Annotated in this window: 93 protein-coding genes, 1 pseudogene and 1 riboswitch; of the genes and pseudogenes, 36 read left to right on the top strand and 58 right to left on the bottom strand. The window is 36.5% G+C overall.

Annotated elements, in window-relative coordinates; translation table 11 throughout:
* Nucleotides 1-61: 61 nt before the first annotated feature.
* The 18 genes and pseudogenes from paaZ to ASG21_RS04175 form a co-directional block, all read right to left on the bottom strand.
* Nucleotides 62-2557: a phenylacetic acid degradation bifunctional protein PaaZ gene (gene paaZ / locus ASG21_RS04270; protein WP_056076378.1), complete on the bottom strand. Its 2496-nt coding sequence runs from the start codon at nucleotides 2555-2557 to the stop codon at nucleotides 62-64.
* A gap of 316 nt (nucleotides 2558-2873) precedes the next feature.
* On the bottom strand, nucleotides 2874-3671 hold the full coding sequence (locus ASG21_RS04260) for an alpha/beta hydrolase (RefSeq protein WP_241773450.1): 798 nt from the start codon (nucleotides 3669-3671) through the stop codon (nucleotides 2874-2876).
* A gap of 57 nt (nucleotides 3672-3728) precedes the next feature.
* A complete protein-coding gene (locus ASG21_RS04255; RefSeq protein ID WP_056076367.1) occupies nucleotides 3729-4556 on the bottom strand; it encodes an alpha/beta hydrolase-fold protein in 828 nt (275 codons plus the stop codon).
* 21 nt (nucleotides 4557-4577) lie between these two features.
* Nucleotides 4578-5171, bottom strand: coding sequence for a transferase hexapeptide repeat family protein (locus ASG21_RS04250; protein WP_056076363.1), 594 nt, complete (start codon nucleotides 5169-5171; stop codon nucleotides 4578-4580).
* Between the two features lie 117 nt (nucleotides 5172-5288).
* Nucleotides 5289-6497: a 3-oxoadipyl-CoA thiolase gene (gene pcaF, locus ASG21_RS04245; RefSeq protein ID WP_056076360.1), complete on the bottom strand. Its 1209-nt coding sequence runs from the start codon at nucleotides 6495-6497 to the stop codon at nucleotides 5289-5291.
* 61 nt (nucleotides 6498-6558) lie between these two features.
* Nucleotides 6559-7266, bottom strand: coding sequence for a DUF6624 domain-containing protein (locus ASG21_RS04240; protein WP_056076357.1), 708 nt, complete (start codon nucleotides 7264-7266; stop codon nucleotides 6559-6561).
* A 9-nt stretch (nucleotides 7267-7275) separates the two neighbouring features.
* Complete coding sequence (gene paaI / locus ASG21_RS04235) at nucleotides 7276-7689, bottom strand: hydroxyphenylacetyl-CoA thioesterase PaaI (protein ID WP_056076354.1); 414 nt, start codon at nucleotides 7687-7689, stop codon at nucleotides 7276-7278.
* Between the two features lie 286 nt (nucleotides 7690-7975).
* Nucleotides 7976-8281, bottom strand: coding sequence for a hypothetical protein (locus ASG21_RS04225; protein ID WP_056076348.1), 306 nt, complete (start codon nucleotides 8279-8281; stop codon nucleotides 7976-7978).
* 27 nt (nucleotides 8282-8308) lie between these two features.
* Nucleotides 8309-8518: a hypothetical protein gene (locus ASG21_RS04220; RefSeq protein ID WP_056076345.1), complete on the bottom strand. Its 210-nt coding sequence runs from the start codon at nucleotides 8516-8518 to the stop codon at nucleotides 8309-8311.
* Nucleotides 8519-8598: 80 nt separating this feature from the next.
* Nucleotides 8599-9759 (bottom strand): 3-hydroxyacyl-CoA dehydrogenase NAD-binding domain-containing protein, encoded by a 1161-nt coding sequence (locus ASG21_RS04215; RefSeq protein WP_241773449.1) that lies wholly within the window; start codon nucleotides 9757-9759, stop codon nucleotides 8599-8601.
* 57 nt (nucleotides 9760-9816) lie between these two features.
* Complete coding sequence (locus ASG21_RS04210) at nucleotides 9817-10617, bottom strand: enoyl-CoA hydratase-related protein (RefSeq protein WP_056076339.1); 801 nt, start codon at nucleotides 10615-10617, stop codon at nucleotides 9817-9819.
* 129 nt (nucleotides 10618-10746) lie between these two features.
* Nucleotides 10747-11211 carry a 1,2-phenylacetyl-CoA epoxidase subunit PaaD gene (gene paaD / locus ASG21_RS04205; RefSeq protein ID WP_047446914.1) on the bottom strand — a complete coding sequence of 155 codons (465 nt, stop codon included), beginning with the start codon at nucleotides 11209-11211 and terminating at the stop codon, nucleotides 10747-10749.
* Between the two features lie 80 nt (nucleotides 11212-11291).
* Nucleotides 11292-12062, bottom strand: a pseudogene (gene paaC, locus ASG21_RS04200) (1,2-phenylacetyl-CoA epoxidase subunit PaaC); the annotation flags it as partial.
* 48 nt (nucleotides 12063-12110) lie between these two features.
* Nucleotides 12111-12392 (bottom strand): 1,2-phenylacetyl-CoA epoxidase subunit PaaB, encoded by a 282-nt coding sequence (gene paaB / locus ASG21_RS04195; protein WP_034703047.1) that lies wholly within the window; start codon nucleotides 12390-12392, stop codon nucleotides 12111-12113.
* Between the two features lie 36 nt (nucleotides 12393-12428).
* Nucleotides 12429-13151: a hypothetical protein gene (locus tag ASG21_RS04190; protein ID WP_056076334.1), complete on the bottom strand. Its 723-nt coding sequence runs from the start codon at nucleotides 13149-13151 to the stop codon at nucleotides 12429-12431.
* Nucleotides 13152-14087: a 1,2-phenylacetyl-CoA epoxidase subunit PaaA gene (gene paaA / locus ASG21_RS04185; protein ID WP_056076331.1), complete on the bottom strand. Its 936-nt coding sequence runs from the start codon at nucleotides 14085-14087 to the stop codon at nucleotides 13152-13154. It lies immediately after the preceding gene.
* 87 nt (nucleotides 14088-14174) lie between these two features.
* Nucleotides 14175-15260 (bottom strand): 2Fe-2S iron-sulfur cluster-binding protein, encoded by a 1086-nt coding sequence (locus tag ASG21_RS04180; protein ID WP_056076329.1) that lies wholly within the window; start codon nucleotides 15258-15260, stop codon nucleotides 14175-14177.
* Complete coding sequence (locus ASG21_RS04175) at nucleotides 15257-16576, bottom strand: AMP-binding protein (protein ID WP_056076326.1); 1320 nt, start codon at nucleotides 16574-16576, stop codon at nucleotides 15257-15259. Before ASG21_RS04175 ends, ASG21_RS04180 begins: the two co-directional genes overlap by 4 nt.
* Nucleotides 16577-16788: 212 nt before the next feature.
* Here ASG21_RS04175 and ASG21_RS04170 point away from each other — a divergent pair, with 212 nt between their 5' ends.
* From ASG21_RS04170 to ASG21_RS04155, 4 genes are all read left to right on the top strand, one after another.
* Nucleotides 16789-17796 carry an aldo/keto reductase gene (locus ASG21_RS04170; protein WP_056076550.1) on the top strand — a complete coding sequence of 336 codons (1008 nt, stop codon included), beginning with the start codon at nucleotides 16789-16791 and terminating at the stop codon, nucleotides 17794-17796.
* Between the two features lie 246 nt (nucleotides 17797-18042).
* A complete protein-coding gene (locus ASG21_RS04165; RefSeq protein WP_056076324.1) occupies nucleotides 18043-18939 on the top strand; it encodes a response regulator transcription factor in 897 nt (298 codons plus the stop codon).
* 97 nt (nucleotides 18940-19036) lie between these two features.
* Entirely contained in the window at nucleotides 19037-19939 is a 903-nt protein-coding gene (locus ASG21_RS04160; protein ID WP_056076321.1) for an SDR family oxidoreductase, read from the top strand.
* Nucleotides 19940-20003: 64 nt separating this feature from the next.
* Nucleotides 20004-20918, top strand: coding sequence for a helix-turn-helix domain-containing protein (locus ASG21_RS04155; protein ID WP_056076318.1), 915 nt, complete (start codon nucleotides 20004-20006; stop codon nucleotides 20916-20918).
* A gap of 6 nt (nucleotides 20919-20924) precedes the next feature.
* Here the strand turns inward: ASG21_RS04155 and ASG21_RS04150 are convergent, their stop codons facing one another.
* Nucleotides 20925-21308, bottom strand: coding sequence for a helix-turn-helix domain-containing protein (locus ASG21_RS04150; protein WP_056076315.1), 384 nt, complete (start codon nucleotides 21306-21308; stop codon nucleotides 20925-20927).
* A gap of 107 nt (nucleotides 21309-21415) precedes the next feature.
* On the opposite strand from ASG21_RS04150, the gene ASG21_RS04145 reads away from it, so the two are divergent.
* A complete protein-coding gene (locus ASG21_RS04145) occupies nucleotides 21416-22018 on the top strand; it encodes an NAD(P)H-dependent oxidoreductase (RefSeq protein ID WP_056076311.1) in 603 nt (200 codons plus the stop codon).
* 185 nt (nucleotides 22019-22203) lie between these two features.
* On the opposite strand, the gene ASG21_RS04140 is transcribed toward ASG21_RS04145, so the two are convergent.
* A complete protein-coding gene (locus ASG21_RS04140) occupies nucleotides 22204-23541 on the bottom strand; it encodes a dihydroorotase (RefSeq protein ID WP_056076308.1) in 1338 nt (445 codons plus the stop codon).
* 122 nt (nucleotides 23542-23663) lie between these two features.
* Here ASG21_RS04140 and ASG21_RS04135 point away from each other — a divergent pair, with 122 nt between their 5' ends.
* The 8 genes from ASG21_RS04135 (at nucleotide 23664) to ribA (ending at nucleotide 30598) form a co-directional block, all read left to right on the top strand.
* On the top strand, nucleotides 23664-25118 hold the full coding sequence (locus tag ASG21_RS04135; RefSeq protein ID WP_056076305.1) for an oligosaccharide flippase family protein: 1455 nt from the start codon (nucleotides 23664-23666) through the stop codon (nucleotides 25116-25118).
* 31 nt (nucleotides 25119-25149) lie between these two features.
* Nucleotides 25150-26175, top strand: a complete 1026-nt coding sequence (locus tag ASG21_RS04130; RefSeq protein WP_056076302.1) for a sugar phosphate nucleotidyltransferase — start codon at nucleotides 25150-25152, stop codon at nucleotides 26173-26175.
* Between the two features lie 89 nt (nucleotides 26176-26264).
* Nucleotides 26265-27110: a DUF4292 domain-containing protein gene (locus ASG21_RS04125; protein WP_056076299.1), complete on the top strand. Its 846-nt coding sequence runs from the start codon at nucleotides 26265-26267 to the stop codon at nucleotides 27108-27110.
* Nucleotides 27107-28669: a peptidoglycan DD-metalloendopeptidase family protein gene (locus tag ASG21_RS04120; protein WP_056076296.1), complete on the top strand. Its 1563-nt coding sequence runs from the start codon at nucleotides 27107-27109 to the stop codon at nucleotides 28667-28669. The genes ASG21_RS04125 and ASG21_RS04120 overlap by 4 nt, the downstream gene beginning before the upstream one ends.
* Nucleotides 28670-28699: 30 nt before the next feature.
* On the top strand, nucleotides 28700-28921 hold the full coding sequence (locus tag ASG21_RS04115) for a twin-arginine translocase TatA/TatE family subunit (protein WP_056076294.1): 222 nt from the start codon (nucleotides 28700-28702) through the stop codon (nucleotides 28919-28921).
* Between the two features lie 13 nt (nucleotides 28922-28934).
* Nucleotides 28935-29546 (top strand): DUF4254 domain-containing protein, encoded by a 612-nt coding sequence (locus ASG21_RS04110; RefSeq protein WP_056076290.1) that lies wholly within the window; start codon nucleotides 28935-28937, stop codon nucleotides 29544-29546.
* A complete protein-coding gene (locus tag ASG21_RS04105) occupies nucleotides 29543-29989 on the top strand; it encodes a hypothetical protein (protein WP_056076287.1) in 447 nt (148 codons plus the stop codon). The genes ASG21_RS04110 and ASG21_RS04105 overlap by 4 nt, the downstream gene beginning before the upstream one ends.
* Nucleotides 29990-30001: 12 nt before the next feature.
* Nucleotides 30002-30598, top strand: coding sequence for a GTP cyclohydrolase II (gene ribA, locus ASG21_RS04100; RefSeq protein ID WP_056076284.1), 597 nt, complete (start codon nucleotides 30002-30004; stop codon nucleotides 30596-30598).
* Nucleotides 30599-30660: 62 nt separating this feature from the next.
* On the opposite strand, the gene ASG21_RS04095 is transcribed toward ribA, so the two are convergent.
* On the bottom strand, nucleotides 30661-31182 hold the full coding sequence (locus tag ASG21_RS04095; RefSeq protein WP_056076548.1) for a hypothetical protein: 522 nt from the start codon (nucleotides 31180-31182) through the stop codon (nucleotides 30661-30663).
* 117 nt (nucleotides 31183-31299) lie between these two features.
* On the opposite strand from ASG21_RS04095, the gene ASG21_RS04090 reads away from it, so the two are divergent.
* From ASG21_RS04090 to ASG21_RS04050, 8 genes are all read left to right on the top strand, one after another.
* Nucleotides 31300-32988, top strand: a complete 1689-nt coding sequence (locus ASG21_RS04090) for a glycoside hydrolase family 3 N-terminal domain-containing protein (protein WP_056076281.1) — start codon at nucleotides 31300-31302, stop codon at nucleotides 32986-32988.
* A gap of 28 nt (nucleotides 32989-33016) precedes the next feature.
* Nucleotides 33017-34165 (top strand): N-acetyl-alpha-D-glucosaminyl L-malate synthase BshA, encoded by a 1149-nt coding sequence (gene bshA, locus ASG21_RS04085; RefSeq protein ID WP_056076277.1) that lies wholly within the window; start codon nucleotides 33017-33019, stop codon nucleotides 34163-34165.
* Between the two features lie 883 nt (nucleotides 34166-35048).
* A complete protein-coding gene (locus ASG21_RS04075; protein WP_056076271.1) occupies nucleotides 35049-35477 on the top strand; it encodes a hypothetical protein in 429 nt (142 codons plus the stop codon).
* Nucleotides 35478-35488: 11 nt separating this feature from the next.
* Complete coding sequence (locus tag ASG21_RS04070) at nucleotides 35489-35776, top strand: DUF6705 family protein (protein ID WP_056076268.1); 288 nt, start codon at nucleotides 35489-35491, stop codon at nucleotides 35774-35776.
* 4 nt (nucleotides 35777-35780) lie between these two features.
* Nucleotides 35781-36092 carry a hypothetical protein gene (locus ASG21_RS04065; RefSeq protein WP_056076264.1) on the top strand — a complete coding sequence of 104 codons (312 nt, stop codon included), beginning with the start codon at nucleotides 35781-35783 and terminating at the stop codon, nucleotides 36090-36092.
* 128 nt (nucleotides 36093-36220) lie between these two features.
* A complete protein-coding gene (locus ASG21_RS04060) occupies nucleotides 36221-37486 on the top strand; it encodes a DUF2851 family protein (RefSeq protein ID WP_056076261.1) in 1266 nt (421 codons plus the stop codon).
* A gap of 1 nt (nucleotide 37487) precedes the next feature.
* On the top strand, nucleotides 37488-37709 hold the full coding sequence (locus ASG21_RS04055; RefSeq protein WP_056076258.1) for a PspC family transcriptional regulator: 222 nt from the start codon (nucleotides 37488-37490) through the stop codon (nucleotides 37707-37709).
* Nucleotides 37710-37711: 2 nt separating this feature from the next.
* Nucleotides 37712-38224 (top strand): GNAT family N-acetyltransferase, encoded by a 513-nt coding sequence (locus tag ASG21_RS04050; protein ID WP_056076256.1) that lies wholly within the window; start codon nucleotides 37712-37714, stop codon nucleotides 38222-38224.
* Here the strand turns inward: ASG21_RS04050 and ASG21_RS04045 are convergent.
* Nucleotides 38221-39003, bottom strand: a complete 783-nt coding sequence (locus tag ASG21_RS04045) for a carboxypeptidase-like regulatory domain-containing protein (protein ID WP_056076252.1) — start codon at nucleotides 39001-39003, stop codon at nucleotides 38221-38223. The genes ASG21_RS04050 and ASG21_RS04045 overlap by 4 nt on opposite strands.
* A complete protein-coding gene (locus ASG21_RS04040; RefSeq protein WP_056076250.1) occupies nucleotides 39000-39752 on the bottom strand; it encodes a hypothetical protein in 753 nt (250 codons plus the stop codon). The genes ASG21_RS04045 and ASG21_RS04040 overlap by 4 nt, the downstream gene beginning before the upstream one ends.
* Nucleotides 39753-39933: 181 nt before the next feature.
* On the opposite strand from ASG21_RS04040, the gene ASG21_RS04035 reads away from it, so the two are divergent.
* From ASG21_RS04035 to ASG21_RS04020, 4 genes are all read left to right on the top strand, one after another.
* Nucleotides 39934-43071, top strand: a complete 3138-nt coding sequence (locus ASG21_RS04035; protein ID WP_056076246.1) for a UvrD-helicase domain-containing protein — start codon at nucleotides 39934-39936, stop codon at nucleotides 43069-43071.
* Between the two features lie 34 nt (nucleotides 43072-43105).
* Complete coding sequence (locus ASG21_RS04030) at nucleotides 43106-43666, top strand: outer membrane beta-barrel protein (protein WP_056076242.1); 561 nt, start codon at nucleotides 43106-43108, stop codon at nucleotides 43664-43666.
* A gap of 369 nt (nucleotides 43667-44035) precedes the next feature.
* Nucleotides 44036-45454 carry a S8 family serine peptidase gene (locus tag ASG21_RS04025; RefSeq protein ID WP_056076240.1) on the top strand — a complete coding sequence of 473 codons (1419 nt, stop codon included), beginning with the start codon at nucleotides 44036-44038 and terminating at the stop codon, nucleotides 45452-45454.
* Between the two features lie 4 nt (nucleotides 45455-45458).
* Complete coding sequence (locus tag ASG21_RS04020; protein WP_056076236.1) at nucleotides 45459-45662, top strand: hypothetical protein; 204 nt, start codon at nucleotides 45459-45461, stop codon at nucleotides 45660-45662.
* A gap of 163 nt (nucleotides 45663-45825) precedes the next feature.
* Here ASG21_RS04020 and ASG21_RS04015 read toward each other — a convergent pair whose 3' ends face one another.
* Both ASG21_RS04015 and clpB read right to left on the bottom strand, forming a co-directional pair.
* The gene (locus tag ASG21_RS04015) at nucleotides 45826-46227 is read right to left on the bottom strand and encodes a hypothetical protein (protein WP_056076234.1); all 402 of its coding nucleotides are present in this window, start codon (nucleotides 46225-46227) and stop codon (nucleotides 45826-45828) included.
* A 241-nt stretch (nucleotides 46228-46468) separates the two neighbouring features.
* A complete protein-coding gene (gene clpB / locus ASG21_RS04010; protein WP_056076229.1) occupies nucleotides 46469-49063 on the bottom strand; it encodes an ATP-dependent chaperone ClpB in 2595 nt (864 codons plus the stop codon).
* A 407-nt stretch (nucleotides 49064-49470) separates the two neighbouring features.
* Here clpB and ASG21_RS04005 point away from each other — a divergent pair, with 407 nt between their 5' ends.
* The gene (locus ASG21_RS04005) at nucleotides 49471-50046 is read left to right on the top strand and encodes a TetR/AcrR family transcriptional regulator (protein ID WP_056076227.1); all 576 of its coding nucleotides are present in this window, start codon (nucleotides 49471-49473) and stop codon (nucleotides 50044-50046) included.
* 1 nt (nucleotide 50047) lies between these two features.
* Here the strand turns inward: ASG21_RS04005 and ASG21_RS04000 are convergent, their stop codons facing one another.
* From ASG21_RS04000 to ASG21_RS03990, 3 genes are all read right to left on the bottom strand, one after another.
* Nucleotides 50048-52345, bottom strand: a complete 2298-nt coding sequence (locus ASG21_RS04000) for a GH92 family glycosyl hydrolase (protein ID WP_082482346.1) — start codon at nucleotides 52343-52345, stop codon at nucleotides 50048-50050.
* An 87-nt stretch (nucleotides 52346-52432) separates the two neighbouring features.
* Nucleotides 52433-53113: a response regulator transcription factor gene (locus ASG21_RS03995; RefSeq protein ID WP_056076223.1), complete on the bottom strand. Its 681-nt coding sequence runs from the start codon at nucleotides 53111-53113 to the stop codon at nucleotides 52433-52435.
* A gap of 8 nt (nucleotides 53114-53121) precedes the next feature.
* Entirely contained in the window at nucleotides 53122-54372 is a 1251-nt protein-coding gene (locus tag ASG21_RS03990) for a HAMP domain-containing sensor histidine kinase (protein ID WP_056076220.1), read from the bottom strand.
* A 170-nt stretch (nucleotides 54373-54542) separates the two neighbouring features.
* Here ASG21_RS03990 and ASG21_RS03985 point away from each other — a divergent pair, with 170 nt between their 5' ends.
* The 4 genes from ASG21_RS03985 (at nucleotide 54543) to ASG21_RS03970 (ending at nucleotide 59443) form a co-directional block, all read left to right on the top strand.
* Complete coding sequence (locus tag ASG21_RS03985; RefSeq protein WP_056076217.1) at nucleotides 54543-54956, top strand: DUF1573 domain-containing protein; 414 nt, start codon at nucleotides 54543-54545, stop codon at nucleotides 54954-54956.
* 160 nt (nucleotides 54957-55116) lie between these two features.
* Complete coding sequence (locus ASG21_RS03980; RefSeq protein WP_056076214.1) at nucleotides 55117-55998, top strand: SDR family oxidoreductase; 882 nt, start codon at nucleotides 55117-55119, stop codon at nucleotides 55996-55998.
* An 82-nt stretch (nucleotides 55999-56080) separates the two neighbouring features.
* A complete protein-coding gene (locus ASG21_RS03975) occupies nucleotides 56081-58291 on the top strand; it encodes a M1 family metallopeptidase (protein WP_056076211.1) in 2211 nt (736 codons plus the stop codon).
* A gap of 324 nt (nucleotides 58292-58615) precedes the next feature.
* On the top strand, nucleotides 58616-59443 hold the full coding sequence (locus tag ASG21_RS03970) for an endonuclease/exonuclease/phosphatase family protein (protein ID WP_056076208.1): 828 nt from the start codon (nucleotides 58616-58618) through the stop codon (nucleotides 59441-59443).
* Nucleotides 59444-59477: 34 nt separating this feature from the next.
* On the opposite strand, the gene ASG21_RS03965 is transcribed toward ASG21_RS03970, so the two are convergent.
* From ASG21_RS03965 to folE, 12 genes are all read right to left on the bottom strand, one after another.
* Nucleotides 59478-60122, bottom strand: coding sequence for a response regulator transcription factor (locus tag ASG21_RS03965; protein ID WP_056076204.1), 645 nt, complete (start codon nucleotides 60120-60122; stop codon nucleotides 59478-59480).
* 2 nt (nucleotides 60123-60124) lie between these two features.
* Entirely contained in the window at nucleotides 60125-60904 is a 780-nt protein-coding gene (locus ASG21_RS03960; RefSeq protein WP_056076202.1) for an ATP-binding protein, read from the bottom strand.
* A complete protein-coding gene (locus tag ASG21_RS03955; RefSeq protein WP_056076199.1) occupies nucleotides 60883-61551 on the bottom strand; it encodes a hypothetical protein in 669 nt (222 codons plus the stop codon). The genes ASG21_RS03960 and ASG21_RS03955 overlap by 22 nt, the downstream gene beginning before the upstream one ends.
* A gap of 12 nt (nucleotides 61552-61563) precedes the next feature.
* The gene (locus ASG21_RS03950; RefSeq protein WP_056076196.1) at nucleotides 61564-62052 is read right to left on the bottom strand and encodes a hypothetical protein; all 489 of its coding nucleotides are present in this window, start codon (nucleotides 62050-62052) and stop codon (nucleotides 61564-61566) included.
* A gap of 168 nt (nucleotides 62053-62220) precedes the next feature.
* Nucleotides 62221-62730, bottom strand: coding sequence for a ferritin (locus ASG21_RS03945; protein WP_056076193.1), 510 nt, complete (start codon nucleotides 62728-62730; stop codon nucleotides 62221-62223).
* 192 nt (nucleotides 62731-62922) lie between these two features.
* Nucleotides 62923-63384, bottom strand: a complete 462-nt coding sequence (locus tag ASG21_RS03940) for a hypothetical protein (protein WP_056076189.1) — start codon at nucleotides 63382-63384, stop codon at nucleotides 62923-62925.
* A gap of 181 nt (nucleotides 63385-63565) precedes the next feature.
* On the bottom strand, nucleotides 63566-64618 hold the full coding sequence (locus ASG21_RS03935; protein ID WP_185113704.1) for a hypothetical protein: 1053 nt from the start codon (nucleotides 64616-64618) through the stop codon (nucleotides 63566-63568).
* A gap of 138 nt (nucleotides 64619-64756) precedes the next feature.
* On the bottom strand, nucleotides 64757-67408 hold the full coding sequence (locus tag ASG21_RS03930) for a 4-alpha-glucanotransferase (RefSeq protein WP_056076184.1): 2652 nt from the start codon (nucleotides 67406-67408) through the stop codon (nucleotides 64757-64759).
* Nucleotides 67409-67534: 126 nt separating this feature from the next.
* A complete protein-coding gene (locus tag ASG21_RS03925) occupies nucleotides 67535-68701 on the bottom strand; it encodes a T9SS type A sorting domain-containing protein (RefSeq protein WP_056076181.1) in 1167 nt (388 codons plus the stop codon).
* A gap of 253 nt (nucleotides 68702-68954) precedes the next feature.
* Nucleotides 68955-70421 carry a cysteine--tRNA ligase gene (cysS, locus tag ASG21_RS03920; RefSeq protein WP_056076179.1) on the bottom strand — a complete coding sequence of 489 codons (1467 nt, stop codon included), beginning with the start codon at nucleotides 70419-70421 and terminating at the stop codon, nucleotides 68955-68957.
* Nucleotides 70422-70520: 99 nt separating this feature from the next.
* A complete protein-coding gene (locus tag ASG21_RS03915; RefSeq protein WP_056076176.1) occupies nucleotides 70521-70997 on the bottom strand; it encodes a hypothetical protein in 477 nt (158 codons plus the stop codon).
* Nucleotides 70998-71002: 5 nt separating this feature from the next.
* Nucleotides 71003-71671, bottom strand: a complete 669-nt coding sequence (gene folE / locus ASG21_RS03910; protein ID WP_056076172.1) for a GTP cyclohydrolase I FolE — start codon at nucleotides 71669-71671, stop codon at nucleotides 71003-71005.
* 100 nt (nucleotides 71672-71771) lie between these two features.
* On the opposite strand from folE, the gene ASG21_RS03905 reads away from it, so the two are divergent.
* Nucleotides 71772-72923 carry a hypothetical protein gene (locus ASG21_RS03905; RefSeq protein WP_056076169.1) on the top strand — a complete coding sequence of 384 codons (1152 nt, stop codon included), beginning with the start codon at nucleotides 71772-71774 and terminating at the stop codon, nucleotides 72921-72923.
* Between the two features lie 19 nt (nucleotides 72924-72942).
* Nucleotides 72943-73434 carry a hypothetical protein gene (locus ASG21_RS03900; RefSeq protein ID WP_056076166.1) on the top strand — a complete coding sequence of 164 codons (492 nt, stop codon included), beginning with the start codon at nucleotides 72943-72945 and terminating at the stop codon, nucleotides 73432-73434.
* 48 nt (nucleotides 73435-73482) lie between these two features.
* On the opposite strand, the gene metF is transcribed toward ASG21_RS03900, so the two are convergent.
* From metF to ASG21_RS03860, 8 genes are all read right to left on the bottom strand, one after another.
* Nucleotides 73483-74439: a methylenetetrahydrofolate reductase [NAD(P)H] gene (gene metF / locus ASG21_RS03895; RefSeq protein ID WP_056076163.1), complete on the bottom strand. Its 957-nt coding sequence runs from the start codon at nucleotides 74437-74439 to the stop codon at nucleotides 73483-73485.
* A 14-nt stretch (nucleotides 74440-74453) separates the two neighbouring features.
* Nucleotides 74454-75866, bottom strand: a complete 1413-nt coding sequence (locus ASG21_RS03890; RefSeq protein WP_056076160.1) for a P-loop NTPase fold protein — start codon at nucleotides 75864-75866, stop codon at nucleotides 74454-74456.
* A gap of 3 nt (nucleotides 75867-75869) precedes the next feature.
* Nucleotides 75870-78536 carry a methionine synthase gene (metH, locus tag ASG21_RS03885; protein WP_056076158.1) on the bottom strand — a complete coding sequence of 889 codons (2667 nt, stop codon included), beginning with the start codon at nucleotides 78534-78536 and terminating at the stop codon, nucleotides 75870-75872.
* A 216-nt stretch (nucleotides 78537-78752) separates the two neighbouring features.
* Nucleotides 78753-79844 carry a fatty acid desaturase gene (locus tag ASG21_RS03880; protein WP_056076153.1) on the bottom strand — a complete coding sequence of 364 codons (1092 nt, stop codon included), beginning with the start codon at nucleotides 79842-79844 and terminating at the stop codon, nucleotides 78753-78755.
* Between the two features lie 64 nt (nucleotides 79845-79908).
* The gene (locus ASG21_RS03875; RefSeq protein ID WP_056076151.1) at nucleotides 79909-80919 is read right to left on the bottom strand and encodes a homocysteine S-methyltransferase family protein; all 1011 of its coding nucleotides are present in this window, start codon (nucleotides 80917-80919) and stop codon (nucleotides 79909-79911) included.
* A 153-nt stretch (nucleotides 80920-81072) separates the two neighbouring features.
* Nucleotides 81073-82239: an O-succinylhomoserine sulfhydrylase gene (locus ASG21_RS03870; protein ID WP_056076148.1), complete on the bottom strand. Its 1167-nt coding sequence runs from the start codon at nucleotides 82237-82239 to the stop codon at nucleotides 81073-81075.
* A gap of 96 nt (nucleotides 82240-82335) precedes the next feature.
* Complete coding sequence (locus ASG21_RS03865; RefSeq protein WP_056076145.1) at nucleotides 82336-83877, bottom strand: homoserine dehydrogenase; 1542 nt, start codon at nucleotides 83875-83877, stop codon at nucleotides 82336-82338.
* Nucleotides 83878-84816: an alpha/beta fold hydrolase gene (locus ASG21_RS03860; protein WP_056076142.1), complete on the bottom strand. Its 939-nt coding sequence runs from the start codon at nucleotides 84814-84816 to the stop codon at nucleotides 83878-83880. It lies immediately after the preceding gene.
* Nucleotides 84817-84882: 66 nt separating this feature from the next.
* Nucleotides 84883-84995: riboswitch (SAM riboswitch) on the bottom strand.
* 185 nt (nucleotides 84996-85180) lie between these two features.
* Between ASG21_RS03860 and ASG21_RS03855 the strand changes: the two genes are divergently transcribed.
* Nucleotides 85181-87793 carry a glucosidase gene (locus tag ASG21_RS03855; protein WP_056076139.1) on the top strand — a complete coding sequence of 871 codons (2613 nt, stop codon included), beginning with the start codon at nucleotides 85181-85183 and terminating at the stop codon, nucleotides 87791-87793.
* 238 nt (nucleotides 87794-88031) lie between these two features.
* Entirely contained in the window at nucleotides 88032-89711 is a 1680-nt protein-coding gene (locus ASG21_RS03850) for a T9SS type A sorting domain-containing protein (protein ID WP_185113703.1), read from the top strand.
* 71 nt (nucleotides 89712-89782) lie between these two features.
* Here the strand turns inward: ASG21_RS03850 and ASG21_RS03845 are convergent, their stop codons facing one another.
* The 7 genes from ASG21_RS03845 to ASG21_RS03810 all read right to left on the bottom strand — a co-directional run bounded on the left by ASG21_RS03845 (nucleotide 89783) and on the right by ASG21_RS03810 (nucleotide 97395).
* Nucleotides 89783-90208, bottom strand: coding sequence for an OsmC family protein (locus ASG21_RS03845; protein WP_056076133.1), 426 nt, complete (start codon nucleotides 90206-90208; stop codon nucleotides 89783-89785).
* Nucleotides 90209-91083: 875 nt separating this feature from the next.
* Nucleotides 91084-92406: a DUF58 domain-containing protein gene (locus ASG21_RS03835; protein ID WP_056076126.1), complete on the bottom strand. Its 1323-nt coding sequence runs from the start codon at nucleotides 92404-92406 to the stop codon at nucleotides 91084-91086.
* A 6-nt stretch (nucleotides 92407-92412) separates the two neighbouring features.
* Nucleotides 92413-93441: a MoxR family ATPase gene (locus tag ASG21_RS03830; protein WP_056076123.1), complete on the bottom strand. Its 1029-nt coding sequence runs from the start codon at nucleotides 93439-93441 to the stop codon at nucleotides 92413-92415.
* A gap of 64 nt (nucleotides 93442-93505) precedes the next feature.
* Nucleotides 93506-94663 (bottom strand): hypothetical protein, encoded by a 1158-nt coding sequence (locus ASG21_RS03825; RefSeq protein WP_056076121.1) that lies wholly within the window; start codon nucleotides 94661-94663, stop codon nucleotides 93506-93508.
* 15 nt (nucleotides 94664-94678) lie between these two features.
* Complete coding sequence (locus ASG21_RS03820; protein ID WP_056076118.1) at nucleotides 94679-95473, bottom strand: hypothetical protein; 795 nt, start codon at nucleotides 95471-95473, stop codon at nucleotides 94679-94681.
* Nucleotides 95466-96428 carry a hypothetical protein gene (locus ASG21_RS03815; protein ID WP_056076115.1) on the bottom strand — a complete coding sequence of 321 codons (963 nt, stop codon included), beginning with the start codon at nucleotides 96426-96428 and terminating at the stop codon, nucleotides 95466-95468. Before ASG21_RS03815 ends, ASG21_RS03820 begins: the two co-directional genes overlap by 8 nt.
* Nucleotides 96412-97395, bottom strand: coding sequence for a stage II sporulation protein M (locus tag ASG21_RS03810; protein WP_056076112.1), 984 nt, complete (start codon nucleotides 97393-97395; stop codon nucleotides 96412-96414). The genes ASG21_RS03815 and ASG21_RS03810 overlap by 17 nt, the downstream gene beginning before the upstream one ends.
* 26 nt (nucleotides 97396-97421) lie before the next feature.
* Between ASG21_RS03810 and ASG21_RS03805 the strand changes: the two genes are divergently transcribed.
* Together ASG21_RS03805 and ASG21_RS03800 are read left to right on the top strand one after the other, a co-directional pair.
* On the top strand, nucleotides 97422-98171 hold the full coding sequence (locus ASG21_RS03805; protein ID WP_056076109.1) for an RDD family protein: 750 nt from the start codon (nucleotides 97422-97424) through the stop codon (nucleotides 98169-98171).
* Between the two features lie 111 nt (nucleotides 98172-98282).
* Nucleotides 98283-98573 carry a GNAT family N-acetyltransferase gene (locus tag ASG21_RS03800; RefSeq protein ID WP_056076106.1) on the top strand — a complete coding sequence of 97 codons (291 nt, stop codon included), beginning with the start codon at nucleotides 98283-98285 and terminating at the stop codon, nucleotides 98571-98573.
* Here ASG21_RS03800 and ASG21_RS03795 read toward each other — a convergent pair.
* From ASG21_RS03795 to ASG21_RS03785, 3 genes are all read right to left on the bottom strand, one after another.
* Nucleotides 98559-99533 (bottom strand): glycosyltransferase family protein, encoded by a 975-nt coding sequence (locus ASG21_RS03795; RefSeq protein WP_056076103.1) that lies wholly within the window; start codon nucleotides 99531-99533, stop codon nucleotides 98559-98561. The two genes, ASG21_RS03800 and ASG21_RS03795, sit on opposite strands and share 15 nt — an antisense overlap.
* A 91-nt stretch (nucleotides 99534-99624) precedes the next feature.
* Nucleotides 99625-100449, bottom strand: a complete 825-nt coding sequence (locus ASG21_RS03790; RefSeq protein WP_056076100.1) for a UDP-2,3-diacylglucosamine diphosphatase — start codon at nucleotides 100447-100449, stop codon at nucleotides 99625-99627.
* Between the two features lie 275 nt (nucleotides 100450-100724).
* Complete coding sequence (locus ASG21_RS03785; RefSeq protein ID WP_056076096.1) at nucleotides 100725-101465, bottom strand: YebC/PmpR family DNA-binding transcriptional regulator; 741 nt, start codon at nucleotides 101463-101465, stop codon at nucleotides 100725-100727.
* Nucleotides 101466-101745 lie beyond the last annotated feature (280 nt).

Here is a 101745-nt window from a genome sequence, read left to right as displayed (position 1 = left end):
AAAAAAAAACAGTGTAACAAAAAATTGTTACACTGCTAAATTGTTACATTTCTACATTCAATTAAACCAGTCCAAACTGCTCAAAATGATGCGTAAAATGCTTTCTCTGGAAAAGCTCCATCATCTCTTTATTTAAATGCCCGAATCGTGGATTATAATGTTCCGCAAAAGGATTTTCCTTGAAATAGACGGTAAACTCTTTCAGTGTTTCTACGAGCTGAGTTTTAGCAGCATCCAGATTTTTATTTTTATTCTGTGGAACTTCACCTTCTTTCCATAAAGGGTATTGCGCTCCCGGACGGATCTTTTTATCGGTGTACAGCCAATCCTGAAGTTTTTCTAATTTTTCTTCCGGAATTTCATCAAAATCTTCCGGCTTCAGATCGCCGAAACCATTCCTTAAAACCTCTTCCAAATGTTCAACCATCAATTGTGGGGTGAAATCTCCGAAAATGGGTTGCGTATTTTCAGTTAAAGAATTTAATTTTTTCTGAATATTCTGAATTTTAAAATCAATAAACGGAGACTGTTTAGCAACCAACGTTAAAATCGTTGCGACGCAAACCACCTCATCTCTTTGGTTTACTACTTCAACCAACCATTTTACCACGCCTGAAGGAATATTTCTTCCTTTCACGCCTCGGTTGATTTTTTCTTTTGCCGTTAAATAAACGGTAATCGTATCTCCCGCATAAACCGGTTTGAAGAACGAACAGTTTTCCAATCCATAATTGGCGATAACAGGACCTTTTTTGCCTGAGACAAACAATCCGGCTGCTGCGGAAAGGATAAAATATCCGTGAGCCACCGTTTTATCGAAAATAGTTCCTGATAAACTTGTCGCATCTGTATGAGCGTAGAAATGATCCCACGAAACATTGGAGAAGTTCACAATATCTGCATCGGTTACTGTTCTTCCAGCTGTTTCCAGAGAATCACCAACCTCAACTTCTTCAAAGTACTTTTGGAAAGGATGTTTATCTGAATATTTTTTTTCAGCGCCTTGCTGATACACTTTTGTAATCGCCGTCAAAATATCTGGTGAACCCTGAATCGCCGTTTTTTGAAGGAAGAAATGAAGACCGTTCAGTCCACCCATTTCCTCGCCACCACCGGCTCTTCCCGGACCTCCGTGCATCAAAGTCGGAAGCGGAGAACCGTGACCTGTACTTTCTTTCGCATTATCGCGGTTCAAAACGAAAATCCTTCCGTGTTGAGAAGCCATTTTCCAAGAAGTTTCGGCTACGAATTTCTCATCGTGAGAAACGATTGAACCTACCAGACTTCCTTTTCCTCTTTTTGCCAAAGCAGCCGCTTCATCCGCATCTTTGTAAGGCATCAACGTAGAAACCGGACCGAAAGCCTCGACATCGTGAGAGATATTTTTGGTGAATGGTGAATCATTTAAGAACAATTTCGGAGACATAAATGCGCCACTGTCATAATCTGCATCTACAAGCTCATGCTTTCCGTCATAAATCAGTTCGTTTTCAGTTTTCAGAATATCTACCTTTCTTAAAACCTCGTCATATTGCTGTTTTCCAACCAAAGAACCCATTCTCGTTTCTCTGCTTAAAGGATTTCCAATTTTTGTCTGATCTAAAGCCTTAGACAGAGCATTCTGAACATCACCAATTAAGTTTTCAGGAACCAAAATTCTTCTGATCGCTGTACATTTCTGTCCGGCTTTAGTTGTCATTTCGGTACGAACTTCTTTGATGAACAAATCAAATTCCGGTGTTCCCGGTTTTGCATCCAATCCAAGGATTGAACAGTTCAGAGAATCGGCTTCCATGTTGAAACGAACAGAATTTCCTGAAACAGAAGATAGAGATTTTAATTTTCTACCTGTTGTTGCAGAACCTGTAAATAATACAGAATCTCCATCCTGAACGTAATCCAGAATATTTCCCGGCTCACCACAAACCAATTGAAGTGCCCCTTCTGGAAGAACTCCACTTTCAATCATATCCTGAAAAACAGCATTCGTTAAATAAGAACCGTAAGGCGAAGGTTTCACAATTGAAGGAACACCCGCCAACAAAGAAGTCGACAGTTTTTCCAACATTCCCCAAACAGGAAAATTATAGGCATTGATTTGTACAGAAACACCCTCACTTGGAGTTAAAATGTGAGTTCCTAAGAAAGTTCCGTTAGCAGAGATTTTCTGAGTTTCTCCATCTACCCAAAACGGTGTGTTCGGGAGCATTCTTTTTGCCAATCCTGAATACGTGAAAAATGTTCCAAAACCACCTTCAATATCAACCCATGAATCTGCGTGCGTTGCACCGGTTTTATAGGATAAATCGTAATATTTTTTCTTTCTTTCCAAAAGATACAGTGCTACTTTTTTCAACATTTCACCACGATCGTAGAATGTCATCGATGAAAGATTTTTATAGCCGACTGTTCTTCCGAAATCGAGAGCCTGTTCAAAATTCAGCCCTTCTGTATCTGAAATGGCAACCTGCTCTCCCGTCACAGCATTGTATAAAGGAATTCCATTTCCGGTGCCTTCAACCCATTCGCCGTGGATATAGTTTTTTAATTTTTCCATATAGATTTTTACTTTTTACTTGATTTTAATATTTTAGTTTTCAAAACTTTTCTAATGATCAGATAAGGAATAAATAATATTAACCAACTATCTAAAATAAATAGAAAGCCGAAAAAAATTGAATAAATATTTTCTTTTGTCTCAAACTTTTGAATAAATTCCTCAGATTCTGCGTGCTCATATAAATCTAAAAAATCCGGTGAAGTTTTAATTAAATAAAATCCAAAAAAATTAATTGCAATAAAAGCAATAATACTTATAATCCAGTAATTTTTTAGGATGCCATTCATTATCATTGAAATAAAATATTCTTATATTATTTTACAGTTTCAATAAATTCCAAAGTTTCATCAAATCTTTTGCTCCAGGGGAAAAAATACTGTACCACCATTGGAATATGTTTTTTATTGATGAAAACAGGTTTTACATTAGGTTGGAAAGGATGAAGCGCTTTCAAAAAATTCTCATTCGCCAGTTTGATTGAAGGATACGTTTTTTCACCTACATACATTAAAAAAGGCGGTGTCTTTTCATTGATAAAATAGATTGGAGATGCCTCTTTCCATTTTTGTGGATCCTTGCTCCATGTGATATCATAATTACTTTCTGATGTCGGTGGATTTTTTTCGAGATAATTCTTCATATCTATTCCCGCTGCATCAATTAAAATAATCCCCGAAACTGTATTTTCCAGAATCTGGTATTTCGGATTCATCACTGCAGAAGCCGCCAACTGACCGCCCGCTGAGTGTCCTGAAACAAATATTTTTCGGGAATCTCCGTTATATTTCTGAGCATTTTCTTTTGTAAATTGTATCGCTGCAGCTATTTCTCTGGTCATCTGGTCGACATCAGCATTCGGACTCAAAGTATAATCAGGAATAACGGCGATAATATTTTTCCGGGCAAAGTTTTTACCCATCAGAGTATAGGTTTTCTTATTTCCTGTATTCCAGTTTCCTCCGTGTACAAAAATTAAGACCGGATAATTATTTTCACCAACCTTCTTTGGTGTAAAAATATTGAGTTTAATATCAGTTCCTGCAGTGTTTTGACTGAATGGAATATCTTTATAGACAGCTGTAGATTTACAGCTACTTACAATCAAAACCATTATAAAAAATATGCAGAAACTAAATTTCATCTATAAAATATTATTTAAGTAAATCGGTTACTTCGGTTCCTGATACGGAAACAGTCTCACCAAACCTTCATAAAGACTTCTGTGAAGGATTGTTGCGTGATTATCTGATTCCATCATTTTATATTCTACCTTCCAGTTTTTCTTATTTGAATTTTGAAGAACAGTAAAGAAATCTTCTGCATCTTTTACCATTACTTTATGCTCACCTTTTCCTACAGAAATGTAAACAAATTTCTGGGTATCCTTAATTTTCGCTAATAATTGCGGTGCCTGTTTCAAAAGACTTTCATCATCCCACCACAAACTCGGGCTAATGATAAAATAGTTATTGAACATTTCAGGTTTTTTCAGTAAAATTTCTGTTGCTAAAAGTCCACCCAAAGATTGTCCGAAAATATAGGTTCTGTCAGTTTTAAACTGACTTTCGATGTAAGGTTTCAATTCTTTTTCAAGGAAACTAATGAATTTATCAGAATGTCCCGTTGTAGGATAATCTTTCTGCAAATCCTTTAAATCCGTATGAAAAGTGAAGTCTCTTTTTCTGTCAACATTTGCAATTCCAACCACAATCGTTTCCGGCATTGCGTACATCTGATTAAAGAACTGCACCAACCCTGTTACATGAATAAAATCTTCATTCATGCTCCCGTCCAAAAGATAAATGATAGGATAGGATTTTGTTTTATCGAAATTCTGCGGAAGATAGATATTCAGAGTTCTTTCTTCTTTTAATATTTCAGATTTTATGATTCTGATTTCCCCAATCGTCAATGGTTTCACAGTTCCATTCTGGGCAGAAACCGTGAATTGGAATGTAAATATAATGGCGGCGAAAAAGAGGAGTTTATTAATCATATTTAAATTGAGTGGTAAAAATTATTTCACATCATCCCAAATCCCATAATCAACAACCTTCGTAGGAATTTGCTGAACATATTCCGTAAAAGGTTTACACAGTTGAATGGCATCTCTTCCTTCTCTCGCCAATTCCTGATACAATTTTGTTCCTTCCGTTTTCCATTTAATCATTTCATCTGAAACATCACGGATAATTTTTGCCGGACTTCCAACGATCAATTTTCTCGCATCACATCTGAAATTTGCAGGAACAAAGGCTAATGCTCCGATAATACACTCATTACCGATTACTGCTTTATCCATGACTACAGCATTCATTCCAACCAGGCAATTTCTACCGATGTGTCCGGAATGAATAATCGCTCCGTGACCGATGTGAGCAGATTCTTCCAAAATGGTTTCAATTCCCGGGAAAACGTGAAGGGTACAGTTTTCCTGAACATTCGCACCGTCTTTCACAATAATTTTACCCCAGTCGCCACGAATCACCGCATTAGGACCGACATAAACGTCTTCGCCGATTTCCACATTTCCAATGATCACCGCCTGCGGATGAACGTAGGCAGATGGTTTTATGATGGGGCGAATGCCGTGGTATGAGTAGATATTCATAATTTTAATTTGAAAATTTGAGAATGAGTTAATTTGAAAATTGTGAGATATATTAATTTAAGAATTATAGCTGTTCTAAATAGCATTTTCAAATTCTCAAATTAGCACATTTTCAAATTAAACCTTTTCAATTACCATTGCATACCCCTGACCGACACCGATACAAAGAGTACATAACGCATATTTTTTATCTTGTTTCTGAAGTTCCAAAGCTGCAGAACCGATAATTCTTGCTCCCGAAACTCCAAGTGGATGACCGATAGCAATTGCGCCTCCGTTTGGATTCACTCTTGAATCATCATCTTTTAAACCTAAACTTCTGGTTACAGCCAAAGATTGAGCAGCAAAAGCTTCGTTCAATTCGATAACATCCATGTCGTCTAATGAAAGATTTAATCTTTTCAACAATTTCTGAGTCGCTTCAACCGGACCGATTCCCATAATTCTTGGCTCAACACCTGCAACGGATGATCCTAAGATTTTCGCTTTCGGTTTTAAACCATATTTTTTTACCGCTTCTTCGCTTGCTAAAATTAAAGCAGCAGCACCATCGTTCATTCCAGAAGCGTTTCCAGCAGTTACTGTTCCACCATCTTTCCTGAAAGCGGGACGAAGTTTTCCTAATCCTTCCATCGAAGAGGTTGGTTTGATAAATTCGTCTGTATCGAAGATTTTCGGTTCGCCTTTTCTCTGTGGAATTTCAACTTTTATAATTTCTTCCGCCAGTCTTCCGCTTTCCTGAGCTTTAGTCGCTTTTTGTTGAGACCACAGGGCAAATTTATCCTGATCTTCACGGCTGATGTTGTGCATTTCTGCCAAATTTTCAGCGGTGTCTCCCATCGTGTCTACACCGTACATTTCTTTCATTTTGGGATTCACAAATCTCCATCCGAAAGTCGTGTCAAACATCTGGCTGTCTCTCCCGAAAGCAGTACTTGGTTTTGACATCACATAAGGTGAACGCGTCATGTGCTCAACGCCACCTGCAATATAAATTTCACCTTCTCCTGAAGCGATCGAACGGAAGGCATTTGCCACCGCCGACATTCCTGAAGCGCATAGTCTGTTCACCGTTTCACCTCCGATTTTGTACGGAAGTCCTGCTAATAAAAGTCCCATTCTGGCAACATTTCTGTTATCTTCACCAGCCTGATTGGCACATCCGAAAATAACATCCTCAATTTCCTCAACAGGAACTTCAGGATTTCTTGCAACAATTTCTTTTAAGACGATTGCTGCCAAATCATCGGCACGAACTTCTGAAAGGCCACCGGATAGTTTTGAAATTGGTGTTCTGATGTAATCTACGATATATACGTTGTTCATTTTATTTAATTTGAAAATGTGTTAATTTGAAAATCTGAAAATGGTATAATTACTATTTAATTTAATGAATATTTGAAGCTTGTTTTCTTAATTTTAAAGCCTCTTTTAAAGAGAACGGTTTGTAAACGAAATCTTTTCCGAACAGATCTTTAGCATTTTCTTCAATTGTATTTTTAAATCCGGTCTCTTTGCGCAATTTATTAACATTCTTCTCATTTTTTATTGGCCAGATGAAGTTCACAAAATCTTCCTTTCCATTTTTATTAATGAAGAATTCTCCAGCTCCCTGAGTTCCATAAATTTGCTCCTTTCCACTGTTCATTAAGAATCTGTCTTCCATCATCGCAGCTAGAGTAAAGGGTATTTCTTTTTCTTTTCCCGCCTTTTTAATCATTGGTAAATATTTACCGATCTTATTTGAATGTTGGATGACATACCAAGCGGATTGATTTGTAGGTTCTCCAACGAGAGATTTTCCAGGATAGCCGTATTGAGAAATAATCTGTTCAATTTTCTGCATATTCAGACTGTCTATGTCCACGACTAATTGCCATTGTTTTTCCTCAAAATCCTTTTCATCGATATTTAATTCTTTGAGAATCTCACTTTTTTTCTCAGCAGTAATACCATGGTCGAATAATCTTCTGTAAGTTTGATCTAATCTAAGCATTTCATCTAACTCTTTCTTAAGGTTTTCATTAACCTGTTGTTTTTGAGCATTGACAAAACTTATTAAAAAAACTAAAATAAACGACGCAAAATATCTCATCAAATAAATTTAAAGTTCGACCACTTTTTTTCCGATCTTATAAACCGTTCCGACAAATTTTGCAACCAAATCATTGTTCTGGTTGCTAATCTTAATGTCGTAGATCGCTGTTTTTCTGGTATCGTTTACCAAAACACTTTCGGCTCTGAAAATATCACCTTCTCGTCCGGCTTTGGTGAAATTGATGGTCACGCTCAATGCGACAGCTGCATTTCCATCGTTGTTGGAGGAAAAAGCAAATGCTGAATCAGCGAAAGCGAAGGTTACTCCGCCGTGAACTGTTCCCAGGCCGTTGAGCATCTGTTTAGTGATTTCCATTTCAATTAAAGCGTAATTCTTTTTAATATCAATGATTTTGATTCCTAAAAATTGGGAGAAATAATCTTTCTCCATCATATAATCTACAACCTGTCTCGGATTCATTAATTGTTATTTATTTTTTAAATTTAACCACATCTCTCCATGAATAATCTCTGCCATCTAAAATAAAATACATTAAAAAAATGCCTGTGAAATAGATTGTAAAACCAATGATGTTAATACCATTTTCGTCCTCCCAGCCTACATAATACAGAAGAAGTTTGAGCAGAAAAAAAGCTATAACAAAGATCAAAGCTCTCATCAATGACTTCAGAAAATTCTTTAATGTAAAAATCCTTTTAAGCATCGTCCTTAAAATCCTACTTATTGTCTAAAATTTAATTTTTATTTAGTATCTGTCTGTTATTACCTCATATAATTCATCAGCCAGCTTGTCATATATACTCATCGTTTTCCCTAAAATTACCTGTTCAATAGTGAGATGATCTGCTGAATTTTCTGAGGCATCAAGAGCATTTAAATCTATTCCTTCTTCACAAGCAATCCGTTTAATGAGCTCTCTGTATTTCTCGTTGAATTTCCCTAACAAATCCAGCTTTTCTTCATCCTTGGCTGTCGGAAGTTCCTCAATAATATATTCTTTTTCGATGGAAAGTCTTGTTTCCAATTCGGCTTTGAAGCTGTTTAAATCCATCCAAAATTACTTTTTGTAAGTTTTCAATCAGTTTTTTTTGAACAACTTCATCAGTCTTTCACTGAAAAGACTTACGATGAACATTCCTGAAAAATATATTACTACAAATCCCCAACTGAACATTTTATCATCTTCCGTGGTTTTAAAACGATTGTCAGTTAAGTAAAATATACCTCCCACAAATACCGTCGAGAACAGTGCTACTGCGAAAGCTGAGAGTATTTTTTTCTGAGTCATACTTTTAATTTATAAATTGATCCAATTTGAAAATGAGAAATTAATTTGCAAATGAGCACATTTTCAAATTATCTGATTATCTAATTTAATTTTCGCAGCAATGGGCTTTGTCTGTATCTCTCTTCCTGATATTCTCCGTAAAGATTCTGTAGGGTTTCAGAGATTTTTTCATATCCTATTTCTTTTCCCCAAGCCAGCAATCCTTTTGGATAATTGACACCTTTCTGCATGGCTAATTCGAGATCTTCATCGTTGGCAATGCCTAATCTTTTGGCTTCAACTGCTTCATTGATGAGCATTGAAATAATTCTTAAAAATATTTGCTGATACAGTGCTTCGTCTTTCGTTGGTTCAGTTTTTACAGCTCCGTCAGCATAATCATAGAATCCTTTTCCTGTTTTTCTGCCATGAAGCTTGGCTTCAGACATTCTCTGCTGAAGAAGAGATGGCTTGTATTTTGGATCGTAGAAATACTCGTTGTAAACTGTTTTTGTTACAGAGAAATTGACATCAACACCAATTAAATCCATCAGCTCAAAAGGTCCCATTTTGAAGTTACCTAATGTTTTCATTGCGTCATCAACCTGTTCTACCGTTGCGATGTTTTCTTCAACAATTCTCAAACCTTCTCCGTAAAAAGGACGCGCAATTCTGTTAACGATAAATCCTGGGATATCTTTGGCAATCACAGAAACTTTACCCCAATCTTTCATGAGGCTGTACATTTTTTCAGCTAAAGATTTTTCTGTCAAAAGAGATGGAATAATTTCAACCAAGGGCATCAGAGGGGCCGGATTGAAAAAGTGAATTCCGATGAAACGCTCCGGTTTTTGCAGTTCTGCACCGAGAGAGGTAATGGAAATGGATGATGTATTGGAAGCAATCACACAGCTTTCAGAAACATGTTGCTCTAATTCTGTGAAAACTTTTGTTTTGATTTCTTTATTTTCGATGATGGCTTCGATGACGAGTTCGCAATCTTTGAAGTCCTTCAGTTCTGTAGCGATGGAAATATTAGATAAAATTTCAACCATTTTCTCCGATGAAATTTTCTGCTTGTCCACCAATTTGGTCAGTGTTTTTTCCAGACCTACGGTTGCCGTTTCTACCTGTTTTGCGTTGGCGTCATAGACCCAAACTTTGCATCCGTTGGTTGCGGCTACTTGTGCGATGCCAATTCCCATCGTTCCGGCACCGATAATTCCTACATTTCTCATGTTGTATAATGTAAAATGTATCATGTAAAAAGTATTTTAAAGTACGTTGTACATTTTACTTTCTTACATGATACAAGTTTTTTATTTTCCTTTATATTCAGGTTTTCTTTTTTGTAAAAAGGCCTGTACACCCTCTTTGAAGTCTTCTGTTTCTGCGGCTTCCTGTTGCAAATCGCCTTCCAATTCCAATTGATCTTTCAATGAATTATTGTAAGAAGCGGCGAAAGCTTTCTTGGTTAATTTTAAACCAATGGTCGGCATATTAGAAACTTTTTCTAAAATTTCCATTGATTTTGAATTAAATTCTTCTTCAGTGAAAACCTCAGCTACCAAACCGTATGATTTTGATTCTTCAGCAGATAGTTTTTTGCCTGTAAATGCTAAATAATTCGCCAATTGTCTTCCTAATAATTTAGGTAAGAAATACGTTCCGCCTGTATCCGGAATCAATCCGATATTGGAAAATGCCTGTGCAAAATAAGCTTTATCATTCGCTAAAACGAAGTCGCAAATCAATGCCAACATCGCACCGGCTCCTACTGCAGGACCGTTGACCAAAGCAACGACAGGTTTTTTGCAACGCGTAATTTCCAGTACTAAAGGGTTGTAATAGTCGGTCACAATTCTTCTGATAATATCGTCATCATGATGGTCATTTCCCTGAACGAAAGCATCGTCAAGATTCTGACCGGAACAGAATGCTCTTCCTCTTCCTGAAATCGCCACACATCTAACCGCTGGATCATTGCTGCATTCCTTTACAAAATCTTTCAGGTCTGCCAATGATGGCTTCGTTAAAGCATTCATTGTATCAGGCTGATTAAGGTAAGCGATTTTTAATTTTCCGTCAAAATGCGATTCAATATCGAGTTGTGTGTACATAGTATTAATTTTTATGATTAATGTAAATTTACAGATAAAAAATGTAGCAATGTATCAGTTTAGCAGTATAACAATATTTACTGCATTCAAAATTGTTACATTTTTACATTGCTGAATTGTTACATTAATTTAATGACATTTAAAATAATCAAACGGCTCCAGACAGTCTAAACATTGGTACGAAGCCTTACATAAAGTAGATCCGAATCTGCTGATCTGTTTTGAATTCATCGAGCCGCAGCGTGGACATTTCTTAGGTTTCCCGATATGGTTTTCGTCGGCTCCTTTTTCGGGAGGTGTAATTCCGTAAACACGGAGTTTTTCTCTCGCTTCATCCGTCAACCAGTCTGTTGTCCAGATTGGAAACATTTTGGTGACCACTTTAGCGTCCCAACCGTTTTCCTTCATGATCTTGATAATATCTTCCTCAATGGTAAACATAGCGGGACAGGCAGAATAAGTCGGCGTAATCGTCACTTCGCAAGAATTTTCGCTGGTAACTTTCGCTTCTCTTACAATACCCAATTCCACGATATTGATCACCGGAATTTCCGGATCGGGAACTAATTCTAATATTTCTAAAGGATTTTTCAATTTCAAATCTAACAATTTAACAGTGTATCAATGTAACAATCATCACTAGACTGTTAGATTGGTATATTGGTACATTTTTACTACCACGTACATCCCGGATATGCTCTCTGCATATACTGCAGTTCGCAAAGGATAAATCCAAAGTATTCTGTGTGATAACCTGTTCTTGATTTTGGCTGCATGAAAGGATTTGTTGGATATTCCAAACCGAAATCTGCAAAATCTTTGGTGGTAATCGCTACAAAATCTTCATACAAAGCATCAACATTCGGAGCGATGTTTAAAGCAATTAAATCATCCTCGCCTTCTGTTTTTGCAAATAAACCTTTGGTATATTCCCAGATATTTTCGATGGATCTTTCAAGACGCATTTTGCTTTCTTCAGTTCCCTGGCCGAAAATTTTCATCCATGACGCAGCGTGCGTGTAATGATATCTAACTTCTTTCAGAGATTTCTGAGCAATAGCCGATAGTTCTTCGTTTGTAGAATTTGACAAAGCTTCATACATCAATTTTTGATACACTGCGAAAACATACACTTTCAAAATCGTCTGAGCATAATCTTCGTTGGGAAGTTCTGTCCAGTGTGCATTCAGATATTCGTGCTCGTATCTCAGGAAAGCCAAATCATCTTCACTTTTACCGTTGTCGGCGACTCTCGAAGCGTACACGTAAAAGTTGTTGGCTTGTCCAAGCTCATCCAAAGCAATGTTCGTCAAAGCAATATCTTCCTCCAGATAAGGACCTTCACCGCACCACGCAGACAGACGCTGTCCCATGATGAAACTGTCGTCTGCTAGTTTTAATAAATAATTATATAATGGGTTCATTATTTTAGCTTTTGGCTTTTGGCGTCTAGCTTTTGGTCAATTGCCAGCAGCTAACAGCCATTCGCTGTTTTACATATTTTTCACATCGTTTGGAATGTCGTAGAATGTCGGGTGACGGTACAATTTGTCGTCTGCCGGATCAAAGAAAGCTTCTTTGTCGATTCCTTCTGAAGTCACAATATATTTACTTGGAACTACCCAAACCGAAGTTCCTTCTTTTCTTCTTGTATAAACGTCTCTTGCGTTCTGCAAAGCCATTTCTGCTGTTGGTGCCTGTACAATTCCAACGTGTTTGTGAGATAATCCCGGTTTAGTCTGAATAAACACTTCCCACATATCTAATTGACTCATTTATTTTTTATTTTAAATTCTAAATTTTAGATTAAATTATTTTTCTGAAACATATTTTATGAACGATTGACCATAATCTGTTATTAAAACTCTCTCAAATGGTCTTGTCCCTATTCCCCCAATTCCAGCATCGTATAAAAGAGATTTTGAAATTAAATCTTGTACCAAAAACAAATATTCTTTTTTATCAATATTATAATTTCCCTCTCCTAAAAACTTCTTCTCCAAATCTTCTTTTTTATCATCTAACTCTTTTCTTTCATGTGAATAAACATGATCTGCAAATCTTGAATTAGAAAATTCAGAGTTATCAATTTCTCTTGACCTTTCTACGATTTTTTGATAATCCTCAATATGTTTATCATGTAGAATCAATATCTCGAATTGTTTATCTGTTATCTTTGAAATAATATCTAAAAAAGATTCAATGTATTCTCTTCTTTCAGGAACTTCAATTTGTCTAACTAAAATTTGCTTAAATCTTTTTAATTTTTCATCACTTTCAGTTCTTGATATTTTTTCCAGTATTGTTTCAAAAATATCCCCAAATTCTTCAGAATTAATATACTCGCTATTAATCACATTTTCATTAATCGTTTCCAAATAATCTTTGAGATTCTGAACAAAATTATTAATTCTATCTTGTTTGATTCGCCCTCGATGCTCAAATAAAAACTCATTGAGTGGAGTACCAATGTAGGGTAAACTTTGAATTAAAATTTTTAAGCCTGTTATCTGAGTATATTTATCAATTTTCATTTATACATTAGTAGTTTGCTTTTCAGCAAAAGCTTTCGCCGCTTCTTTTACCCAAAGGTTCTCCTGCTGTGCTTTTACTTTGGTCTGCAGTCTTTTTTTGTTTGCAGGACCGTTTCCTTTTAAGATTTCCATAAATTCATCCCATGGAAGTTCTCCGAAATCATAATGCTGTCTTTCCTCGTTCCATTTTAAATCTTTATCCGGAACGGTTAAGCCTAAAAATTCAGCCTGAGAAACCGTAACGTCGATAAATCTCTGACGTAGACTGTCGTTGCTTTCTCTTTTGACTCTGTAGTTCATAGAGATTTTAGAGTTGGGCGAACTGTCATCATTCGGGCCAAACATCATTAAAGCCGGCCACCAGAAACGGTTTAACGAAGCCTGAGCCATTTCTTTCTGCTGTTTTGTACCACGGCAAAGTGCCATTAAAATCTCATACCCCTGTCTTTGGTGGAAAGATTCTTCCTTACAGATTTTCACCATCGCTCTTGAGTAAGGACCATAAGAATTCCCCATCAACATCACCTGATTCATAATCGCTGCACCATCAACCAACCAACCGATGGCACCGATATCGGCCCAGCTTAAAGTTGGGTAATTGAAAATACTTGAATATTTTGCTTTTCCTTCCAACATATCTTCGTAGGTAGCATCTCTGTCGGCTCTGATGGTTCCGTTTCCTAAAGTTTCGGTGGCAGAATAAAGGTATAACCCATGACCTGCCTCATCCTGAACTTTAGCCAAAAGCGCCATTTTTCTTCTCAGTGAAGGTGCTCTCGAAACCCAGTTAGCTTCTGGCAACATCCCGACAATCTCAGAATGTGCGTGCTGTGAAATCTGACGAACCAATAATTTTCTGTAATCATCAGGCATTACATCTTTTGGTTCTACTTTATTTTCGTCGTGTACGTATTGTACGAATTTTTCTAAGTCCATAATTTTTCCAATTTAACAATGTATCAGTCTAACAATGTACCAATGATTGTTACATTGGTAAATTAATATATTGTTACATTAATTTAATTAAACATCATAATTTAGCATCACCACATTCGTTGTCGGGTGACACTGGCAAGTCAGAACAAAACCTCTGGCTACTTCATCTTCGGTTAATGCGAAATTTTTCTCCATGAAAACTTCTCCTTCGAGAACTTCCGCTTTACACGTACAGCAAACTCCTCCTTTGCAGGCAAAAGGCACTGGAAGATTGTCTTTCAATGCTTTATCTAAGATACTCTCTTTTTTTGAATTCAAATGGAACGAATATTCATCATCATCGATAATCACCGTTACCATACTTTCAATATTGGCAATGGCCTTGAATTCATCACTCATTTCCGCAGAATCTTCTTCATCCGGAGCCGAGAAATATTCAAACAGAACCTGAATCGCCGGAACTTTTTTGTCTTTCTTTAAATAATCAGAAATCCCTTTAATCATTTCCGAAGGCCCACAAATAAAATAAGTAGCTTCCTTCACGTCGATGTCTGTATATCTTTCAAATAAATGATCCAGTTTTTCAGGAGAAATTCTTCCCTCAAAAATCGGGTCAGCATGTTTTTCACGGCTTACCAGATAAACTACTTTAAGTCTTCCGTTAAACTGCTCAACCAACTTATCAATCTCAGCTTTTTTCATCACATGATTCATGCTTCTGTTGCTGTAGAAAAGATATGCGTTGGAATTCGGTTCCTGGTAAAGACTTTCCTTCAAATTAGAAAGAATCGGACTAATTCCACTTCCTGCAGCCAATCCAACGTAGGTTTTTGTGTTGGTTGGATGATAAGAAGTATTAAAACCGCCCATCGGAGGCATCACTTCCAAAACCTCATCCATGTGCAGATGCTCATTGAAATATCCGGAAACTCTTCCGCCTTCCAAAAGCTTCACCAAAACTTCAAGCGTATTGCTTTTTTCGCTCGGTGCATTGCAGATAGAATAAGAACGGCGCTCTTCATTACCGTTAACCATCAGTTTAAAATTCAGATACTGCCCCTGTTTGAACCTGAATTTATCCTTCAGCTCCTCAGGAATTTCCAATGCTACATTCACCGCATCATTGGTATCTTTCTGAACTTTTACAGTTTTTAATTTATAAAATGAATTCATTTTGTCTTTAGTATTCTGTTAATTTTTCCACCTTCGCATTTCGGTAAGCTGTCCTGAGCATGAATTTTCACTTTAGTGGTAATTCCTACCCTCTTTTTTATTTCATTTTCGATGCTTTTCCCAAAATTTCCTGCGAAAATAAGATATTCATCTGAATTTATATTTAAATTTTCTGAGGTCACCAATTCATCATCAATTTCTACGTCGATGTCGAGTGCCACACACATCTGTTCTTTCTCAATCGGAGTCAAATAATAATTCGGAACCACACCTTTTACATGAGAAAAAGCTTCCTCAATCTGACTTGGGTAGACATTTACGCCTCTTACAATCAGCATATCATCGGCTCTGCCCAGAATCGGTTTCATTTTAACCATGGTTCGTTTGGCATTCTCGTCGTAGTACAGACTTGTAATATCATTCGTCCAGTAACGGAGAAGCGGCATCGCTTTTTTAGTTAAAGTAGTGATCACCAACACACCTTCTTCACCGTAAGGTAGCGGTTCTCTGGTAATAGGATCTAAAATTTCAGGATAAAAATGATCTTCCCAAATATAAGAGCCACCTTTTTCTTCAAAATCTTCCATCGAAACTCCGGGACCTATAATTTCACTTAAACCATAAATATTGGTTGCATGAACACCCAGTCTTTCCTCGATGTGATGTCTGATAATTTCCGTCCAGGGTTCTGAACCTAAAACGGCATATTTTAAACTGATTTCGTCTGCCGAGATTCCTCTATTGGCAAATTCATCAGCGATGGTTAGTGCGTAAGAAGGCGAGCAACAAAGAACTTCCGGCTGAAAATCGATAATGAGATCAACCTGTCTTGAAGTCATCCCTCCGGAGATTGGAAGAACACTCATTCCTAATTTTTCTGCACCATAATGAAGTCCAAGTCCTCCAGTGAAAATTCCGTAACCGTAAGCGTTATGTAACTGCATTCCCGGTTTTGCTCCGGCTGCATTTAATGATCTGGCCACCACTTCGCTGAAAAGATCAACGTCTTCTTCAGTATAGCCAACGACTGTCGGTTTTCCTGTTGTTCCGCTCGAACAGTGAATTCTCTGCAGTTCATTTTTCGGAACGGTAAAAAGTCCGAAAGGATAATTGTCTCTTAAATCCTGTTTGTAAGTGATAGGAAGTTTGGAAATATCTTCAATGGTCCTGATATCCTGATTTGAAATTCCTAATTCATCAAATTTTCCTTTATAAAAATCTGACTTCTCTTCAAGATAAACCACCAAATCCTTCAGTCTATCAGACTGAAGAGCTCTCAGCTGGTCAAGTTTTAAATATTCAACTGCAAAATCCATAAACTAACTAACATTTGTTAGGTAAAATTAAAAAGAAATTTTCAGATGACAAAAAAATAACTGACTTTTATCATATTTTGAATCATTCTAAATAATCAATTAAAATTTAGATTAAGGAATAGCGAATCCGTAATTTGCATACGACAATCTTCATTTTGCATACATTCAATTATTAATTTGTGCTGAATTTTGTATCAATAAAAATCAACAAAATGAAATTGAATCAGGTAAAATTAGGAAGTCAGGGATTAATCATCCCGAATATTGGTCTGGGATGCATGGGAATGACCGGTTTTGGAGATGCTGATATGTATGGCAAAACAGATGAGCAGGAAGCGATTGCAACCATTCACCGCTCTTTGGAACTGGGAGGAAACTTTCTCGACACGGCAGATCTGTACGGACCGTTTGCCAATGAACGGTTAATTGCAAAAGCCATTGAAGGGAATCGTGACAATTACATTCTTGCCACAAAATTCGGTTGGGAAATCGATGACAACGAACAGGTCACATGGAAAATCAACGGACAGAGAGATTATGTGAAAAAATCGGTTGACCGTTCGCTAAAAAATCTGAAAACTGATTACATCGACTTATATTATATGCACCGTCTTGATAAAAATGTTCCGGTGGAAGAAACGGTTGGTGCGATGAGTGATTTGGTGAAGGAAGGAAAAATCGGTTACATTGGTTTGTCGGAAGTTTCGTCTGAAACTGTGAGAAAAGCGCACGCAGTTCATCCAATCACAGCAGTTCAAAGTGAATATTCTCTTTTTGAAAGAACGGTTGAAGAAAAAGGCGTTATTAAAACTTTAAATGAACTGGGAATTGGTTTTGTGGCGTATTCTCCCTTGGGAAGAGGATTTTTATCCGGACAGATTCGTTCGATTGATGATTTGCCGGAAAACGATTTCAGAAGAGGAATTCCAAGATTTCAGGAACAGCATTTCCACAAAAATATTGAACTTGTGGAAGCGATTGAAAATCTGGCGAAGGAAAATGAAATTACTGCTTCACAACTGGCTTTGGCGTGGATTATCAGCAAAGGAATTGTTCCGATTCCGGGGACGAAACGCAGAAAATATCTTGAGCAGAATATTGAAGCCAGTAAAATTGTCTTAGGTGATTCTGATATTCAGAAGCTGGAAAGTATTGTACCTTTGGGAACGGATACGGGAGCCACTTACGATGAATTTGGGATGGGACTTTTGGATTATTGATTTATTCGTGGCGATTCGAAGATGTAAACCTCATAGGTTTTGAAAACCTATGAGGTTTGTTTAAAACGCAATACGATTGCAGCCCGACTTGAGCGGAAATCCTTTTTTGCCAGCTTCTAAAGTTCAACTAAACTAAAATTGTCTGCAAAAAATATTGGGAGCGGAAGGCGGATGAAGCTGCCCAAATTTAACAAAGTAGTTAGGCAATCAAATAATTATTACCTTTAATATTTAGAATCTAAAGTTATGAACACCATGCAGTCTATCTCGGCATTTCACAGGTTACTTTCGCTTCCGGAACCGAAACATCCGATGGTGAGTGTTATCAATCTTTCTGAAAGCATTTTCATTGAAGATGAGGTCTGGAAAGGTTTTGTGAGCCGTTATTACTGCGTTGCACTGAAACGTAATGCGACGGGAAAAATAAAATATGGCCAGCAACATTACGATTATGACAAAGGTGTTCTTAGTTTTACGGCACCTAATCAGGTTCAGTATCTCGATTTGAAAACGATGGATTGTGAAAACACGGGTTATCTGTTGATTTTTCACGAAGATTTTCTTCTGAAACAGCCCTTGGCAACAACAATTTCATCGTATGGATTTTTCTCCTATGCCGTAAATGAAGCGCTGCACCTTTCTGAAGATGAAGAAAATGATCTGCTTGAAATTCTGAATAAAATTGATAAAGAATGTCAGCACATCGACCAGCATACGCAGGAAATTATCTTATCGCAGATTGAATTATTGTTGAATTATTCCAAACGTTTTTACGAAAGACAGTTTATCACCCGAAAAAGCGGAAGCCATCAGCTTTTGACGAAATTTGAAACGTTTCTGAATGATTATTTCGATAAAGAATCTTCAGAAAAAGGACTTTTAACGGTTCATCAAATTGCTGAAGCGATGAATCTGTCGCCGAATTATCTGAGTGATTTACTAAGAATCCAGACCGGACAAAACACACAGCAACACATCCATGAAAAGCTCATCAGCAAAGCAAAAGAGAAACTTTCAACCACCGAATTATCGGTGAGCGAAATTGCATATGAACTGGGATTTGAGCATTCGCAGTCTTTCAGTACGCTTTTTAAAAAGAAAACGAAAATGTCGCCGCTGGAATTTCGGCAGTCGTTTAATTAAAATGTAATTTAAAAATCTTTCGGCTACAGAAAAATACTTTTTGGATACACTGTTCATGTTGCGAAAACTGAACTTTGCATCATAAAATAATATTAAAATGAAAGTATTTGTTACAGGTGCCACAGGTTTCGTAGGAACTGCCGTGGTGCAGGAATTATTGGCTAATGGCCATCAGGTCTTAGGTCTGGCACGTTCGGAAGAATCAGCCAATAAATTGATTACTTCAGGAGCAGAAGCACACCGTGGCGATCTGAATGATTTTGAAATTTTGAAATCGGGAGCGGAAATTTCTGATGCCGTGATTCATTTAGGATTTGTGCATGACTTTGCAAGATTCGAGGAAATGTGCAGACTTGACGGTCAGGTCATCGAAGCTATTGGTGAGGCTTTGGTCGGAACAGAAAAACCATTTCTGATCACATCCGGAACTGCACTTTTTTCGAAAGATGGAATAACTACAGAAAAAGACTGTTCGGCAAACAATCCACATCCAAGAATAGCGACAGAAAATGCCGCTGATGCTGTCGCTGCAAAAGGCGTAAAAGTAGCAGTCGTGAGACTGTCGCCTTCTGTTCATGGTGAAGGTGATAAAATCGGTTTTGTGCCTTTAGCCATCAAAATTGCAAAAGAAAAGGGAATTTCTGCAGTCATTGATGACGGAAATAATTTTTGGCCAGCTGTTCACAGACTGGATGCTGCGAAACTGTACCGACTGGCTTTGGAAAAACCTTTTGAAACCGGAACAAGATATCATGCAGTGGCCGAGCAGGGAATTCCTTTTAAAATGATCGCAACAGAAATTGCGGAAAAACTGAATATTCCTGTTGTTTCTATTTCATCAGAGGAAGCAGCAGAACACTTCACCTGGTTTGCTCATTTTGCAAAACTGAATAACATGACTTCCAGCGAAGAAACCAAAAAATTATTGGATTGGAATCCGCAACATCCTACTTTACTGGAAGATATGAAAGGTTCTGCTTATTTTTCTGAGCGTCAGTAAATTGTATATTTAAACTGATTATATTTGAAACTGATTTCAATTTAATTCTAAACCTAAAAAGCTTATGTCTGAAAATCAACCGATAAGACTGAAAACGATTTCCGAATTTCATACTTTGAGAGGTTTACCAAAACCAAAACATCCGCTGATCAGTGTGATTAATTTTGATGATATGGAACAGACTGAAGCCGGCAGACAGAGTTTAATATTTGATTTTTACACCATTTCTGTAAAAAGAGATATGAACCATAAATACAGGTACGGACAGAAAGAATATGATTTTGATGAAGGCGTGATGTTTTGCATGGCGCCTCATCAGATTCTAAGCGTCACCAGAGAACGAGAAGGCAAAAATCCGTCGGGATGGATGCTGATGATTCATCCGGATTTTCTCTGGAACACGCCGATGGCAAGCGCAATCAGGAAGTATGAGTTTTTTGATTATTCTGTAAACGAAGCTTTATTTTTATCGGAAGATGAGGAAATAAAGACGCTGCAAATTATTGAAAACATAAAACAGGAATATCAATCAAACATCGATCAGTTCAGTCAGAATATCATTCTTTCTCAACTGGAAACGCTGTTGAATTATTCAGAACGCTTCTATCAGAGACAGTTTATCACCCGTCACAAAGCCAATCATCAGTTTCTGGAACAGTTGGAAATTCTATTAAATGATTATTTTAGCGCGGAAGATTTCCTGATGAAAGGATTGCCGAGTGTGCAGTATCTTTCTGAAAAACTCAATATGTCGCCTAAGTACATGCGCGGTCTACTGAAAACACTTACCGGACAAACTACACAGCAGCACATTCACGAAAAAGTGATCGATATTGCGAAAGAAAAACTGTCGACCACGCAACTTTCTGTAAGCGAAATTGCCTACGAACTCGGATTTGAGCATCCACAGTCTTTCAATAAACTTTTTAAAGCTAAAACGAATGTCTCGCCTTTGGAATTCAGAAAATCATTTTATTAAAGGAGATTATTTTTCAAAAACATCTTCTTTGAGATTCTTTTTATGAATTCTTCCCCACTCGGAAAGAGCCATAATCACACTCTTCAACGTCTTGCTGTAGTCTGTTGAAATATATTCTACAACCACCGGAGTCTGTTCTGAATGAACGATTCTTTTCACAAAACCATTCAGTTCCAAATCTTTCAATTCGTTTGAAAGTACTCTTGCCGATATTCCTGCAACGATTCTCTGAAGCTCATTGAACCTGATATTTCCATGCTCTTGAAGTGCTATAATAATTTTGAGTTTCCATTTTCCTCCAATAACATAGATGGCATCTTCTACAGACGAGAGACTTTGCGAACACCGCTGAGCAGTAAGAGGCTCTTCGAAATCAACACTATTTTCCATATAACTATTTTTTGACTAACCAAAAGGTTACTACTAACCTTTAGTTCACTACTAACTTTTGATAAGCAAATGTACATAATTTTGTAGAAGAATTTAAAATTTTAAAAATGAAACAAATTTTGCACATTATCTCAAGTCCGAGAATAGAAGTATCCGCCAGCAGAAAACTAGGAAATGCTGTATTGGAAAAAATTCAGGAAAAATATCCTGGCAGCATCGTCAGAGAGCGTGATCTCACAAAAAATCTCGTTCCTATTCTGGAAGATGTTCACATCAATTCGTTTTTCACTCCTGCAGAAAGCCGTTCGCCGGAGCAGGAAACCATCAATCAGTATTCAGAAGATTTGATTTCTGAATTGCAGGAAGCTGACATTATTGTAATAGAATCTCCAATGTATAATTTTTCAGTGCCTGCTGCATTGAGAGCGTATTTCGATTTCACTTCAAGAGCAGGATATACCTTTCAGTACAGCGAAAAAGGGCCTGAAGGTTTATTAAAAAATAAGAAACTTTATGTCGCTTTCACCTCAGGAAATATTTATTCTGAAGGTCCATATCAGGTTTATGATTCTAATGTTCCTTATGTGAAAAATGTTTTTGGATTTTATGGCGTTAATGATGTGAGTGTTTTCCGTGCAGAAGGTTTGTCAATTCCGGGAGTTATGGAGAATGCTTTAGAGAAAGGAATTCAAAGTATTGTGATTGATTAATTTTCAAATGATTATTAGATAATTTTCTCACGCAGATTGCGCTGATGAAGCAGATTTTAAATATTTATTATCTGCAGAATTTGCAAAATCCGCGTGAGATTTAAATTCTGTCTGAAGCCATTTGTTATTTAAATAAAAAAACGGACTAAAGCCCGTTTCTATGATTTTGTTTTGATGAATAAAAATTATTCAACTTCAAAAAGCAGTCGCTCCCCAAATTTTTCTTCATTGATTTTTCCGTTTTCGTAAACTAAATTTCCGTTGACAAATGTATGGGTAACTTTGGAATTGAAATTCATTCCTTCAAGCGGGCTCCAGCCACATTTGTACAGAATATTTTCTTTGTCAACCGTCCAGCTATCTTCCAGATCAACCAAAACCAAATCCGCTTTGTAACCTTCTCTGATAAAACCTCTCTTTTCAATTCTGAACAAAATTGCCGGGTTGTGACACATTTTTTCAACAATTCTTTCTAAAGAAATTTTTCCGTTTTTAAAATTTTCAAGCATCACGACCAAGGAATCCTGAACCAGAGGTGCTCCAGAAGGGCATTTTGTGTATACGTTCTGTTTTTCTTCCCAGGTGTGTGGCGCATGATCGGTGGCAATCACATCGATTCTGTCGTCCAGCAAAGCTTCCCAAAGTCCGTCTTTGTCTTTTTGCGTTTTTACCGCAGGATTCCATTTGATTAAACCACCTTTTGTATCGTAATCTTCATTGGTAAATGTCAGGTGATGCACACAAACTTCAGCTGTTATCTTTTTATCTTTTAAAGGAATATCATTTCTAAACAGAGACGTTTCTTTTGCCGTCGACAAATGGAAAACATGAAGTCTTGCTCCTGTTTTTTCTGCCAGCTCAATTGCTTTTGATGATGACTTGTAACAAGCCTCTTCGCTTCTGATCAAATGATGAAATTTTACGGGAATATCTTCGCCGAATTCGTCCAGATATTTCTGAGTATTTTCTCTGATGGTTGCTTCGTCCTCACAGTGAACGGCAATCAACATTTTCGTATTGCTGAAAATATTTTCCAGCGTTTCAGGATTATCAACCAGCATATTTCCTGTGGATGATCCTAAAAACAATTTGATTCCGGGAACATTTCTTGGGTTTGTCTTTAAAACTTCCTCCAAATTATCATTCGTTCCGCCCATCATAAAACCGTAGTTGGCAAATGATTTCTGGGACGCGATTTCGTATTTATCAGCCAATAATTCCTGTGTTACAGCATTCGGAACGGTGTTCGGCTGTTCGATAAAACTTGTCGTTCCGCCTGCGATTGCAGAGCGTGATTCAGATTCAATATCGCCTTTATGCGTCAGACCGGGTTCGCGGAAATGTACCTGATCGTCGATGATTCCAGGCAAAAGATATTTTCCAGAAGCGTCTATTATCTGGTCAACATTTTCTTCTGCAATATTTTTTGAAATTACTGAAATCAAATCATTTTCAATCAGAATATCACTTTGGAAAACAAGGTTTTCATTGACGATTTGAGCGTTTTTTATTAAAATTTTCATTATTACTTTTTAGATATAAAGATTTGTATTGCACAAATTTAATATTTTCAAAAGTGATTTTTAAGCATCAATCTGAAAATTATGATTTCTAATATTTACATTTGCATTTTAAAAACCAGAAATTGTATAAAAAATTATTTGGGCAAACAGCGGTTTATGGACTGAGTTCGGTCTTGGTAAGAATTTTCCCGTTCTTAGTTGCACCTATTATTACAAATGCGTATGGTCCGTCGGCTGCATCGCCTTTTGTAGACTGGTATTCAATCGCCGGAGTGATTACGGTTTTCCTTACACACGGAATGGAAACTTCATTTTTCCGTTTTGCACAGGAAAAGGAAATTGACAAGAAAACTTTAGTTTCTACGTGCTCGATGAGTATTTTGGCCATAGGTTTTATTTATTTAATTTTAGGATATACCTTCAGACAAGAGTTAGCGAACGCTTTTGAAACACCCGATCAGGTCAACTATCTGGTGATGTTTCTTTTCATTTTGACGTTTGATGCATTTTCAACCATTCCATCTGCGGTGTTAAGGCTTGAAGGAAAACCACTTCTGTACACAGCATCAAAGGTTATTGGTTCATTGGTTTACTTTTCATTAACTTATTTTTTTATTGTAATTCTTCCGGAATATCCTAACGGAATTTTAGGTTTAAAATATGACCCAGAAATTGGTGTAGGTTACGTTTTTATTGCAAATCTGGTTCAAAGCATAATCACTTTGGCAATTGTAGGAAAGGAGTTTGTGAATTTCAGTTTTAAAAAATTCAATTTTCCGCTTTGGAAAAGGATTATGAATTATTCCTGGCCAGTAATGGTTGCGGGATTGGCGGGAATTATTAATCAGACTTTAGACCGACAATTTTTAAAATATCTTTTACCTGAAAATGAGGCAAAACATCAAATCGGTGTCTATGGTTCGGTATATAAAATAGCAACTTTCATTACCGTTTTCAGACAGGCTTATCAATTAGGTATTGAGCCTTATTTTTTCTCAAGTTTTAAAGATAAAAACAATCATAAGACTTACGCGGTTTTAATGGATGTATTTGTGATTTGTAACTGCTTGATTTTTGCTGGTTTAATGGTCAATTTACAATGGATTTCCGAAAAATATTTAGGCGACCCGATGTATTTTGAAGGAATTGAAATCATTCCTTTCGTCATGCTCGGAGCTTTATTCTTAGGAATTTATCTCAATCTTTCCATCTGGTACAAATTATCTGACCAAACCAGAGTTGGGCTTTACATCTCTTTAATTGGAGCCGCAATTACAATTCTCATCAACTTCCTGTTCATTCCGAAGTACGGTTATTGGGCAAGTGCCATCGCCGCACTCACCACGTATGGAAGTATGATGGTAATTTCCTACCTTTGGGGCAGAATTCAGTATCCTATACATTATAACATAAAAAAAATAGGGATTTACATCATTTTTTCGGTGGCAATCTCAATGATCTCGTTTCACTTTTTCCGTACGAATTATTTTATCGGAAACGGTCTGTTTATCTTCTTTATCGGATTCCTGATATACAATGAGAGAACGATGATCAACAAAATTCTCAGAAAATCATAATTATACATTAAACTATATAAAAGATCAACACATGAAAATAATAGTTCCTATGGCAGGCCGTGGATCAAGACTGCGCCCGCATACACTCACCGTTCCAAAACCTCTTATACCTATTGCAGGAAAACCAATCGTACAGAGACTTGTAGAAGATATTGCCAAAGTGGCTGGTGAAGAAATCGAAGAAGTAGCATTTATCATCGGAGATTTCGGTCCTGAAATTGAAAGATCTCTTCTTAATATTGCAGAAAAATTGGGTGCAAAAGGCAGTATTTATCATCAGTTGGAACCATTGGGAACAGCTCATTCATTGAAATGTGCCGAAGCTTCAATGGAAGGAAATGTTGTGATTGCTTATGCCGATACTTTGTTCCGTGCAGATTTTATTTTAGATAAAAATGCTGACGGTGTAATCTGGGTAAAAAGCGTAGAAGATCCTTCCGCTTTTGGTGTTGTAAAATTAGACAACTACGGTTTCATTACAGATTTCGTGGAAAAACCACAGGAATTTGTATCTGATCTGGCGATTATTGGAATTTACTATTTTAATTCTGCTGAAAAACTGATGAGCGAAATCAATTATATCATGGATAATGATATTAAAAACGGTGGAGAATATCAGCTGACAACCGCGTTGGAAAACCTCAGAGCAAAAGGTGGAAAATTCAGCCTCGGGAAAGTGAATGACTGGATGGACTGTGGTAATAAAAATGCAACAGTAGAAACCAACTCAAAAATTTTGGAATATGAAAGAGAAGCAATGTCTCATTTCCCAATTTCAGCAAATATTGAAAATTCTTTAATCATTCAGCCTTGTTTTATTGGTGAAAACGTAAAAATTTCAAACTCTAAAATCGGGCCCGGCGTTTCTCTGGGAAACAATACTGAAGTGGTGAATTCAAATATTGAAAACTCTCTGATTCAGGAAAATACCAAAATCAACCACGGAAATCTTTCCAATTCAATGATTGGAAATTCTGCGCAATACTTTGGAGTTGCAAGAGAAATTTCTTTAGGTGATTTTTCTGTTTTGGATTTTTCCCCAAGTAAGTCATCTTAAATGAGTATCTTTAAATAAATAATTGCGGACCACACAAAATCTTTTGTGTGGTTTGGCGTTAATATTGCAAAGTTTTAGCAAATTTTTATATGAAAAAATGGATTCCTTTAGTCATTCTTACCTTGTTCATTTTCAGCTGTAAATCCAAAAAAGCGGTGAATGACAGTGCACAGAATTCAGACAGTCTCGTTATTAAAAATTCAGATCCGAATGAACCCATTGATGCCGGTTCAAATGTGGCAGACAGACTTAATTTCTACGAGAAAATTTATCTTCATGAAAAATTTGACTACCTGAAAATATCAAGCAAAATAACGGCTGATAATATTCGGGTGAGTCCGCTTGATGCTACAATCTATATTGAAACCGACAAAAAAATATGGTCGAATATTTCATTTTTAGTAATTCCTGCTGCCAGAGCACTCATAACTCCTGATGGAATTAAAGCAATGGACCGCTATAACAAAAACTACATCGATTCTGATTTTGAATATTTAAATAACCTATTGAATGTTAATTTTTTCGACTACAAAAATCTTGAAAAATTATTAATTGGACGTACATTTTTCACCATCAGCAACCGGAATTCAAAGATTACCAACAATATGCAGGGCTACCAGATGGAATCTGTTTCAAATCTGAAATTCACAACTGCAGGTGGCGAACGTGAATACAAGCTAAACCTACAATACTCAGAAGATTACAATTTAACAGACTTAAAACTGAAAGATGTGAAATCCGATGACGCAGTAGAAATCGTATATTCAAACTGGGAAACGCAGCCAAACAATGTGAAGCTTCCGAAGAATGTTAAAATAATTATAAAAGGAAGCAAAAACAGTCAGATTTTATTAGAAAATACGAATTTTGTTTTTTCGAGGATGGATACACCTTATTCTGTACCGTCTTCCTATAAGAAAATTGAAATCAAATGATCAAAAGAATCAGTCTCATTCTGAGCATTCTCATCTTCGGATTTGTAAGTGCACAGAAAAGCAAGGAACAACTGCAGAAAGAAAGTGCAGATCTGAAGAAGCAGATTGCTCAGATCAATTCACAACTGGCAAAAACCAGAAATGAATCTAAACTTTCTGTTTCCTATCTGACTAATGTAAACCAGAAACTGGCTCTAAGAGAGAAAGTTTACAACAATACTCAGAAAGAAAAAAAGTTTATTGAGAACGAAATATATCTCCGTCAGCTCGAAATCAACAGGCAGAATAAAGAACTTTCTGTTTTAAGAAAGAATTACGCTGAGGTTCTCATTAGAGCTTACAAAAATAAAGGAGTTCAGAACAAAGTAACATTTATACTGTCTTCAAAAAATATTGGTGAAGCACTGAGAAGGGTTCAGTATCTGAAAAGATATGCTGAATATCAGGACAAGAAAGCGGCAGAGATTACCAATGCAGCAGTTGAACTGAAAAAGTCTGTTGAATCTAAGAAAAGATCAGCTGATGCAAAGGAAAATCTATTAGTAAACCAGAAAAAAGATCTTTCAACCATTGAAGTTGAGAGAAAACAAAAGGAGCAGTTGGTAGCTGAATTTAAGAAAAATGAAGGTGTGCTTACCGCTGAACTAAAACAAAAACAGGTACGTTCTAAAGCACTTGAAGGTCAGATCAGATCAATCATTGCAGAAGAAATAAGAATAGCCAAGGCAGAGGAAGAATCCCGAAGAAAGGCTGAAGCTGAGAAGATACGTCTCGCCAAAATTGCAGCAGAAAGAGAAAAGGCGAGAATTGAAGCAGAAAACAAAGCACGTGCAGAAGCTCTGGAAAGAGAAAGAAAAATTGCCGAAGCCGAAGCAAAAAAAGCCAACGAATTAGCTGCTAAAAGAGAAGAAGAAGAAAGAAAACGTACCGCAGATGCTGCAAAAGCCGCGGCTAATGCTAGAGATGAAGAAAGAAGAGTGGCCGCTAAAAAAGCATCAGATGAAGCTAACGAAAAAGCGAGAGAGGCTGCAAATAAATTAAAAGTTGCAAGAGATGCGGAAGCTGCATTAGACAAGAAAAAAGAAGATGAAAAGAAAGTGGCTGAAACAAAAGCTTATACCAATTTTGGGGTTTCATCTGGTATCGCAGGAAACAATTTCGCTGAAAACCGAGGGAAAATAGGTTTCCCTGTCGATAAAGGTCAGATCACGCACAGATTTGGTATTCAGCAGCATCCTGTATTTAAAAATATCAAAGAAGAAAACAGTGGTATTAAAATTTCAGTACCGGCAGGTTCAAGAGCAAAAGCTGTTTTCCCTGGAAGTGTAAATTCTGTAATTGCCAATAACGACGGCACTAAAACAGTAATCGTAAAGCATGGATCGTACTTTACTATATATTCAAATCTTTCGAGTGTAAGTGTTTCGAAAGGACAGCAGGTATCGGCGGGATCGTCAGTTGGTGCAGTTGGTCAGGATTTTGATGGAGCTTATACACTTGACTTTCAGGTTTGGAACGGTACAACACCGGTAGATCCATTAGGTTGGATTTCGTATTAAAAAAAGATTAACTTTGTAAAAAATTTAGACATGTATACATTAACAATATTAACTCCATTTGCTGCCTGGCATTGGATTATCGTGATCCTGGTAGTTTTATTACTATTTGGAGGAAAAAAGATTCCGGAACTGATGAGAGGATTAGGATCTGGTATTAAAGAATTTAAGGATTCTGTAAAAGAAGAAGATAAAACTACCGAGGTTAAAAAAGAAAACCCTGCATCAAACAGCAGCAATACTACTGTAAACTAAATAGTTTTTCTGAATGAATTTTACCGAGACTGCCTGGAAAGTCTTCAATCAGAGTATTGAAGACTATCATGTTTTAGATAACGTAGATACCCCAATAAACAACCCATACGAACTCAACAGTTTGGAACGTATTTTGTATGCAAAGAACTGGATTGACACCGTTCAGTGGCATTTTGAAGATATCGTAAGAGATGAAAATATAGATCCTGCGGAAGCTTTAAAACTCAAAAGAAGGATCGATGCTTCAAATCAGCAGCGTACAGATTTAGTGGAATTTATAGACAGTTGGTTTTTAGATAAATATCAGGATATTTCTCCAAAAACTGATGCTAAAATCAATACTGAAACTCCTGCGTGGGCCGTAGACAGATTATCTATCTTAGCACTTAAGGTTTATCACATGGCTCTTGAAGCAAACAGAGAAACTGCATCTGAGGAGCATCGTGCAAACTGTCAGATAAAATTAGATGTGCTTCTTACTCAGAAAGTAGATTTGTCGGTTTCGATAGATCAGCTTCTTTTAGATATTGAGAACGGGAATGTTAAGATGAAAGTGTACAAACAGATGAAAATGTACAACGATGAGAGTCTTAACCCAATCCTTTATCAAAAGGAGCAAAAATGAAAAAAATCTTTTTATCTGTATTAATTATTATCGTTTTTGGATCCTGTGCAACTGAAAAAGGAAATACTTCTCCCGTAGCAGCAGGAATTACCGATAAAAAAGTGAATAATGGCGAAGATTTTTCAGTGAAAATTTCTGAAAACGCCAATGCTGCAGAAATCAGTAATCTATTGTCTACATTTCCTGTATTTTCTAAAAAAGACGTTAATGAAGAAGTCTCTGCGTTAAAATTCAGCCTTCAGAATTATCTCTATGCAATCGATGCCGGAAATATGAAAGCAAAAGACAAGCAGCTGAAGGGAATGCAGAAATCATATCGGAAAATTCAGAAACTTCGCAAGTCACTTACTACAGACGAAGACAATATCCTTAACAGATATTTGGTAAGGATTAAAACCAATGTTGCCGTGCTTGAAAATTCTGTAAACGGCATATCAAAATAAAATACTTTATACATGATAAAGATTCAGGCGGAAGCTAATGTTCCTACAGAACACGGGACTTTCCGGATGATTGCATTTGCAGAAAATGCTGATGACTGGATGCCGCACATGGCCATCATCGCCGATAAAACAAACCTCAATGAAGCCGTAAATGTAAGATTTCATTCCGAATGTATTACAGGTGAAGTTTTCCACTCTCAAAAATGCGAATGCGGACAGCAACTTGACGCTGCAATGAAATACATGCATGAAAATGGGGGCATCATAGTTTATCTCCGTCAGGAAGGTAGAAATATCGGAATCATTAATAAACTCCGCGCATACTCCCTTCAGGAAAAAGGACTGGATACGGTGCAGGCCAATTTAGAATTAGGACTTCCCGCAGACGACAGAAACTTTGGAGTGGCTATCGACATATTAAATAATCTCGGAGTAAAAAAAATCAATCTGTTAACCAACAATCCTGAGAAGGTAAGATTTGTACAGGAAAGCAACATAGAACTTAATTCAAGAGTTCCGCTTCAGATTCCGGCTAACGATAACAGCCGGGGATATCTTCAGACAAAAAAAGATTTCTTTGGCCATCTTCTTGATGACAATGACAGATAAAACAAAAGCTTCGGAAAGATTTCCCGAAGCTTTTTCATTATAAAAAATTGAAAAGATATTTTTTACTTCTTAAGACTGATTTTAGACTCGTCAATATTATAAAACTTTATTACACTATTGTAATCGTTGTAATCAACATTTGTTCCCTTGCCCGTCTTAGCCGGCACAAGCACAACTCTATATTTAGTCCCCGCATAAAAACTAGCATTTGAGTCTAAATTCAAAGTACCGCTTACAGTAATGGAAATATCAAATTTGCTAAAGTCGAAACCGTAATCTACTACATCATTATTAGCATTGTTAGTGTAGAAAGTATAAGGAAGTAATTTCCATATCGGTGAACCATTATTTGTTAAACCTGTCTGCATATAGATAAGAACTACATCTGATTCTACAAGAGGACCGTCAAACGCTCTGTTGAACTCATATAAATTTGAATTCACTCTAGTGAAAGTTGGTGATAAATCAAAAGCAACGGCATAGGTATCTTCGCTTGGTTGTACCACTACATCATCATTATTATCACAGCTCACTACAAAAAAACTTAGTAATGCGAATATGAAAATAGGGAATAATTTTTTCATTGTAAAAATTTTATATATTTTAATCATTCAAGGCAAATCAAATCTGATACCAAAAAATTTAAAAACTTTGTTAATGCTTATTATTTAGTTGTATTTTTGTCTTTATTCTATTTAAATATGAAAAAATTAGCAAACGTAGCAATCATCGTTTTATTAATTTTAAATGCAAATCTTCGCGCTCAGTATCAGCCAAAAAACTGGCCGAAAGCCGACATCAAAAAAGCGGAGAAATGGGTGGATGATAAATATAATTCTCTCTCCCAAAATGAAAAACTGGGACAGCTCTTCATCGTTGCGCTTTATACCAACAAAGGTGAAAATCACATAGATGAGATCAGAAATATCGTGAATAAAGAGCAGATTGGCGGTCTGATTCTGATGCAGGATGATGCGGCTAGAGAAATCAATCTCGTTAATGAATTTCAGCAAAAATCGAAGACGCCAATGATGATCGGCATGGATGCAGAATGGGGACTGTACCAGAGAATTACCACGGCTCACAAATACCCGTGGGCTATGACACTCGGCGCTATTCAGGATAAAGATCTGATTGAAAAAATGTCTGCCAAAATAGCAGAAGACTGTCACAGAATGGGGATCAACTGGGACTTTGCACCTGTTGTAGATGTCAATACCAACCCTAATAATCCAATCATCGGGAACAGAAGTTTTGGTTCAGAGGTGAAGAATGTGACTAAATCTGCCCTCGCCTACTCTAACGGTCTTCAAAACAACAACATTCTTGCTGCGATCAAACATTTCCCGGGTCATGGCGACACCAGCACAGATTCTCACCTTGATCTTCCCGTAGTTTCACATAAAATCGACAGGCTCAATGAAGTTGAAATTGCTCCTTTCAAAGCTTTAATGAATAAAAACATCGGCGGTGTGATGGTGGCTCACCTTTACGTTCCCGCTTTAGAATCAGGAAAAGGAATTCCGGCATCTGTTTCTAAAAATATTGTGACAGGATTACTTAAAGAAAAATTAGGTTACAAGGGTTTAATTATCACCGATGCTTTAAACATGGGTGCTGTTGCCAATAAATATAAACCGGGCGAACTGGATGCGATGGCATTCAAGGCAGGAAATGACATCATGCTTTTTTCCCAGGGTGTGGCAGAAGGAAAAAGACTCATTCAGAAAGCGATTGACAGTGGAGAAATTCCTCAGGCCCGCGTTGAGGAAAGCGTGAAGAAAATTCTACTGACTAAATATTTTTTAGGTTTAAACCAATACACTCCTAAAAATCCACAGAACATTAATTCTGATCTGAATAATGCTTCTCACACGGCAATAGTTCAGGAAATGTATGCGAATGCTTTGACTTTAATTAAAGACGAGAAGAAACTTTTACCATTAAAGGAAAACACATATTACGTACCTCTGGAAGAAGCATCATACCAAACTTTTGTCAATGAAATGGAAAGTTCTGTGATTTTCAAAAAAGCAAATGAAATTAAAACGATTCCGGCCGGCTCAACGGTTTTGGTTGGTTTTCATAAAGATAATTCTACGGCTTACAAACCTTACAAAATATCTGCAGAATCCAAAAGAATTCTGAATGAACTTTCAAAAAGGCACAACGTTATTTTAAATGTTTTCGGAAGTCCGTATGCTTTGAAAGATGTAGATTTATCTACAATTTCAACGGTTTTGGTGTCTTATGAAAACAACGAAGATTCAATGACAGCAACAGCAAATGCTTTGAAAGGAAAGACGAAAATTCATGGCAGACTGCCTGTTTTAGTCAATGACAACCTGAAGCCTGGATTGGGAATTGACCTTAAGGCAAAATCAAATTAAGTAATCCAAACTAAATTAATAAGTAAAAATGAAAATAGGCATACTTTGCTATCCTACCTACGGGGGAAGCGGAATTGTAGCGACAGAGCTCGGGATGTCTCTCGCCAACAAAGGTTACGAGGTACATTTCATCAGTTCTGCACTGCCTGCAAGATTAGATATTACCAATCCCAATATATTTTTTCACAAGGTAAATGTTCAGACTTATCCGCTCTTCCAGTATCAGCCTTATGATATTGCGTTGAGCTCGATGATTTACAGAGTTGTCAATCTCTACAAACTGGATTTGCTTCACGCTCATTACGCAATTCCTTACGCGTATGCTGCGTTTACGGCAAAACAAATGCTGAAGGAAGACAACAATGATATTCCTTTGGTAACAACACTTCACGGAACCGATATCACTTTGGTAGGTCAGCATCCGAGCTATAAGCACGCGGTAGAGTTTTCTATCAACCAGTCGGATGCGATCACTTCGGTTTCGGAAAGTTTAAAGAAAGACACGCTTCAGTTTTTCAGAATTAAAAAAGAAATTCAGGTGATTACCAATTTTATCGATAATTCTGAATTTGACGAATGCAATGAATGTCAGCGTACGCAATTTGCGAATCCGGATGAAAAAATTCTCATTCACGTCTCCAATCTAAGACCGGTAAAACGTGTGGAAGAGGTATTGCAGATCTTCAAAAGTGTGGAGAAAAAAGTAAAATCTAAACTTATCATCATCGGAGAAGGTCCTGATATGGAAAAAGTGAATCAGTTTCTGGAGCACAATCCTGAACTGATTTCAAAGATCAGACTTTTGGGTAAGGTAAATGATCTTTACAGAATTCTTCAGCTTTCGGATGTCTTTCTTCTGCCTTCTGAGCAGGAAAGTTTCGGTCTTGCCGCTCTCGAAGCAATGGCTGCAAACACACCTGTCATCAGCTCCAATGCGGGCGGAATTCCTGAGGTAAACATTCAGGGGGAAACAGGTTTCCTTGCTGAGATCGGAAATGTAGAAGCGATGAGCAATTACTGCATCAAGCTTCTGAGCAACGAGGAACTTTTAGCCCAGATGAAAATTAACGCCAAGCAACAGGCCATAAAGTTTGATCTGAAAAACATTCTCCCGATTTACGAAGAAATGTACAAAACGACGATTGAGAATTTCAGGGGTGAACTGACGAAAGTGTAAAATAAGAAAGGGCGGAAACGCTCTTTTTTTGTTTTCATTTAAAATTAAATTGACGTTATTAAGATACGCTTAGATGCAGAAGTTTCAGTCTAATAACTGAAAAATTCTGATGAGCAAATACCTTTTTTTCGGCAAACCTGTTGCAGGGGTGCAGGAGACTTTCAAGCCTTCCGGCAAGTTCGTTACTAGGGTGCGACAGGCTCTCCCGAAGCTCCGCAAGTCTGTTACGAGGGTGTTTGAAGCTTGCGGAAGCTCCGCAAACCTGTTGCAGGGGTGCAGGAAGTCTGTAACTGCTGTAATTTTTGTTTTTTTTCGTAAATTCAGTATCTGAATTTTTATGATTTGAAATAAAACCAGCCTACTGCATTTCTTACTTATCTTTCACATATTATATCAAAACTAAACACTTTATAAAATTAATACTATTTCTTATTTTGATTTTTTGCCACACTGCAATAAAAGACTGATCAGATGAAACCTTTTTATAAAGACTTTGCAAAAGGAGAAGAAAATTGGAGTTTCTATTTTGAATTATTTATTGTAGTTTTGAAAAAAAATACTTAAAATATTAATATTCAGTTAATATTTTTACATTTAATCAATTTAAAACACAAATTTACATGAAGAAAAACGTCAGTTTTTATTTTAGTTTACTGTTGATTTCAATACTTTTTTTCAGTTGTAGAACTGAGAATATAATTGATCAAACAGAAGAAGTACACAAGCAGAATCTCATTGTAAAAAGAATAAGCTTCGAAGAGCTTTATAAAGAAATCCCATCCTTTGCGGAAAAAGTAAAAAACCTGAACAGTACTTCTGCTAATAATCAAACATTATCAAAAATTTATACCGATGCAGAAAACGGTTTTTTTTAGATACAGATTTGGCTTATTATGTAGAAGATTTGGCGGGAAACAAAACCTATACTTTCAAAATTGAAAGACCGTCAGAAAGCAACAGCCTTTATCTGGAAAATTTAGTTTTGCATGATATGGGAAATTCTCAGTACAATGCATATATATCCAAATACGATCAAACATCCTTGCAAAACCCTTCATCTATCCCCATTGCAGAACTAAAAAATCATATAACAATCCGGCCGATAGGAAGCAAAAAACATGATGAAATTTTTGGACTTTACAATCCAAATCCTTGCTTTGCCACTACCATTACCGGGATAGAAACAAGCTATGTTGGGGGAACTACCTGCTCTGATCCCGGGATGCATCATACCAACCCGGCAGATTGCGATTGTGGAAGAGTTACTCTAAAAAATAACAATACACAAGTGAATAGAACACCTTGTAACTAATATCAATTATCATGAGAAAAATATTTTTATTTATAATACTTTTTATTTCACTTTCACAAAATGCAAAATCGCAAATAATTATTCCACCAGATCCATATACGGAATATGATCTAGCTTTAGGAATAGATTATCAAGCTGAAGATTTACGCTATTATAAAGATATCAATGGCACACTCAATCCCCTTATTGGAGTGTGGAAAAACAAGACAGGAAACAAAACTTTTAAAGTAACTCTTTGGAAAAAAGAGATGGTTTTATTTGGCAAAAATTATTTTTACATTGACAAAAATTTATGGTGATTATATGGTTATTGAAGATGAAGGACAACCAAATGAAACTGTACTTTTCAATTCAAAATTCCCATCAACTACTTATTCTAATCCTTCCTCACCAATGATTATGCTAATGGGTAGTTATCCTGAACTAAATGGAGTAATATTTGACAACTCTCGTTTTCATATTGACCCTAGTACTTGGAAAGGACTTTTAATACAAATTATAATGTTATCTGGCAATACGACTGTACAATGGAAAACAGCAGAAAGAAAGGGAATTAAAGGAGATAGTTATGTAAATCCCTATATTCCCACAGATATAATTCTTACGAAACAGTAAAGGCAATGTCTATTTAAAAGTACTTACTGAAAAGAAATATAAAAAACACCTACAAACCTAAAACAGCCAGATCAGGGCTGTTTTTTCATCAAAATTCTGTAAATTTATTCCACACAAATTCACAGACGATGACCGAAAAACTGCTTCAATACCTTTGGAATTTCAGGGTCTTTACCAATTTCGACTTTAAGGATACTGAAGGAAATCCTGTAGAGATCATAGATTTCGGAAGATGGAATACAGATTCCGGACCCGATTTTCTGATGGCGAAAATAGAAATTAACGGAGTGACCTTAGCCGGAAACATTGAACTCCACGTGCGATCATCAGACTGGATTTTTCATCAGCATGGCAAAGATCCCAACTATGACAACATTATTCTGCATGTCGTTTACCAGAATGACGCAGACATCGAAGAATTTAAATTTAAAAATATTCCCACGCTTGAGCTGATCAGCCATATCGACAGATCTGTTTTTGCGAAATATGAAAAACTGGAAAAAGAAAGTCAGTTTATTGCTTGTGAAGATTTGTTTGATCCTAAAAGAATTCCCGTTCATTTCTACGAAGAAAGCCTGCTGAAAAAACTGGAAGAAAAATCGGTTGAAATTGAAGAAGATCTGAAGAGATTTAAAAATAATTATGAAGCTGTTCTTTTTCTTAGACTCGCCTACTCTTTCGGTTTGAAAGTAAATGCCCAGATTTTTAAACAGATTGCTGAAAGCATTGATTTTACGGTCTTCAATAAAATTTGTCAAAACAAAACGCAGCTCGAGGCCTTACTTTTCGGAATATCGGGCTGGCTCGAAAAACCCGAAGACGCACAAATGCAGATCTGGAAAAGAGAATTTGATTTCCTGAAAACTAAATTCGGTTTATCAGACCTCATCATCCGACCGAAATTCCTGAGACTGCGACCACCCAACTTCCCTACATTGCGGCTTTCACAACTTGCTGATCTCTACAACAGACATCAAAACCTCTTTTCGAAGATTATTGACGCCAGAAATATGGATGAATTGATTGCTGTTTTTCAAGATATCAAAGCGTCAGACTATTGGGACAATCATTTTAATTTTGGAAAAATATCTCCGGTAAACCAGCCTAAAGTTTTAACTAAAGATTTCATTGACCTGATTATTTTGAATACAGTTTTACCTCTGAAATACACGTATCACAAATATCAAAATGAAGAAATTGCTGATGAAATTCTGGCATTTTACAAGGATATTGTTTCGGAGAAAAACTCCATTTTAGACGGCTGGAAAAATTTAGGTTTAAAAATAAAAAATGCTTTACAGAGTCAGGGTTTGATTTATCATTATAAAAACTACTGCACAGCAAAAAATTGCCTAAATTGCGCTATCGGTTTTAAAATATTAAAAGAGCAGTAAAATGTTGAACAACTTACGTCACAAAATGGAAAGAGAATGGTTTGGAGTACTCACAAGAATGGGTGCCAAGCTGGGAATTCCGGTTTCTAAACTCAGGGTTTTCTTTATCTACTCCACTTTTGCCACGGCAGGTTTCTTTTTTTTAATTTATCTCGGACTCGCATTCACTCTTTGGATAAAAGATATTTTTATAACGCGCCGACCGAGTGTTTTTGATCTTTAAAAATGGAATTCAATCAGATTATTTCACCCGACGATTACAGAATCAAACAGATTTACAGTTCGTACACCTCCTCTTTTCCGGAAGACGAAAGACGCGACTGGATGAAGTTTGTACAGCTTTTCACCCACTCCAACGTGAAGGTTTTTTCAGTTTTTAATGAAAGTGAAAACATCGGTTACGTGATCATTTGGGAACTTTCAGATTTTATCTTTGTAGAACATTTTGAAGTCTTTGCTGAGTTTAGAAATCAAAAAGCAGGTTCAAAAATCATTGATCTTTTAAAAGAAAATCATCCAAGAATTATTCTGGAGATAGAGCCGGAAAACTTGAATGAAGATTCCAAACGAAGATTTTCGTTTTATCAGAAAAACGGATTCAGCTTAATTGACGAAATGTACATTCAGCCAAGCTACGGCAACGGAAAAAAGAAACTTAACCTGTGGCTCTTGGCTAATTTCCAGCCTACAGATTTAGGTGAGACAACAAACGAAATTCATGATGTCGTTTATCATTAATATTCAAGATTATTAGTCTTTCTATATTCGCTAAATGCTGACATCAGATCATTGGAGATCCTTACTTTGTCAAACTTCTTCCGATACTTTTTTGAGAGCATAAAAATGTCTTCTGCATACAGAAGAAAGCGGTCAATTCCCTCATCTCCCATCCCGAATTTCCTGTAATAACTGAGGTCAATTTCCGACTTCAGTCTGGCGAGAAAATCTTTGGTTTCATAATAATTGGCCTTCGTAGTTTTTTTGCTGAAGAGTTTTCCGATGGCATCAGCAACTCCGATAAGATTTACCTGTCCTTCTTTAAAATCGTGCGGCTGAAACGATTTTGGTGTTGCATTTTCCGGTATGGCTTCGGTCATCGGCGATTTCATATACTCATCCATTTTAGAATTTAAAGCAGCAACTCTTTTGGAAACTCCAACATTTTGAGCATCTTTCTCAAGATTACCAGTTGGCTGGAATTTCAATTCTACTTCGGGGATGAGAATTTCGACGTGCCTCATTATCACGGTATTTTTCTCTGAGAAAGATTCTGCAGTTACTTTGAAGTCAAACCGATAGAACCCATCTTTCACAAACCGAATTTCGTCGTTGGGATTGGCTGTGATTGAGAAAAATCCATTTGCATCTGAAAAAACAGACTGGCTTTTATTAAAATTAAAAACCAAAACCTGCCCCTGCAAAGTTCCGTTTTCATCCAAAACAGTTCCTGAAACTGTATTTTGAGCTATTAGAAACGAAGAAATAAAGACAAAAATCAGCAGTAATTTTATTTTCATTTGGCAGTCGTTAATGGAGTTTTATAAGAAGTAATTCTCAGCAAAACGGCACTTTTGAATCTGTTCAGATCCGCGTCACTGGCGTATCCGTACTTTAAAATACGTTTTCTCTCAAAACCGCTGTTGAAAATATAGTAAATGAAATGCTGGATTTGAGAATTTTCAATCTTGAGTTCAGTGAAATAGTCATTTCCCAGAGCCTGAATCAAATAATTCATAAAATCGACATCATCCCATTTATCCTTGATTTTCCCAAAACTGAAAGTACCTTTTGTTACGGGCTGTACAAATTCCCCGGGTTTTGCTGCCAGAACTCTCGGATCCGATTTTTGGCTCATGTATTTCCCTAAGTCCGATTTTAATTTCTGAACCTTTGTCGGGGGATTATAATTTTTTATATCCATTGCAAGATCTCCCGTCAGCCGTTTTTTCAGAACAACTTCCTCAATGGCTACCGGAATTCGTTTGAGCGTAACATTTAAAGGAGATTTCAAATTTTCTGCACCTATTACGGTTTGGAAACGTTCGTAGCCCAGGATTATAAAACGAAGATTGTCGCCTTGCCTTCCGGATATCATAAAGTGTCCGTCATCATTCGTCAGTACTCTTTCGTCTGTACGGATGTTGATTACGGTGACGTTGGGCATTTCAGCATTTTCTTCAGAAACTGTTCTCCCAAAAATATATTCCTGAGCGTGGAAACTGAGGGAAAGGAGAAACGAAAAGAAAAAAAGTAATTTACATTTCACAGGCCATTGTTTTATTCAGCAAATCTAAAATATATTTAGGTTTAAAAATAAACTTTAACCTGCATTAACACGTTTTATCAAAACTTACCAATTTTTGATTCAGAATTGTTAAAATACCAGTGCCTACTGTTAAAAATCAAGCAGAAAATATATTAACTTGCAGTTTTAATTCTCTTTAAAAATGCAAAATTCATATACGGTAATCAATGCTTCTGCAGGTTCTGGGAAAACTTATGCTCTTGTGCAGAGGCTTCTGATGATCTGCCTGCGCTATCCCAATCAGCAGCAATCAATAAGAAACATTCTTGCTTTGACTTTTACCAACAAAGCTGCCAACGAGATGAAAGAAAGAATTCTTTCCTGGTTAGGAAGATTCACTGAAGAAAATTATGCAGAGAATTCAGATTTAAAAAATATTCAGACTGCTTTTGAAGCTGAAGGTTTGAAAATAGATATTCATGAACTTCATTACCGCTCCAAAAAGCTTTTGGATTACGTTCTTCACAACTACTCTACCTTGAATATCGGAACGATTGACCGGTTTAATTCGCGTCTCGTGAGAAGTTTTTCCTACGAATTGGGTTTAGCCAAAAATTTTAATCTTGAAATTGATCCTGAACCTTATTTAATTGAAGCTGTCGATAAAATGCTCGATCAGATCGGGGAAAACGATGTCATTTCCAATTCGTTTATGGACTATGTGGATTACAGTCTTGAAAATAATGAAAGGATTAATCTCAACAAAAATCTCTACGATTCTGCAAAAGAATTCGTGAAAGACATTCATTATGAGAATCTTCAGAAAAATAAAGATTTTGATAATGAAAAATATGAGGACATTAAAAATGGGCTTCGAAAAGAAATTTCAGCCAATAAAAAGAAGTCGCTTGAACTTGCTTTAAATTCTATTCAGCTTTTCAAAGAAAGAGCAATTGAACTTGAAGATTTTGCTCAGGGAAAAAATGGTTTGGGAGGATTTTTTGTAAAAGTTGCAGATTATTACCAGAAAAACAGAAAAGATTTTCCTTTTCCAACCAATGAAGAATCTGCCAGAAACACTTTCGCAAAAGGCGCTGCAGCAAAATCGAAGCATAAAGAACAGGATATTCTGGAAATTCTGGATCAGCTTTTAGAAAACCGTCTTCAGCTCATTAAAATCTTTATTGAAACCCAGAAAAAAGAAAAGATTCTTTCTGCACTTCTGCCTTTAAAAGTAAATAAAGACATTCAGGATGAGCTGAAAAAAATTGAGGAAGAAAACGATCTTGTTTTGCTTTCAAAATTTAATATTTTAATTAATGAAAATCTCAAAAGTGAGCCTTCGGCATTCATTTATGAAAAAGTAGGATCGCAGTTTCACCATTATTTCTTTGATGAATTTCAGGACACTTCTGAATTGCAGTGGCAGAATTTTCTGCCGTTGAGAGATCATGCAGTTTCGAGTGACAACACTTCTTTTACTTTGGTTGGCGATCCCAAACAAAGTATTTACCGTTTTCGCGGCGGTGAAAGTCAGTTGATGCTCGACATTATCAGCAAAAAAGAAATCACACCGAAAGAAGCATCACTTTTGGTTTTAAAAGACAACTGGCGGAGTGCAAAAAATATCGTTAATTTTAATAATGATCTGTACCGCTTTCATTCTCAAAATTTGAATGAAGAACATCAGAATATCTTCGGAAGTGATGGTGAGCAGAATCCAAAATCTTCGTTGGAAGGCCGCGTGAAAATAAACCTCATCGAAAATCTTACGAATGATGATTTTTACAGCGATACTTCCGAAAAAATGCAGAAAGACATTCAGGAAAGTCTGGATAACGGGTTTTCTTTTTCTGATATTACCATTCTGTGCCGTGGCAACTTTGATATTTTCAGTTATTCTCAGAAACTGGGAAATCTTACTGTGAATTACAAAGGCGAAACGACGAATATCAAAACCATTTCTGATAAAGGACTGACTCTTGATCTTTCGAATACGCTGAAAGCCGTCATCGAATTTCTGAGATGGCAGAGCAACAGGAAAAACAAGACGAGCCTGATTATGATGATGTATTTTCTGAGAAAATCGGGAAGAATTGTGATGGACGATTTCACTGTGGGCATGCAGGAAATCCTCAATATTTCTGACCATGATCTTATCGCGGAGCAAATCCAAAAAAAGTATGATGTCAAACTTCATCAGGATGATTTTCCGAAATTCAATCTCTATAATTTTGTTGAGTTTTACATCAATGAATTTTCTGTGGAAAATAAAGAAACCGATTTCCTTTTGAATTTCCTTGAAATGTTATTTAATTTTACTCAAAATGCCGGAGCCAGCATAAAAGAATTTCTGAAATACTGGGATGAGGAAGCTTCGAAACACACCATTCAGGCTTCTGATAATATTGATGCAATTCAGATTATGACAATCCACAAAGCCAAAGGTCTCGAATTTCCTATTGTTTTTATTCCGATGATCAATAAAAACCGGGATGCGGAATTTACCAATTGGTTTGATACCGGAGATCTGGACGTTTTACAGTCAGTCAACATCAGCCAGTTCAGCAAAAATCTGGAAGTGTATGATGAAGAAATCGGGATTTTTAATCAGGAAAATTCTTATAAAAATTTCGTCGACAGATTATGTTTACAATATGTTGCAACTACAAGACCTGTTGAGCAGTTGTTTTTCTATATTCAGAAAGCGAATAAAACATCCAATAATCTTGAGATTCTGGAATTTGTTCAGTCTAAAAACACGGAAAATGCTGACGAATTTGATCTATATCCTGCCGAACCTGAAATGCTGAAGAAAAAGGTTTTTCATAAAAAATCGACATTTAAAACTAAAAATATTACAGAACTTAAAAACCTTAATGAGAAAACAACTTCTATAAAAGTTGCGACGCCATCAAAAAATTATCAGACAAGAATTGAGAAAGTAAGGATCGGACTTTTTGTGCACGAACTTCTGTCGAAAATTAATACCAAAAAAGATATTTCAAAAGTGCTTGAGAAGTATATTCTTGAAGGGCAAATTACGCTGGAAGAGAAAATTGATATCGAAAAAAATCTTCTTCAGATTATAGAAAAACATCAGGAATTTTTTGATGAAAAATGGGAAGTGATCAACGAAAAAGACATTATGATCACTGAAAACGGTATTACAAAGATTTACCGTCCTGACCGGATTTTGAAATATAATAACGAATACGTTATTGTAGATTTTAAGACCGGAGAAGAAAGCGAAAAGAATGATCTGCAGATTGAAAATTACAAAAATGTTTTGGAAAATCTGGGGAGAAATGTTGTGAAAACACAGCTGATTTATATTTGATTTTAAACATTTTTAAAAAGTATTTTTAAAATTTATGAATAAGAAAACACACTTTTTAATCTTTATTTTTTCATTTATATCAATCTTTACTTTTTCTCAAAATTATCCTATCCAATTTGGTATAAAAGCTGGCTGGAATTATTCAGACGTTGATGCTATTGATGAATTAGGAGAGCCATCCGGCTATTTAAGCGGAATTATTGACGAAGCGTATGCTGGTTTTGTAGTTGAAAAACAGATTTCGGTAAAATCTTACATACAAATTACGCCAACAGTTTCATATACAGAATCGGTGACTTTTGTAGAACTACCGATTTATTATAAATATAATTTCTACAAAAAATTCTCATTACTCGCAGGGCCGAAACTGAATTATATTCCTGACGAGCAGTTCAATAATTTCTATTATTTCCGAAACAGATTTGGAATAAGCGCCGACATTGGTTTGGACTACAAACTATCAAAACACTTTACTATTGAAGGAACTTTTTCAAAGGGTTTCACAAAACAGTTTGATCAATTGCTTCTAACCTATTACGAAGCAAAACGGGATGTCTACAGAATTGGAATAACGTATTATTTTAATGGAAAATAATTTTTATAAAAGATTTCTGCTTGGAAATACTAAATCCCTGCTGAAATTTTAAAAATTATTTACGTTTACCACAAATTTTAGATGGAGAAATTAAATATTTTCATAATGCACTTACAACTCCAAAAACTTCTGAGCAGTGAAAATGCTGTTTAAACTCCCGTATTCAGATGGATCGAGTAATGCTTCACCGTGTTTTCCCTAAAAAAAACCGTTTTTTTACCTGAAAAAAAGTTCAGTGTTTTTACTCTGAAACTTTAGTGATTTTACTGACGTAATAGATTTTTTATTCTCTGAACTTTGTCATCAACAAAAAGGAGGAAACTGAAAATCCAGAAAAGAGTAAGTAAAAATTTAAAAAAACTATTTATCATGTCAAAGAACAACAAAAATCAGGAAAAAGAAGAATTTACAGGAAGATACCTTGTGGTACTACCTGAAAGCATGAACAATCAGAATGCTGTCTCACAAATGAATGAAATTGGGGGTCTTAATATTAAAAGCTCACTTGAATTTGAGAGTGAATTTTTTACTTCTGATGACCTTAATCAAACAGACGGAATCGTTTTAGACAAATTAGGCATTATTATTTTGAATGAAAAACCAAAACTCGACGGTGCCATCAGTGCGATGACGGAAAATAATATGATCGTAGAACGCGAAAGAATGGTATATGCCATCAATTCTATGGTTGACGAATCTACACAAAAATATGTTTCCGGCTACCGAGATGCTGTAAACCAACTGTCTGAAATGCTTCTGGGAAATGAGGAGGAAGAATACAGTGGAGAGGAAGAAAATCAGCTAGATGCAGAATCTGTTGGTTCCACATGGGGATTGAAGGCGACCAATGTAACTCCTACAACGATTTTAAAATACAATCCTTACAACGGAGCAGGAATAAAAGTTGCCGTTTTAGATACCGGTTTAGACTTTAATCATCCGGATTTTGCAGGAAGATCTGTTATTCATCAAAGTTTCATTTCGGGGGAAGCCACTCAGGATTTGCAGGGACACGGTACGCACTGTTCGGGTACAGCATGCGGCCCTCAAAGTTCGCCTTCTGCTTCTGAAAGATACGGGATTGCTTATGCCGCACAATTATACATAGGTAAAGTACTGAGCAATTCAGGATCCGGGCCTGATGCAGGGATTTTGGCCGGAATCAACTGGGCAATTGCCAACAGATGTGATATTGTAAGCATGTCTTTACGTGGACTGTATTCAGGAACAGGATTTTCTGCAGTATACGAAACCGCCGCAGCCAGAGCCTTGGCTCAAGGCACACTGATTATTGCTGCCGCAGGAAATGACTCTTCAAGACCAGGTTTGATAAAACAGGTAATGCATCCTGCAAACTGCCCATCAATAATGGCTGTAGGTGCAGTGGACATCAATATGAACATTGCGAATTTCTCTAACGGAGGATTGTATCCTACTTATGGTGCAGTAGATATCGTAGGTCCAGGTGTGGGAGTGTATTCTTCTACAAAACTTCCAGCAAGATATGCAACCTGGAACGGAACCAGTATGGCAACCCCTCACGTAGCAGGTATTGCTGCGCTTTGGGCTCAAGCCAGTGGCTTGAGAGGCATTAATCTTTGGAGAAAACTTACTTCAACAGCAAAAGCGCTATCGTTACCTGCCAGAGATGCAGGGGCTGGCCTTGTGCAGGCACCGACGAAAACAAGACTTATTATGAATCCGCCAATTAAATTTCCGATCAAAGAAATCCCACCTTTTGTAAATCCAAGATTTCCAATTGATCCTATCGGACCCATAGCAAAATAATATCATGGAAAAAAAATGGCTTATATCAGTAGAAGAGGGAACTCTGGACAAGGTGTCTGAAAACCTCAGAAAAAAAGAAGCGACCATTCTTCAGGTTTTAGATGCCATAGGAATTATCATCATCGATCCTGAAAAACTCAAAATGAAAGACATCAAAGATATTGACGGAGTTTTGAGTGTGGAAGAAGAGAGAGACAACAGCATTTAATCTCAATGCCTATTTAATGATTTGAATCAGCAGGAAATTTATTTTTCTGCTGATTTTTATAGAATCTGAATTCTTCTACGAATTAAAGTTTTAGTGACATATCAAGAAGAAAACATTGTGACTGACTACAATATTAAATAAATTTAGAATTTATACTAATCAATCAGATTACAGTTAAATTTTTTAAAAGTTTTTTCACAGCATTATTTTGTGTGAAAGTTGGGTAGTTTAGTCTGAATCTTTCAGTCAATACAGTATAATAAATCTTATTATCTTTAAATAGAAAAATCTTCGTGTATTTATTCCAATCTCCAGCATCTTCATAAAATATTGAAATGTTCAGATCGTTTCGAAATTCAAACCATCCTATTTCGTGAGAAATTTTCTTTAATTGGTTTTTGTTTTCCTGCTCTGTATTTTTTGTTTCAACAATTTTCAACCTCTTCTCAGTCACTTTTTTGAAAGCAATCAAAATAGTTAATAATGATGCAAAAATAAATACGCAGATAAAAAGTCTTTCATTTTCATTAAACGTTTGTTGACTGATCACTATAAAATAAGTCATATAACATAAAGCTAAAGCAATTAAGATATGAATGAAGGTATCAAATTTATCAAAGAATGACTCTTTCTAAATCAACCATTTTTTTTCAATGCTTCTCTCGAAATTGATTTGTGAAACAGATTTCATCGGTTTGTAAATTATTCTCAAATATACATAATCTTCTACTCAATAAGTACAAACGAATCCGACTCACCATTGTTATGAGACGGATTCATTAAAAAACTAAATATGAAAAAAAAAATTATTTTTCTGCAGGTCTGAAAACCAAACCTGTCTCTTCAAAATAATCCAGCGTAATTCTGTCGCCGTCATTTACGGTTCCTGCGAGGATTTCTTTTGATAATTTATTTAAAACTTCCTGCTGAATCACTCTTTTCAAAGGTCTTGCTCCAAAAACCGGATCGTAGCCTTTGTTGGTTAAATAATTCAAAGCGTCCTGTGTTGCAGTCATCATAATATTTCTCTTTGCAAGCATGTCATTGAAACCTCTCAACTGATACTGAACGATTTTTCCGATTTCTTTTTTTCGTAAAGGCTGGAACAACACCGTTTCATCAATCCTGTTAAGAAATTCCGGACGAAGCGTCTGTTTCAACAAATCAAAAACCTGAATTTTTGTTTTATCAACAATTTCATCCTGATTTTCCTCGGTAATATTTTCAAAATTCTCCTGAATAATATGCGAACCAAGATTTGAAGTCATAATGATAATTGCGTTCTTGAAATTCACGACACGACCTTTGTTATCGGTCAATCTTCCGTCATCCAAAACCTGCAGTAATGTATTGAAAACATCCGGATGCGCTTTTTCAATTTCATCCAAAAGCACAACTGAGTAAGGTCTTCTTCTCACCGCTTCCGTCAATTGTCCACCTTCATCGTAACCCACATATCCCGGAGGCGCACCAACCAAACGAGAAACGGAATGTCTTTCCTGATATTCACTCATATCAATTCTCGTCATATTGTTTTCATCATCGAATAAAAACTCAGCTAAAGCCTTTGCCAGCTCCGTTTTACCAACTCCTGTTGTTCCTAAAAATAAGAAACTCCCAATCGGTTTTTTCTCGTCGCTTAAACCCGCTCTGTTTCTTCTGATGGCATCTGCAACCGCTTCTATCGCCTCTTCCTGACCCACAACTCTGTGATGAAGTTCCGTTTCAAGGTGCAGTAATTTTTCTCTTTCAGACTGAAGAAGTTTGGTCACAGGAATTCCTGTCCATTTTCCAATCACTTCTGAAATATTGTCTGCAGTTACTTCTTCCTTAATCAATTCATTCTGATGGTTTTGCATCTCCAGTTCGAGTTTTTGCAAAGCATCTTCTTTCTCCTTGATTTTTCCGTACTGAATTTCAGCAACTTTCGCATAATCTCCAGCTCTGGAAGCTCTTTCTGCTTCGAGTTTCAGGGACTCAATATCTTTTTTAATGGAGGTTAAATCCTCAGACTTTTGTTTTTCTTTCAGCCATTTTGCATTGATTTCGTTTCTTTCTTCTGAAATTCTCGAAATATCTTCTTTTAAATGGTCGATTTTCGTCTGATTGCCTTCTCTCGAAATAGCCGCCAATTCAATTTCCATCTGCATCAGTTTTCTGTCGAGAACGTCCAGCTCTTCAGGCTTCGAATTGATTTCCATTCTCAGTTTAGCCGAAGCTTCATCAATCAAATCAATCGCCTTATCCGGTAAAAAACGGTCTGAAATATATCGCTGAGACATTTCCACTGCCGCAATAATCGCTTCGTCTTTGATTCTTACTTTGTGGTGCGCTTCATATTTATCTTTAATTCCACGCAAAATCGAAATTGCCGATTCGGTATCCGGTTCTTCCACCATCACTTTCTGGAAACGTCTTTCCAATGCTTTATCTTTTTCAAAATATTTTTGATATTCATTCAAAGTCGTTGCACCGATTGCTCTCAATTCTCCTCTTGCCAAAGCTGGTTTCAGGATATTTGCAGCATCCATTGCTCCTTCTCCACCGCCGGCTCCCACCAAAGTGTGGATTTCGTCAATGAAAAGAATAATTTGTCCGTCTGATTTAATAACTTCATTTACAACAGATTTCAACCTTTCTTCAAACTCACCTTTGTATTTTGCACCGGCAATCAAAGCGCCCATATCTAAAGAGTACAAAGTTTTATCCTGCAAATTTTCAGGAATATCACCGCTGATAATTCTGTGTGCAATTCCTTCTGCAATCGCCGTTTTACCGACACCTGGCTCACCGATTAGAATTGGATTGTTTTTAGTTCTTCTCGATAAAATCTGCAAAACCCTTCTGATTTCTTCATCACGTCCGATAACCGGGTCGAGTTTTCCTTCTGCTGCTAATTCATTAAAGTTTTTAGCATATTTATTTAAGGATTGATACGTCTCTTCCGAACTTGCAGAAGTGGCTTTCGAACCTTTTCTTAATTCTTTGATTCCGCCTTCCAGAAGGCTTTTGGTCACGCCCATATCTTTCAGTGTTTTCGAAACTTCAGAATTGGTTTCCAAAAGTGAAAGCCAAAGATGTTCAATGGTCACAAATTCATCGCCCATTTTTTTGGCAATATTCGGTGCATCCAACAAAACTTTGTTGGCTGAATTCGAAAGGTAGATGTTTCCTCCTTGTACTTTAGGAAGTCTTTCTAAATTTTCTCTGTTTCGCTCTCTTAACAAAGTGGCATCTGCTTCAGACTTCTTCAGTAAAAAAGGCGATATGTTTTCATCTACCTGAAAGATTCCTTCCAGTAAATGTTGTGGTTCGATCTGCTGATTGCCGAATTCCATTGCCACTTGCTGAGCGGCCTGGATGGCTTCCTGTGATTTTACGGTATATTGATTTATATTCATACTATTTATAATTGATGGTTAATAATTGATTTTAAAATTGTATCAAATTTTGTTCAACTTTAAAACTGAATTAAATGAATTCGTCTTTAAAAAACATTAAGAAGTTAAATTTTTGAGGTTTAAATTCTTAATGTTCGGTCAATCATTTAATTCTGAAACCATTAACGCAAAAAGTATTCAATTGTTGATTTTTTAAAAAATAAGGTCAAAATTTCCGAATTTAACATTTTTATCAATTGTAGAGAAGACAAAATTTCCGTTTTTGAGTAAATTTGATAGATTTAATTATGAAAATTAGTCTGTCAACGATTTTTAAATTTTATTTGAAAACGTAAAAGCTCACCGTTTGAAAATCATTAACAAAAAGAATAGATTTAATTTCAGAATATTTACTTTTGTAACCAATCATGGAATTGAGAGAAAAACAACAGAAAATACTGGAAGTAGCCATTGAACTTTTCAAGGAAAAAGGGTATCCGGCGAGTTCTGTACGGGATTTAGCAACAAAACTGAACATTAAGGCGGCGTCTCTGTACGCCCACATCCGTTCGAAAGAAGAAATTCTGGAGTGGATCTGTTTCGGGGTGGCTCAGGAATTCTTTGATGAACTGCAAGTTATAAAAACCACCAATCTTCCACCAAAAGAAAAACTCAATCTGTTTATCGACAAACATCTTTCAATTGTTCTAAAAAACCGCGACGTAACGCACATTTACTCCAATGAATGGAAACATCTGGAAGAACGGTTAAGCGAATTTGTCGCTCTCAGAAAAAATTATCAGCAGGAAGTTGAACAGTTGATTTCTGAAATCTATACCGCCGAAAACTGGGAACTGAAATCACCGACTTTCACTACTAGATTTATTCTGCACACTTTGAACAATTCTTATTTCTGGTTTAAAAGAAATATAGAATCCACCGACGAAATCAACGCGGAAATCAAGGAAAAACTGCTGTACGGCTTGCTTGGCAGAAACAGATAAATTATTTCTTAGCTTTTCCACTCATATAAAATGTCAGTTTCCCGCCATTCATAATATCTGAATGTTTTAAAGTAAAGTTTTTAATTTCCTTTCCGTCAAGAAGAATTTTCTGCACAAAAACATTTTTCGGACTTTGATTGATAGCTTTTATTTCAAAAGTTTTCCCGTTTTCTAAATTTAGAATTGCATTTTCGACAGCCGGACTTCCAATTGCATAATCTTCAGAACCCGGAGCAACAGGATAAAAGCCAAGTGAGCTCAAAATATACCAGGCACTCATCTGCCCTGCATCATCATTTCCGCCCAATCCATCGGGAGTTGCCTTGTACTGCATTTCCAGAATCTTTCTGATCTGCGCCTGAGTTTTCCATGGCTGAGCAGCCCAATTGTAAAGGTAAGCAACGTGATGTGCAGGTTCATTGCCGTGAACATAGCCTCCAATAATTCCTTCTCTCGTAATATCTTCTGTATCGGCGAAAAACTCGTCCGGCAAATGCATCGTGAACAGCTGATCCAATTTTGAAGCGAATTTTTTCTTTCCGCCCATCATATTGATCAATTCATCCGGATTTTGGGGAACGAAAAAACTGTAGTTCCACGAATTTCCTTCTATAAAGCCTTGCCCGTGTGTGCTTAAAGCATTAAAATCTTTTTTGAAACTTCCGTCTGCCAGTCGGGGACGCATAAATCCTATAGATTTGTCGTAATTATTTTTCCAGTTTTCAGAACGTTTGATAAACTGGTTATAAATTTCCGTTTCGCCCAAATGCTTTGCCAGTTGAGCAATTGCCCAGTCGTCATAGGCATACTCCAAAGTGTTTGATATTGAAGTTCCGCTTTTTTCTGCAGGAATGTAACCTTTGTCGATATAAAAACCAATTCCTTCGTAATCCCGCTTATTGGCAGTTTCCACGCAGGCCATCAACGCGGCTTTTGCATCGCCATCATAATTCCCTTTGATAACCGCGTCTGCAACCACGCTTACGCTGTGATAACCACTCATGCACCAGTTGTCGTTGGCATAATGCGACCAGATAGGCAACATTTTCATTGAAAACTGATTATAATGTGCCATCATCGATTTCACCATATCATTATTCCGTTTGGGTTGAATGATGTTGAAGAACGGATGCAGCGCACGGTAAGTATCCCAAATTGAGAACGTTGTGTAATTGATAAAACCTTCTGCCTTGTGAATATTTTGGTCTAAACCTCTGTATTCTCCATTGAAATCGGTATACGTCGTCGGGCTGATGAAGGTGTGATACATTGCCGTGTAAAAATTCGTTTTATCCTTTTCAGACCCCTGAACAATAATTTTATTTAATTCTTTATTCCAGATTTCCTGAGTTTGAGATTTTACTTGATCAAAGTTTAAATTTCCGGTTTCTTTTTCTAAATTTTCTAAGGCATTGCTCTGACTTACAGGAGAAATTGCGAGTTTTAATTCGACCGCTTCATTTTCACTGGTATCAAAATCGAAATACATTTTCAGATTTTTCCCAGCGATTTCAGGAAAGTTTTTTGTCTGGTCAAATTTTCTCCAGAATCCATTATAAACCTGCTTTCCATCGTAATTTTTCTGACCGTAAGATTTAAAGGGCTTTGAAAATTTCATTGCAAAATAAACAGTCCGCGTTCTTGCCCAACCATTGGTTTGTCGGTAGCCTGTGATGGTATTGCCGTTTTCAACCCGCACATAAGTCCAGACATTTTTGCCGTCGTAATTGTAAATTCCGGCCATTAAATCTAAAATAATATGCGACTGATCAGATTTTGGAAAAGTGTACCGGTGAACGCCGACCCTCGTAGTCGCCGTCAGTTCAGCTAAAATATTGTGATCATCGAGTTTTACTTTGTAATATCCAGCCTCAGCCTTTTCATTTTGATGTGAAAATCTGCTTCTGTAACCATTTTCGGGATTGGCTGCAGTTCCGGGATTGAGCTGTAATTTTCCAACCGTAGGCATAACCAGAAAGTCTCCAAGATCAGAATGTCCTGTTCCGCTGAAATGGGTCGAACTGAATCCCACAATTGTTTTGTCTTCATATCTGTAGCCAGCGCAGTATTTGTAGACTTCTCCGTTATATTTTCCATTTAAAGCATAAGAAATCGTATCGGTTTCCGGACTCAGCTGTACCGCTCCGAATGGTGCAGTTGCTCCGGGATAAGTGTGCCCCATTTTCACAGTTCCAATGAGTGGATTCACGTAGTGAATTAACTTTTCAGTTTTTTGAGCATTCAGATTTAAACTGAAAACTGAAAAAAAGATAAAAAGAAGAATCGTCGGCTTTCTCATGAAGTTTTATTAGAATCGTAAATTTAAATAAAAATCAGCCGTAAAATATTATGGATTAAATTTAAGTAAAATCAAATTTTAATTAAATTACTTTTCAGAAAAACGAAAACCTATTCCGTGAATATTTTCTATTGTAAGATGCTCTTCATCAGCCAAAACCTTACGCAGTCTTGATATAAAAACATCAAGACTTCTTCCCATAAAATAATCATCATCGCCCCAGATTGCTTTCAGGATATCTTGTCTTTTCAGTACAGTATTTTTGTTTCGGATGAAGAAAAAAAGAAGTTCAGATTCGCGCTGTGTAAGTGTAAGTGTATTTGAACCGTCATTTAATGTATAATTTTTAGGATCAAAACTGTATTTTCCGACCGTGAAATTCTCTGGAAGAGTTTCTGTTTTTTTGGAACGTTTCAGGAAAACTTCAATTTTCAGAATTAATTCTTCAATACTGAAGGGCTTTACCAGATAATCATCGGCTCCAATCTTTAAACCTTTGATGCGGTCTTCCTTTAAAGATTTCGCTGATGTAAAAATGATAGGAACCTCGGAATTTTTTTCGCGTATCTTTTCGGCAAGGTCAAAACCATTCATCTCAGGCATCATGATATCCAGCAGACAAATATCAAACTGCTCATTATGAAAAGCTTCAAGAGCAGATTTCCCGTTTGAAAAACGTTTTATTTCATAAAAATTTTCAAGGCTGTCCTGAATAAGAAAAGCAATAGTCTCATCATCTTCAGCGTATAAAATTTTAGATTTCTCCATTGCTCAAATTAATTAAAAGGGATGAATATTGTAGTTGTGATTCCGCTGTGGTGATTATTTTCAACTGAAATCTTCCAGTGATGCTGCTGCACTACTTTTTTTACATAAAACAATCCCAAACCAAAACCATTAACCTCATCACTCTTTTTGGAATTTACCCTGTAAAATTTATCAAAAATGTGAGGCATATTTTTCTGTGGAATTCCCATCCCGTTATCCTGAAACTTTAAATATAAGCCTTTTGAATCTTTTAAGGAAAAAATTTTGATCTCCGGATTTCCATCGCAGTATTTCAGAGAGTTGTCCAGAAGATTGTACACCACATTACTGAAGTGAAATTCATCGGCTTCAACAGTCAGATCATGATCAATTTTCAGCTCAGTTTTTATATTCTCATTCTTCTGTTTTATAACCATCAGAATATCTTCAATAAAACTGTAAAGATTTATTTTCGAAAGCTTTAAGTCAAATCCGGATGCATCATGTTTGGCAATATTGAGAATTTTCTCAACGTGACTGTTCAGTTTTAAACCCTGACTGCTAATAATCGAAGTATAGGTCTGAAGTTTCGGATTTTCCGCTACAGACTGCTGCTTATTTAGTGCTTCTGTTGCCAGAAGTATTGAAGACAGAGGCGTTTTAAACTCGTGCGTCATATTGTTGATGAAATCCCGCTGCAGTTCTGAGAATTTCTTCTGCTGAATAATGGTGTAAATCGAATAAACATAGACCAAAAGTATTATGATCAGGGCAAAAGTCAGTAAATACCAAAACCTCAGCGAGCTGATGAGATAGGTTGTTTTATCCGGAAAACGGATTGAAAAATAATAGGTAAGATTGTCATGTTTTGGAAAACTGATTTTCTTATGTTCCGAAGATTTCGTTTCAGGGCTGATGTATTTTCCGTACAACATTTTGTCGCTGTGACAATTGTAGACGGCATAAACATAATTGGTATTAATTTGAAGGCGTGTAAACTCTGTTTTCAGATAATATTCCAGAACATCCGGATGAAATTCGTTGTTGATGTTTACCACGTAGTAATCATTGGCAATATTCTGGATTGGGCTTTTGGTAAAAGACGCTTCAGCTCCTGAAAGCTTTTCTACAACTTCCAGAAGAGCAATATTTACGGTTTGATTAAACTTTTTATCTTCAAGACTGTAGGCCTGCCTGGTCCATAAAAGTTGGGCAATCAGAATACCTACAATGGCAACCAGACCAAGGCTGATGATGATATTTAGTTTCTTTATTTCCATTTACAGAAGCAATATTATCCAAAAATATCTATTTAATATTTATCATTAACAACTCATTAACAAAACTTTGAAAGTGATTAACAATAATTACCAAAATGTGTAGTAAATTTGTTACATCAAAAGTTTGAATCACATTCCTTAAATTTAATATTAACAATAAATATAATTTTATGAAAAAATTGAAAATCTCCGCTTTATTGGCAGTTTTAGCATTCTCAACTTTCTATGCTGAAGTTCTGCCTGTTGCAAATAATGCAATAGTGAACGCAATCGCTGACGCTGTAAAATGGAAAGCGGAAACGATTGACGTAGGAAATATTCCTCAGGGAACTCCAAAACTGATCAAATTTGAATTTACAAATACTTCAAAAGCACCGATCATCATTGAGAACGTTGCACCATCTTGCGGATGTACAACTGCCGATTATACTAAAACTCCAATTGCACCAGGCAAAAAAGGATTTGTAGCAGCAAATTACAATGCAGCCAGCCCCGGAGCTTTTATTAAAACGGTAACCGTTACAACCAGCGACAGCAAAACTCCTAAAACTCTTTCTTTCAAAGGAACTGTTGTAGCAAAATAAAAATGTTCTATATATAAAAGTGTTGACAGCTCTGTAATCTTTACAGGGCTGTCTTTGCATCTGCCGGTGAAATCCGGTAACAGCTATTCACCACATTATTTATCTGAAATTTTTAAACTTCATCCGCTCAATATTTATTATTTTTAAGAAAAATAAATTTATGAATCAATATACACAGCCGATGCTGCGCGAAGGTGCCCTGAAAGATAAAGTTGCCATCGTGACCGGCGGAGGCAGCGGCCTTGGTAAAGCAATGACCAAATATTTCCTTGAATTGGGAGCCAAAGTAGTGATTACCTCAAGAAATTTAGAAAAACTTCAGGTTACAGCACAGGAACTGGAAGAGCAGACCGGCGGAAAAGTTCTCTGTGTTGCATGCGATGTAAGAAACTGGGACGAAGTAGAAGCGATGAAAGATGCAGCATTAAAAGAATTTGGTAAAATTGATATTCTTCTAAACAACGCAGCCGGAAACTTTATTTCGCCCACCGAAAGACTCACTCATTCCGCATTTGATTCTATTTTGGATATTGTTTTAAAAGGAACAAAAAACTGTACGCTGTCAGTCGGAAAACACTGGATTAATTCTAAAACTTCGGGAACAGTTTTAAATATTGTAACAACTTATGCCTGGACAGGTTCTGCCTACGTGGTACCGTCTGCCTGTGCCAAAGCAGGCGTTCTCGCAATGACCAGAAGTTTAGCTGTTGAATGGGCTAAGTATGGAATCCGATTTAATGCTATTGCTCCGGGACCTTTCCCTACCAAAGGCGCTTGGGACAGGTTGCTGCCTGGTGATTTACAGGAAAAATTTGATATGAGAAAAAAAGTTCCGTTGAGAAGAGTTGGTGAGCATCAGGAACTCGCGAATCTTGCGGCTTATCTGGTTTCGGATTATTCGGCTTACATGAATGGTGAAGTGGTAACCATTGACGGTGGAGAATGGCTGCAGGGCGCAGGAGAATTTAATATGCTTGAAGATATTCCTCAGGAAATGTGGGATGCCCTGGAAGCCATGATTAAATCTAAAAAATCAAACTAAAACTATTTACAGCTATTTGTTCCGGGATCTGTAACGATTCCGGGATTTTTTTTACTTATCATTTTAAATTAAACCTTTCCAGATGAATTTTAAATTCCCTACTAAAATTTTTGTTGCTGCTGTTTTTGCAGTTTCAGCTCAGTTTTCGGCTCAGGAAACACCAAAAGAATCTCCAAAATATGATTTCGTTGAAGCTTTTAAACCATTTTTCTATCCGCAAACCGGAACAGAAACGAGGTCAGCGAGCGGCCAGCCTGGTCATGCCTACTGGCAAAACTCTGCAGACTACAAACTTGACATCAGCCTTGATGAAAAGAAAAACGAACTTACCGGAAGTGCAGAAATTACCTACACCAATAACAGTCCGGATCAATTAAGTTTTCTTTGGCTTCAGCTTGATCAGAATTTGTTTGCTAAAGATTCGAGAGGAAATTCTGTTGTGCCTTTATCGGGAAGCAGAAACGGTGCTAAAGGGGAAGTTTTTGAGGGTGGATATAAAATCAAATCTGTTACTTACGATGGCAAACCTGTAAAATATACAGTTACAGACACAAGAATGCAGATTGATCTGCCGCAGCACCTTGCAGCTAAAGGAGGAAAAGCAAAAATTAAAGTTGAATATTCTTTCGTTTCTCCAAAATACGGTTCAGACAGAATGGGAATTGAAGAAACCAAAAACGGAAACATTTATACAATCGCTCAATGGTATCCGAGAATGTGCGTTTATGATGACGTGATGGGCTGGAACACCCTACCTTACCTCGGAGCTTCAGAATTTTATCTTGAATATGGTGACATTACAGCCAACATTACCGTTCCTTCAAATCACTATGTTGTAGCTTCTGGAGAGCTTTTAAACTCAAAAGAAGTTTATTCTAAAGAAGAAAATGACCGTTGGGACAAGGCAAGAAACTCTGATAAGACAGTTATGATCAGAACTGAATCTGACATCAAAAAAAATCAGGCATCAGGAACTAAGACCTGGAAATTTAAAATCAGTCAGACGAGAGATTTCGCATGGGCATCTTCTGCAGCATTTGTTTTGGATGCGGCAAAAATCAATCTTCCAAGTGGTAAAAAATCGATAGCAATCTCTGCTTACCCTGCAGAAAGTGCCGGTGATAAAGCCTGGGGAAGATCTACAGAATACACCAAAGCTTCCATAGAACATTATTCTAAAAAATGGTATGAATACACCTATCCTGCAGCTACCAACGTTGCCGGAAATGAAGGTGGAATGGAATATCCCGGAATCGTTTTCTGCCACATGGATTCTAAAGGTGAAGATCTGTGGGGCGTTACAGACCACGAGTTTGGGCACAACTGGTTCCCGATGATTGTAGGTTCCAATGAAAGATTATTTGCATGGATGGATGAAGGTTTCAACACATTCATCAACGAACTTTCTACGGAAGCATTCAACAAAGGCGAATATTATCAAAAGAAAAATATTGCACAGATGGGCGCATTTCTGACGAGTGATAATATTGAACCGATTATGGTTGGTCCTGATAACATGAAAGAAAGAAACATCGGAACTCTAGCTTACTACAAACCGGGAATGGGGCTTGGAATTTTGCGTGAATCTGTCTTAGGCCCGGAAAAATTTGATAAGGCTTTTAGAACCTATATCGAGAGATGGGCATTCAAACACCCTACTCCATGGGATTTCTTCCATACGATGGAAAACATATCGGGCGAGGAACTCAACTGGTTCTGGAGAGGTTGGTTTATCAACAAATGGAAAGTTGATCAGGCAATTAAAACTGTTAAATATGTAAACGGAGACTTTAAAAACGGTGCACAGGTTACCGTTGAAAACTTAGGACAACTACCGATGCCTACAACAGTTCAGCTTAAATTTAAAGATGGCACAACCGATATGGTAAAACTTCCGGTAGAAGTATGGAAGAGAAATAACGAATGGACTTTCAAAGTGAATTCCACGAAGGAAATCAGCGAGGTGAAACTTGATCCTAATGGTGAAATTCCTGACGTCAACTCAAAAAACAATACGTGGAGCTCGGCTCAGGCAGCACCCATAGAGAAAATCAATCCTAAAGATTTTGTCGGTACATTCAGCAACAAACAGGTTCCGGTTAAAATAGTTCTAACCGAAAAAGACGGACAGCTTTTTGCTCAGGCAACAGGTCAACAGGCTTTTCCATTGGAATATTTGGGCGACAACAAGTTTTCTTTTGAGATGGCTCAGATCGAAATTGTTTTCAGTAAAGACAAAAAATCTTTCAACATTGCACAAGGCGGCACAGATGTGAAATTTACAAAAGAGTAACAGCGCATTCGCATGATCATATATAACTCCGGAAATATCCGGAGTTTTTATTTTTACAAATTTTAATCTTTCTAAATCTTAGTTGTAAGTATGTTTTGATTAGAACAACCGAATCTTTTTTTCTAAACGTCAGTATCTTTCTATCAAAACGTCCGTATCTTTTCATTAAAACATCCGTATCTTTCTAACAAAACGGACGGACGTTTTTTACACATTGCAAAAGGCCTTTAATCCAAAAGGATGAAGGATGATTTAATTTTTAAATAATATATTTTAAAAGTCAGATTTCGATGCTAAGTTTTATTTTTGTTTTAAATTTAAAATATGAAAAAATTAATAATACTGTTCTCCGTTCTGAGCTTTTCAATGGCATTTTGTCAGGATTTAAAAGTAATGTCATTTAATATCAGACTGAATGTTGAATCTGATCAGGACAATGCGTGGCCGAAAAGAAAAGAGGAAGCGCTGGCACTTCTAGAATATTATCACCCAGATGTTCTGGGCGTTCAGGAAGCCTTACCTGAACAGATGAAAGATATGAAAACAGGTTTAAAAAACTACGATTTTGTAGGAGTCGGTCGCGATGACGGTAAGGAAAAAGGAGAATTTTCAGCTATATTTTTTGATACGCAAAAACTTCAGATTGTAAAATCCGGAACTTTCTGGCTTTCTGAAACGCCGGAGAAACCGTCAAAAGGCTGGGATGCTGCACTCAACAGAATCTGTACTTACGCCATATTTAAAGATTTAAAATCTAAAAAAAAATTTCTGGCGATGAACATTCATTTTGATCATGTAGGAAATTTGGCGAGAGTAAAATCTTCAGAATTGATTTTGAAAAAGGCAAAAGATTTAAATCCTAAAAATCTTCCTTTAGTTTTGACCGGAGATTTCAATTTAACCGAAGATACTGAGCCTGTAAAAATATTATCTCAAAATCTGAAAGATACTTTTTACCATTCAGAAAAGAAACATTACGGTCCGAAGGGTACGTTTACCGGTTTTAATATCAATGAAGTTCCCAAAGACAGAATTGATTATATTTTTGTAAAAGGTTTTAAAATTAAATCTCACCGTCACATCAATGACAGACGTGAAAATCTGCTGTATCCGTCAGACCACTTTCCGGTTTTGTCTGAACTGAGTTTTTAAATAAAAAAAAGTTGCTTTCTTTGAGCAACTTTTTTTATGTTTCGGCAAAACCGTTTTTTATTGCAAATATGGCGAGGCCAACGCGGGTTTTCAGATCAAATTTTTCACAGAGTGCATCGCGGTAACTCTCAACAGTTCTCGGACTGCAGCCCATTTCGATAGCAATTTCTTTGTAACTCAATTCTGTAGCGGCATAACTCAGAAATTCCTTTTCACGCTCTGAAATTTTTGTTCCTTTGATGCTTTTCGTTTGACCTTTAGCATTTGAAAATATAATTTTCGAAGCCCAGTCAGGGTAATAAAATCCTTCTTTCGCTAATTCTGAAAGTGCATTTTCGAGATCTTTAGGATGTGAGTTTTTCAGAAGATAACCTTTGGCTCCGTTCTTAATCATTCTGATGACACTCTGGTCGTCATCCTGCATACTTAGTGCCATCACCTTTATTTCGGGATGATTTTCGGTAAGCCAAAGTGCGGTTTCAAAGCCATCCATGACCGGCATACTGATGTCAAGAAGGATGATCTCGGGAATTCTCCGGTTGGCAGCAAATTTATCGATGAGATCCTGACCGTTTTCTGCACAGTAAATAACTTCAAAATCTGCGAAATTATCGATAATTCCTTCCAGCGCTTTTGCGATCAGAGTATGATCGTCTACAAGAACAATTGTTTTTTTCATGGTTATTTGTTTAAAACAATTTTAAGCGAAGTTCCAATATTTTTTTCACTTGTCAAAGTAAAATCAGCACCAATGATTTTTGCACGGTTTTTCATATTGGTGAGTCCAATTCCATTGGATTTAATCTCGTCGGTATCGAAGCCTTTTCCGTCATCTTTAATAGAAAGCTCCCACTCTGTTTCTTCATCAGATTTTAGATTGATAAAAACATTTTTGCATTCAGAATGCTTCATACTGTTTTGGATAAACTCCTGAATAATTCTTAATACGACGCTTTTATGTTCAAAATTCAAATCTGAATCCTCAAAATTATGCTCAAATGAAACTTTGCATTTTTTCACAGCATTGGCAACACTGACCTCATCCCGAATCAGATCAGTAATTTTGATGCGGCTGATTTTATTATCGGTAAGTGATTTGGAAAGACTCCTGAGCTCATGAATCGACTGGTTTACAATCTCTGAAACCTGCTCAATCCTTTCGTTCACATCAGGGACTTTATTCTCGTGCAGAAGCTGTTGGGTATAAAGACTTACAAGGGTAAGTTTCTGCCCGATATTGTCATGCAGCTCACGCCCGATCTGACTCATGGTAGACTGCTGAATTTCAAGCTGGGTAGCCAGAAGTTCTTTCTGATGAATTTCATTTTTAATCTGAATTTCTGCGAGATACTCCTTCTTTCTCTGCTTGTATTTTCTAATGTAGACCATTATTGCAATAATAAATCCTAAAAAGAAAAAATTAAAAAGTATAACGGTAATTAAGAGCTCTGTTTTTTCCATACCTCAGCATTTTCTTTTCCTAAAATAAATGAAACCGCAAATAAAGTGTACATCACAATACCCGAAATCTGAAAGTAAATATAGTAAATACTGAATAAATCTTTAAGCTGAGCAAACACGCTCCAGAAAGAAAACAAAGGCAATGTTCCTATATAAAAAACAGTCACTCCCCAGTTGATATAAAAGAATCGGTTATCACTGAAATTCAGGATATTTGATGAATTTACCTGCCGGTAATATTCAAGAATAACGAGGTAAAGCAAAAACAGCGAGCCTAAAGTATAATTGAGGGAAAACACAATCTTCTTTGAATTGAACAGGATTTCATGTGGTATATACGAAAGAATATATAAAACTGAAAATGTATAAAAAAGTTTCGGCCTTTTAAACAATTTTGCGGCATATAGCCAATAGAAAAACAGGAACTGTGCAGGAATCACAAGATAATTGTAAAACTGAACTTTACCGTCTCTTGAAAATATATCTTGCTCTGCCAAGGTCTCGCTGAGGAAGATAAAGACAAGATATATGGCAAAATATTTCCAATACGTATTTTTCAACCTTGGAAGATACAGTAATGCCACCAAAGCTGCCAAGCCCTCGCTTCCGTAAAAAACATAATCTAAAATATGCCGAAAAAATTCCATGTACTGTTAATTTTAATATGATTCTCCATCACAATTATCTGGAGGCGCAAGACTGCCGTGATTTTGAGCCATTGCATTCACTGTAGCCAAAGCAAGTCTTCTGTCGTCAGTGCTTTCTAATGGATTAAAATCTCTGTGAATTGTCTGCCCAGATGAACTGTCTTTTTTGGTCGGAATCATAATGAGGGTATGGCATTTGTGATATTCTTTTTTAATATCTGCATCCTCACAATTCTCTGGATACGCCGCGTAATACATTCTTATTCCCAGATCTGCATCCGTAACCGATGAATCTGAACTTCCTGCCAAATTTTCTATATCAGCTATAAATTTTTTGAGCTTAGGCAGATCAAACCAAATCGAATGAGCATCTTTTACTCCCAGATTATCAGCTGTACATTGCAGCTGATTGGTTCTGTACTGTTCTACTGCGGCTTTAATAAAATCTGCACTCAGGCTGTTTGCGCCGCCTCTTTCTCTTCTGTCAAATTCTTGTCCCATAATGTTAATTAGTTTTCTACAAAAATGAAGAAAATTCAGTTACTAAAAAACAGTATTTTCCCTATTTCACTACCGTATTTTTACGGATATCATTTTTAAGTTAAATCCAGACAAAGAAAAACCCCGAAAAATGAATTTTCAGGGTTTAGAATATTTAATTTTAAAATCTTATGCTTTTGTGTCCGGAACAAATTTTCTTGTTGCCAGCTCCTGGTCAAAAAGGTATAAAGCTGAAGGGTTGTCGCAAACCATTTTGATTTTGGTTACATATTGTGAAGCACTTGCTTCCTCTTCTACCTGCTCGTTGATGAACCACTGAAGGAAAGATGTTGTAGCAAAATCTCCTTCGTCATTGGCATTTTTCACGATATTGAAAATACTTCTTGTTACTTTTTTTTCGTGCTCCAAAGCTTTTTCGAAGATATCTGTTGCATTAAGAAACTCGTGAGGAGGTTTTGCAATTTCGCCGATGATGATTTCTCCGCCTACGTCATTTAAATAGTCAAACATTTTGTCTGCGTGCATCAGTTCTTCTTTGCTCTGAACTCTGAAGTAATTGGCAATTCCGTCAAGATCTCTTGCAGAAAACCATGCAGACATTGAAAGATAATATTGAGCAGCATATTGCTCGTGTGCTATTTGTTCGTTTATAAGTTGTGCAATTTTTTCGCTTACCATAATTTTTAATTTATCATCAAATTTACGGAATATAAGGCGGTTGGTAAAACGATGAAAGAAATTTAATTTTAGATTAGATAAAAACTAGGCTTCAGATTTTCCTTCATCCGACTTTCTGATTTGAGTAAAAAAAAGAGCGGAAAATAAATTTTCCGCTCAAACCACACATTAAAAAATCAAATTATGAACTCACTATTTGGTAGGCTCCACTGCCGGTCTCATTGGCTTGTGGTGAGGTCTGTCGCCTTTTTTTCTGTCTTTCATTGCCATTTTTCGCTGTTCCATCTTTGCGTTTCTGTCGGCTTCCCATTTTTTGTACTGTTCAGGATTCAGAATGCTTTTCATTTCGTTATCCATTTGTGCTCTTTTGTCTTTCATCTCCTTCATCTTCGCCATTCTCATATCTTTATTTTTATCGAAATCAGCCTTTCTTTCTGCTCTTTTCTTGTCATGGAGTGCCTGAACTTTGGCAACCTGATCTTTAGATAAATTCAGATCTTTCTGCATTTTATCCAAATGATCCTTTTCTCTCTGTTGCATCTTCTGCTGCATTTCAGCTCTTTTAGCTTCTCTCTGTTCAGGTGTAGGTGCTTGCTGAGCCATTGCCAAACTTCCGAATCCTACTAATGCGATTGATAATATTAATTTTTTCATTTTATTAAAGGTTTAATTAATTGTTTTGTATTGGTTTGATATAGATTTTATTTAAAAGTTAAAAATTAATTTCATAAAAAATGTTAAATTTAATTATTAATAATTCACCCATAATTACAAATAAAAAGAGAGTAGGCAACAAAACCTACTCTCTACACCACTCAAATATAATATATGAAAACTAATTTCCTGCTAAACGGGTTCTGAACCCTCCACTTCTTTCTCCACCACCGGAATTTCCTCTTCCAGAAGGGCTTTCACTTCTCTGTGGCTTCGATTCTCCTCCATTTCTAAAACCTCCACCTGATCTAGGTGCACTGCTCTCGTTTCTTGGCGCACGGGTTTCATTTCTAAATCCTCCACTTCTCGGTGTGCTGCTTTCAGTTCTCGGCTGACTGCTTTCATTTCTGAATCCACCACCTCTCGGCTGGCTGTTCTCTGATCTCGGCTTACTGCTTTCATTTCTAAAACCGCCATTGCTTCGAGGTTGAGAATTGCTGTTGTCTCTGAAACCTCCATTTGAAGGTCTTGTTCCCGGGTTGTTATTATCTCTGAAACCACCGTTCGGATTTCTTGTCCCGCTGTTTCCTGCATTTCCTCTGAAACCTGATTCGGAATTATTTCTGAAGCCCGAACCTCTCACTACATTTAGTGTAGGATTTGCTGTTCTTCTGAATTCTGTTCTGTTAACTTTATAAATATTGATATTTACATTTCGGTATCGAGGCATCACTCTGAATCTTGGCGCATAATAACTTCTTCTGTAATTCTGGAAATAAACAATCGGCGCATTTCCTCTGTAATAGTTATTCTGGAAAACCATAAAAACTCTCGGTCCCATAATTCTTTCCAAAGCGTAGAATCTGTCGTAATACCATCTGTCCGGATTGTAACTGTAGAAATTATTCCATGTTGCAAAATTACTGTAGAGGCTGTTCAGATATAAAATCTGATCGATTTGCCATCTCGTTAATCTGTTCTGTCTGAAAAACACATTCCAGTTGATATTGGTAACTGAGTTTCTGTAATCGTTGTAATAGCTCTGATAATAATCCTGCGGATAGTAATCCTGCGGATAATTGTAGTAATAATCATCAGGGAAATAATTCTGATCGTCTTCATCACTGTAATATCCGTCAGAGTAACCATTATCTCCGTATCCGTAATTTGGATATTGCTGAGCCATCGACAAAGTCGCAAATCCCAAAGCAAATCCCAAAAGTATTTTTTTCATTTCTATAATCATTAATTGTTTATAATGTTTTGAATCTCTCAATTCTATCTTTTGGATATAGGAAAAAAAAAGAAGTTAAATCTTTCGATAAAACTTCTTTTAATTTAAATTTAAACAACTGATAATCAGTTGTTAAATTTATAATCTTCCACTGTCTTCAATCCAGTTTTTAATCTTTGAATTGAAGTTTTCTTCTTTATTGAGTTCTTCAATACCCACATGCATTCTGTATCTCCAGTAGTGCGGGAAAACAGCTGGATTATTAATTCTTTCATTATCAATCTTCGGATTTGAAAGTGATTCTTCCGTTGCCAAAAACTCCTGAATCGGGAATATTGCCAGCATAGAATCATTGTAAAGATGCTGCTTCATAATGATTTCAGCCAAGTAGGGTTCTAAGCTGTCGGGAGCCTTTCCGTATTGGTTGAGCTGCTCATTGAAGTACTTCTGTGTAAGTTCAGAATCCTCTTTCCACCACTGTCTCAGAGTAGAACTGTCGTGTGAAGAAGCTGTTACAACATTCATGTAATCCGCACGCTTGGGATTGTAAAAAGGTACATTTTCGGAAGGCATTCTCTGCACTTTTAAAGCCACAATTGCCAGCTCATCCATCACCACAGGCACACAGTCCGGAACAAGACCGAGATCTTCACCGCAGATCAGCATTTCTGTAGCATTCAGGATTACAGGAAGTTTTTCCATCGCTTTTTCGTACCATAAACCATCCTGTCTTTTGAAGAAATAGTCGTTATAAAGATGGTAGATCGTCCGTTTTTCCCAATCAGATAAATACTGGTAAGATTCTGTTTTATATACATTAAATCGTGGATGGTAAACCGTTTCTCGATCTTTTTCTTCCGTTAAAAAAAGAACATTTGCCGCCAGAGAAATTAACTGCTCGCCGATATCTACATTAGGTTTCTTCTTAAAATGATCTGACAGCTTTCTCTGAGTATCAAATTCAGGTTTAAAAGTGTACGTACCATCAGGATTATGATTCAGATATTCCAAAGCTCTGGTGTGGTTTTCACCAAAATATTTCCAGAGGATATGATCGTTAATATAAGGTTTGCAGTAACGGTCAAAATCAAACGGCAGATGAAGATTTCTGAATTCTTCCTCAGTTACAGGAACCGCAGGATAAAAATACCCCAAAATCCCCTGCGTTGCCGAAATCGGCATTCTCCAGATTCTGAAAAATCCAAGAATATGATCAATTCTCATCGCATCAAAATACTGCTCCAAAGCTTTGAATCTGTTTTTCCACCATTGGTAGCCGTCATTTTTCATCGCTTCCCAATTGTAGGTCGGAAATTCCCAGTTTTGACCTAAATCTGTAAACTGATCCGGCGGTGCTCCTGCCTGAAAATCCATTCCGAATAATTCAGGTTCTGTCCACGCTTCCACGGAATAACGGTAAATTCCGATCGGCAGATCTCCTTTAATGGAAATCCCCAGACCGTGCATGTAATCAACCGCATCTTTCAACTGCTTATGAAGCTGAAACTGCACCCATGAATGAAGCATAACCGCCTCGTAATCTTTATTTTTAGCCGTAAAAAGCTGAGAAATTTTACCTGCGATATACTTTTTATGCGTTTTCCACTCTCCGAAATTCGGGGTTTTGTATTTATCTCTTAAAACACAAAATGATGCATAAGGTACAAGCCAGCTTTCGTTATCTTTTATGAACTTTTTAAAATTTCTGTCCTTAAAAATCTTTTCTTTCTGCTCCTCAAAAACCGCTTTTATAAATTTCCATTTCCCGGAAATCATTTTTTCGTAATCGATGAGTTCTAGGGAATTCAATTCTTCTTTCTGAACACTGTATTCTTTAACTAAATCCTTCGGCAGAGCATAATCAAGTTTTTCCAAAGAAAGATATTGTGGATGCAGAGCGTAAACTGACACCGCTGCGTAAGGATAAGAATCTGTCCACGTGTAATTTGCCGTCGTATCGTTGATTGGTAATATCTGAATGATGCCTAAACCTGTTTCATTGTTCCAGTCAGCCAGTTTTTTCAAGTCCGGGAATTCACCTACACCGAAACCGTCTTCAGTTCTCAGTGAAAAAACCGGTACCGCAACACCGGCGTCATGGTACATCTGATAAGATTTAAACTTAAAATAATGATCCGAAACGATGTGCAGAACCTCTTTGTTTGAATTCGGGTAAACCAATCTGTTAGCCCCAGATTCTACATCGATGATTTTATTCTGCTCACTGTCAAAAATGCAGTATTTATACTCTACAGGATAATGTTCTGAAATTTCTACCGAAACTTCCCAAACGCCAAAATCGGTTTGAGAAAAAACGACTGCCCTGTTGTAATCCCAATTTCCAAGTGATTCTGAACTTCCGAAAAGTGCTATCTTCCAGTTAGGATGATAAACTGGTGCAGCAATTTTGAAAAGATGGGTATGTTTTTTTAGAATGCTGTTTTTTTCAGGTTTAAAACCTGTCAGCTTGTTTTTAAGAATCTTGTTGGTAAGATAATTTTCCGGAAAGTTTTTTTTGTTCCAGACATCAGAGATCACAAACTCTTTGTACGTGTGCGGAAATGATAGCTCATGATTAACTCCCTCTTCAGAAATAACGTTGCCCTGTTCATCTTTTACGCAATATTTGTATGAGATGTTTTTAGAAAAAAAATCAACTTCCGTTTTCCAGACACCAAATTCTGTTGTCTGCATCTGGTGATCGTGCTTCCCTTGATCATCGGAATTGATTGAAACAAATAAATTTTCTCCCTGTTTTGCAATATATCTTATACTAAAATATAATTTCATCTATCTATTTTTGGATAAAAATAGTGTTTTATAACGTAAAACAACTGATTTTCTGCATCAATTATTTATTAAAAAGCCCCTCAAATTAAAATTTGAGAGGCACACATATAAATGGCAAAATTGAAGCTATTTAGTTTTAAGAACTTTTTTCGAAGCAATTACTTTTCCTGAATTATCAAAAATACTTACGAGATAAGCACCTTGAGAAAGATTGGACAATTCAATTTTTTCATTAAGATTTCCGTCTTTCACAGAGATTTTTCTGCTCAAAACATTTTTACCTGAAAGATCAAAAATATCAACTTTTATATTTCCTTTGATTTTTGTCTGATTTAAATTGACGTAAATGAAATTCTCATCCACTCTTGTCGGATAGATTTCAGCATTGATTATCGGAGTAGTTTCAACTGCTTTTCTGTCATTCAGAAAATATTTGCTCGCCAGATCATAAATATGAAGATTGGTTTCTCCAGCCAACTGTTTTGCTTCCAGACTTTCGAAATTCACTTCAAATAAAGCATTACCTTTAGCACTTGCCACCACGATTTTACCTTTGGAATTTACTGCAGCACCATTAACTGAATAATTTTCAGGAAGACCAGAGACTTTACCTAAAAAGTAGGCTTCAAGATTTTTAGGAGACACTTTAAACACGTTGCCTGAAGCAGCAAAAACATAAAAATTACCTTCTGCATCCGAAATCATATCCCCACCAAAACCAGTCTCCATTGCTGTAAACGAGTTTTTACCATTGGAAGCGGCATCTTTCACAATACCTAAATCTAAAACAGAATACTGTCCGTTTTTCTTTGAAATCTGCAGCAATTGTGTTCCGGCATTATTCAGTGCATAAACAGCTCCATCGTAGCCTAAAGTCATTCTTGTAATGTGAGAATTAATGTCGCAGGATGTTACCTTTGCTACATTATTTTCAACCAAAGTAATTTGCTTTGTTTTCTGATTCAAAACGTAAATATTTGAAGAAAACATAGGCATATAAATCAGATTTTCCTGTGATAAATCTGTAGCGAGTGCAGCCAGATTCATCGCCTGAGAATTTCCGTAAGAAGCTTTATCTTCAGCAACTTTCGTTCTGGAATTTTGTGAAAACACTTCAGATTGCGAAACAGATGTGAAAATCTGTGTTCCTGAACCGCCATCCGTATTCATCGCACGGATGTCGTTGAACTCAATTCTTGGAGAATCTTTACCTGCCAGCGCAAAAAAGTCTTGCTGTGCATTGACTGTATTTCCGAGTACCAACAGAACAATAGGGAATAAAAGTTTTTTCATATTTTCAATATTTAAATTGTAATTGTTTTAGTCTTACTAAGTTAAACATTTTTTGAATTGGAAAGAATTTTTTTTTAGGTTGAGGCTAAGGTTAAGGTTGAGGTTGAGGTTGAGGTTGAGGCCATGATTGAGAATATTTCATTTGTTAATGGCACAAAAAATCCCGCAGATTTTAGAGCTCAGGCAACAAATTACTTTTTTAAATCTGCTGCATGCAAAAAATCTGCGGGAGATGTATTTAGGAGAAATCCTTTTAATTTAAAACATATGAAGTTCCGTCTCTTCCGTCTTTCAGTTCAATTCCTTCAGCTAAAAGTTTGTCTCTGATCTGGTCTGAAAGCTCAAAGTTTTTAGATTTTCTTGCCTGATTTCTCAGTTCGATTAAAACCTGTAACGTCTGATCCAGCTTTTCATTATTATTTTCTTCAATTGCCTGAAGACCCAGAACATCGAATATCAAAGCATTTAAAGTTGATTTTAAATCTGCTAAATCGTCGGTAGAAACTGTTTCTTTTTCCTCTTTTAAAGCAAAAATAAATTTCACAGCTTCAAATAAATGTGCAATCAAAACCGGAGAGTTGAAATCGTCTGTCAGAGCATCATACGCTTTGGCTTTCCATTCCTTCAGATTAAAACCAGATTCTTTTTGATCATTTGGCGTAATTGAATTTAAAACTTTTACCGCCTCCATCATTCTTGTGAAACCTTTTTCGCTGGCCAGCATTGCGTCATTGGAAATATCCAAAACACTTCTGTAGTGCGCCTGAAGAAAGCAGAAACGAACGATTGTAGGATGAAAAGGTTTTTCGAAAAAATCGTTTTCACCTGAAACCAACTGTTTAGGTAAAATATAATTTCCAGTTGACTTGCTCATACGCTGTGAATTCATGGTCAGCATGTTGGCGTGCATCCAGTAATTAACCGGTTCAACTTCATTGCAGGCTTTTCCCTGTGCGATTTCACATTCATGGTGTGGGAATTTTAAATCCATTCCACCTCCGTGGATATCGAATTTGTCGCCCAGATATTTCGTGCTCATCGCAGTACATTCAAGGTGCCATCCCGGAAAACCTTCTCCCCAGGGAGAATTCCAACGCATGATGTGAGCAGGAGAAGCTTTTTTCCACAAGGCAAAATCCTGTGGGTTTTTCTTTTCGCCCTGTCCGTCAAGATCTCTGGTGTTGGCAAAAAGTTCTTCAATATTACGTTTTGAAAGTTCACCGTAATTCAAACCTCTTTTGTTGTATTCTAAAACATCAAAATAAACTGAACCGTTGCTTTCGTAAGCAAAACCTTTTTCGATTAATTTCTGAGTCAGTTCGATTTGTTCAACAATGTGACCGGTTGCTGTAGGTTCAATATTTGGCGGCAGAAGATTGAACATTTCCAGAACTTTATGAAAATCGACTGTATATTTCTGCACGATTTCCATGGGTTCCAGTTTTTCAAGACGGGTCTGCTTCACGAAACGGTCGTTGTTGACGTCTCCATCGTCAGTTAAATGCCCAGCATCAGTAATATTTCTTACGTAACGAACTTTATATCCCAAATGCATTAAGCTTCGGTAAATAAAATCGAAAGAAAGAAAAGTTCGCACATTTCCCAAGTGCACATTGCTGTAAACCGTCGGTCCACAAACGTACATCCCGACATTATTTTCGTGGATTGGTGTGAATATTTCTTTTTCCGCTGTGAGCGAATTGTATATTTTTAATTGCATTATTTGATTTGAAATTTGAGGTTTGAAATTTGAAATTAATTCATTACAAATTAGCCACAACAAATAATGGTTGTGATGAAAATCTGGCTTGAAACTTTTCTAAATTTTATCATTGCTTATATTTATTACATTAGATTTTGAAGCTCCAATGTCGTCTCTTAAAATTAAAATATCTTGATAAAGTTCTGTTAAAACTCTATTTCCCCCTAGATCAGAATAATTAACTTCTGAATTTATAAGGGATGTAAGTTTTTCTTCGAATTTACTTAAACATCCAAACTCTTCTTCAAGATCAGCCAGATTTAAAGGATCCATTGGATTTAAATTCACTTTTTCTAATTCTTTTCTTCGGAAAATTTTGATTAACAGATCATAAACTTCAAAATCCTGAATTTCAATCTCTAAAGTTCCCTTTTCAAAATTATATTTAACTTCAATATAATCTTTAACTTTGGAGAAAATTTCAATGAAATTCTTTTCATTTTTTATCAAAACTACATTCTTGAAATAAGATATTTCATATCCATATCTTTCGGAAAGTAATCTGATATTTCTTTTTATAATCTGATTAATCATCGCATTTAATAATCCAGTTTCGCGTGGCTTCCTACATAATGCAGAAACTCCTGTCTGGTAATCGGATTGGTTCTGAAAATCCCGCTCAATTCTGCAGTAATGGTTGAACTTGCAGTATCCTTTATTCCTCTGCAGTTTACGCACAGGTGTTTTGCATCGATAATGCAGGCAACATTCTGAGTTCCTAAAGCATCTTTTAGGGCATCAACAATCTGCATCGTCAGTCTCTCCTGAACCTGTGGTCTTTTCGCATAGTAATCAACAATTCTGTTGATTTTTGAAAGTCCGATTACGTCACCACTTGAAATATACGCAACGTGTGCTCTTCCGATTATTGGCAGAAAGTGATGCTCGCAGAATGAGTAAACTGTGATGTCTTTTTCCACCAACATCTGGCGGTATTTGTATTTGTTTGAAAATGTAGAAATTCCGGGTTTGTTTTCAGGAAGTAATCCACCGAAAATTTCATTTACATACATTTTTGCAACTCTTTTGGGAGAATCTTTTAATGAATCATCGGTCATATCAAGACCAAGTGTTTCCATGATTTCTCCAAAAAGTTCAGTAATTTTTTCTATCTTTTCCTGTGGCGATTTCTCAAAGGCATCTTCACGAATCGGCGTATGCTCTTTCCCTGTGAAAATATCATCATCGTTATCGGTAAAATCAACCATTTTTATTTATTTTGCAACAAAAATACGGATAAAATTAATTCTACATTTTAATTTGCCCCAAATTTGAATTACCTTTCACCTTATATTAGCCTGAAAAATTATGATCATTGCAGAAGAAGTACTGAATAGCGCACAAAAAAAGGAATTTCTGGAGTTTCCAGCGAGACTTTATAAAGATGACAAAGCGTATATCCGGCCTTTAGACAAAGACATTGAAAGCGTTTTTGACAACAGCAAAAACAAGTGTTTTACGACTGGTGAATGCAAAAGATTTCTGTTTAAAAAAGATCATAAGACAGTTGGAAAAGTTGCTGTTTTTATCAATAAGCAATACATCGAAAAACAACCCACCGGCGGGATAGGATTTTTTGACTGCATTAATGATCAGGAGACTGCCAACTTCATATTTGACCACTGTAAAAACTGGCTTCAGCAGAGAGGTATAGAAGCGATGGATGGTTCAATAAATTTCGGGGAACGCGATAAATTTTGGGGTGTACTCATTGAAGGTTTTTCTGAACCTCTGTACGGGATGAATTACAATTTCCCTTATTACAAAGATCTATTTGAGAATTACGGATTTCAAATCTATTATAACCAACTTTGCTTCAGCAGAAAAGCCCACGCTCCTACTTCAAGGATTTTCAATATTATGCACGCCAAGCATTCTAAAAACGAAAATTTTTCGTCTAAACGTGTGACCAGGGCCAATATGGATAAGTTTGCTGAAGATTTTTATACAATTTATAACAAATCATGGGAAAGCCACGGTGGCGGAAAGCAGATGACTCTGAATGACGTCAAAAAACTTTTCAACACGATGAAACCTGTAATGAATGAACATATTGCGTGGTTCGCTTATAAAAGTGGAAATCCGATTGCGATGTGGATCAATATTCCGGATCTGAATCAATGGTTTAAATATCTCAATGGGAAATTTGGATTTTTAGATAAGCTGAAGTTTCTTTATTACAAAACTTTTAAGCATAATTCCAAGTTCGTTGGTTTAATTTTTGGAGTTCTTCCGGAGTGGCAAAATAAAGGGGTTGAAGGTTACCTCATCGTAGAGGCGGCCAACCATTTCCGTGTGGCAACAAAATTTGAGGATTTTGAAATGCAGTGGATTGGGGATTTTAACCCAAAAATGCTGGGGCTTGCAAAACATCTGGAGACTGAAGTGACAAGAAAACTGGCGACTTACCGATATTTATTTGACCGCACAAAGGAGTTTGAAAAGCATCCGACAGTTTAAAATTTAAAAAAATCAAATCATGGAACCATTAGTTTTTGTTGTTATCTTATTTTTCATTTTTCTGTTGTCTATTCCTGCAATTATTTTTCTGGTTGCATACTTGGCGGCACAAAGCAGAAAGAAAAAACAGAAAATTCTCCTGGATGAAATTGGTACTCCGGAATATCATGCTTTTGTACGGTACAATATGGGAAATACGCAAAATGAGTTCTTTAAACTGAAAGCGTTTCAGGGAAGCGGAATGATTTATATTGAAGACCGTAAGATCATTTTCAGAGATACTTTAAATCAGAATCCGCATACGTTTAATCTGGATGAATCGTCAATAAGATGGGAAGATATCAATCTGGTGAATGGACTGTTGAAATGGTTTTCGGTGAGTGATGATACAAAAAAATACTTTTTTAATATCGACAGCGGAATGTTTATTTTTAATACCAATTCTTCAAAACCGACAACGAAAAGTGTTTTTGATCAATTGATTCAATATCAGACAGAATATAAACAATAAGGCTTCAGAAAATTTCTGAAGCCTTATCTTTTCACATTTACTAACTATTTAAAACAGCTCTCCAGCCACTTTTTTAATATTATCACTTTTACCCATCGAGTAAAAATGAAGTACGGGAACGCCAAAATCAAGCAATTCCTTGCATTGGCTAATGGCCCATTCCACGCCGATTTGTTTTACGGCCTCATTATTTTTCGCACTTTCCACGGCATTAATCAAATCTTCAGGCAAATCAATTTTGAAAACCTGTGGCAGTAATTTTAAATGCTTTTTAGTAGCAATCGGTTTAATTCCTGGAATGATTGGAACCGTGATTCCCATTTCACGGGCTTTGGTAACAAATTCGATGTACTTTTTATTGTCAAAAAACATTTGGGTGACGATATAATCTGCGCCGGCATCCACTTTTTGCTTGAGCCATTTCAGATCGTAATTCATTGACGGAGCTTCCATATGTTTTTCGGGATAACCGGCAACTCCGATGCAGAATTTGTTGTGTTCATCGCAAGCCTGATCGTCGTGAAGATACTTTCCTCTTCCCAAATTGTTGATCTGATTCACCAAATCCATAGCACTTGAGTGACCGCCGGGAGTGGCTTCAAAATATTGATGACCCTTCATCGCATCGCCACGAAGCGCCATAATATTGTCGATTCCCAAATACATACAGTCTACCAAAAGATATTCTGTTTCTTCTTTGGTAAAACCTCCGCAAAGCAAGTGTGGAACAGTATCTACATTGTATTTATGCTGAATTGCCGCACAAATTCCTAACGTACCGGGACGCATTCTCGTGATACGGCGTTCCATCAAACCGTTTCCTTTGTCAATATAAATATATTCTTCCCTTGAAGTCGTGACGTCGATAAATGGAGGCTTAAATTCCATTAACGGGTCGATATTTTTATATAAATCTTCAATCCCGATTCCCTTTTGAGGCGGAACCACTTCGAGGGAGAAAAGAGTTTTGCCGTTGGCGTTTTTTATGTGGTCTGTGATTTTCATTTATTATATTCTAGTTAAATTTCTATTATTTCATTATACTGCACAATTGCATCTATTAAAAGAGATTTTAGATCAGCATTAACAAAATCACCAGTAAACTCAAATCTTCCATGCTTAAAATTTATGCTAAACTTGTATGGGGTAACAAGGAGATTATTGTTGTTATCCTCATTTTTTTCCTTTTTGAAATCTATAAATAGGTATAGTTCTCCAACTACATTCTGGTATTTTGACAATTGATTAAATTCAACGTTTTGCACATATTTTATAAAATTATTCGAATCGCCAAAATACCGAATTATAGTCTTGAGTAGTATATATGTGCTTTTAAATAGAGAGAATATATTGATATATTTATGTTTAAATAATACATCGTAATTTTGAGAATTACTAAAATTATAAAAATTTGTCACACCTTTTCTTGAGAAATCGTCATTAAACAACTGTCTTGCAGAAATATAATTTTTTGAAATAGCATCTGATAGTATGTAGCCTAAAAAATCAATATTACCATTTCTATAAGCATCTTCTTTAAAATTTTCATTAAACCACTTTGCATAATCTTTATTCGAATATTCAAAAACTTCTAAAGAATAAAATTTATTTATGTATCCAAAAAAATCAACATGCTCTCCGTAAAAATGATGATAAATATGTTTAATATTATTTATATCACAAACTAAAATGACCTTCTCAAATCCAAATTTATTTTCACCCAATTTATCGTGTGCAGAGAAGATATTTAAGATTCTAAAGATGTGCTCAGGATCAATTCTATCTAAATCATCAATAACCAAAACAGGTTTCTTTTCAGTTCTCGTTTCAATATCTTTTATTAATTTATAAATGAGCTGAGAAACTGCATTATTTTCATAAAGAGAACCAATTTTTAATTCTTCTTTATCAAAAAAATTTTTAATAATTTTTAAATCTGGATCTGATTCCATTTCTTTTTTGAAATTATCAAAATCACCTTTGTTAATTTCAGAAATTTTTGAAAGTAATTTCCCAACATTTTTGATTATTGAATAAGATTTAGGTACTTGTTCTTCAATAACCGTTTCTCCTAATAAATCTATATTTGAAATAAAATCATTCAAAAATTTATTTGAGAAATATTGATAAACTAAATTTCCTATTGGAAAATCAAAATCTTCAAAGTCAATAATATTTTTTTCTAGAATCTGAAATAGTATGTCAAACTTTATCAATTCAAAAATATCTTGATTATTTGAAACTGAATAATTTACCGGATTTATAAAAATTGGAAAATACTCTTTTTCATATTTTTCGTCACTAAAAAATACATTCAAAAAATAAGATTTTCCAATTCCAAATTTTCCAGAGAAAACAATTCTATTATTTTTCTCAATATTTAAATGATTTTCAAATTTTTTAAAAACCTTTTCTATTAATTCTTTTCCCATAGTTTAAATTCCATCTGCTAAATTCGGGTTCAGCCATTTTCGGGCTTCCTGTAGAGAAATTCCTTTCCTTACAGAATATTCTTTCAGCTGATCTTCTGAAATTTTTCCTAAACCAAAATATTTGGCGTGCGGGCTTCCAAAATAATATCCTGAAACAGCTGCGGTCGGGAACATTGCTAAACTTTCAGTAAGATAAACTCCGATTTCTTCTTCTACCTTCAGCAAATCCCATATCGCATGTTTTTCCAAATGATCCGGACAGGCGGGATAGCCCGGTGCCGGACGAATTCCTTTGTATTTTTCGGCAATTAATTCTTCGTTGCTCAAATTTTCCTGATTGGCATAACCCCAATATTCTGTACGGACTTTTTTATGTAAAAATTCTGCATACGCCTCTGCAAAACGGTCGGCAATGGCTTTTACCATGATAGCATTATAATCGTCGTTGTCTTTTTCGTACTGATCAGACAGTTCATCAGTTCCGAAACCTGTACACACGCAGAAAGCGCCCATGTAATCAGTCTTTCCTGAACTTTTAGGTGCAATAAAATCACTCAGTGCGATATAATCTTTACCTTTTGATTTCTGAACCTGCTGTCTCAGCGTTAAAAACTTGACTTTTTCCTGATTATTTTCATCATAAATTAAAATGTCATCCGTCTCGGTTGAATTGGCTTTGAAAATTCCGAAGACCGCTTTGGCAACCAAAAGTTTTTCATCAACAATTTTCTTTAAAATTTTCTGACCGTCTGCAAACAGTTCTTTTGCCTGTTCACCCACAACTTTATCATCAAAAATATTCGGATATTTCCCGTGCAGATCCCAGCTTCTGAAAAACGGCGACCAGTCGATAAACGGAATCAATTCTTCCAAATCCTGATTTTCAAAAACCTGAATTCCCAAATTGTTAGGAGTGAAAATTTCTTCGTTTTCCCAATCGATTTTAAATTTATCTCTTCGGGCATCTTCGATGGTAACGTAATTTTTATCAACCTGTCTGTTTAGGAACTTTTCTCTAAAATCTGAATAGTCATTTTTCAAATCATCAACATATTCTTTATTACGATCTCCTAATAATGAACTCACCACGTTTACCGCTCTGGAAGCATCATTTACGTGAACTACGGCGTTTTTATATTTTAAATCAATCTTTACCGCAGTGTGCGCTTTCGAGGTTGTTGCACCACCGATTAATAAAGGGAAATTTAGGTTTTGTCTTTCCAGTTCTGAGGCGATGTAGACCATTTCATCCAAACTTGGCGTGATCAATCCACTCAAACCAATAACATCCACGTTGTGATCAATGGCTGCCTGAATAATTTTCTCGGCAGGAACCATTACGCCCAAATCGACAATGTCATAATTATTACAACCCAAAACCACACTCACAATATTTTTTCCGATATCGTGAACGTCGCCTTTCACGGTTGCCATCAGAATTTTCCCGTTAGGTTTCTGAGCCACATCTTTTTCAGCTTCAATGAATGGCTGCAGGTAGGCTACGGCTTTTTTCATTACCCTCGCAGACTTTACTACCTGTGGAAGAAACATTTTTCCGCTTCCGAATAAATCTCCGACAACGCCCATTCCGGTCATCAGATTAACTTCTATGACGTGGAGTGGCCTTTCAGACTGTAATCTGGCTTCCTCAACATCTTCTTCGATGAAACGGTCGATACCTTTAACCAAAGAATGTGTGATTCTGTCCTGCAAAGGATGAGTACGCCATTCGAGTTCTTCTACTTTTTCTTTTTTAACCGATTTATTCCGTTCAGAATAATCTAAAAGGCGCTCGGTAGCATCTTCTCTTTTGTCGAGAATTACATCTTCAACGAGTTCTAAAAGTTCCTTATTAATTTCATCATACACCTCAAGCATGGCTGGATTTACGATACCGATGTTCATCCCAGCCTGAATCGCATGATAAAGGAAAACTGAGTGCATCGCTTCACGCACCGTATCATTTCCACGGAACGAGAACGAAACGTTGGAAACACCTCCACTCACCGAGGCGTAAGGAAGATTTTGTCTTACCCAACGGGTTGCTTCAATGAAATCGATTGCGTTGCGACGGTGTTCATCCATTCCCGTTGCGACCGGAAATATATTTAAATCGAAAATAATATTTTCAGCAGGAAATTTAACCTCATCCACCAAAATATCGTAGGAACGTTTGGTAATTTCAAGTCTTCTTTCGTAATTATCAGCTTGTCCGACCTCATCGAATGCCATAACAATCACCGCAGCTCCATATCTTTTGATGGCTTTTGCGTGTTTTACGAACTCTTCTTTTCCTTCTTTTAAACTGATCGAATTCACCACACATTTCCCCTGAACAACCTGTAAACCAGCTTCCAGAATTTCCCATTTGGAAGAATCGACCATGATTGGGATTTTGGAAATATCCGGTTCGGAACCAATAAGATTCAGGAATTTAATCATGGAAGCTTTTCCGTCGATCAAACCGTCGTCAAAATTCACGTCAAGAATCTGAGCACCGCCATCTACCTGATCTCTTGCGATATCTAAGGCTTCAGAAAATTTCTCTTCTTTTATTAATCTTAAAAACTTTTTAGATCCGGCAACATTGGTTCTTTCACCAACGTTGATAAAATTTGATTCCGGAGTAATAATCAGTGGCTCAAGCCCCGACAATCTTAAATATTTCATGTTTTTTTTAATCTAACAATTGATCAGTTCAGTTTACCAATATTTGGAATCGCTAAATTGATTTGTTTTTAATTTAAATTTTTATCATCATTTTGAACACTAAGTTTTTTTAAATGCTTACTGTTTTGAGTTTTACAAAACCTTAACCTTTTAAAAGCACACTCAGTTCATTATCATCAACTGTCCTCAACATACAACTTTTATATTTTAAAAAATTTATTCTTCTAAAATAAAATAGGCGTTGTTTGCATTTTGCTTCAGCAAATCGACATGTTTGCACAAAGCGGTAAAAATTGGAAATCGTTTGTAGCCCAGATTATTTTCTTTGGCAAACTGCTCAATTTCCTCTGTGATTTCATTATAATACATATAGCTGTAGTTCGGGAAAAGATGATGGGCAACGTGAAAGTTGAAATTTCCCAACACATTTCTCACAAACCAGTTGTTCTCTTTTAAATCATTCGTCACCTCCAGCTGATGACGGATCCAGCTGAACGGAAGTCCGTTTTTTTCATCCAGTTTAGGAAAAGCATTGTCTGGTAGCGGATGCAGTGGCAACAGTACAAAAAGCGCAAAAACACTCGCTGCAATCACCTGTAAAAACCAGGCAGCCAAAGCCAAACCTATTGAAACTTTAAAAAATAAAACCGGAACGGCAATCTGATAGAAAAAGTAAAATAATTTGAAACTGATCATTTTAATTTTTTCCGAAACCGGAATTCTGCCCTGCGTTTTTAAAATCACTCTCTCTTTATCAAAAAAATCTCTGAAATCTCTGATAAACATCCAGTTGAACAAATATAAAGGATACACCAAAAAGAAAAAGAAGTGTTGGAATTTCTGAATTCCTTTAGCCTTAATCCATGGCACGATCAGTAAAAGTCCGCTCTGCTCGATGTCGGTATCCCAGCCATCAACGTTCGGGTAGGCGTGATGCGCTGCGATGTGCCGCTTCTTCCAGATGTAGGAATTAGCTCCGACAACATCGAAAATCTGCAAAACGAGACTGTTGAGTTTTTTATTTTTAAAGATATTGTTGTGCGCGGCTTCGTGAATTAAATTTAAATAAATTAAAACCAGAGAAATCCCCATCAAAACAAAACTCGAAATATAAACCCAAGGCCGATCTGCATTGAAAAGCGCAAACACATACAAACCAAAATAGACCAAAGGCAAAATAATGGCTTTGATCTGAATGTAAACATCTCTGTTTTGGGGAAGTGTTTCTACGCGCTGGTTCACTCTTTTTCTTAATTCATTAAACAGTTTGGTATCATCGGAATTTTTAAGGTAAAATGGCTTTTCCATAAGATCGTTGATTTGGATTTAAAAAAAGTTTTTATACTCGTTCTAAATTTTCAACAATCAAAAATCATACAAAATCTTTAACTTTTCTCGGCTCGTATTTGTCAACCAAATCGGCAATGGCTTTAATGTGTTCCGGCGTTGTACCACAGCATCCACCGATGATATTGATCAGTCCTTTTTCTACATATTCTTTAATCTGAGCAGCCATCTGATCTGGAGATTCATCGTACTGCCCAAAAGCATTCGGAAGACCCGCATTCGGATAAGCCGAAACGTGGAATTCTGAATTGTGCGCCAGTGTTTCCAAATACGGCGTTAACTGATTGGCTCCCAACGCACAGTTGAATCCAACACTCAGTAAATTCAAATGCGAAACTGAGATCAAAAATGCTTCTGCTGTCTGTCCGCTCAACGTTCTTCCAGAGGCATCTGTAATCGTTCCTGAAACCATGATTGGAATTTGAATTCCTCTTTCTTCCTGAATTTCGTCGATGGCAAATAATGCTGCTTTTGCATTCAGTGTGTCGAAGATTGTTTCTACCAAAAGAATATCTGAACCACCGTCCAACAATGCTTCTGACTGTTGTTTATATGCCAGTCTCAAATCTTCAAAAGTAATCGCACGGTAACCCGGATCGTTGACGTCCGGACTTAAGCTTGCAGTTCTGTTGGTCGGTCCGATAGAGCCAGCCACAAATCTTGGCTTATCAGGATTTTTAGCCGTAAACTCATCACAAACTTTTCTGGCGATTTTCGCAGATTCGTAGTTGAGTTCGTACACCAAATCTTCCATGTGATAATCTGCCATTGCGATGGTTGTTCCGGAAAATGTGTTGGTTTCCAGAATATCGGCTCCGGCGTCCAGGTATTTTCTGTGAACTTCCTCAATTGCGTGAGGCTGCGTCAAAGAAAGCAGGTCGTTGTTTCCTTTCACGGGATGTTCCCATTCTTTGAAACGCTCGCCGCGGTAATCCTCTTCTTCAAATTTGTACCGCTGAAGCATGGTTCCCATTGCTCCGTCGAGAATCAGGATTCTCTCGGAAAGGGCTTTGTATAGTTGTGCTGAATTTTTCATTTTTTTTAATACTAATTACACAAATTATATTCTAATTTCTCTAATTTTTGCGCTGAATCTCTTGCAGCCCGACTTGAACGGAGCTCTTTTTGCCGCAGCGCAGCGGAGGCAAAAAAGCGGGAGTGGAAGGCGGATACAGCTGCCCAAATCATCCTATCCTAACGCCTGCTTCAAATCGGCAATAATATCATCCACGTTTTCCAGACCTACCGAGCAGCGAACCAATCCCGCGGTGATTCCCACTTCATTTCTCTCTGCATCAGATAGCTTGGAGTGCGTTGTGGATGCCGGATGTGTCACAATGGTGCGGGTATCGCCCAGATTGGCAGACAGCGAGCACATTTTTATTTTATCTAAAAAGTTTCTGCCACCTTCAATACCGCCTTTGATTTCGAAAGCGACGACGTTTCCGCCCAACTTCATTTGCTTTTTGGCAATTTCATAGCTCGGATGCGATTTTAAAAACGGATATTTTACCAATTCAACATTCGGATGATTTTCTAAAAACTCTGCGACTTTCAATGCATTCTCGCAATGTCTTTCTACACGGATAGCCAGTGTTTCCAGGCTTTTGGACAAGACCCAGGCGTTGAATGGCGACATGGCTGGACCTGTATTTCTGGCAAAAAGATAAATCTCTCTGATTAAATCTTCTCTACCGACCGCCACTCCACCCAAAACACGACCCTGACCGTCAATCAGTTTCGTTGCTGAATGAACAACCAGATCAGCTCCGTATTTTATTGGCTGCTGAAGGTAAGGCGTCGCAAAACAGTTGTCTACAATGAAAATAAGATTGTGTTTTTTAGCAATCTGACCAAAATATTCTAAGTCTAAAATTTCTATTGCAGGATTGGTCGGTGTTTCCAGATACAGAATTTTTGTATTGGGTCTTATGTATTGCTCTACATTTTCAGAATCCTCAGCCTTAAAATAGGTCGTTTCAATATTCCATTTTGGGAAATATTTGGTAAACAAAGTATGAGTTGATCCAAAAACCGATTGGCAGCTCACGATGTGATCTCCTGCATTCAACAATGTTGCAAAGGTAGAGTAAATCGCAGCCATGCCGGTGGCAAATGCGTACCCAGCTTCTGCGCCTTCCATTTTTACAATTTTATCTGTAAATTCTGTAACGTTCGGATTTGAAAATCGGCTGTACAGATTTTTTGATTTCTCCTCAGCAAAACTCGCTCTCATATCTTCAGCATCTTCAAAAATAAAGCTTGACGTAAGATACAAAGGCGTAGAATGCTCGTCAAACTGAGTTCTTTCGGTTTGAGTTCTTATTGCGAGGGTTTCGAAATTTTCGTTTTCCATTTTATCTGATTTTGACTAATAGGATTGCATCCTATGCTTTATTAAATCGTCCCTTCGGGACTACTTACATTTATACTTTTTACTTTATACAATAAATTATTTTGTTTCACTCAATCTTAAAATATCACCAAATACGCCGCGGGCAGTCACTTTTGCTCCGGCTCCGGCTCCCATGATGACGATTGGGTTTTCACCATAACTTTCGGTATAGATTTCAAAAATTGAGTCTGAACCTTTTAACTGTCCTAAAGCAGAAGTTGCAGGAACAGAAATTAATTTCACATCCAGCTCACCTTTTTCTTTCTGTAAATCTCCATGCAGATCACCAACATATCTTAAAACATGATTGGGCTCCTGATTTTTCTTGATTTTGTCGTATTCTTCATCCAGTTCTTCTAGTCTTGAAAGGAATTCCTGTTTTGAAACTGAAAGCAGTGCTTCAGGAACTAAGTTTTGAATATTGATATCACTGAATTCATTAATTAAATCTAATTCTCTCGCCAAAATCAACAGTTTTCTGGCAACGTCGTTTCCTGATAAATCTTCCCTCGGATCCGGTTCTGTGAAGCCTTTTTCTAAAGCTTCATTTACGATGGTAGAAAATTTATCATCCCGCAAAGAAAAATTATTGAAAACATAACTCAATGTTCCAGAGAAAACCCCTTTAATTCTGGTAATATTTTCACCTGAAAGGTGTAAAAGTTTGATTGTATCAATTAATGGTAGACCTGCACCTACATTGGTTTCATAAAGATAACGCTTGTTATTTTTGTTCAACGTATATCTTAGTTTACGGTATTCTTCAATCGGAAGTGTATTGAAAATTTTGTTGGATGAGACCAAATCAAATCCATTTTCAGCCAAAGCCTGATAGTTTTTAACGAAGTCTACACTTGCTGTATTATCGACAACAATCAGATTTTCAAGCTGATTTTCTTTTGAGAAATTAATTAATTCATCAACATTTGAAGATTTTTCAGCTGCGAAAACCTCATCGCTCCACGTTTTATCAAATCCTTTTTTATTGAAAGCAATCTTTCTGGAATTGGCTACTGCTACAACTTTCAGGTGGATATTTTTTCTTCTTTTAATTTCTTCGGAAGAATGTAAGACCTGCTCGATTAAAGTTTTCCCAACATTTCCGTGACCGATTATGGCCAGGTGAACCGTTTTTGGTTTCTTGAAAATTTCCGATTCAATGATGTTTTTAGTTTTCTCATCCTGAGAAGAAGTCACCACAATATTGATACGCTTCTCGCTTGAGTTTTGATTCAAAAGTAACGGGAAAACATTGTTTCTCGCCAGTTCTGAAAGTATTTTATTTAAATCATCTGCCACAAAACCAATGACAGACACATTGTTGATGCTGTAAATCTGAGAAACTTTTCCTGATTTTCTTTCAGGAGCAAACTCCTCGATTAGGCAGGTTACTGCTTTTTCAGAGTCGTCTTCGTGTACAAGAATAGACAATCCGTTCTCAACGGCCTGCTGAGAAATCACTCCTACACTGATTCGCGCCAGGGTAAGCGCCTTAAAAACCCTTCCGTCAATCCCGATTTCGCCTAAGAAGTCTGCTCCTTCAAATTTGATGATTGATCTGTTTTTAAAAAATTTTATTTCGTTTGCATTCGCTTTCATCTACAAAATATTTTTTATGATATAATTTAACTGTTCGTATTCCATTAAAAAGGCGTCGTGCCCATGAATTGATTTGATCTCATGATAGAAAACATCGTCTTTTTGAGCTTTCAGCTTTGTAAAACACATTCGGATTTCAGAAGCCGGAAAAAAAAGATCGGTATCTACAGAGATCATGTGCATTCGTGCTTTGATTTTACCTAAATCTTTATCGTTTGCATTGATGTTCATCAGTAAATGGTTCATCAGCTGATAAGATTTTAAACTAAATCTTTCGGCAAGAGATTTTCCGTGATAATTCAGCCAGTCTTCTGATTCTAACTTTTGTTTGTCCTGATTATATGTATTTTGAAATCTGTCGTTTAACGATTGAGGTGTTCTGTAGCACAGCATCGCATGAATTCTTGCTTTCTGCAGTGGCTCATCATTTCCGTTTAACAAAAATTTCTGAACCAGACATTGGGCGTGTAACCAATCATGGGTTTTAGAATCACAGGCAATAGGAATAAAAAGCTCTGCCAGATCTGGATTTTTAGCCAGCATTTCCCAGCCAATTCCACCTCCCAGCGAGCCTCCGATAATAGCGTAAACGTTTTTAATATGTAAAATTTCAAGTCCTTTTAGAAAAATACTGGCTATATCTGAAGGCGTGAAATCTGACCAATCGTCAATTAAAAAATCATCATATCCGTTTCCGGGAATATTGAAACAGAGCACTGTATATTTATTGGTATCAATTACCTGATTTTCACCAATCAACTGTTTCCACCAACCTTTTTCTCCGGCTACGTTTGAATTTCCGGTTAATGCATGATTGATTAAAATGATAGGTGCAGAAAACAGGTCTTGCCCAAAAAGCTGATAGCTTAATGAGATATTGTATTCCTTGTGGGAATTGGTTTGATACGGAAAATTAATATGTTGCAGTTCTGTTTTCAATTCTATTATACTTTTTGATAATACAATTTGAAAATGCCATGAGAAATGGCTGAAAAGAACTTCAGTAAGTTATCTGTCCAAAAAATAAAAACTTTTGGTAGAACGTAGCACCTTCTTCGCTTGTGCAAAGGGTTGCTAAGGTTTCACAGGGTCTGTCCCTCAACCTTTCTTGATAACATTTTCAATATGTGAATGATCGAATGGTGCAAAGATATATCATTATTTTTAAATACTAAAATAATTTAATTTAACATTCGAAAATACCTTTAATAAAGCATTTATAAACTCTGTTAACAATAATTCAGATACTAAAAATTGGTTTTCTATCACAAAAAAATTAAATTCGTAAAGAAAAAGGAGCTTTATGAGTGTAGAAAAAGAAAGATTAGACAGTCACGACTGGCAAAACTGGGGGCCATACGTAAGCAACAGACAATGGGGAAATGTGCGTGAAGACTACAGCCCGAACGGTAACGCATGGACTTTCACCAACCACGATATTGCTGAAAGCTATACCTACCGGTGGGGCGAAGAAGGCATTGCGGGAATCTCCGATCACAAACAGCTGCTGTGTTTTGCCCTGTCTTTCTGGAACGGGAAAGACAAAATGGTAAAAGAGCGGTTTTTTGGGCTCAGCAATCCACAGGGGAATCATGGCGAAGATGTGAAAGAGCTTTTTTATTATCTCGACAATACGCCGACTCACAGCTACATGAAAATGCTGTACAAATATCCCATCAATGAATTTCCTTACGATGATATTCTGAATGAAAACGCAAGCCGCAGCAAAAAAGAACGTGAATATGAAATTATAGACACAGGAATTTTTGACAATGATGAATATTTTGACATTTTTATTGAATACTGTAAGGCCGGGAAAAATGATATCTTAGTAAGAGTAACCGTACATAACAGAAGTGCATTGGATGCACCTCTTACTGTATTGCCTACGCTTTGGTTCAGAAACAACTGGAAGTGGGGTTATAATGAATACAAAGGGCAGCTCAACTCTTACTCAAACAATCACATCAACATCTACCACGACAGTATTGGTATTAAGAAACTTTATACTAAATCTTCGGGCGAGACTCTTTTCTGCGAAAACGAAACCAACAGACCAAAAGTCTATGGTTGCCCGGAGAAAGAAAACACCTACTACAAAGACGGGATTAACAATTACATCACCAAAAAAGAAGCAACTGTTAATCCTGAAAAACGCGGTTCCAAGGCTGCAATCTCAATTAATAAGATTATCAAAGCCGGTGCATCTGAAGTTTTTGAGTTTAATCTTTCTTCGGAAGAGACAGACAGTCCTTTTGAAAATTTTGATCAGATTTTTGCAGAGAGAATAAGTGAAGCTGATGATTTTTATAAAAACATTCAGGAAGAAATTCTGAATGAAGATGAAAGAAACGTGCAGAGACAGGCTTTTGCAGGTCTTCTCTGGAACAAACAGTTCTATCACTACAACGTTGGAAAATGGCTGAAAGGAGATCCAAATTTTGAAGCTCCAAGAAATTTTAACGACTATGTAAGAAATGTGGAATGGGATCATCTTCACAACAAAGATATTATCTCCATGCCAGACAAATGGGAATATCCCTGGTATGCGACGTGGGATCTGGCATTCCACTGCGTTCCTTATGCTATTATTGACGCTAATTTTGCAAAAAATCAATTACTCTTACTGACCAAAGAATGGTACATGCATCCCAACGGACAGATGCCTGCCTATGAATGGAACCTGAGTGATGTAAATCCACCGGTTCACGCGTGGTCCTGCTTCAGAGTATTTAAAATTGATGAAAAACACAACGGGAAACCCGATCTCCTGTTTTTGGAAAAAGTATTCCAGAAGCTGCTTCTGAATTTCACGTGGTGGGTGAACCGTAAGGATAAAAACGGTAAAAATATTTTTGGCGGAGGATTTTTAGGCCTTGATAACATCGGTGCTTTCGACCGGAATATGGAACTCAGAGACGGCGAACATCTTGAGCAGGCAGATGGTACAAGCTGGATGGCAATGTATGCACTCAATATGATGAGAATGGCTATGGAACTGGCTCAGTATTATCAGGTTTATGAAGATATGGCGATTAAGTTCTTCGAACATTACCTCTACATTGCCGAGGCTATGGAAAATCTTGGTGAGGGCACAAAAGGTCTGTGGAACGAGGAAGACGGCTTTTTCTACGATGTTTTACAGTTACAGAACGGCGATTCAGTATCGCTGAGACTGAGAAGTATTGTGGGATTAATTCCTTTATTTGCCGTTGAAATTATTGATCATCATCTCCTTGAAAAAATGCCGAATTTCCAGGGAAGAATGGAATGGATTCTTAAAAACAAACCTGAACTCGCAAAACTGGTTTCTCACTGGGATGAAGAGGGCCATGGCCGTAAACACTTAATGAGCATTGTAAGAAGAACCAGACTGACCAAAGTGCTGAGCAGAATGCTTGACCAGAAAGAGTTTCTGAGCGATTACGGTATCCGCGCAATGTCGAAAGTTTATGAGGAAAATCCATTTATTTTTTCTGTACACGGCACCGAAAATGTAGTGTATTATACTCCTGCAGAAAGCGACAGCCGAATGTTTGGAGGAAACAGCAACTGGCGGGGACCGATTTGGTTTCCTATCAACTTTTTAATTGTGGAAAGTCTTCAGCGTTTTCATTTTTACTATGGCAACAGCCTGAAAGTGGAGTTCCCGACAGGAAGCGGAGAAAAGAAAAATCTTGACGAAGTGGCACAGGATATCAGCCACAGACTTTGCTCAATATTCCTTAAAGATGAAAATGGAAGAAGAGCGTTCAACGGAGATTACGACAAATTTAATTTTGATGAAAATTTCAAGGATTACATTACATTTTTTGAATATTTTCATGGCGACAACGGCCGTGGCGTGGGAGCTTCCCATCAGACAGGATGGACGGCTACCGTGGCAAAGCTTTTGAAACCGAGATTGAATTTTTAATTTAATCCCTCAAATTTTTTAAAAAAGTATTATGCATATCCTCTTTCATATTTTGAAGGAGGATTTTTTATGTTTAAACTTTAAACAAAAGTAATTTCATTTTCAATATTTATGTAGAGATAAAATGAGAGTTCAGCTTATTCTTTAAATAAAATACAATGAAATATGATTTACATTATTACTATAATAAATATAAACATTTTCCTATATTAGCATGATAAATCATACAATAAAAATTATGAAACTAAAACTACTATCTGTCACGGCTGTTGTTTTCGCCGGAATGTTTACCAACCTGTTTAACGCACAACAATATCAGACCATGCCCATTCAGGCTGGCTTCAATGCGGATGTTATTGCCAATGGTGTTGGTTCTTCAACTGCAAGCACCAACAATGATGTAGACGGCGTTAGTTACGCATTTCTTTCACGGGATTTTCAACTTACATCTGCAAGTACACCACTTACTTATGGACTTCCCGTTAACGGAACTATTACCTCTGCGGTAACTTCACCATCTGGACTAACCTTTCAATTGGCTTCCTACAGTGCAAACAATTCCTTAAGATTACAAAACGCGGGAGACAACGGAACATTTACCTTCACCACACCTAAAGCTGCAACGAATCTTTACATGCTTGCCACAGGTGGAAGTGGTGCCTGTACTGTGGATGTAACCGTAAATTTTGCTGATAATACTACACAGACATTTACATCAATAAGTATCTCTGACTGGTATGGGGGAAGCAATTTTGCGATTCAGGGAATTGGAAGAATTAAAAAAACTACTGATGCATTGGAGTCCAGCAGCAGCGACCCTAGACTCTATCAAATCCCTTTAGCTATTGATGCAGGAAATCAATCTAAAACTATTCAAAGCATTACGGTAACGAAAACAGGAACTGGCGGTATTCCTAATATTTTCGCTTTTTCAGCAGAAGTTTACAATTCCTGCGCTATGCCTACTAATTTAACAGCAACAGCTACAATTAATGCTGCATCGGTAAGCTGGACTGCACCTGCAAGCGCACCTTCTGCAGGATACCAGTATTATATGAGCACTGCTGCAACAGCTCCAACTGCCACTACAACTCCAACAGGAAGCGTTGCCGCAGGAACCACATCTACCACGCTTAATAATCTTACTATCGGACAGACCTATTATTTCTGGGTAAGATCTAACTGCGGAGGATCATCACAAAGTTACTGGGTTATGACTCAGTTTACACCAGGACAGATTTCAGCTACTTATACCGCAGGAGACATTAACACACAATATAACACGTCAGTAAGTACAGCAAGTACAACAAGTTGCCCAGGGAGCTTATCGCTTGCTATTCCTGCCGGCTTCAAAGTAAAATCTACTGATATTACATACACTATGACTACTGCAAGCAATGGCTGGATGAGTGAACAACGCAGTATATTGGTGTGCTCTACAAATGGAAATACCGAAGGCGCTGTATCCCCAGGAAGTGGTGGCAGTACTGGAACATTTTCTTATAACAGAACAGGCCTTGCGTTAGCAAATGATCTTACAGGAACGGTTAATTTTGAGCTACGTGCATGGAGAACGTATGGAGGATCAGGATGTTCTGCAGATTATAATAAGGTAGACAATAATACATGGAAAGTGACAGTTACCCTGGAAGCACTTCCACAACTGGCAACGGCCGAAACTCAAAATAAGACAAAAGAAATTTCTGCATATCCTAACCCTTTTCAGGATGTTTTGAATATTAAAAATCATGAAAACATCAGAAAAATAACAATCACTGATTTCTCAGGAATTGCTGTAAAAAGTATTGATAAACCATCTTCTTCAATTCAGTTATCTGATTTAAAAGCTGGCGTTTATATCCTTACTTCAATTTTGAATGATGGCTCTTCAAAGAGCATGAAAATTATTAAAAAATAGATTTTCTTACAAATGATAAAATCCGTTCTGCAAAACAGAACGGATTTTTTATGCTTAACTTTTTTTAAATTTTATAAAACTACCTTTTCTCCATTTACAAAAACTTCGTAGCTGATTTCCACATTCGGTTCGAGTGTTTTTGAGACAGAACAATATTTTTCAAAAGATAATTCCGAAGCTTTTAAGGCTTTTTTAGGATCGATATTTCCTTCCAGAAAGAATTTTACTACCATTGATTTAAAAGGTTTTGCATCGTCTACAGGAATTCTTTCACCTTCAACTTCAGCTTTGAAATCTGTAATTTCCTGTCTTTGTTTTTTTAAAATTGAAACTACATCAATTCCGCTGCAGCCGGCAACAGCCATCATCACGCTTTCCATGGGAGAAACGCCTTTTGCTCCAGGTTGTGAAGTGTTATCTAAAAGAATTGAATTTCCCTGCGCGTTGGTACATTCAAATAAAAAATCGTCGTTGATTCGGTTGAGGGTTATTTTCATGAGTAATGAGTAATGAGTAATGAGTGTAAAATTACAAAATCAATTTTGAAATTTTATACGTTCAAAAAAATCTCTTTAAGTTATCATATATCATCATCAAAATAATTCATACAAAGTATAGATAAATGATTAAAGTAGGAATCATATTATTGAAAATATGAACAGATAAACAGTATAAAAAGCCATATTTTATTCTTATGAAACCTGCAGTAAGTCCAAAAATCAGTTGTGGCAATATTACAAACAATAAACTAAAAATTTATCTAAACTTATTTCAAAATTTGATACATGTAAAAAAGCAAAAATTAGTGATGAAATATAAAATATAATTCTGAAATTATTTTCAAAAAAATAAGCCAGCATTCTTTCATATTTCTTAGAAGTAAAATAGAAGATGATTCCAATAAGAATTGAAATCATTATAGAGAATATAATTCTTATTAAATAATAATTTTCGCCGATAAATATGTCCCGATTTTTAAGGAAATTATTAATAATTAAAAAAAATAATCCAGCAGCAGTAAAAGACAAGTTACGCCTCGAGTAAATTAGGGATAGTCTAAAAACTATTTCTTCTATCAATGGTAAAAAGAAGCACGATAAAAAAATATAGCCAAAATTCAGATTAATATTATCATCTTTTCTTTGAGGTGTATCAATAAAATAATAAACAGCAATTGAAATAGAAGTACTTAAGATTAAATAAAATAAGTAAATAAATAATATCTCAAAAATTTTCTTGTGTACAGACTTTTGCGACTTTACTAAATAAGGCCTGTAAATAAACTTTAAATAATCAGTAAAAAAAGAAAACTTAATCTGATGCAGCATTGGTGAAATTATTGACAAAAGCTTTTTTTACTTTTATTTTAATTTTACAGAATTCCTCTCGCTTTAATCTCAAGATATTTATTAATCACTTCAATATTCAGATTTTCTGGAAGCGTGTAGACGGAGAAAATTCCGTATTTCCTGAGTTCCTGAATGATAAGTTTCTTTTCAAATTCGAATTTCTCGGCAATGATCTGGTCGTAGACTTCCTGAGTGTTTTCAGGCTTTTTGTTGATGAGCTGATGAAGTTCAGAATTTTTAAAGAAAACAACCACGAGAAGATGGTTTTTTGCAATTCCGCGGAGGTATTTCATCTGGCGGTTGAGACCGTCCAAAGTTTCAAAATTGGTAAAAAGCAAAACAAGACTTCTTTGGTTTAATGAAAATTTCACATCCTGATACAGCCTGTTGAAATCACTTTCAAAAAAATCGGTTTTTACATTGTACAAAGCTTCGGAAATCTTTCTGAGCTGACCAGATTTGTTATCTGCAGCAACTTTGTTTTCTGCTTTTTTAGAGAAAGTCATCATCCCCGCACGGTCACTTTTCTTTAAAATAATATGAGACAATGCCATTGATGCATTGATAGAATAATCGAGCAAACTCAATCCTTTGAAAGGCATTTTCATTGTCCTTCCTTTGTCAATGATCATGAAAATACGCTGCGATTTTTCATCCTGAAACTGATTTACCATCAGCCTGTTTGTTTTGGAAGTCGCTTTCCAGTTTACGGTACGGATGTCATCGCCCGGGACATATTCTTTGATCTGCTCAAATTCCATCGTGTGACCCAGCTTTCTGATTTTTTTTATTCCGCCCAACAGAACTTCATTCTGTAAAGCCATCAGCTCATACTTTCTCAGATGAATAAACGAAGGGTACGCCGCAAGCATCGCATCTTTCTGAAATCTAAATCTCCTGGCCACAAATCCCAACGGCGAAGATGCATAGACGTTGAGTGCTCCAAAACTGTACTCACCTCTTTCCTTTGGCTCCAAAATATATTGAAAATAAGCATTTTTTCCGCTTTCAATCTGTTTTCTGATTAAAAAGTCTCTCTTCTGAAACTGAAATGGTATTTCATCGATAACATTGACATTAACTTTAAAAATGTAACTATTTCGAAGGTCGATCTTCACGGGATTTTCATCGCCGTTGGAAAGTTTTTCAGGTAAAATTCTCTGTGCCGAAATATTTTCTTTTTTGCTGAATAAAAAAAGGTATTCTACCATAGCCGCAAGAAAAACGAGCAGCAGTAAAACATGCGCCACCATCATCATCCACGGAAAGAAGAATGCAAAAATATACACAATGCCTACCACAATGAGTGCAAGAAAAAAACGGGTATGGATGTAGAGATTTTTCATTAAAACTTATCTCGGAATTTCAATTCCTTCCAATATCTGTCTGATAATTTCGTCCGCAGTAAGGCCTTCCATTTCCCTTTCCGGAGAAACTATGACACGGTGTCTTAAAACAGCAAAACTCGCTTCTTTGATGTCTTCCGGAGTAACAAAATCTCTTCCACGCAAAGCGGCAAATGCCTTTGAAGCCGTAAGCAGTGCCAGACTCGCTCTCGGGGACGCTCCCAGATATAAAAACTGATTTTCTCTGGTATTTGAAATAATTTTAGCAATGTATTCTATCAGCTGAGATTCTACAACAATCTGTTTTACCAGATTCTGATAAGTTTTCAGCTGACTTGCTGTAAGAACTTTGTTAATTCCTTCGGTTTTGTCTTCAACACGGCTTTCGTGCTGGTTTTTGATGATGGTAATTTCCTGCTCAAGATTGGGATAACCTACATTGATTTTAAACAGAAAACGGTCCAGCTGAGCTTCCGGCAGACGGTAAGTTCCTTCATGCTCAATCGGGTTTTGGGTGGCGATGACGATGAAAGGTTCATCCATTTGATAACGGGTTCCGTCCATTGTGATCTGTCTTTCCTCCATCACCTCAAACAATGCAGACTGCGTTTTTGCGGGCGATCTGTTGATTTCATCAATCAAAACAAAACTTGAAAAAATGGGTCCTTTTTTAAATTCAAACTCAGTATTTTTAACATTGAAAACTGATGTTCCTAAAATATCTGAAGGCATCAGATCTGGTGTGAACTGAATTCTGCTGAAATCTACATCTATGGTTTTTGCCAGTAATTTTGCCGTTATGGTTTTTGCCACCCCCGGAACTCCCTCAATCAGGACATGACCGTTGGAGAGCAGTGCCGCGAGCAAATGTTCGATCATATCTTCCTGACCTACAATCACCTTTCCTATTTCAGATTTTACTTTTTGCAGGCTGTTTTTCAGATCGATCATATCGATTCTCAATTCAAAGCTGCTGTCTTCTTTCTGCAGGTTGATGCCTGTGCTTTCTGTATTTTGATTTTCAATGTTTTCCATTGTTTGTTTTTTTATTGTTTAAATTAAATCGAAGGATTTCAAATCCTGTAATTTAATTTTGTAATTATTTCAATATTTCATCCAGCAATTCATTCATTCTCACCAGATCTTCCTTCATTACTGACGCATACGGATCCTGAGCTTTCCTGATTAAAATGATTGCTTCATTTATTTTATCTTCACTTCTTCCTGTTTTCAGCTGAAGTTTTTTGGCAAATTCATCATCGGGATTCTGAGTATCTATCAGAAGATCCATCCGAACTTTATGAAGAAAATACTGTGCTTTTTTGGCCATCATCTCATGGAAATCGCCTTCCTGCATGTAGAGATTTCCGATGCTTTTCACAAAATCAACCGAAGAATTTTTTAACGGATCTATCACAGGAACGATTCTCTGTTTTCTTTTAGCGTTAAAGAAAATGAATAAAAGCATTCCGCCAAGCAAAAGCCACCACGCATATTTCAGAGCCGGATTGCTGAAAATAAACCTCATAAAAAACTGCGACTTTTCACTTTTTTTATCCGAAAACCAGAGCGTTTCTCTGTCCGGAAGATAAGAAAATACATCCTGTGCGTAATGTACATTTTCTCTTTTCATTAGATAATAATTGGTAAGAAAAAGAGGTTCTGAATGTACATAAAAATGACCTTTGCCAAACTTAGCTTTGATAAAACCAGCCTGATCATCCGATCCTTCAGATATAATTTTACCTAAAATTTCTATTTCAGGTTTAATAAATGTAAAACCACGGCCTCCCGGAAATTTGTCTATTTTAACAAAACTGTTTGAGAATTTTTTGTCTGTGAGTTTCAATACATTGCTTTCGGAATAAGAAAAGTTTGAAGTATAAAAACCAATGCTGTCTGAAATATCCTTTGGAATATGCTGATTGATAATCATAGCATCAGAACCTTTAGTCACTTCATCCATGATTTTCTTCCATGATTCATAATCAAGTTCAGACTCCAGAACGAAAATGTTATGAGGCTTTTCGTCTGAATTTTCATAATAATCATAAGGATTTTCCGAAATTTTCCTGAGTTTTTCTTTAAATAAAAATTTCGCCTCATTATCAAAAATATAAAGACCAAAAGGTGATTTCCTGGAGGTTTCAAAATTTTTGCGCCAGTCTGTAACTTCCTTTTTATTGATTTCAAGCAACGCTATGATCGCCAGAATGATGGCGAAAATTACAGCATATATTTTGAATGTCTTATTCATCTTTTAAATTCTGATTTACGGTTTGAATGACTGAAACTGCTCTTTAAATTTAAGGTAAGAATTGTGATCTACACCAAACTCGCCGTACCAGATGTAATCGAAAATCAAAGCCAGATCAGAGAATCGGTTCTTCTGATTTTCATCTTTTATTTCGTAGCTGTAATCTTTATTTGTTTTCTCGGGATTCCAGGAAATTATTTTTTTATCACTGAGTTTTTTCAGAATTAAAAGGAAATGATACCGCACCGCCAGACGGTATTCTGCAGAATTTTCAAACTTTGCGATGGTATCTGCAAAATTAATTTCATGAATATTTTCGTGCAGATCTTCCTCTTTAATGTCGACAGCTGAATTTTTCTTTCCAAAAAAGCCTATGTTTTTACCAATCAGAAATCTGATTAAAAAATAGATGATAAATCCTGCTAAAATAATAGCGAATATCCGGAGAAGAATTTTACCAAAACTGAAAGATGAATTCAGATTACTTCCGAAAATACTGTTAAAGAAACGGTCCACTTTCCGCATCAGTCTGTCCCAGAAAGATTCGCGGGGTTTTACAGTTTCATAATTGAAGTCTTCATCTGTGTATCTTGACGGAATATTTTCTTTAAATTTTCTGCTGTAAACAGTATTTTCTGTCTGTGGTCTTTCTTTAAGCAAAGAGTCTGAAGCCAGCATTCCATCAAAGGGACTTTCATCATCAATCATTTGCTCTACAGAATCAGTTTCCATGTAGACAGAATCGTAATCCTGCGCTTCTGCAAGATTTATAAGAATAAAAACGCTTAAAAATATTATGAGCTTATGCATTCAGACCAATGGTATCAATTTCTTCCATTTCCAGTTTCTGATGCAGATCTCTGCGGCTGTCGAAGTACAGCAAACCTGAATTTATGTAGAGAACATTCATTAATAAAGAAGACAAAATGATTGAAATCCCATAAATAACCATGATGACCGCACCAAAGCCTCCTGCAAAAGGATTCTGTTCAAAATTATTATCAGAAGTTGAAACAGCAAGTCTCATCATCAGAATAACCATCGGAATCGCTGTGAAAACGGATGTGATCACATAATACAAAACAAAAAGGATGATGGTAGATCCCCAATATTTCCAATATGGCGTTTTTTCTCTTCCGTTTGAATAGGAAAACTGAGATCTGATCGCATAACTCAGGCTTTCAAAGAAACCACGGTCGGTATAAACAAAATCGTAAACCAAAAATGTGATTGCGTTGAAAAGTGTAGGAACCACAAAAATCAATACAGGAATTCCAATAAAAACTAAAACCATGGCATACGAAAGAGCAATAAGCACGAATGCCGCTGGAATGACAAGAAGTATCAAGCCAAAATATAATTGAATAAGCTTTTTTGAATGTGTTTTCAGATCAGAAATGATATTTTCTACACTCACCTCTTTCTGCCCGCCAGCAATGCGTCTTACATAAAATACCGGATAGAGAAGATTCAGCATCATCAGAAAAGAATAGATGATCATAATAACAATTCCGGTAATGATTACCAACCCAAGATTATCTTCAAAATATCTTTCAAAATAATAGCTCTGACCTGAGAGATTTCCGTTGAAAAACTGTCCTAAAAATTCTTTAAAACCGAAATACATCACAAGTACCAAAAGAATGAGTACCATTCCGTTGATGAGAATAAAATTTCTAAAATAATTCTTCCCGTTTGATTTGAAGAATGCAAAACTGTCGGTGATAAAAGTTCCGAAGTCGCGTTTTTTATAGAATGTGATCATTCGCTAAGAGGTTTTGCTGTTTTGCAACATAGTTGGGATAAATAAGATAGTAGCCACCAATCAAAATAAGTGAACCTACAATGATAAGAAGATTTAAGGCCAAAGGCATATTCAAAGCGTGTCTGGTTACATAACCTTCGATAATTCCGGCACAGATGGTGAACGGCACCGTACTCAAAAATATTTTAAATGAATCTTTGAAACCTTTTTTAAGCGAGTTAAACCTCGAAAGTGTTTTGGGAAAAAGGATGGATGCTCCTAAAATCAATCCGCACATCGCCTCAATAATCATGGAGAAAATCTCAAAAGTACCATGAAGCCAGATTCCTTTTGCGCTGTCTGCCAAGGCTCCGTAATCATAGAAAAAATACTGAAAAGAGCCCAGCATTACGCAGTTGGAAAGATAAACAAACAGAGTTCCTACACCTGCAAAAAGACCAAAAAGATAAAGTTTTGCACCCACCTGAATATTATTAAACACAATTCCTATGGTGCTTCCCCAGGTTGAGCCGCTCTGGTAAACGCCCACTGCATTTTTGTTCTTAATATTTTCAACAGTCATATTTACATAATCTTCACCCAGAATTACATTGACAAATTCTTTATCATAAACCGCGGAAATCAGTCCAATACAGGTAAATAGGAGAAAAAAAGCAAAGGCATAACCAAGATATCTTCGGTACTGGTGCACAAGCAGAGGAACTTCAGTAGAAAAAAAGTAGAAAAGTCTGTTCTGCTCTACCCTTTTGGTCTTGTAAATCTTTTGATAGATCTGCGAAGAAAGGTGATTGAGATAAACCACCGTATTGCTTTTAGGGTAATAAGTCTGGGCAAAAGACAGGTCGTTGATGAGATTGATGTACAGAGATGAGAGCTCATCAGGATTTTTTTTCAATTTACCCTGAATAACCTCCTCTATTCCCAACCATTTTTCTTTATTTTGTTTGATGAAATAAACTTCTCTCATAATTGTAAAGCTAAAATAATAAAAATATGTCTCAAATTGCGATAAATACATCACAAAATGTTAATATTAATTTTAACATATCCAATATTGGTGAAAGATTTCTGGCATTTCTTATCGATGGCGCAATCCGGTTAGCATATCTTTTTCTGATATACTACTTTTTGTTTGATTTTTTTAACCTCAGCAGATACCTGATGGGGCTTGATTCATGGTCTCAGAGAGCGATTCAGCTTGTTGTAGCGTTTCCGGCATCTGTTTATCCTGTGGTTATGGAAAGTCTGATGGAAGGGCAGACCCCGGGAAAACGGGTGATGAAAATCAGAGTCGTGAAAATCGACGGTTACCAGGCAAGTTTCGGAGATTACCTTATCCGGTGGGTATTTAGAATTATCGATGTTACCTTTTTGGGAATTGTAGGTCTCATTTCTGCTATTGCAACCAAAAACAATCAGCGTTTGGGTGATATCGCAGCCGGAACTGCTGTGATTTCCTTAAAAAATAACATTAATATTTCCCACACCATTCTCGAGAAGCTTCAGGATGACTATATTCCGACATTCCCACAGGTGATTGCTTTAAGTGATAACGATATGAGAATTATTAAGGACAATTTCCTTAAAGCTTTAAAAATTGATGACAGACAGGTGATCACCAAACTTTCAGACAAAATAAAAAGCATTCTGAAACTCGAAATCGATCCTAAGCAAATGACGGAAAGACAGTTTATTGGCGTGGTGATCAAGGATTATAATTTTTACACCGGAAGAGAGAGTTAGTCAGTTTTTTGTCTTGAATTAAATCTATAATCAATTTTAAGTCAATCACAATTGATTTTCTCAGAACTTTCTCGGTTCAGTTTTTGTTGGTTCTCAGTTAAATTTAAAAGTATGACATTCACAAATAACAAAAGCGAAAACGGCGGCGTCATTACCTTAAACAATGAGATCAGCGAGGTGGGAAGACTCACTTACACCATTTTTCCTGAAGATAAAAAGCTGATTATTTCATTTGTTTTGGTTCACAGTCAGTTTGAAGGTCGCGGAATGGGGAAATTCCTGGTAGAAGAAGCTGTAAAATTTGCGAGGGAAAACAACTGGAGAGTTTATCCTCACTGTTCCTATGCGAGAGCGGTGATGAGAAGAATGAATGATGTGGAAGATATTTTACTTGAACGTTAAAACTTCGTTCACCAGAATATCTTCAATATTATCCGGGTAATTTACGTTTAAATGCTGCATTGAATTGACCCAGTTTTCAATTTCATCTTTCTTTAGATTTTTAGAATTGGGAATTCCGAACAAATCTAAAGCGGCTGCATTGCATTCCTGTTCGTATTGATTATGGATAGGAATTACGAAAAGTTTTTTATCTAAAAATAAAGCTTCTGCAGGAGTTTCAAAACCGGCGTTGCATAAGATGCCTTCGCAATTTTCGAATGCTTTTAAGTATTCCGTTTGGTCGATTGGGAAAACCTCAACATTTTTTTCTTTAAAATAAAGTTTGGAATATTTTGAAAATACTTTCCATTTTACCGGAATCTGACTTAGAATTTTAATAATATTTTCATCTGAAAAACTCGGTAGATAAACCAGGAAGAATCCTTTCTTTGAAGCATCAAGTTCACGGATTTTTTTTCTGATCACCGGAGTCTTGATTTGATTATGATAAGATTCAAAATGAAAACCTATTCTGTGTTCGCTCGGAACATAATATTTCAAAATCTTCTCTCCAAAAAAATCTTTTCTTTTAGGTTTTGGAGTTTCCGTAAAACTCATTGACGCCTGATGACTCAGTTCCAGAAAACGGATACCCTTTGTTTTGCATGCCCATCCGGTCAGCGGTTCGTAATCGTTAATAATCAAATCATATTTCGACAGGTCGAGAGATTTGACCGTATTAAAAGCCTTGAGATAATTATTTTCAAACAGAATTTTTGAGTAAGAAATTCCACCGGATTTATTGTATAAAAGTGAAATACCTTTATGCTGAAAATCAAGCTGAAAATCTGCTTTCAACTGAGACTGATGTCCGCTGATGAATGTTTCCACATGACCATATTTTTTAAGCAGTGGAACAATTTCCTGTGCTCTTGCCATGTGACCGTTTCCTGTTCCCTGAAAAGCGTACAAAATTTTCATATGTTGATTTTTAATGTCATTTGATGGTCATATGGTATCGCCACAGCTTCTTTTGTCTTTGTTTACAAATTATAATAGTGGCGGTTTCATATCACTTAAATTGAGTTACAATCTGCATCAACTGATCACTGTTCATCTCCTGAATTTCGTCTGTTTCGTCGTCTTTCAGATTATGTTTATGATCGTCATAATTAAATATGGACCATTTTCCTTCATTGTATTCCAGTGCTGAGAGATTTTCAATCCAGTCTCCGGAATTCAGGTAAAGGCACGCACCTTTTTTGTTCACCACCTCACGCATCTGAGGCTGATGAATGTGACCGCAAAGAACGTAGTCATAACCATTGTCGATAGCCAATTCCGAAGCAGTCAATTCAAAATCACCAATGTATTTCACGGCTTTTTTTACGTTGTTCTTAATTTTTTTTGAAAATGAATATTTCTCACGACCCATTTTCTCCAGAAACCAATTGACCATATTATTGATGACAATCAGCAGATCATAACCTTTACCACCAAGCTTGGCAATCCATTTTGAATGCTGTACGGAAGCGTCAAAAACGTCGCCGTGAAAGATCCATGTTTTTTTTCCGTCAAGATTTAAATGAAGTTTATTGCAAACCTTCAGTTTTCCGAGTTCAAAATCTGTAAACTTGCGGAACATCTCGTCGTGATTTCCGGTGATGTAGAATACATCGGTATTTTTTGTGGCCAAAGAAAGAAATTTCTTGATGACCTTTAGGTGTGGCTTGGGAAAATAAGACTTTTTAAACTGCCAGATATCGATGATATCTCCGTTTAAAACTAATGTTTTAGGTTGAACAGAATTCAGATATCTGAGCAACTCTTTGGCTTTACAACCATAAGTTCCCAAATGCACATCTGAAATGACAACCAGTTCAACGTTTCTTTTCATGAGCAGAGATTTTTTATCTCAGATCAAATGTGATCGCCATAACCGTAAGTATTTTGATTAACCACTGATGGCGATGTCACAATTGATTCTTATGCAAAGAAACCAATTGAAAATGAACTGTGTATGAATGCAATATTATTTTTCCTGCTGTCTGAAATTTGAGCCATAAAATAGCCACGAATTCACGAATAATTCAAGTTTACCTTTTAAAAAGGATGTTAAAAAAATTCGTGAATTCGTGGCAAAATATTTTAGCCGTCCAAAAATTGTCTGACTTATAAAGACTCCAACAATTCGTCGGTAATTTCCATATTGTGATAAACGTTTTGCACGTCATCATCTTCTTCAAAACGGTCAAGCATTTTCATATTTGCTTTAAACTGTTCCGCAGTTACTTCTTTTATATTGTTTGGGATTCTCTGAAGTTCTGCACTTTTAGCCTCGATTTTCAGTTCGTCAAGTTTATGAGATAAAGAACCAAAATCTTCGAAAGCAGTTGTAATCATCACTTCTTCATCATCTTTTTCTACATCTTCTGCTCCACCGTCAATCATTTCCATTTCAAAATCATCCCAATCCATTTTGATTTGATCTAAATTTATGGTGAAAATCCCTTTTCTGTCGAAAATAAATGCCAATTCTCCGTTCTTGCCAAGGTTTCCGTCAAACTTATTAAAGACTGCTCTTACATTGGCAACAGTTCTGGTCGTATTATTCGTCGTACATTCCACGAAAAATGCAACACCACCCTGCCCGTAACCTTCGTAATTGATTTCTTCATAGTTTTCGGCATCTGCACCACTGGCTTTTTTGATGGCTCTTTCTACATTATCCTTCGGCATGTTGGCACCTTTGGCATTCTGAATGCATCTTCTCAGCGCCGGATTGGCTTCAGGGTCGCTGCCTCCTGCTTTTACTGCTAAGGCAATGTCTTTACCAATTTTAGAAAAAGTTTTGGCCATTTTATCCCAACGAGCCATTTTCGAGGCTTTTCTATATTCAAATGCTCTTCCCATTTTATGTATTATATTTTGACAAAAATAATTAAAATCAACCACAAAAAAAATACCCCCAGATGTCTGGAGGTATTTATTATTTAGAAAAATTAATTATTTTCTTTTTTTAGCCGGAGCTTTTTTCTTAGCCGGAGCTTTTTTAGCAGGAGCAACTACATCTTCGTAGTCTTTCTTCTTGATAGAGTTCCACTCATTCATATCTGAAACCGCTCTTACTTTTACAACTCTGTCTTTTTGTCTCTCAGCATCAGAAGCTTTCTCAGAAACTGTTGCTTTAGAT

Source organism: Chryseobacterium sp. Leaf394 (genome assembly GCF_001424105.1).
Lineage (GTDB): Bacteria > Bacteroidota > Bacteroidia > Flavobacteriales > Weeksellaceae > Chryseobacterium.
Note: the sequence above shows the minus strand (reverse complement) of the source record. Positions and strands in the feature narration are given on the sequence as shown.

Excerpts from the sequence above, each read along its gene's own strand:
- paaZ (WP_056076378.1), bottom strand. The coding sequence starts at position 2,557 with ATGGAAAAATTAAAAAACTATATCCACGGCGAATGGGTTGAAGGCACC.
- ASG21_RS04260 (WP_241773450.1), bottom strand. The coding sequence starts at position 3,671 with ATGGTTTTGATTGTAAGTAGCTGTAAATCTACAGCTGTCTATAAAGAT.
- ASG21_RS04255 (WP_056076367.1), bottom strand. The coding sequence starts at position 4,556 with ATGATTAATAAACTCCTCTTTTTCGCCGCCATTATATTTACATTCCAA.
- ASG21_RS04250 (WP_056076363.1), bottom strand. The coding sequence starts at position 5,171 with ATGAATATCTACTCATACCACGGCATTCGCCCCATCATAAAACCATCT.
- pcaF (WP_056076360.1), bottom strand. The coding sequence starts at position 6,497 with ATGAACAACGTATATATCGTAGATTACATCAGAACACCAATTTCAAAA.
- ASG21_RS04240 (WP_056076357.1), bottom strand. The coding sequence starts at position 7,266 with ATGAGATATTTTGCGTCGTTTATTTTAGTTTTTTTAATAAGTTTTGTC.
- paaI (WP_056076354.1), bottom strand. The coding sequence starts at position 7,689 with ATGAATCCGAGACAGGTTGTAGATTATATGATGGAGAAAGATTATTTC.
- ASG21_RS04225 (WP_056076348.1), bottom strand. The coding sequence starts at position 8,281 with ATGGATTTAAACAGCTTCAAAGCCGAATTGGAAACAAGACTTTCCATC.
- ASG21_RS04220 (WP_056076345.1), bottom strand. The coding sequence starts at position 8,518 with ATGACTCAGAAAAAAATACTCTCAGCTTTCGCAGTAGCACTGTTCTCG.
- ASG21_RS04215 (WP_241773449.1), bottom strand. The coding sequence starts at position 9,759 with ATGATACATTTTACATTATACAACATGAGAAATGTAGGAATTATCGGT.
- ASG21_RS04210 (WP_056076339.1), bottom strand. The coding sequence starts at position 10,617 with ATGTACACACAACTCGATATTGAATCGCATTTTGACGGAAAATTAAAA.
- paaB (WP_034703047.1), bottom strand. The coding sequence starts at position 12,392 with ATGAGTCAATTAGATATGTGGGAAGTGTTTATTCAGACTAAACCGGGA.
- ASG21_RS04190 (WP_056076334.1), bottom strand. The coding sequence starts at position 13,151 with ATGAAAATTGATAAATATACTCAGATAACAGGCTTAAAAATTTTAATT.
- paaA (WP_056076331.1), bottom strand. The coding sequence starts at position 14,087 with ATGGACTTAGAAAAATTCGTACAATACGTACACGACGAAAATAAAGTA.
- ASG21_RS04180 (WP_056076329.1), bottom strand. The coding sequence starts at position 15,260 with ATGAATTCATTTTATAAATTAAAAACTGTAAAAGTTCAGAAAGATACC.
- ASG21_RS04175 (WP_056076326.1), bottom strand. The coding sequence starts at position 16,576 with ATGGATTTTGCAGTTGAATATTTAAAACTTGACCAGCTGAGAGCTCTT.
- ASG21_RS04170 (WP_056076550.1), top strand. The coding sequence starts at position 16,789 with ATGAAATTGAATCAGGTAAAATTAGGAAGTCAGGGATTAATCATCCCG.
- ASG21_RS04165 (WP_056076324.1), top strand. The coding sequence starts at position 18,043 with ATGAACACCATGCAGTCTATCTCGGCATTTCACAGGTTACTTTCGCTT.
- ASG21_RS04160 (WP_056076321.1), top strand. The coding sequence starts at position 19,037 with ATGAAAGTATTTGTTACAGGTGCCACAGGTTTCGTAGGAACTGCCGTG.
- ASG21_RS04155 (WP_056076318.1), top strand. The coding sequence starts at position 20,004 with ATGTCTGAAAATCAACCGATAAGACTGAAAACGATTTCCGAATTTCAT.
- ASG21_RS04150 (WP_056076315.1), bottom strand. The coding sequence starts at position 21,308 with ATGGAAAATAGTGTTGATTTCGAAGAGCCTCTTACTGCTCAGCGGTGT.
- ASG21_RS04145 (WP_056076311.1), top strand. The coding sequence starts at position 21,416 with ATGAAACAAATTTTGCACATTATCTCAAGTCCGAGAATAGAAGTATCC.
- ASG21_RS04140 (WP_056076308.1), bottom strand. The coding sequence starts at position 23,541 with ATGAAAATTTTAATAAAAAACGCTCAAATCGTCAATGAAAACCTTGTT.
- ASG21_RS04130 (WP_056076302.1), top strand. The coding sequence starts at position 25,150 with ATGAAAATAATAGTTCCTATGGCAGGCCGTGGATCAAGACTGCGCCCG.
- ASG21_RS04125 (WP_056076299.1), top strand. The coding sequence starts at position 26,265 with ATGAAAAAATGGATTCCTTTAGTCATTCTTACCTTGTTCATTTTCAGC.
- ASG21_RS04120 (WP_056076296.1), top strand. The coding sequence starts at position 27,107 with ATGATCAAAAGAATCAGTCTCATTCTGAGCATTCTCATCTTCGGATTT.
- ASG21_RS04115 (WP_056076294.1), top strand. The coding sequence starts at position 28,700 with ATGTATACATTAACAATATTAACTCCATTTGCTGCCTGGCATTGGATT.
- ASG21_RS04110 (WP_056076290.1), top strand. The coding sequence starts at position 28,935 with ATGAATTTTACCGAGACTGCCTGGAAAGTCTTCAATCAGAGTATTGAA.
- ASG21_RS04105 (WP_056076287.1), top strand. The coding sequence starts at position 29,543 with ATGAAAAAAATCTTTTTATCTGTATTAATTATTATCGTTTTTGGATCC.
- ribA (WP_056076284.1), top strand. The coding sequence starts at position 30,002 with ATGATAAAGATTCAGGCGGAAGCTAATGTTCCTACAGAACACGGGACT.
- ASG21_RS04095 (WP_056076548.1), bottom strand. The coding sequence starts at position 31,182 with ATGAAAAAATTATTCCCTATTTTCATATTCGCATTACTAAGTTTTTTT.
- ASG21_RS04090 (WP_056076281.1), top strand. The coding sequence starts at position 31,300 with ATGAAAAAATTAGCAAACGTAGCAATCATCGTTTTATTAATTTTAAAT.
- bshA (WP_056076277.1), top strand. The coding sequence starts at position 33,017 with ATGAAAATAGGCATACTTTGCTATCCTACCTACGGGGGAAGCGGAATT.
- ASG21_RS04070 (WP_056076268.1), top strand. The coding sequence starts at position 35,489 with ATGAGAAAAATATTTTTATTTATAATACTTTTTATTTCACTTTCACAA.
- ASG21_RS04065 (WP_056076264.1), top strand. The coding sequence starts at position 35,781 with ATGGTTATTGAAGATGAAGGACAACCAAATGAAACTGTACTTTTCAAT.
- ASG21_RS04060 (WP_056076261.1), top strand. The coding sequence starts at position 36,221 with ATGACCGAAAAACTGCTTCAATACCTTTGGAATTTCAGGGTCTTTACC.
- ASG21_RS04055 (WP_056076258.1), top strand. The coding sequence starts at position 37,488 with ATGTTGAACAACTTACGTCACAAAATGGAAAGAGAATGGTTTGGAGTA.
- ASG21_RS04050 (WP_056076256.1), top strand. The coding sequence starts at position 37,712 with ATGGAATTCAATCAGATTATTTCACCCGACGATTACAGAATCAAACAG.
- ASG21_RS04045 (WP_056076252.1), bottom strand. The coding sequence starts at position 39,003 with ATGAAAATAAAATTACTGCTGATTTTTGTCTTTATTTCTTCGTTTCTA.
- ASG21_RS04035 (WP_056076246.1), top strand. The coding sequence starts at position 39,934 with ATGCAAAATTCATATACGGTAATCAATGCTTCTGCAGGTTCTGGGAAA.
- ASG21_RS04030 (WP_056076242.1), top strand. The coding sequence starts at position 43,106 with ATGAATAAGAAAACACACTTTTTAATCTTTATTTTTTCATTTATATCA.
- ASG21_RS04025 (WP_056076240.1), top strand. The coding sequence starts at position 44,036 with ATGTCAAAGAACAACAAAAATCAGGAAAAAGAAGAATTTACAGGAAGA.
- ASG21_RS04020 (WP_056076236.1), top strand. The coding sequence starts at position 45,459 with ATGGAAAAAAAATGGCTTATATCAGTAGAAGAGGGAACTCTGGACAAG.
- ASG21_RS04015 (WP_056076234.1), bottom strand. The coding sequence starts at position 46,227 with ATGACTTATTTTATAGTGATCAGTCAACAAACGTTTAATGAAAATGAA.
- clpB (WP_056076229.1), bottom strand. The coding sequence starts at position 49,063 with ATGAATATAAATCAATATACCGTAAAATCACAGGAAGCCATCCAGGCC.
- ASG21_RS04005 (WP_056076227.1), top strand. The coding sequence starts at position 49,471 with ATGGAATTGAGAGAAAAACAACAGAAAATACTGGAAGTAGCCATTGAA.
- ASG21_RS04000 (WP_082482346.1), bottom strand. The coding sequence starts at position 52,345 with ATGAGAAAGCCGACGATTCTTCTTTTTATCTTTTTTTCAGTTTTCAGT.
- ASG21_RS03995 (WP_056076223.1), bottom strand. The coding sequence starts at position 53,113 with ATGGAGAAATCTAAAATTTTATACGCTGAAGATGATGAGACTATTGCT.
- ASG21_RS03990 (WP_056076220.1), bottom strand. The coding sequence starts at position 54,372 with ATGGAAATAAAGAAACTAAATATCATCATCAGCCTTGGTCTGGTTGCC.
- ASG21_RS03985 (WP_056076217.1), top strand. The coding sequence starts at position 54,543 with ATGAAAAAATTGAAAATCTCCGCTTTATTGGCAGTTTTAGCATTCTCA.
- ASG21_RS03980 (WP_056076214.1), top strand. The coding sequence starts at position 55,117 with ATGAATCAATATACACAGCCGATGCTGCGCGAAGGTGCCCTGAAAGAT.
- ASG21_RS03975 (WP_056076211.1), top strand. The coding sequence starts at position 56,081 with ATGAATTTTAAATTCCCTACTAAAATTTTTGTTGCTGCTGTTTTTGCA.
- ASG21_RS03970 (WP_056076208.1), top strand. The coding sequence starts at position 58,616 with ATGAAAAAATTAATAATACTGTTCTCCGTTCTGAGCTTTTCAATGGCA.
- ASG21_RS03965 (WP_056076204.1), bottom strand. The coding sequence starts at position 60,122 with ATGAAAAAAACAATTGTTCTTGTAGACGATCATACTCTGATCGCAAAA.
- ASG21_RS03960 (WP_056076202.1), bottom strand. The coding sequence starts at position 60,904 with ATGGAAAAAACAGAGCTCTTAATTACCGTTATACTTTTTAATTTTTTC.
- ASG21_RS03955 (WP_056076199.1), bottom strand. The coding sequence starts at position 61,551 with ATGGAATTTTTTCGGCATATTTTAGATTATGTTTTTTACGGAAGCGAG.
- ASG21_RS03950 (WP_056076196.1), bottom strand. The coding sequence starts at position 62,052 with ATGGGACAAGAATTTGACAGAAGAGAAAGAGGCGGCGCAAACAGCCTG.
- ASG21_RS03945 (WP_056076193.1), bottom strand. The coding sequence starts at position 62,730 with ATGGTAAGCGAAAAAATTGCACAACTTATAAACGAACAAATAGCACAC.
- ASG21_RS03940 (WP_056076189.1), bottom strand. The coding sequence starts at position 63,384 with ATGAAAAAATTAATATTATCAATCGCATTAGTAGGATTCGGAAGTTTG.
- ASG21_RS03935 (WP_185113704.1), bottom strand. The coding sequence starts at position 64,618 with ATGAAAAAAATACTTTTGGGATTTGCTTTGGGATTTGCGACTTTGTCG.
- ASG21_RS03930 (WP_056076184.1), bottom strand. The coding sequence starts at position 67,408 with ATGAAATTATATTTTAGTATAAGATATATTGCAAAACAGGGAGAAAAT.
- ASG21_RS03925 (WP_056076181.1), bottom strand. The coding sequence starts at position 68,701 with ATGAAAAAACTTTTATTCCCTATTGTTCTGTTGGTACTCGGAAATACA.
- cysS (WP_056076179.1), bottom strand. The coding sequence starts at position 70,421 with ATGCAATTAAAAATATACAATTCGCTCACAGCGGAAAAAGAAATATTC.
- ASG21_RS03915 (WP_056076176.1), bottom strand. The coding sequence starts at position 70,997 with ATGATTAATCAGATTATAAAAAGAAATATCAGATTACTTTCCGAAAGA.
- folE (WP_056076172.1), bottom strand. The coding sequence starts at position 71,671 with ATGGTTGATTTTACCGATAACGATGATGATATTTTCACAGGGAAAGAG.
- ASG21_RS03905 (WP_056076169.1), top strand. The coding sequence starts at position 71,772 with ATGATCATTGCAGAAGAAGTACTGAATAGCGCACAAAAAAAGGAATTT.
- ASG21_RS03900 (WP_056076166.1), top strand. The coding sequence starts at position 72,943 with ATGGAACCATTAGTTTTTGTTGTTATCTTATTTTTCATTTTTCTGTTG.
- metF (WP_056076163.1), bottom strand. The coding sequence starts at position 74,439 with ATGAAAATCACAGACCACATAAAAAACGCCAACGGCAAAACTCTTTTC.
- ASG21_RS03890 (WP_056076160.1), bottom strand. The coding sequence starts at position 75,866 with ATGGGAAAAGAATTAATAGAAAAGGTTTTTAAAAAATTTGAAAATCAT.
- metH (WP_056076158.1), bottom strand. The coding sequence starts at position 78,536 with ATGAAATATTTAAGATTGTCGGGGCTTGAGCCACTGATTATTACTCCG.
- ASG21_RS03880 (WP_056076153.1), bottom strand. The coding sequence starts at position 79,844 with ATGGAAAAGCCATTTTACCTTAAAAATTCCGATGATACCAAACTGTTT.
- ASG21_RS03875 (WP_056076151.1), bottom strand. The coding sequence starts at position 80,919 with ATGAAAAATTCAGCACAACTATACAAAGCCCTTTCCGAGAGAATCCTG.
- ASG21_RS03870 (WP_056076148.1), bottom strand. The coding sequence starts at position 82,239 with ATGGAAAACGAAAATTTCGAAACCCTCGCAATAAGAACTCAAACCGAA.
- ASG21_RS03865 (WP_056076145.1), bottom strand. The coding sequence starts at position 83,877 with ATGAAAGCGAATGCAAACGAAATAAAATTTTTTAAAAACAGATCAATC.
- ASG21_RS03855 (WP_056076139.1), top strand. The coding sequence starts at position 85,181 with ATGAGTGTAGAAAAAGAAAGATTAGACAGTCACGACTGGCAAAACTGG.
- ASG21_RS03850 (WP_185113703.1), top strand. The coding sequence starts at position 88,032 with ATGAAACTAAAACTACTATCTGTCACGGCTGTTGTTTTCGCCGGAATG.
- ASG21_RS03845 (WP_056076133.1), bottom strand. The coding sequence starts at position 90,208 with ATGAAAATAACCCTCAACCGAATCAACGACGATTTTTTATTTGAATGT.
- ASG21_RS03835 (WP_056076126.1), bottom strand. The coding sequence starts at position 92,406 with ATGAAAAATCTCTACATCCATACCCGTTTTTTTCTTGCACTCATTGTG.
- ASG21_RS03830 (WP_056076123.1), bottom strand. The coding sequence starts at position 93,441 with ATGGAAAACATTGAAAATCAAAATACAGAAAGCACAGGCATCAACCTG.
- ASG21_RS03825 (WP_056076121.1), bottom strand. The coding sequence starts at position 94,663 with ATGAATAAGACATTCAAAATATATGCTGTAATTTTCGCCATCATTCTG.
- ASG21_RS03820 (WP_056076118.1), bottom strand. The coding sequence starts at position 95,473 with ATGCATAAGCTCATAATATTTTTAAGCGTTTTTATTCTTATAAATCTT.
- ASG21_RS03815 (WP_056076115.1), bottom strand. The coding sequence starts at position 96,428 with ATGATCACATTCTATAAAAAACGCGACTTCGGAACTTTTATCACCGAC.
- ASG21_RS03810 (WP_056076112.1), bottom strand. The coding sequence starts at position 97,395 with ATGAGAGAAGTTTATTTCATCAAACAAAATAAAGAAAAATGGTTGGGA.
- ASG21_RS03805 (WP_056076109.1), top strand. The coding sequence starts at position 97,422 with ATGTCTCAAATTGCGATAAATACATCACAAAATGTTAATATTAATTTT.
- ASG21_RS03800 (WP_056076106.1), top strand. The coding sequence starts at position 98,283 with ATGACATTCACAAATAACAAAAGCGAAAACGGCGGCGTCATTACCTTA.
- ASG21_RS03795 (WP_056076103.1), bottom strand. The coding sequence starts at position 99,533 with ATGAAAATTTTGTACGCTTTTCAGGGAACAGGAAACGGTCACATGGCA.
- ASG21_RS03790 (WP_056076100.1), bottom strand. The coding sequence starts at position 100,449 with ATGAAAAGAAACGTTGAACTGGTTGTCATTTCAGATGTGCATTTGGGA.
- ASG21_RS03785 (WP_056076096.1), bottom strand. The coding sequence starts at position 101,465 with ATGGGAAGAGCATTTGAATATAGAAAAGCCTCGAAAATGGCTCGTTGG.